Here is a 114,064-nt window from a genome sequence, read left to right as displayed (position 1 = left end):
ATACTCTAGAGGCTGCTCTTATTCATGAGTTAGTACATTTAATGAAGGGAACTTCCGATACCAGCTCTCCTGGTGAGAAAGGAGAAACTGTAGAGTTCGCTAACTCCATTTATCGCGAAATGGGTATAGCAGAGCAAGCGTCCTATGCTGCTTATGATTCAACCGGCAACACTCATGCTATTGGCTATGAATACACACAAGGTCAAACAATCGACCGGGCATTCACTTTACTGTCTGAAAATCCAAATATGGATGATCTTGATACCACCGAAGGGGGTATATTAAAAGACCTCATTATCGGCAATGAGCGTGATAATGTAATTAACGGTGGTGATGGCAGTGACTATTTATATGGCGGCGATGGCAATGATACCCTTAAAGGCGATAAAGGGTGGGTGGGACGTATTGACCCTGTAATAGAAAGTAATGATGTCCTGTTTGGCGAGGGTGGCGATGACACTCTTGAAGGCGGAGAAGGCAATGATATTCTCTATGGTGGTACGGGCAATGACAAGGTTCTTGGAGGAAGAGGTAATGACCAACTCATAGGCGGTAAGGGTAATGACCTGCTTGATGGGGACGTAGGTTATAACAAATATATTTTCTCTAAAGGTGATGGGCAAGACACCATTGGTGCCAGCAGATATCGAAGTTCCAGCGATGAATTAGTTTTTACAAGTGAAATTAACCCTACAGACGTTGTATTCGCTCGTGAAGGCATTGACTTAGTCTTTCGCTTCATAGATACCGACGACCAAATCACCATAAGAGGCCATTTCGAAACTTCAGGTGGTTGGGGTTCATTTGTTCAAGCCACCTTTGCAAATGGAGTGGTGTGGACATCTGAATATATTAACTCATCGTTATTACAGGGAACTGAAGGTGACGATAATATCGTTGGTTACGTTGGAGATGATGTAATTAGTGGTCAGGAAGGAAATGATATTATTGAAGGCCAAGAAGGACATGACACTATATCAGGCGGATCCGGTGATGACATCCTTAAAGGTCAAGGCGGCGATGATAGATTAGATGGTGGTATCGGTAATGATACGTTAGATGGTGGTTATGGCAACGATATTATTACCGGAGGTAAAGGTGATGATATCATTGAAGCTGGTGATGGCATAAATACCATTCATTTTGCTCGCGGAGATGGGCAAGATATAATTTCATATGAGTCAGAATTTAATAATTCTAGCAGGTCAAATCACCTAGTGTTTGCTGATGACATTTCAATTAATGATGTAAAGCTGTCAAGAAATGATGATGATCTGTTGATTGAAATCGTCAATTCGAATGATCAGATAACTGTCGAAAATTATTTCAGAACAATCGAACTTGATTATGGTTCTGTATTAGATGATATAGCCTTCTCCGACGGAACTATTCTTATCAGTACTGATATTCAGTTATTAGTACTCCAAGGCACAGATGGCGACGATAAGTGGCTGGTTGGCAATGAGTTAAATGATGTCATTGATGGTGGATTGGGGGATGATGTCATTGATGGATCATTTGGTCGTGATACATTAACAGGTGGAAAAGGTAATGATGTCGTAGATGGAAGCTTCGGTAACGATACTTATATTTTTTCTTTAGGTGATGGACAAGATGTCTTTAAGGACTCTGTTTATTATTCGGTGTTCGAATTAACGAGTAAATATTCTAGTTTAGAAGATCGAATCAACTTTACCGATATAAATTCTTTCGATGTACATGCAAAACAAGTCGGTGATGACTTGATTTTGACTTTTAATGAATCTAATGACCAGATTACTATTGAAGACCAATTTAGTCGTAGCTATTCAACTACAACTTATATCGAAGAACATGGGATTGAGTATTTTACCTTTTCCGATGGTGTAGAATGGAATATAGATGACCTCATTGTTCATTCATTAAGCGGAACTGAAGCTGATGATACGATTTATGGTTTCAACCGTGCTGACACTGTGAATGCTGGTTTAGGTAATGATATTGTTTATGGTGAATCCGGAGAAGATGTTATCCATGGTGGAGCGGGGAATGATTCCCTATACGGTGGTGATGACAATGATCAAATCTTTGGAGATTCAGGACATGACTCTATACATGGTGGACTTGGTGACGATCAACTATACGGTGGTGAAGGAAACGACACGATAAAAGGTGGCTATGGTCATGATATGCTCGATGGTGGTGCCGGTGATGATACCTTGATTTCCTTCGACGATATTTATGATACAAGTGGTAAGACCCTTATCGGTGGTACCGGGAATGATACAATTTACGGCTCATTTGGTAATGACACCTATCATTTTAATCTTGGGGATGGACAAGACCACATCATCGCCACCAGAAAAGAACAAGCTTATTCTAACTTTGCAGCCACTAACGATACCTTGATTTTCGGTGAAGGGATATCTGTGGAAGATTTAAGTTTTGAGCGACACGGTGAAGACATGGTAATTCAAGTCGGTAATGGTGGCGATAGCATTACTGTCGAGAATTGGTTCTTATCATATACCGATCACTTCTTGGTTAATAACTTCCAATTCAGTGATGGTACAAGCCTAACTGTCGCTGACATTAACAAGCTTGTGGTTCAATTAGGTACGAACGTAGGTGAACAAATCGTTGGTTCAGAAAATGACGATCGTATCTCGGGACTGGGTGGAGACGACCAACTTTTTGGTTTGGGCGGTAACGACACGATCAATGGGGGAGAAGGCTCCGACTACATAGATGGTGGCTCGGGCAACGATAATCTAGTTGGTGGCGTTGGTAACGATACGTTACGTGGCAACAGCGGTGATGACACATTAGTCGGTGGTTTGGGTGATGACGGTTACCTTATATATGCAGGTGATGGTCACGACACATTGGATGTGGGTGACGGTGGTGTAGATAATCTATTTCTTCAAGATATCAATTTTGCAGAATTGACTTTTAGCCAAGACGGTGACGATCTTTTAATACTCATTGGTGATGGTGTGAGTCAATCAATTCGAGTGCTAAATCATTTTGTTGGTGGCGAATTTGCCCTTGATCACCTAAAAAGCGCTGATGGCAGATGGCTAAGCACAATTGATATCAATGACCTAATGAATGTTGACCCAGACCCGACGCCAGACCCAGATCCGACACCAGACCCAGATCCGACACCAGACCCTGACCCGACACCAGACCCTGACCCGACACCAGACCCTGACCCGACACCAAATGTTGGCGGTGATGATGTCATTGTTGGCACAGACAATGGCGATATCATATTTGGTGGTGTTGGTAATGACAAGTTGACTGGAGGTAAAGGTGATGACGTGTTATTTGGTGGAGCAGGCAATGATGTCTTTTGGTTCGCTAAAGGGGACGGCCAGGATGTTATTGAAATTAGCACCGGTGTAAATGTTATTGAGTTTGCAGAAGACATTTCATGGCAAGATGTCGCACAAAACTTGTCTAAGTATGGCGATGATCTAATCTTAAAAATTGCCGGTGGCCCAGATCAAGTAACGATTTCTGATTTCTTTATTTATGGTGCGAATGTACTTAGCGATTTTAAATTTTCGGATGGAAGTAATTTAAGTCCTGCGCAAATTTTTGGCGCTTTTGGATTACCCGTCCCGAATGCAAAACCATCAACTAGTACAGAGACCATTTTTGGTGATTTAGACGACAATACTATCAATGGTACTGATGGTAATGACGTATTAAATGGACAGAATGGGAATGACACATTAGTAGGTGGTCTAGGTAACGACATCTTAATCGGTGGCTTGGGTAATGATACTTTCGTGTTAAGCAAAGGTGATGGACAGGATGTTGTGAATGCATCCGGAGGCGGCACTGATACCATTTTATTCAAGTCAGGCATTAGCTTTAATGACATAGCGTCTTCATTGATGAGAATGGGAGATGATTTGATACTTGGTAGTGGCGATAGCCAGGTTACTATTTCCAATTTCTTTTTAGGTGGAGACTACGCAGTTGATAATTTCGTATTCGAATCGGGTGGAAAGCTAAACGCGGCACAGATCTTTGGTGCTTATGGCTTAACGCTTCCTGATGTAGAAGAGTCTGATCAAAGCTTGAAATTGCCCGATCAACGAGCCTTCGCTCAAGTCATTAAGGGCAATGGAAGTAATCAAGGCCTTTTCGGTTCATCTGATGATGAATTGTTGTTAGGCGAAGGTGGTGATGATGTTCTCTCGGGAGGAGCTGGGAATGATACACTTATCGGCGGAAGTGGTAATGATAATTACTTATTTACATTAGGTGATGGTCAAGATGTGATTATAAACCAACACTCTGATACCGAAAGCGTTGATATATTGTCTTTTGGTACAGAAATCACCAGTTCACAGGTTAGCGTCTCTCGTCTAAATGATAACTTAGTTCTTCATATCGATGGAACTGATGACCAAGTTACAGTACAGGACTACTTTGTGAGTAACGGTGACAATATTCACAGTTTAGACTCCATAGTTTTTGCAGACGGCAATACCTGGAGCGTAGATGATGTATCACAAATGGTATCTCTCTCAAAGACCCTTAGTTCCGAAGTAAATGGTGTTTCCGAGGCTGCATCTCTCGATCAATCATTCAATTTGCTAGTTCAGTCTTATGCTGCATTTGATGGTGAAGCTGATTCTGACTTGAGTAATATTAAGGGGGATCACATGAACGTGTTACCTATAGTTGAACGCTACTAAAATTTAACATAGCTCTATAGACAAAAAGCCGTGCTGTTTTTCTCAGTACGGCTTTTTAATTTTTAATAGTGAAATTTAGCTCCTAGGACCACAATGGTTGTTGGTCGCGATTCAGCATAAATGATTTTTATGAGTTTTGGCGTCACTTTTTCTTGATATTTGTAACTCTGAATGCCTTATTGCATGCAAGTTTTCCGTTGGCCGACTTAACCTAAATAAGTAGTTGCCTGAACCATTATTACTTCTATAGGCAGACTCATGAATAAACTCAGGGTACTGATTCTTGAGGATCATCCGTTTCAACGCACTGTGCTGGAGCATAATCTCAAGTCGTTGGCCTGTGTGGATGTTGTTAGTTTCGGCAGTGCAACTGCAGCCTTCTCTTGGTTAACTCAGAATCGCGAAGTCGACATAGTCATCTGCGACCTGATGATGGCCGGAACCGATGGACTGTCATTTCTGCGTCAGGCAAGGACTAGGTTTAAAATTCGTGCCGTAGCGCTCTATAGCGATGTGGACAGAGAGTTGCGCCGGGCAGTATCGCAGATGGTCAAACTGTTGGGGTTTCAATATATGGGAGACTTGGCCAAGTCTCCCACAATTGAAAACCTGAGCTCAATGATTTGCCGTTATCGCGAGTTGAACGAACCTCGTCAGCAAACGCTTGAGCCTGAAAGACAAACCGACTGGGTATCTTTGAATTTCAAAGACTTCAAGGATGCAGTTATGGATCAGCAGTTTGTCGGCTTTTACCAGCCCAAGTTCCACGTATCTGATTTGCAGATTGAAGGCGCCGAAGTCTTGGCGCGCTGGAATCATCCCGTATTTGGTCTCTTGAGTCCGGCACTGTTTATTGAGCCTTTGATCCGCTATGGGCTGCTGGATGAAATGTTTCTGCAGCTATTCCGCCAGGGGATAAGGCTGCAAAAGCAATTGCTGGAACAAGATTATCGCTTGTCGCTGGCCTATAACCTGGATATTTCTCAACTGAACTCCACTGAGCTGGTATATCAGATCTCCAAGTTGATCCGTGACTACAAGTTGCCACCGAAATTGGTCACCATAGAGATCACCGAGTCCGGGCTTATCTCGGCACCGGCCCTCAATATGGAAAACCTGATCCGTTTACGCATGTTGGGTTGTGAACTGGCCATTGACGACTTTGGTGCAGCTTATTCTTCTATGGCTCGTCTGTGTGAGCTGCCTTTTTCACAAATGAAACTGGATGCCTGTTTTGTGGCTGGCCTGGATACAGAGCCCAGATGCAAGGCGGCGATTTCCAGTGTAATTGCATTATCTGACTCGCTCGACATGCAACTGGTGGTTGAAGGTATTGAGACCGAGGCACAGCTCAGATTGTTGCAAAATCTTGGCTGCAACCTGGGGCAGGGATTCTACTTTTCCAAGCCTTTGAGTGAAGCCGATTTTCGTAAGCGCTATTTAGATTCCCAAACCCTAAGCATTTCTGGTTGAACTGATCGCCGCAATAAGCTGTTTACGCTGCACCTTGAGTCCATCTGCAACCTCTTGCGGCCAGGGATAATAGTGCCTCGGGCGTTTAAAGCGGGCCAGCTTGTCTGCCAGGAAGGCGGTCAACTCGGCTTCGCTCGGTACTTCTATGCCTCGATAACGCAAAATGGCGGCCGGCAGTAAACCAAACTCGGGGTTATCTTCACCAAAGACGATGGCATCCAGGATGGCAGGGTGCCGTTTCAGCGCCGCTTCCACCTCTTCCGGTTGAATATTCTCGCCGCCGCAGATAAACATATTGTCGACCCGCCCCTGAATATGCAGTAGCCCATCCTGGCTCCAAAAGCCTTTGTCCTTGGTGCAGAACCAACCGCCTTGGGTCTCTTTAACTATGCTGCCATCCGGCTGCAGGTAACCCATGAACAGGGTCTCACCCCTGACCCAGATAACTCCTTGTTCTATTTTGAGTTCGCGCCCGGGTAACAGGCGGCCACTGCTGCCATCGCTGCGGGCCATTCCCGTGGTGATCTGCGAGCCCATCTCTGTCATGCCGTAACTGGTAAAGGCTTTCACCTTCAAGGGAGATAGCCTGTCCAGCAGGCCTTGGCCTATGGCGCCGCCGCCAAGTAGCAGGCACTTCACTCCCATAAGGCTTTCGGGGCTGTCGTCCAACAGGCGTTGTAACTGGGTGGCCACCAATGAGAGATGAGTGATGGCATCACGCTTTAACTGCGCCGCCATAGTCAGCTTATTGTCCGGCAGCACCACGGCCGCCGCAGCCAGGGCGCAGCGATTGAGGATTGCCAGACCACCGATATGGAACAGCGGCAACGAGAGTAACCAGGCATCACCACTCGTCAAAGGGATCAACTGCCGACTGCCATTGGCGTTGGCGATATGGTTACTAAGGCAGTGGATTGCGGCCTTGGGGCTGCCACAGGAGCCCGAGGTAAGAATGATATTGAGCGGCGTATCGGCCGAGACAGTGGCTATCTCGGTAGAGGGACTGTTCAAATCTAAGCGGGTCGAATCTAAGGTGGCAAAATCCGCCTGCACTCGGGTGATATCCCGCGTTTGCCAAAGCTCATTCCGGGCGTTATCCGGACACCAGATAAAGCGAATATGTAAACGCTCAAGCAGCTCCTGAAGCTGACTATCCGGAAACTTGGGTGACAGCGGGCAAAAGAGCAGCCCCAGATCCAAACAAGCCCAATACAGCAACATCAGCTCGCGGCAGTTGGCGGCCACACAAGCCAGTTTATCCCCGCGCTGCAACCCCAAGGCTCGAAGCTTAGCGCCGAGCGCCAACACCTGCCGGCTTACTGCCTGATAACTATGACAGAAGCCACCCTCTACCAAGGCGATGGCATCCGGAGTCTGTTGGCCACTGAGGTGAAGGGGCGAGTAGGTCATGCGCTTTCCTGTTAATGAAATTGGAGGTTGCAGAGGCGGCGGTTACAGACAGGGCCACTGACCCAAGAGTTCCAGCTCGGCAAAGTCCAGACAGGGTTTGCGCCCTTGGCCGACAATAATATCGCGTCCGAAAGGCGCCAGAGTATCCAGTCCGGGGGCTTCGTTGGGGGTCAAGAGGGCACTGACCGCCTCCAGATCGGCAATTCCCAAAGAAGATTCCAGGCTGGAACTCAATAGGGCGCGCACGCCGGCCGCTTCGGCCTGTTCGATCAGGGTTTGCAGTCTGGTTAAGCTGCCGAGCAACATGGGTTTAAGCACCAGCGCCGTGAGACCGCTCGCGAAGTCATTGCAGTCAGGTACAAACTCACTTTGCAGCAGACTTTCATCCAGGGCATAGCGGATCCCTGTGGCCTTGAATAGGGCCGGGTTATCGTCGGCGCGGCGGCAGGGTTCCTCAATATATTCAATGCTGGCCTTGGGCAGACAAGCGCAAAAATCCACTGCTTGCTGATACTCAAAGCCCTGATTGGCATCCAGCCTGAGTTTAAGATGAGGTTTGGCGGCCAATACACCATGGATCAGTCTGAGCTCTTGCTCCATGCTGGTCTGGGCGACCTTGATCTTGGCTCTGAGAACCGTATCGGGAAGCGCCGCCAGCCTTTGTTGCAGTAGCGCCAGTGGCTCTTCTTCCCTGTGATAGATGAGCGGGATGGTTTCAAAGGCCGGCCAGCGCTGTGGCAGTTGTCCTTTGAGTTTGGTATCGAGCAGACTTAGCCCCCAGGCGAGCGAGGGATACTGACAGGCATCGGCCGCCTGACTCAACTCCAGCTCTTTGGCTGCCAGTGCTTGCATCAGCGCCAAGGCTGCTTCTGTCACCTCCGCCAGCGATTCACGGCTGAAACCCAGCAGTGGCTCGCCGTTGGCATCCAGGCCGCTCAAGGGGGCGACTTCCACAAAATGCTCTTCATTGCCGCAACTGGCCTTGATAACCAGCCCGGCTCTCTGTTCGATTCTTTGCTTGCCCACAGGTAGTGAGGTTTCCAGCGGTAGCCTATAGCGGGCCAGTGACAGTGAGTCTGGATGCATCATTCACCCCTTGAAATCGCGTTCAGGGCGCCTTTGAGCGCCGTGGCAAAAGCGCCGGGTTGGGCCTGATGGCTATTATGGCCCGCATCGGCAATGGTATGCAGCTTGAATCCGGCTTGTGGCTGCCAAGCCTTGGCGAGAGCGCTAAACTTGGCATCCTGCTCCCCTAGGTAGTAGTGGCTTGGGCAGGCAAGCTTGGCCGGCACCTGGCGCAGATCCTGTTGCAGTGCCAGTGAGGTGGCCTGGTAACAGTTGATTAGGCCAAGCGGCTGCTGATGGCGGCGTTTTTCGATTAAACGTTCACGCTCGGCGCTTGATAGGTCGGCAAATACCGCTTGCTGATACCAGAGGGCCAGCACTTGTTCAATCGGCATAGTGTTAAAACGTTCGGCCCACAGCTTATCGGCCATCGCCCTCTGGTGACGTTCATCATGGGATAACAGGCCCGGGTGACAGGACTCAAGATGCAGGCTCAGCAGCGCCTCGGGCCAGGTTTGAGCCAGATGCAGCGCGATACGGCCACCAAGCGAGTATCCCAATAAGTGAAAGCGTGGGATGCCTGCCTTGAGCAGTGTATGGCGCAGCAAGGCAACACAGTCACTGAAGCCTGGGCTCGCTATCGAGATATCACCGCTGCGGCCATGGCCCGGGAGATCGACCGCAATACAGTAGTAGTCCTGACTCAGGTGCGGCAGCAACTCGCGCCAATCATAGCTGCTGCCGAGAAAACCGTGCAGCAGCACCAAAGGCGGCTGGGTTGCTGAACCCTGAGTCGTTGTGGCTAACATCAGCTTTGTTTTACCCATTGGCCTATGCTGGCTATCTGGTCGCTGGCCTGGGTTTGGCTGATGCAAACTTCAATAACCGAGGCGCCGTTATAGTTGAGCGCTTCACTGTAGGCATCCATAAAGCCCTGGAAGTCTTCCACCCTATTGTAGGGCAGGCCAAACATGGCCGCGCCATAACCAAACTCCAGCCCGTGGCTTAATCTATAATAGTGAGCCCTTACTTGCTCATCCGGTACCGGCAGGATATTGAAGATATTGCCGCCATCATTGTTGAGTATCACTATCACCAATGGCCCCTGAGCCTGGCGTGCCAGTGCCAGAGAGTTGAGGTCGTGCAGCGCCGATAGATCGCCGAGTACCAAGGTGGTGGCCTGGCCCTTGTGGTTGGCGACGCCACAGGCACTGGCCAGCAGGCCATCTATCCCTGAAGCACCGCGGTTGGTATAGGTGATGGCGGCGCAGCAACTGATGGGCGCGAACATATCATAAAGTCGCACCGGCAAACTGTTACCGATAAAAAGCTGCTGCTCGCCGGTTCGGATTGCCGCTATGGCCCTGATCACCTGGGCCTCACCGAACTCGCCGTTATCGATTTGGCGTACAAAGAGCTCATTGAGCGCCTCATTCTGGGCGGTGAGCTCCAGTGCCCAATTGGCGGAGGACGAGCGTGGCCACTCAAGCGCGGCTATCTGCTGTAGCTCTGCCAGCCAGATCTGCTTGGGTTTATGGCTGGGATCCAGGCGCATCTGCTGCGGCAATACTTGCCAATATTGGTGCCAGTTCTGCTGTTCAAGATAACTTATCAAGCGTTTCGACAGCAGGCGTCCACCAAACACCAGTGCCCGGTCGGCCTGTTGCAGCAGGGCTCGGCCCTTGGGGTTGAGCAGCAGTTGGTCGACATTGCCTATCGCGGCAGGATGTTGACGCAGCTGAGACTGGGCATCTGTCAGCAGCGGCCAACCGAGTTTGCTGGCCAGTTCGACCAACTTTTGTGGATTATCGGCACTATCCAGGGTGCCGGCAATGATAACACCCTTGCCGTGAACAAAACGCGCCATGGTATCCCAACTGGGGACTTGTCCCATGCCTACAGCTGCATATTGGTTATAGGGTGTGCTTGCCTGTTGCCAGCTCGCCAAAGGTTGCAGGTAGTGCTCTATGGCCTGGCTTCTGGGGGCATCCAGGCTGCTTGGGTACAGCGGCTCACGATACATACAATTGATGTGGACCGGCATGCTTTGGTTGGCCACGGCTTCATCAATCTGAGTCAGCAGTGCCTGAGGGGCTATGGCCAGATCCGGTGTCGGCAGGTTCAACTGCTTGGCATATTGGCCGAAAATCGCCGGTTGGAGTATGGCTTGGTTGGCGCCGCAAGCTATCAGCTCAGGCGGTCTGTCGCCGGAAAGCACGACCAAGGGGACTTGAGTCAACCAGGCCTCAACGATGGCCGGATACAGGTTGGCAACGGCCGTACCCGAGGTGGTGATAATGGCCACCGGAGCCCGACTGGCCTTGGCGAGCCCGAGCGCCATAAAGCCCAGTCCACGCTCATCGAAGTGCAGGTGTTGTTTTAGTTTGTCCTGGCGGGCGGCTGCCAGCGTCAGGGGCGTGGAGCGCGAGCCCGGCGCCATGCACACATGCTGAGCCCCAAGGCGTGCCAGTTCTTCAAGTATGAGGGAACCCCAAAGGAGATTGAGTTCGGCGTGAGAATTGATTTGCATAAACAGCTTACCCAGTATCGAATGCTCATTAGTGTACCGCTTTTGGCAGCGCTATTGTATGAACTCTTGGGCAAATCTGTCTGTATACCTCAAGGCCAAAGATCGGCTGAGATCGGGTTCAGATTGATGTGGCAAGCCTACAGCAAGGTTCCGCTCACCAAACGCAGCTGTGAGCGAATCCATTCCAGATCCGGGTCTTGCTGGCCGCTGGGGCTGAGCAGTGTCAGAGTCAGTGGCTCAGTGACATTGAACAGCCGGGTGGTTTCCATTTCCGACAGTTTGCAAAGGTGTAGCAGGGGTTCTTCGCCCAGCAGATCGAATACCGCCTTATAGGGCACCAAAGCCACTGCCTGTGAGGCTTCCAGATAGGCACTCAGGGAGGAAATGCCGGTGATGGTCATCTCGACATTCAAATCCAGATTGTTGATCCGGCAGTAGTCTTCAAATGGGCTCAGGCTGTTGGGACCAAGGCCCAGATCTGTATTGATATAGGGATACTCGGCTATGGTTTCCAGTGTCAGTTCACGGGACAACAGCGGATGATTCTTGTTGCAGATAAGGTAAAGGCTATCCAGCTTTCTCAAGGCTTCTATCTGTAACTTATTGCCGATTGCCAGTAAATCCTGCGGGTAATGGCAACTGCAAAGCCCGGCACTGATGTTGCCGTCTATTATTCCTTGCAATGAGTTGCAGCCCCAGGAGTTCAAATTGATATGCAACTGCTTGTTCTGTTGTTTAATGGCCTGCATCAAGGCTTTTGGGTAGGCGTAGGATATCAGCCCGGGGGTGACCAGCTCGAAGTTTTTGTTTCCAGCCAAGGTTGGGTTTCCAAGATGATTGAAGCCCTTGGCACAGTCGACTATTTCTTTGGCAATAGGGTAAACCTTGGCTGCAAATTCATTTGGAATAAGGCCATACTTCTTTCTTAAAAATAGCTCGTTACCAAAAATAGATCTGGCAGTTTTTAAACAACGGCTTATTTTTGGTGCGGGTACATTTAGAATTTTGGAAACATGTGTTGCAGACTTGTTCTCATATAAGCTAACAAGAATGGAAAGACTAAGAATATCCAGTTTTTCAAAGTCAATATGGTTCATCTGCAATACTCCTTTAGTGGTACCCTCGATATCTATATTAACCAGTTTTTTCAGAAAAAATAATTTTATTCGAAGCTATTTTTGATTCTGTATTCTAGATCACTAAATGCTGGGTTTTAGGTTAATCAAAGGTTGTATGTGAGAGGGATTCTCATTACGCCTGCATATTTCAAATAGTGAAATAGTGTATTTTCAAATATCGTTTTATCTAAATTTAATTTCTTATTTTTAGCAGTTTGTTTTCTAGAAAATGGCAATGTAGTCAGTGTCTTATGTTTTGTTTTTTCAGTCTTTCTCCGGATGGTTATTTGATGATGATCAAAATTTATATTGCTGTAGATAGTAATAATTCAACTGCGCAATAAGCGCATTAAAAACTAAAAATGATGTTTGGAGGGTTATATGGATACTTCAGTTATTCTAAGTTATGCCTTTATCTACTTCGTGCTTTTTATTGCAGTACCATTCGTGCTGGTGGTATTTGTGATGACATGTATCAAGTTCTTTAAGTCAGACGAAAAAAACGCCGAAGCGATAAAGCTCAAGAATCGGTTCTTTGACAAACAGAGTTTAGACTTTTTTAAATCTCTGAAGTCTTTAACCAATGGTCGATACGAAGTTTGCAGCAATGTAGCTTTGGAGTCAGTGGTTGATATTGACCCACATGCGCCTGCAAGTCACTCACGTCTGGACTATGTATTGATAGATCAGAATTCTTCAGAAATAAAAATGGTAATTTCAGATTTCAGTGATGCTGAAAGTGCCAATTCAAAGAGCCTACTCGAAAAACTCAACGTTCGCCTCATCGATATGAAACGCTCCAATCCCCTGGATGCACAGCATCTTGAGCAGATGTTGACGGCTTAGGCTGCAATAACGGGTGGCGGTGCTGCGCTGCCACCCTTGAGTCCCTGTTAGATCCAATTGAAAGTGAGGACCCGAGATGTCCAGTATTCGATGGCGTGCAATATTAGGCGCGGCCTCTTTGACTTGTTTGTTGGGAGTGAGCGGCGTTGTCTATGCCGAGACCGCGTTGAAAATTAACAGTGATCCCTGTGTGAAGTGCCACAAACGCAATGGCTTAATGCAGGGACACCATGGCCAGGATCAGCTCAATATGAGTTGCAGTACCTGTCATGGCGAAAAAGGAAACCATCCAAGAAAGCCCAATGATTTAAGGGTATTTACTCCTCAGGAAGGGATTGCACCTGCGACCCAGAATGCCACCTGTCTCAAGTGTCACCAGCCGCAGAAATTGGCTGAAAAAGAGTGGACCCACAATGTTCACGCCGACAAGTTGAGCTGCGCCGCCTGCCACAAGCTGCACCCGTTGGACGATCCAATGAAACAAGCAACAGGCAAACAGCACAGTAAGTTGTGCCGCGACTGTCATACGGCCAACTAAGGGGTAAGAGTAATGGAAAATTCCAGAAGACGTTTTTTAAAAGGGGGCTGTGCCCTGATGGCCGGTGCCTCTCTCTATCCATTGAGTGGCAATGAAGCGGTTGCCAGTGCCGATCATGACTCGGGGATCAATTATGCCCTGCTCCATGATGAAACCAAGTGTATTGGTTGTAACGCCTGTAGTGACGCCTGTCGGGAAGTCAACCAGGTACCTGAAGGGGTTTCCCGGTTGGAGATTATTCGCACCGGCCCTTACGGCGAATACCCGAACCAGTTTTATCACTTTAGCCGTAAGTCTTGTCAGCACTGTGAAGACGCGCCTTGTGTCAACGTCTGCCCAACAGGTGCGGCGTTCAAGGACAAGAAAACCGGCATAGTGACGGTCGACGCCTGGAAGTGTGTCGGTTGTCAGTACTGTATCGCGGCTTGCCCCTATCAGGTGCGCTTTATCAACCCTGTTACCAAAGCGGCCGACAAATGCGACTTCTGCCGTGAGACTCAACTCAAGCAGGGTAAACAGCCGGCCTGTGTGGAAGCCTGCCCAACCAAAGCCTTGGTATTCGGTAACCTGAAAGATCCGAGTTCAGAAGTGGTGCAGATGATTCGGGCCAACCCAACCCAGAGATCCAAGGTCGATCTCGGCACCCGGCCCAAGCTGTTCAAGATTGTGGCCAAACAGGGGGAGATTAAGCTATGAGTCCTTTTCATTTTGATACTTTGGTTTGGCACTGGCCCATTGCGTTTTATCTGTTCTTCGCCGGGGTTTCGGCGGGCGCCATGTTCTTTGCCGTGCTGTTGAAAAACCTTTGTTTGAAGCAGGATGCCTGGCGTTCCGGCTTTGTCCAGGCAGCTTGTTTGGTGGCGCCGCTCACTGTGATGGCGGGCTTGGGGATCTTGGTAATCGACCTGACCAAGCCGTTCCATTTCTGGAAGATTCTGGTGTTCTATAACCCCACTTCAGTGATGTCCATTGGGGTGATGATCCTCATGGTTTACATGGTGTTCATGTTTGCCTGGATTGCCATGGTATTCCGTCAACCGATAGATGACTGGTGTGAGCAACGTTTCCCCGTGGTGCTTAAAGTGACAGGCTTTTTGGCCAAGCATGAGCCCAGTTTGACAGGTCTGTTGCTGATCTTCTCCCTGGCACTGGGGGCTTATACCGGCTTCCTGCTGTCGGCTCTGCCCGGTTACCCCATGCTGAAGAACCCGGTATTGCCTCTGCTGTTCCTGATCTCCGGTTTGTCTTCCGGTGCGGCGGCGTCTCTGCTTGGTGGTGTGCTGCTCAAGGGTAATCCTGACGGCAAGGAAGTGCACTTTATTCACAAGATAGAGATCCCTCTGATCCTGGTGGAAATTGCGGTGATCTTCACCTTCTTCGCCGGCTTGGTACTCACCGGTGGCCAAAGCAAAGTCGCGGCCTTCAATGCCATAGGGGAAGGTTTCTGGGGCTGGGTGTTCTGGCTGGGGATCCTGGGTTGTGGCCTCTCTATTCCACTGGCCATGAATCTGTTTATGACCGCCACGGCCAAGCGTAAATGGTCTTATGTGGCTGCGACAGCAACCCTGAGTCTGTTGGGGGTCATTTTGCTGCGCCACTTCATCCTGTACACAGGACAAATGACGATTGCTTAACCCCCATAAAAAGGAAAATGTGATGTTGAAAAAAATGCTTCTGATGATGGCTCTGGGTTTCTCCGGTTCACTGCTGGCGGCCCCGATTGCCGATTCCCACACGGAAATGTCCGGCTGCGAAGCCTGCCATAAAGATGGTTCGCCTTCCGCCGACTATGCCTTTGAAAACGAGCAATGTGCTTCCTGTCACGGTGATATGAAGTCGCTCGAAGGTGAGGCTCACAAGAAACATGATGGCGTGCTCAGCTGTACTGACTGTCATACAGCTCACGAAGAAAAAGACCCGGCAGCGGGTTGCAAAGACTGCCACTGATAAGAGGTTAAGGAATGCGGCGGCTTTGCAGTCAATAACAAGCACCGCCGCATCCTGAAGCAGCGTTTTTACGTTGCTGACAAGGAAGTGATTGGGCAGGAAGCCACTTTGTTATTGCGCCTTTGACGCATTTCCCGATCCTCCACGGGACTCGCCACCTATTGAGCACGCGGGTGGCTTTTCTTGGTTTTAGTTCACTGGTTATTAATCCACTCGCTCATCACCACATGGGTTTTAATCTTCACTATCTCGGTGTGAGTGTCGATATATTCGCGGATCTCATGCAGCCGCCGCATGGATGGGGTTTTGACAAACACCAGCAGATCCATGTCGCCTGAGATACCATGGCAGGTAACGACTTCCGGAATCGCGTGAAACACATGCACCACATCGCTGCAGCGGGGGCACTTATGCTGAATTTCAAAGTAAGCACTCACAGCTTCTTTTTGGGATTCGCTGAGTAGCAGCTGGTAACCGCGGATTACACCGTTTTGCTCGAGCTTCTTGATCCTGTCCGAGACAGCGCTGCGGGACAGCGACACTTCGGCTGCCACATCTGAAATACTCCGACGGGCGTTTTTTTTAAGCGCATTAATGATTGCTTTATCGAACTTATCCATGCTACCTGACGTTTTGAGTGTTTTTTGCTGATTTGCCGTCATTTCGTCGGCTTAAAAGCCGTATTTGACGGAAACGAATGACAGAAAGTCTGCCGGAGAACGACTATACTGGCGCCATTCAAGATACTGATAATTTAGCAGATGAATCAAGTTACAGGAACCATAGGACGCTGGCAGGGCGCCGGCTTAATGGCCACCACATTGTTGGGTACCGGGGTGTTTATTTTGCCGCAGATGACGGTCGCCAAAGCCGGTAGTGGCGCCTTGTTGGCCTGGGCTTTGCTGACCCTGGCCATTATTCCGGTGACCCTGGTGTTTGCCCGTCTGGCCAGTCGTTTCCCTCACGCCGCCGGGCCGGCTTATTTTGTCGAACGAGCCTTTGGCCGTACCCTGGGGCGCACCATAGGTTTGAGCTTTTTGATGGCTGTGCCTATCGGTGCGCCCGCCGCCATTTTGATGACTTTCCAATTCGTTAATGCGCTGGTTCCCGTGTCCGGCTGGGTTCAGGTGGGCTGCGAACTCTTGGTTCTGCTCGGGCTCTGGCTACTCAATCTCAGGGGGATTCAGGTTTCTGCCAAGGCGCAATTTGCCCTGACACTGGGAATTGTGGCCGTGGTGGTAATGATGTTCGGCGCCGGTGGTGCCAAGGCCGGTGAATTGGTGTCTTTGACTGCTCATTCCACTCCCGATTATGACGGCGTGATGCTGGCGATAGGCATCGCCTTCTGGAGTTTCCTCGGTGTGGAGGCCATGACCCACTTGGCCAACGATTTTCGGCGCCCGGATCGGGACTTGATCCCCGCCATGGTGATAGGGGTGATTTTGGTCGGCGCGGTTTATTTGGCCTGTACCTTGCTGTTATTGCTGGTGGAAGTGGATACCAAGGTCGCCATGATAGGCGCATTCGATACCCTGCTCGGCGGATACGGCGCTCAGGTGATAGGTGTGCTGGGTATTGCCAGTGGTCTGGCAGCGGTTAACGTTTATGCCGCCAGTGTATCGCGGCTGCTTTGGAGCTTCAGTACCGAGGGGATATTGCCGGCCTGGTTCCGTGAGCGTAACAGTTATCAGGTACCGGTCAGAGCCTTGTCGGCCGTGCTGGGTGTGATGGGGCTGGTGATAGTGCTGACCTATATTTCAGGCCAACAGCTTGAGCAGCTTATTGCCTGGAGTAACGGGGTCTTTGTGGTGATCTATCTCTTGTCCATGCTGGCAGCCATTCGCTTGCTGAGCAAACGCTACCTGCCTTTGGTACTGCTAAGCTGCGCGCTTTGTGTTTTGCTGGCGTTTGCACTCGGCAGCGCTATGGCTTACGCCCTGGGATTGCTCTGTGTGCTGGCTGTGTTGTTGACACTGCAACAGCAGTGGCAGAAACGCCAATTGCCGCCGGTGATCCCTATGCAATAAAAGCGTGCAATAAAAGGCGGGTTCAGTCTGAGTTGCCAGTCATGGCCTGGTTGCGCAGCTGGATCAGCTCAGAGTGTTTGAGATACAGCAGGTCGGCACAGCGGCGGATGATCTGGTCTTCGTAGCGGCACAGTTCGCCGTCGGCATAGGCCACACGCCACATCGCCAGGATCAGCTGCTGCTTCTGCTCAAGGGTAAAGCTATCATTGATGGCTGAGGTGAACTCAAACAGTGAGGTGGCATCGTGACGGCTTTGTTTCGCCTCAACTATCAGCTCGGCCGCCGCTTCGGCGGCTATACCCAGCGTTTGTTCCAGAAGTTCGGGTAACAGCTGGGCCTCGGTGCCGGACATCTCCTCATCGGCATAAACCACTTCCAACAACATGCTGGCGGCTGCCAATTCCAGTTGTTTCTGTTGTTCCTGCGGGGATTTACTCTGCTGATGGGCATTCAAAAACTGCTTGAGTTTGGCGATCATAGGCTTCTCTTGTCAGTTGGCTCAGTGTTGGGGTTAACCCTGTTGGCTCTGGGAGTGTCGGGCCGCGCGGTTTGCGGCTTGGGCAGGGTGAAAACCAGCCTTGCCGATGCGCGCTTTAACCGGGCGGCCACATTTTTTAGACGCCATCAGTGGCCGCGGGTTCCCCTTTGATAGCGTGAACCGCTTTACAGCAGTGAGCCCAGCCCCTTGACCAGGAGATCGGCTGTGCCTTCGCCACCGCTACTTTGCAGGTAGTTTTTGACTATATCTATCATGGGCGCAGCCAGCTCTTTGGAGATCCCCAGTTTGGCAAAGGCATCATAGACCATGGCGCTGCCCTGTAGAGAGTTACCCAGGTCGCCGGCTTTGGAAAGCAGGCCCGTCATCCCTGAGTTGCCATCCAGCTTGGGCGCCGCGGCCAGCAAGCCATCAATACCGGGAATGCTGTCGGCAATGGGAGAGAAAGATTCTTGCCCCAATGAAGTCTTGGCCAGTCCGAGCAGGCTGCCAAGGCCACCTTCGGCCTGGGTTTGAGTCAGACCCAGCTGTGACATCACGGTGCCAACCAGCTCACTGTTTTGAGTGGCGGTCTGGGTATTGGTGGCCGTATCGGCTTGTGTCTGGGGGTTGCTGGTGAGTTTGTCGAACCAACCGGCCTGCGCTGGGGCCGCCAACAGTGAGCCCACGATTACGGCTGCAGTGATATAAGCTTTCATTTCTGCTTTCCTGTGCAAATAAAAGGTCTTCTGGGGCCATATTCTAGTCTTATCTCTGGCGTCGATGCACGGCTTTTGCGTGACAGGCGGTCGTTTTGCTGTATTTCATTTGTGCATTGGCGCGTGAATTTGGGTATCCTTGGCGTCTATCTTGATCCTTTAATTACAACCTTTTTGGGAAAGCTGCATGTCTCTGTCTGCCATCCTGACCGAAGCTTATAACTTCTTCCGTAATCATATCGTTCAGCTGGCGATGCTGACCGTTCCCTTACTGCTGTTGCAGGTGGGTATTCAAATGTGGCTCGGTGCCGAGCTGCTAAATGCCGATCCTGAAAATCCGCAGTTCGGCACTCCTCATATGCTGGCAGTGATCGCCTTGATGGTGATCTTCTCAGTGCTTATCGCGGCGTTGACGCTATTTATGGAGCTGCGTACCGAAGGCATGCAGCCCAGTACTGGCCAGGTGTTGAAATCCAGTCTGGCATTTGTGCCTGGGCTGATGTTGGCCGGAGTGTTCTCCGGAATGGCGATCGCGGCGCCGACCATGATCCTGGCGGCCATAGGGCCTATTTGGATCCTGGGGATGGGGATCAGCCTGTATCTGTTTGCCCGCCTGGCCTTTGTTAACTTTATGGTAGTGGTCGAGCGCATGAGCCCGTTGCAGGCTATCAAGGCCAGTTTTGAGTTCAGTAGCGGGCTCACCGGCACGACAATCTTGGTACTGCTGAGCTATTTTCCGCTGCTTCTCATCGGCAGTGTGCTGTCGCAACTGGGACAGGCTGGTGGTATGCCACTGCAGTTGGTAGTGGATACCTTTGTGGCTTTCATTGGTTTGTTCGTCAATGTAGCCTTGTTCCGCCTCTATCGCGTTGCCCGTAAGGGCCGAGCTTGAATCTTCTTTGCTAGCCGCTCAAGCGGCTCTGTGAGGTCAGACTGTGCTGGATGATGTTGCCTTTATAGCCAGTGTGTCGGAAGACTTGGCCCGGGAATACCGGACTGCCAAGCGCTATGTGCAGGACGTGCCAACCCAGGCACTGCTGCATGTTCGCAGCTTTGCCCACAGATTGACTGAGCTGTTGGCCGCACCGGCCAAGCTCAGTTTTGACAGCCCCAACCTTTATGATCGTATCGAACAGCTCAATCGCCAGCGGCTGATCGATGTGCGCATCACCCGGGCGCTGCATAGGCTGAGGGCCGATGGCAACCGCGGCGCCCATCCGGAAAAGTTCCACCTCACAGAAACGCAACTGCTGCAACTGGCCAAAAAGGCCATCGGCGATCTGTTGAAACTGATGGAACTGGCCTACCCCAGGCTGAAGGGCCGGGAAGCACCAGAGTACCACTTCGATGACTTTGATCTGCAGGCCGGACGCGAGCTCTGCTATCGGGCCGTGATGGAGGATGATGCCGAGGCGCAATATCTGCTGGGTATGGCGCTCAAGAATCGAGCCCTGATTGCCCGTGGCCAGGAACAGGCCCTGCAAGATAAGGCCGACGAACCGCTCACGGGTGACTCGGCGCGAATGCTGGCCAAGGCGGCACACTGGTTTGCCGAGGCGGCGCCAACTGAACCCAAGGCGTTGTTTGAACACGGAGTGGCCCTTATTCATGGCTACAGTGGTGATGTTGATCTTGCTACCGGACAGCAGGCTATTCGCCAAGCCGCTGAGGCCGGCGTGACCGATGCTATGGCGCTCTTGGGCTACTTCTATCTGGTGGGCAGTGGTGAGCTGGCTAAAGATGAAATCGAGGCAGAACGTTTCCTCAGTGCTGCTGCCGCCAACGAACAATCTGAGGCCATGGCCAATCTCGGGGTGCTCTGTTATCAACGCGGCGAGCTGCAACAAGCCTTTGAACACATAACCCGGGCGGCCAGAGCCGGGGATCCCCACGCTCAATACCACCTTGCCCTGATGTTGGCCCGTGGCGAAGGCTGTGAAGCCGACCCTGGTGCCAGTGAACAATGGTTGGCCGAAGCGGCAGAGCAGGGACAGCTGGATGCCATGTTGGCGCGGGCGCAGCATATGCTCAACGATGACACCGCATTTGGCTCGGATCTGTCTCAGGCCGAAAGTTATTTAAGACAGGTTATCCGCTATGGCCACAGTGTGACCGCCATGATTGAATTGGCGATAGCCCTGACCGATGGTTGCCTTGGACGTATAGACGTAGTGGAGGCTGTTGCTTGGTTGCGTCTGGCGCGAGAGCGCGCCGATGAGCGTGAACTGGAGGTGATAGGCCCCTTGTGGCAGTCACTGCAACAACAGGTTGAGAATGTATTGCAGCTGAGCCAATCGGCAGATGAGCGGCGTGCCCTGAAACGGGCACAGGAACTGCTCGCCGATTAGTCCGGTTCGTGCTCTATGATACGGCCCCTTGGGCTCAAGCCTGAATCCCGGCACAGGTTGGGATCCAGGTCGTAGAGATCTCTTTGTCTGCCTCTTTGGCGGCATTGGTGAATGCTGGCCAACTGGCGTTTCAAATAGCTGCGGCCAAACAGGCTCAAACACAGGAGTGTAGTCGCCGCCAGGATCAACACCAGGGGCATAAGCAAGAGTGCCAGGCTAAAGGCACTGAGACTCAGCAATGCTCCCGCCAAGGTTCTGGGATTGAGTGGCTGACTCTGCGCAAATTGTCGGTACATCTTTCTTCCTCCGGTCTTTGCTTGGGTCCAAGTGTGACCCCATCCCTGGCTCAGGTCACGTTAAATCTGCTTCATTATTCATCATGTTTAATACGACTTTATTAAGAAAGCGTTAAGAGGCAGGAGTTCCCCGAATAAATAATTATTCATCAACTGTGGTTTAAAACCCAAAAGCCAGAGTTTTTGTTGCAATTTTGACCTGTTTTTCAACTAATTGTGAACTATCACTCAGTCAAATCAGCAGAATATGCGATCATTTCGACAAAGCTGTAGGTCGCTACTCCGATGGTTGCCGGCCTTTTCTCAAATATCGGACCCCGCTGAAGATGAAACTCCGCTCATTGAAACACAAGTTGCTGGTGTGTGTGGTACTGGCATTGACTCTGGTTGTGGCTCTGCTTTCCTGGCAAAGCTACAGCACTCAAAAAACACAACTGTTGCAAGCCAGCCAGCAAGAGTTAAAGCGTATTGGTGATATGCAGGCACAGCGTGTCACCGAGTGGTTGGCGATTCGCACCAACGTGGTTTCATCCTTGCAGGAATATATAAGTGATGACTTTGTGCCTGCACTGCAGCAGGCCAGGGCGGCCGGCAAGCTGGAGTCTGTCTACTTCGGTGGCAGTGATGGCAAAATGCAGGATGCCGATCCCAGCGTGGACAACAGTCATTATGATCCCCGCAGCCGTCCCTGGTACCAGGATGCCATGGCCAAAGGCCGGGCCATTATCACCAAACCCTATATCGACAGCGGCTATGGTATTCAGGTGGTCTCTTTGGCGCAGCCAACCGCCAAAGGGGTGATAGGTGGCGACTTGGCAATTGATACTCTGGTGGCCGAGGTCAACAGCATGGCGATCCCGGCGGCGGGTTTTGCCATCATGATGCATAACGACGGTACCGTAATCGCTTATAAGGATGGCAGCAAGGCGATGCGTCCGGTTGCCGAAATTGATGATGGTCTCGGTGCAGGCATTCTGGCCAACATTCAAAAAACGGCGCAGTTGCAATCCCTGTATTTTGATGCCGATGGTCGGGATAAACTTGTTTGGGCAACGGCTATTCCGGATACCGACTGGCAGCTCTTGCTGCTGCTGGATAAGGCAACGCTTGAAGCACCGCTCGGCAAATTGCTTTGGACCCAGGTTGGCTTGGCGGCGCTTGTGCTGCTGGTGAGCACGGCGGCTATCTCTTGGTTTCTCGGACTCTTGTTGGCTCCGCTTGGGCGGGTATCCCAGGCGCTGGCACGGATTGCCGACGGCAATGGCGATCTGACCCAAAGGATCACTGTCGACAGCAATGATGAAGTGGCCGAGCTGGCCGACAACTTTAACCGCTTTGTCTCGGCCCAGCATCAACTGATAAGCCATATACGTCAGTTGGCGGCCGAACTGGATCTGGATGCCGAGCGGGGGTTGAATACTACCCAGAGCTCGGTTGTTGAGCTGCAAAGGCAGCAGCAGGAAGTAACCATGGTGGCTACCGCAGTTACCGAGATGGCCAGTGCCACTCAGGAGATTGCCGCCAACGCCGAGTTGACCGCTACTGCAGCGCAGCAATCTTCCTGCAGCTCGCAGCAGGGTAAGAGTCTGGTACTGCAGACCCGAGACTCGATACATTCATTGGCTGAGGAAGTAGGCCAAACCACCGAAGTGATCAATGAGCTCAATCGTCATGCCCAGGCTATCAGCGGTATTCTCACCGCAATTCAAGGGGTGGCCGAACAGACCAATCTGTTGGCGTTGAATGCCGCCATCGAGGCTGCACGCGCCGGCGAACAAGGGCGCGGCTTTGCCGTGGTGGCCGATGAAGTGAGGGTTCTGTCTCAGCGTACTCAGGATTCGGCCTCCGAAATCCACGACACCATAGAGGCATTGCAGCAAACCACCGCCAGGGCGGTAGCCTCCATGGAAAACAGCCGCCAGATGGCAGGCCGCAGTGTCGGCGATGCCGAAGAGGCCAGTAAGGCGCTGGAAGAGATAGCCGTTGCAGTGGCGCAGATATCCGATATGGCCGGGCAGATAGCCACGGCGGCGGAAGAGCAGACTCAGGTAACGGGGGAGATTACCCAAAACACCACGGCCATCAAGGACGTTACCGATGAGATCACCACCACCGCCATGGACGACCTTGAGCACGCCAAGGCGCTCAAGGTGCGTGCGACCGATCTCAATGCCAAGGTCGCGACCTTCGTGCTCTAATCACGTTTAACTCAAGACCGCTGCTCAGGCGGTCTTTTTACTACTCATGCTGTCACCTATCAGCTGCCGCATCCAGCGGTGGCCTGGGTCGTCATTATTGCGCTCATGCCAGAGCAACACATAAGCCATGGGCATAAAGTCTATCGGCAGTGGCAATTGCTGCAGCGAGTAAAGCTTGCAGGCGTGCAGTGCAAAACTGGAGGGCAGGGTAAACACCAAGTCACTGTGAGCGCAAATACTGGCAGCACCGTAGAAGTCGGGCACTGTAGCACTGAGGCGGCGATGATGACCGAGATCCGCCAGAAAGTAGTCCAGTGCCCACCAATCATTACCCTCACAACGCACCTGTACATGGGGTAGCGCCAGGTAGGCTGCCAGATCCCAGACCTTGTTCTTTTGAGCTTGAAGCGCCGGGTGCCCTTCGCGCACCAGACACACTTGATGATCCTGAAACAGAGTTTGGTACAGGATCCCTTCCGGCAACTGGCTGAAGTGAAAGCTGGAGCTGGGCTGCAGATCCCTTCCCGAAATTCCCAAATCTATCTGCCCCTGCTGCAGTGCCTGCATGGATTTTTCGGTCCAGACATAGGAGTCGAGCCTGACATTAGGGGCGTTGCTGAGCAAGCGACCGATAAAACTGGGCAGCAGAGTTTCATAGGCGCTTTCTACCATGGTGAGCGAAAACTGCCGGTTGCTGCTGGCCGGGGTAAACACGGGAGGTTGGGTCAGTTGATGCAGACTCTGTAAGGCGATAGGCAGATGTTGCGCTAACTGTTCGGCGTGAGCCGTCGGCTTGAGGCCGTGGGCGGTGCGCTGAAACAAAGGATCGCCCAACATGTCGCGCAGGCGGTTGAGGCTCTTGCTCAATGCAGATTGACTCAGGTGCAGCCGATTGGCGGCGCGGGTCACGCTGCGCTCTTCCAGCAGCACCTGCAACATGACCAACAGGTTGAGGTCGATACGGGCCAGATTATCCAGATTCACCCTGATATTCCTCAGAGGAAATTATGTTGTGAGATTATATCATTTCTTTTCATACCACCAGTTCATTAGAATGTGCCCCATCTCAGTTTTCACTCAGGATTGAACGACAACCTATGGCAAAAAACCTCCTGCCTATGCTGATGGCCATGGTGCTGTTAAGCCCACTGGCTATCGATATCTACTTGCCCTCTTTGCCGACTATGGCGATTGAATATGGCGTCAGTGCCGGCGAAGTCCAGTCTACTCTGGTGCTTTTCCTGTTCGCCATGGGGGTAGGGCAGATCCTCATAGGCCCTTTGGCTGACAGATTTGGCCGCAGGCCTGTGGCATTGGGGGGGATTTCTCTCTATGTGCTCAGTGCGCTGTTGGCTGTGGTTGCCATGGAGTTCGAATGGTTACAGATTGCCAGGGTATTGCAGGGGTTGGCAGCTTGCTCCACTTCTATTGTCGTCTTCAGTGCAGTGCGTGACTGTTACGCACCGGCTGAAAGTTCCCGTATCTACAGCTATCTCAACGGCGCGATTTGCGTCATCCCCGCACTGGCGCCAACGCTTGGTGGCGTGATGGCGATGCAATTCGGTTGGCGTTCAACCTTTGGACTGATGGCTGTTTACGGCTTGGTGATCCTGCTGTTGGTGAGTATGCGTTTTCCAGAAACCCGGCCGCAGAATACCGTCAGCAGTGGGCCGCTGTACCGCTGGGGTCGCTATCAGCCTGTATTGGCCGAACGCCACTTCCTGTTTTATGCCTTCTGTTGCATGGCCGGTATGGCCTCAATATTGAGCTATGTTTCCTACGCACCTGTGTGGCTGATTGATCATTTGGGTATGTCAGAGCTGGCATTCAGTGGCCTGTTTGGACTCAACGCCTTGGTGAACATTATTGCCTGCTTTGCCGCCCCCATGGTCACCAAACGCCTTGGAAATCGCGCGACCGTTGTGTTTTCGCTCTGGTTGCTGCTGGCTTCTGCCGCGATGCAACCTGTGCTGCAGATCTATGGCCCTCAACAAGGTATGGCTGCCGCCATGAGCTTTATGTTGCCCATGATGTTGCTGTGTGTCGGATTCGCCTTCCTGTTGGGTCCGGCAACCAGTATGGCGTTGGCGGCCTTCGGAGAGCGTGCCGGTACTGCGGCAGCCTTGCTCGGTTGTATTCAGATGAGCGGCGCCTCTTTACTGGCCGGTCTGGTGCAGCAAACCGACCTCAGTGCGCCATTCGCCGTGACCCTGGTGATGGGCAGCCTGTCTATGGTGCTGCTGCTGATCATGGCCCAGCGTCGTTTCAATGCCTGGCATCAGGAGCAGCAGTTTGCGCATCACTGAGTTTTAACAGATTTAAGCATCACCCTTGGCCCGTTGCAGTTGACCGCTGCCGCGGGCATTTTTTTAGTGCCAGGGTGGTGCATGGGGGCAATGCCGGTTGCTGGCAGGGGTTGTGTTACCATAGCTGGCGCTGTGGTAGGTCCGCAGTCTTAAAAGTGTTGAATCTCTGATAGAGAAGACCTATGTCGCGCCCTTACTGTGAACAATGTGGTTACCCGCAAACGGCCTGTGTTTGCGGGGCCGTGTCTGCTATATCTCCACGCAGCCGGCTGTTGGTATTGCAGCATCCCTCCGAGGTGGAACATGCCAAGAACAGCGTGCGTTTATTGCAGTTGGCGGTGCCGAGCACCAGAGTGGTAGTGGGCGAAACCGAGGCGGACTTTGCCGAGCTGAGAGCCGAACTGACAAGGAATAGCATGCCGACTTTCTTACTCTATCCCTCTGATGAGAGTCAGCTATTACAGGCGGCTGAATCATCTGAAGCGGTACGGCTTATCCTGCTGGATGGCACCTGGCGTAAGACCTTGAAAATGTATCGACTTAACCCTTGGTTACAGGCCTTGCCCCAAAAGCATTTGTCACTGACGGCGCCGACAGCGTATCGCATTCGCAAGGCCAGCCGCAGCGATAGCCTGTCGACACTCGAGGCGGCAGCAGCGGCCCTGTCTCAGTTGGAGCCTGGGCTGGATGTGGCGCCTATGCATGGGTTACTGGCTGAGCTGGTGGCGCAGCGGCTGCGACGGATGCCGGCCAAGGTGCGGGAGCGGTATTGAGTAAGCGGTAGCGAAAATTTCGTGTAGATCACGACATTTATAAGCTAATCCGGTTTTAATTAGCGTACATCATCCCTGATGATGGAGTGGGACTGTCGGCTTACCGCTTTTGCAGGGGAGTGGTAGCAGAATGACTCTGTTGCCGGCAGTCCTGTTCACTCCGCTGACTAAAGCTGAAAATGTGCCAGGGCAAACTGTTCTGGATGCAAGGGATAACCGAAAAAGAACCCCTGTGCCAGCCCGTCACCCATCTGCCGCACCATATCATTTTGATCGGCCGTTTCTATTCCCTCGGCAACAAACTTGAGCTCCAGTGCCTGTGACAGCTGCACTATGGCCTGACACAGACGTTTGCCTTTCTGATGCTCCAGCTGTTCGGCAAATTCACCGGCAATTTTCAGCCCATCCAGGGGCAGGCTGCCTAAACGGCTCAGTGATGACAGCCCGGTACCGAAATCATCGAGGACGATTCTGACCCCCAGCTCCCTGAGTTGTTTGAGGGTTTGTTTGGCCTGGCGTGGATGGCCCAGCAGTGCCGATTCTGTGATCTCCAAAATCAGTGCTTCGGCGGGAAGCTGATGATGTTGCAGCGCCGATTTTACCTGCTGGTAAAAGTCCAGGTGCTCCAGTTGCAGCGGCGACACGTTGACCGAAATAATAAAGTCGTTGTCCTGTTGCCGCCAAAGCGCCAGTTGCCGGCAGGCTTGCTCCAACACCCAGTTGCCGACAGTGACTATTAGACCGGTTTCTTCCAGCAAAGGCACGAAATCGGCCGCTTCCAGTAGTTCGTGTGGACTCTTGTGCCAGCGCAGCAGTGCTTCGGCGCCGGCCATGCGGTTATCCTTGAGCCTGACTATGGGTTGGTAAAACAGGCTCAGTTGCCCCAGCCCCAAGGCATGACGCAGATCGCCGAGCAATTTGAGTTTATGTTCGGCGGCCTCACTCATGGAGCTGTCATAGAAATTGATATGACTGGCGCTGCGTTTGGCACTGTACATGGCGGTGTCGGCCTGGCTCAGCAGCTCGGAGGGATCTATCTCCCGGTCGCCAAACAGGCTGATACCTATACTGGTACCCAGGTAGAATTTCTGTCCTTCCAACTCAAACGGCGTCTCGAACAGGGCCAATATCTGCTGCGCGAAACGGTAGATATCTTCTCTGTCGCGGCAATGCTGTAACACCAAGGTAAATTCATCACCGCCCATGCGGGCGATGTCGGCTCTCTCTATGCAACCGGCTTCCAGCCTGGCGGCGACCAATTGCAGTATTCTGTCACCCATGGAGTGGCCAAAGCTGTCGTTGACATGTTTGAAGCCGTTGAGGTCGAGAAACATCAAGGCACCTGTGGTTGGTTTTCCTTGGTTGGCTGCTTCGCGACTGGCGCTGAGGGCCTGGCGCAGTTTGCGCTTCATATGACGACGATTGGGAAGTCCGGTGAGCATGTCGAACATGGCTTGTTCTGTCAGGCGAGACTCCAGTTGCTTGCGCTCGCTGATATCGCTGAAGATGGTGACCAGATAACAACCGGATTCGGTCTGTAACCTGCGACTGCTCTGCCAGGCGGGAAAGTGACTGCCATCGACTCGGGTATGGCTGACCTCGCCCTGCCAGAAGTCCCGCTGCGCCAAGGCGGCGCGGCATTCTCTCTGTTTGGGGTCGTTTGCGGTTTCGAGGATCTGCAGTTGCTGGCCTATCAATTGTGCCTGGCCGAAACCGCAAAGGCGGCAGAGGGCCCGATTGACTGCGAGGATTTTGCCCGAGGTATCACTGATGACTACGGCTTCGGCACTTTCTTCAAGAATGCCCGCCAATACGCTGCGGGGCAGCAAGCCAAATACGTCCTGAGCTTCACCTCTGGGGCCCAGGCGACGATCCAAGGCTTCGAAACGCACCAGGATCATCCTGTTACTGTCTATTCTGACGGGTTCCAGGTAGAGGCGGGTTGGCAGTTCTTTGCCGTGGCGATTGAGATGCAGCCACTCCTGCACCTGGGGCTTAGCCGTAGCGGCCTGCAGTAGTTTTTTCGCCAACTCTATGCTGCTCTGGCCGCCCAATTGCAATCTGGGGGCAAAGTCATAGAGAGTGGCATCGAGAATTTCCTGGTGGACACAGGCGAAGTAATCCAGCGCGGCCTGGTTGGCTGCGAAAATTTTACTCCCTCTGAACAGTGCCAGAGGTGTTGAGTGAGGATCGCTGCGCCAGAGTTGCAACTGGGGGCCAAGCTTTGTGTCGGCCACCAGACTCTGCAGCAGTTGTGTCCATCGGATCATCCAGGATACTCCCTTGTCGTTCTCCCGCTGAGAACCACTTCCCTTTGTCAATACTTCAATCCTTTGGTTTTAAAACTAAACAGATCTACTCTGTGGCTCAATCAAAATTTCGTTTTGTTGCTAAAAATGTTCATTATCGGTCAAACTGGTGAAAAAATGTGTGATAGTCCTTGGAAGATGGATTTTTGTTCTCTCTCATGCAGGAGTGAATTATGGCGAGATTAATACTGTTACTGAGTTGGCTGCTGGCCTTTGGCGTGAGTGCGGCCGATTTGACTCAACTGAGTGAAAAAGCCAGTGAAGATGCCCGGCGTCTGGAGCAGGAACAACTGGAAAAAGCCAGGGCCGCAGCCAAGGAAACTGCCGAGCGGGAACAGAAGGTGCTCAAACGCCAGCAATCCGGTGAATGGCAGGAGGAGCAAAGGCTAAAAGCCAGTAAACAGTTTGATGAGAGGGCGCAGCGGGAACAGAAATATTTGCAGGAAGCCAAAGAGGCGGCGGCCAAAGAGCGCAAAATCGAAGAGCCCAAGATGAAGAAGCTGAAACAGAAGCAGATAGAACCTTAAGCCAGCTGTATTTCAGCCCCCAAGTTAAAGTGCTTGCCGTCCAAACCATTCAGACTAACAGGGAGATGTTATGAAATCTTTTGTCTCGGGACTGAGCCTGCTTCCCGTCTTGTTGTTGCCATTTGCCGTATTCGCAGCCGACCCTAATGTGCTGGCGCAGCAGCAAGCCGCCAAGTTGGAGCCAAAAGTGATTGAATGGCGGCGGGATCTGCATAGGCACCCTGAGTTGTCCAACCGTGAGTTTCGCACGGCCGCCAAGGTCAGTGAGCACCTGCAATCTTTGGGATTGGAAGTACAGACGGGTGTGGCTCATACCGGTGTCGTTGCCTTGCTCAAGGGCGATTATTCCGGGCCCTTGATCGCTCTTCGGGCCGACATGGACGCCTTACCTGTTACTGAAGCCGTGGATCTTCCCTTTGCCTCCAAGATTAAGGCCGACTACCGTGGGCAAGAGGTGGGTGTCATGCATGCCTGTGGTCACGATACCCACGTGGCTATCTTGATGGGGGTGGCCGAAGCCCTGAGCAACTTGCGATCTCAGCTTCATGGTGAGGTGATGTTTATTTTCCAACCGGCGGAGGAGGGAGCGCCTGAAGGGGAAGAAGGCGGCGCCGAGTTGATGCTGAAGCAGGGGCTGTTTGCCGCCAAACCCGAACGTGTTTTTGGGCTGCATGTAACCTCGAATCTCCCAACAGGCATGATAGGGCTCAGAGCCGGGCCAACCATGGCCAGTGAAGACTCTTTCAGTATCCAGGTTAAAGGACGTCAAACCCATGGCTCCCGTCCCTGGAATGGCGCCGACCCCATAGTGGCCGCGGCACAAATTGTCAGTGCCTCGCAAACTATTATCAGCCGCCGCACTGATTTGACTGCCGGCCCCGCAGTATTGAGCTTTGGTGCCATCAACGGCGGGATACGTTCGAATATCATTCCCGATGAGGTTGAGCTTATCGGCACCATCAGAACCTTTGATCAGCCGAGCCGGGCCAATATCAAACAGCAACTGAGCAAGACCGCCGAATTGATAGCGCAAGCCAATGGCACTGAGGCGAAGACAGAGATAGTCCAAGGCTATCCTGTGCTGGTGAACAGTGCTGAATTGGTGGCCGAAGTCAGGCCCTTGCTGGAGCAAGTGGTCGGCAAGGGGAGGCTGGTGGAACCCGGGCTTATCACAGGGGCTGAGGACTTTGCTTTCTACGCGCAAGAAACCCCGGGGGTTTTCTTCTTTCTTGGGGTAACTCCTGAGGGGACTGACCCGGCAACGGCGGCCAGCAATCACTCCCCCTATTTCTATGCCGATGAAGCAGCGTTCAAGACGGGGGTAGAGGCGTTGACCACACTGGCACTCACCAGCTTAAGCGGCAAATAAACCGTACGGGATAAAGCATTTTGCTTACAAAATCTGACAATTCCGTATCACTTGTTACTTGATTTACAGTGCTTTTTTACCCGATATTGGATCTTTTGAAATCAGCAATCAGCCAAGGAGCGACCCAATGAAGCGTACGCTGACCGCCCTGCTGATGTCAGCCAGCCTTCTTGGTGCGGCGACAACACAGGCGACCACGGCCGAAGATATTCAGAGTTTTACCCTGAATAACGGCATGAAAATCATGGTATTGGAGGATTCATCCATTCCCAATGCCAACATGTATCTGTTTTGGAAGGTGGGTTCACGCAACGAGGTGCCCGGGATCACAGGGATCTCCCACTTCTTCGAGCATATGATGTTCAATGGCTCCAAGAAATACGGCCCTAAGATGTTTGACCGCACCATGGAAGCGGCCGGTGGCGCCAATAACGCCTACACTACTGAAAACGTGACCGTTTATACCGACTGGTTCCCTTCCAATGCTCTGGAAACTATTTTTGATCTGGAAGCCGATCGGATTGCGGCGCTGGATATCAATGCCGAGATGGTAGAGAGTGAGCGCGGCGTAGTTGCCTCCGAGCGTACCACAGGGCTGGAAAATTCCAACTGGCGTACCCTGCAGGAAGAGGTAAAAGGTGTGGCCTTCAGGGCGCATCCCTATAGCTGGTCTGTGATTGGCCATGAATCTGATATTGCGGCCTGGACCTTGGAAGATCTGGTGCAGTATCACAAGACCTACTATGCCCCCAACAATGCGGTTGTGGTGATTGCCGGTGACGTTAAGCTGGCTGAGGTCAAGCGTCTGGCCCAGCGTTACTTTGGCCCTATCCCGGCGCAAGAGCCACCCAAGGCGGTGAAGACAGTCGAGCCGCTGCAAAAAGGGGAACGACGGGTCTTCGTCAAGAAAGAGTCTGTCAGCACGCCTAATATCATGCTGGCCTATCACGTACCGGCCACCACCAATAAAGACTATTACGCGCTGGATCTGCTGACCTCGATTCTGAGTGAAGGCAACAGCTCGCGCCTCTACAAGGCTTTGGTGGACAAGCAGTTGGCGATTGCCGCCGAGACTTATATGCCCATGTCTTTTGACCCCAACCTGTTGTACATCCTTGGGGTGGCGGCCCCAGGTGTCAGCGCCACCACTCTGGAGCAGGCATTGATCGAAGAGGTCAACCGTATTGCCCGTGACGGCGTTAAGGTTGAAGAGTTGGCAAAAGCCAAAAATATCAAGCTGATGGATTTCTATCGCAGTATGGAAACCATCAATGGCAAGGCCAACACCCTGGGCACCTACGAACTTTATTTCGGTAGCTTCGACAAGCTGTTCCAGGCACCGGATGCCTATAACCAGGTCACAGTGGCCGACATTCAAAGGGTGGCAGAAACATACCTGCGCCGGGCCAACCGCACTGTGGGGGTACTGGCTGCACAAGAGGAGGCGGATCAATGAGCAAGGTTTTTTCTCTCAAGGCCTCTCTGGGCGCCGTGGCCATTGCCGCAGCCTTGATGGTTTCTGGTTGTCAGTCTACCCAGGTGAAGGTGAGCCAGGATACCGGCCACTTTGTACTGCCAACATATGAAAGAGTCACTCTGGATAACGGCCTGACGCTGATGCTGATGCCGCAGAAAGAGGTGCCGTTGATCACCCTGAATGCCGTGGTGAAAGTCGGCAGCGTCAATGACACCACAGCCGGTGTGGCAGAGGTGACGGCTCAGGGCTTGTTGCTCGGCGCCGCCGGTCGCACCAAGGCCAGCATAGAGCAGGAGGTGGACTTTCTCGGTGCCAGTCTGAATGCCGATGCCGGCCGTGAGGGCAGTTACCTCAGCGCCGATTTTATGGCCAAAGATGCCGATACCATGCTGGGATTGTTTGCCGATGTGCTGACCCGTCCCGACTTTGATGCCACCGAGTTTGATAAACTCAAGAGCCGCAGAGTCGCCGAGCTGGCGCAGGAGAAAGAGAGTCCCAAGTCCGTGATTGGGCGCTACTTCAACAAGCTGGTCTTCGGTCAGCATCCTTATGGCAATGCCACTTCGGGAACCAGCGAGTCTGTGTCCCAGTTGACGGTCAACCAGCTGAGAGCCTTCCACAAGGGCTACTATCAACCGGCCAATACCGCTATCAGCGTGGTGGGCGATTTCGATCCGGCGCAGATGAAGGCCAAGCTGCAAGCGGCATTCGGTCAATGGAGCAACAGCGAATCGCTGCGTGCCGTCGACCTCAAGCAGGGGCTGCCGACTCTGTCTGCCAGCCGAGTCTTGCTGGTGGATAAGTCGGACGCGATAGAGACCACCTTCACCATAGGTGGCCTGGGTGTGACTCAGGATAACCCTGACTATGTGGGCCTGACTGTGGTCAATACCATACTCGGTGGCCGTTTTACCTCCTGGCTCAACGATGAGCTGAGGGTGAATGCCGGTTTGACCTATGGCGCGCGCTCGGGTTTCGTTCCCTATCGTGACTCAGGGGTGTTTATGATCAGTACTTTCACCAAGTCGGCTACTACAGAGGAAGCCATTGACTTGGCACTCAAGACCTACAGTCGCCTGTGGCAGAAAGGGATAGATCAGCAGACTCTGGATTCGGCCAAGGCCTACGTCAAAGGCCAGTTCCCGCCCAAGTTTGAAACCAGTGGCCAGTTGGCTGGTCTGCTGTCAGACATGTACTTGTACGGTTTTGATGAGTCCTATATCAATCAATTCCAGCAACGGGTGGATGGACTGACTCTGGCGCAGACCAAGCAGTTGGTCGATAGCTACTTCCCCAAGGATAAGTTGCAGATGGTGCTGATTGGCAGCGGCGACAAGATAGCCCCGATAGCGGCCAAGTATGGCGAGGTGACCCGGGTCGATATCAAGGATGTCGGTTTCGGCGGTTAACCCGGCCAACTTAATTAGACAGCCACCTCAATTGAGGTGGCTTTTTATATCATTCTGCATACGCGCTGTTACTTTGGGGCTTGAACTTCACACAAGTTCAGCCTGCGTTTGTCGTTCACGACAAACAGCCTGTCATCCATAAAGCTGACCTGAGCCTTGGCCGGTTTGATGTCACCGAGACTTTGAACCTGGGTTAGTGCCAGTTCAAAGGCGCTTTGATCATCGGCCAGTGGATGACACTCGAAGCGATTGTTGCCCTTGGTTCTTAACCACAGCTGTGTCCCACAATTGCTGAAACGGGCGCTGCCGGGCGCCAGAAGGCGAGACGATTGCAAGAGCAGATCTTTTTCCTGACCACTGCCGAGCATTTTGGAAAGCTTGCCAAATAGGCTGTCCGGCAGGCCATATCTGTACTCTGCCAATATTGTCTCTTGACTGTCCGCTGCAGACTGCCCCTGACAGAGGCAGAAAATTTGCCTGTCACAGACCTGGATCTCTTCCAGCCAGTGTGGGCTGCCCGGCTTTAAGGCGGTGAGCTCAGGTTCGTCCGGCTCCTTGTATCTGTTGACCAAGTGACACTGATCATCCTTGATAAATAACCAGGAAATGGCTCGGCCCTTACGGGTATTGGGGGAACTCATTCGCAGCAGCAGTTGATTGTCATCCAGCGGGCAAAGCTGCAATGGCAGAAAGTGGAAGTGTTGCTGCTCCACAGTCATGGAAAGCACATCCGGATTGGCAAAGGGGTAGTGCTGCGCCTTATCTTCTGTCAGTGAATCCCAGATCCAGAGCCCGGTTTCATCCACCAAGGTGAGTTGTTGATGCCAGAGACAGACCTGGGGATGCCCCTTAAATTGGGTGAGATCCAGCAGCAAGCTGGGGGAGTCCGCCTCGGTAGGCCAAATGGCCAGCAGCGGCTTACGCTCTGACTCGTCCCACAGAGTCAGCGCCAATAACTGCGGTGCCAGGAAGCGTGCGGCCTCCAGCAACCAGCCTTTGTGGTTGAAATCCCACTCTCTGATGATACGGCTCTTGAGTCTGTGCATGAGATCTCCGGCAATAACAGCATTGGCATTGATTGTCGCAGAAACTGTGCAATAGATCTGCTACGAAAACAGAAATTTATCGGCTTGTTTATCGGGAAACTTTGTTCTGAGCCAGGTGCGGTTCGACTGTGGGATTTGGCGGAGTTGGGCACTAACGCCCCGGGTACTAACGCATAGTCACGACACCGGGTTGCCGTTTGCCGGCCGCGCCAGGTAAGAGGCAAAAGGCGTTTTATGTCCTAAACTTCTTTATGCCTGCCACTCAGCCACAGAGATCCCCATGACCATGACAGATAACAAGCAGCTCGAAACGCCCACGACTCTGGATTCACTCGATTCGGCCCAATGGCTGCATATTTCGGAAACGGTAAAACTCTTGTTGTTGTCGATAGCTCAGATAGAGTTGACCCTGACTGACGGTGAACACAATGTCACCGGTTTAGGGAGTCTGTTTACCGACATGGCGGAGCAATTGCGTGAGGTGAATGCTTGGTTGGAAACTCAGGAGAATACTCCGGCCGAGATCTGCGATCATGGCCGCCATCTGGCCGGTAAGGTCAATGAAGGCATAGTGGCTTTTCAGTTCTATGATCGTCTGTCACAAAGGCTCAACCATGTGGTGACCGGGCTGGCGCTGACTGAAGAAGTTCTGCGGGATGAGCATAGTCGCACCTCGGAACATGCCTGGAAAATGTTACAGCGTACGATTAAGTCGACATACTCGCTGGACTGTGAACGCAAAATGTTTGATCTTGTGCTGCAGGGAATGCCACTACACGAGGCTTTGAGCCAGTATCAAGATGAACATCTCAAGCAAAACAACAACGATATCGAACTCTTCTGATTTTCTACGCCTGTTTATTATTTCCCTGGCCTTGGCCTGGCAACCCGCCTGGGCTGGCAAGGCCTCCTTTAGCCAATTCTGTGAAGCGCTCAATGGCCATTGGCAGGGGGATGGCGCCCAAAGCGGACAAACACCGAAGCAACTCAGCCTGGATGCCATCTGCAGTAAAGACAAGCGTCAGTTGTTACTCAGCGTCAGTGAAGGGGCACGCCATCCCCTGAGTGAAACCTGGTGGTTCAGAGACCAAGACCCCAGCGTGGGGCTCTGGTACTTTGACGGTGTGACCGAAGAACGCTTTCAATCTTTCACCCTTTACCACCAGGGCAGCGGATTTTCCCTGCTGGGTGAAGGGCAGTCCGGCGGACGCCCGGCGCTGATCCAACTGCTATTCGAAGCCGACAATGACGGCTGGCTCTGGCGCCAGAATTTGCACTATTTGGATGAGGACTCGGATAGCTATCAAACCTACAGAGCCATCTCACTGCAACATCGCTGATTTATTTAGCGCCGCTGAAACCTTGTTGACGCCATGCTTCATAGCTGATGATAGCCACTGCATTGGAAAGGTTCAGGCTGCGGCTGGAGGGCACCATAGGGATCCTCAGTCTGTGCTCTGCAGCAATGCTTTGCAATATTTCCTGAGGCAGGCCGCGGCTCTCTGGGCCAAACAAGAGCACATCACCTTGCCGATACTCGAGCTCAGAATGTGGCCGGCTGCCCTTGGTAGTGCAAGCCAAAATGCGTTTGCCCGCCATGGCTGCGAGAAAGTGCGGGAAATCCGGGTAACGGTTTACTCGGGTCAGATCGCCATAATCCAGCCCGGCCCGGCGCAGTTTTTTCTCTTCCAGATCAAAACCCAAAGGCTCTATCAGGTGTAGCTCGCAGCCGTTGTTGGCGCAGAGACGGATAATGTTGCCGGTATTGGGGGCGATTTCGGGTTCATAGAGGGCGATGTGGAACACGGGTTTACCATCCATCAGCGTGTGTAAAGGACGGCATTATACTCCCTGCAGATGAGGCTTTCAGTTACTTTTGCAACACCATTTCTCTTAACTTTCCTTCTTAAACGGTTTGGTATTCAACATTTTTTACTAATTGTGATGTGTTGTTATTGTTTATTTGGATTTATGTTAGTATATTTTTTGTTGCTCAACAGTTAATTATTGTTGATAAATAAGACTATAAAGTAAAGGGAGAGGGATATGTTTAACAATTCAAAGCTGGCTTCGTCAGTTAAACTGGCTCTGGCCTTGGGCGTTGCCTTAAGTACCGTTCCAGTTTACGCAGAAGAACAGGATGACAGCTCTCAGATTGAAAAGATTGCGGTTACAGGTTCTCGTATCGCAAAACCGGAGTTGAGCCAACCGACTCCAATAGTTAGTTTAGGTGCTGATGAAATAGCCAAGTTTGGTAATACCGATTTGGCGAGTATTCTTGCAGAATTGCCTGCCGTTGGTGCTACTGACACTATTATTGGTAACAATAACAGCAATGAGAATGCTGGTCTGAGTTCCGCTGACTTGCGTCGCTTGGGGGCTAACCGTACCTTGGTGTTGGTCAATGGTAAGCGTCACGTTGCTGGTGCTCCTGGTTCTGCTCAAGTGGATCTATCAACAATCCCCTCTGGATTAATTGAGCGGGTTGAAATAATCACTGGTGGAGCCTCCGCCATTTATGGTTCTGATGCTGTTTCCGGTGTTATCAATGTTATCCTGAAGGATAACTATGAAGGGTTTGAATTTGACGCATCTGCGGGGAACTCAACCGAAGGCGTCGGCACCGAGTACCATACTTTCAGTATCTTGGGTGGTGCAGATATTGCGGATGGTAAAGGGAACGTCACCTTCTATGCGGGTTATGACCGTACTAAGGAAGTGATGTCAGAAGCTATTCGCCAGTTTGATTCTTGGGGAACTATTGTTAATCCAGATAACACGGGTGAAGAAGATGGTATCCCTGATCGACTGCGGGTACCTAAGGTTTACTCAGAAATGATCAGCTCTAACGGCGTTATTAACCCGTTCGGTGGTGACCGCTGGGCTTTTGATAATGATGGTAATCCAGTAAGGCAGCCAGATCGTCAAGGTGATAACAGCTTTGCGTTTGGTAATTTCCCCGATGGATGTGAATACTGTTTCAATACCGAAGATTATGAAAACTATATACCTGGGGTAGAACGTATTACGGTTGGTTCTACCTTTAACTATCAAATTACTGACAATATTCAATTTTTCAGTGACTTCAAATATGTGAAAGCTGATATTACCCAACAGTTTCAACCGTCTTTCCTCTTTGGAGACATAGATATCAATGTGGCAGATAATGCGTTCATTGATGAGGATTTGAGGCAGAGCTTACTGGCTTCTGGTCAAGATGTTGTGTCTATGGCCAAGTTCTTTGATGAACTCGGCAACCGTTCTGCAGACAATCGCCGCGAAACCTTCCGCTTTGTTGGTGGTTTCAAAGGTGGCTTTGAATTGAGTAAGACACCATTTGATTACGAGATCTACTATGTATACGGTGAGACAAACAACCGTCGCAGAACTTTGAATGACTTGATTGAAGGGAACCTCTATGCTGCGGTTGACTCAGTGATAGATCCTGTATCTGGAGAAGCTGTTTGTCGTAGTCAATTACCAAGTGCTCAGGGCCCTGATTATGAAGACCCAGCAACTGTGAATAGTGGTGGTTGTGTGGCTTACAATCCATTCGGGCTTGGTCAGGCGTCTGAAGCTGCCAGAGACTGGGTTTCTGCAGACGTCACTCGTGAGGATAAAATCACTCAGGAAGTCATCGGTGGTTCCTTAGTCACAGATTCCAGCGAACTGTTTGAATTGCAGGGCGGACCTATCGATTTGGTGGTGGGCTTTGAATATCGCGAAGAAACTTCAGAGTCCATTACTGACGAGTTTACCAAAGCTGGTTTCCTGACTAATGCTGCGACACCTGACTCATATGGCGAGTATGATGTAACTGAGTACTTCCTGGAAGTGAATGTACCTCTGTTGAAGGACTTAGCTTTTGCCAATGAGTTATCGATAGATGGCGCTTACCGTAAGGCCGATTATTCCCATGCCGGTAACGCAGAAGCTTGGAAGGTGGGTGCTATCTATGCACCTATTGAAGAGTTACGAGTACGAGCCACTTATGGTGAAGCAATTCGAGCTCCAAACATAGGTGAAGCTTTTGACCCGGTATCTCCAGGTTTTGCTCGAGTAGCAGATCCTTGTGATGCAGACAATATCACTGATGATCCGGATCGTGCCGCCAACTGTGCAGCATTGGGGATTCCACCAGGCTTCCAGGCCAATGATAATGTCAGCGTTGATTTGCTTTCCGGCGGTAATCCCGATCTGAAGTCTGAACAATCTACTTCTAAAACCGGAGGAATTGTTTGGCAGCCTAGTTTCGTAGATAGATTATCCTTCTCTGTCGATTACTATGATATTGAGATCAAAGACGCTATCACCTTTGTTGCCGCACAAGATGTGGCCGATAACTGTGTTGATGCGACTGGCGGTCCAGATGCCGGGTATTGTTCTCAAATCGATCGTGACCCAGTTACCAATGATATTACTTTGGTTCGTTCGGGTTATTTGAACGCTGCGGCTTACAACACTCGTGGCCTCGAGTTCCAGGCGAGCTATGCTTTAGATGTGGGACCTGGCGAGTTGAGTATGAACCTCTTGGGAGATCGTCTGTTGGAACTTGAATTATTCGAATTCCAGGATCGTCCTGATGAGATCAACGATGAGAAAGGTGAAGTAGGTGATCCTGAGCTGCAGTTCCGCTTTAGCGCAAGCTATAAGTGGGAAGATTTGACTGTAAGTTGGGCGACTCGTTATATAGATAGTGTTGTATTGTATGACGTATCACCTAATGGTGGTTCTCCAGAAGATGTGGATATCAGTCATATCGGTTCAATGACGACCCATGATCTGTCAGCCACTTATTATATTTCAGATAATATAGTGGTACGAGGCGGTATTCGTAACCTATTTGATGCGGTGCCTCCTGGCTATACCGCAGATCCTAGCTACGATCTTGTTGGACGTCGTTTCTTTGCCGGTGTGAACATCAAGTTCTAATTCGGAAAGTGAAAAAAGTGCTGCAACAATTATGATGCGGCACTTTTTATTGTCTTGCCTAAACCATCATTCCCTGGCGATGGTGATTGTCTGGAATTAGGTGACTACTATAATCGGCCCTTTAAGAAGGCCGATTATTTACGATTGTAGACACGCCGAATTAGAAGAAACCCAAGGGACTGGTGGAGTAACTCACCAGCAGATTCTTGGTATTTTGGTAGTGAGACAGCATCATTTTGTGGGTCTCCCGGCCGATACCTGACTTCTTGTATCCTCCGAAAGCGGCATGTGCCGGGTAGGCATGATAGCAGTTGATCCAGACCCGTCCTGCCTGAATCCCCCGCCCCATCCGCTGTGCCCGATTCATATCCCGGGTCCAGACGCCGGCACCCAAACCATACTGAGTGTCGTTGGCAATGCTGAGAGCTTCTGCTTCATCTTTGAAGGTGGTTACAGCAACGACTGGGCCAAAGATCTCCTCCTGAAATACCCGCATCCGGTTATGGCCACTGAGTATTGTCGGGGTAACATAATAGCCCTGACTCTGGGAGCCCGGCAGATTGTTGGCTTGACCGCCAAGCAGTACTTTGGCGCCTTCATTGCGGCCAATTTCCAGATAGCTGAGTATTTTATCAAACTGCTCCTGTGACGCTTGAGCGCCGACCTGAGTGTCGGTATCCAGCGGATCTCCCTGTTTGATACTCTGGGCTCTGGCGATGACCCGCTCGATAAACTTGTCGTAGATGGACTCCTGGATCAGTACCCGGCTGGGACAGGTGCAGACTTCACCCTGGTTGAAAAAGGCCAGCAACATGCCTTCGACCGCCTTATCCAGATAATCGTCTTCCTGTTCCAGGACATCGGCGAAATAGATGTTGGGGGATTTCCCGCCCAGCTCCACGGTCGAGGGGATTAGTGACTCGGCGGCGCACTTGAGTATGTGGTAACCCACTTCGGTTGAACCCGTGAAAGCCAACTTGGCGATGCGTTTGCTGGTGGCCAGCGCTTGACCCGCCTCGGCGCCAAAGCCGTTGACGACATTAAGCACCCCGGCAGGCAGCAAATCTTGAATCTGCTCCAGCAGTACCATGATGGAAACCGGTGTCTGCTCCGCTGGCTTGAGTACGATACAGTTGCCGGCCGCCAGTGCCGGGGCTATCTTCCAGGCCGCCATTAAGAGTGGAAAGTTCCAGGGAATGATCTGCCCAACCACGCCCAAAGGTTCGGGAAAGTGATAGCTGACCGTGGTGGCATCAATATCGGCAGCGCTGCCTTCCTGCGCGCGAATACAGCCGGCAAAGTAACGGAAGTGGTCCACCAACAGGGGTAAGTCGGCATTGAGGGTTTCCCTGACCGCCTTACCGTTTTCCCAGGTTTCGGCCACTGCCAGCATCTCCAACCTCTGCTCTACTCGATCGGCAATGCGCAGTAGCAGATTGGCCCGTTCGGTGACTGAAGTCTTGCCCCAACTCTCTTTGGCGGCATGGGCCGCATCCAGCGCCAACTCGATATCCCGGGCGTCAGAGCGGGCGGCCTGACAGAAGACTTCGCCGGTGACCGGGGTACGGTTATCAAAGTATTGTCCGCCAACCGGCGCGAGCCACTTTCCACCAATAAAATTGTCGTACTTATCCTTGAACTGCAGCAGGGCACCCTGAGTGCCGGGTTGGGCATAAATCATGGTGAGTTTCCTCGTCTTGTTGAAAGATTTTTCTTGTATTTATCTGTTCGGCCACAGCGGCCTTGGCTCAGGTAAACGCAAAGGCCGGGCCAGTGTGAGCCTGCTTGTTCATTTATTGTGCTAACAGTATGATGAAAAACTAAATTTGCGATTGCTGTATCTTGGCGTGGTGCCGGGTACTCGAGTTGTCTATCGCGCAAACTGTGGCAAAAAGGTACACACAGGTGTACCAGAATGGAGCAGGGCTATGACACTCAAGACCCATTCCCAATCCTGGTTATCAGCTTCCTGGCAACGTTGCCAGGGGGCCGGGCTCAATCCCGCCGCCATACCCGATGAACTCAGGCTCAATACTGCAGCCCTTGATGAGCGGCGCCAGCGCCATGGCCGGCTGCTGCAAGCCGTGGAGCACAGTGCACTGCCACTGTTCAATCAACTTATGGGGCGAACCCAGAGCCGGCTCATCCTCTCGGATCCTCAAGGTTTTGTGCTGCATCACTGGGGCGTGAGCCGCTACTCACAAAAGCTTGCCAATATTGCCCTGGATACCGGGGTCAACTGGATGGAGCAATACAAGGGGACCAATGCCATAGCCGCGGCACTCAGCGAACGCCAGTGTGTTTCGGTTATCGGTGAGCAGCACTTTATCAAGAGCCACAGATTTATGAGTTGCACCGCCAGCCCGCTGTTTTCCCCGGACGGTGAGTTGCTGGGAGCCTTGGATATCACCAGTGAGCAGCAAATCCATACCCCAAAGACAGCCATCTTGGTGTCCAGTTTGGCGCAGCAGTTGGAGCTGGCCTTATTGTGCCGACTCCCCGGCGCTGCTGTTCGATTGGATCTGGCGCCGCAGAAGGCCCTGTTGCATTCAGGCTGGCAAGGCGTATTGGTGCTCGACCTTGATGGACGGGTGCTGGGCGCCAACCCTATGGCAAGGCAGTTGCTCAAAGGCATCAACCTGGGCCAAATTCATCAGGCCTTGTCCCCTCAGGTATTGAGCCGGGGCAGCGGCCGCTTGCAGCAGGGATTGGTGTTCAGAACCCAGGCGTTGGAGCTGCCTCAACATACCAAGCCTGTGGTTCGAGCGAGCCAGAGCCGAGAAAGCCAGAGCGGAGAAAGTAGCGCTGCTTTTAAAGAACCCAGGTTGGAGCAAGCCTGGCAGCAGGCGCGTAAGGTGTTGGCACGAAATATCCCTTTGCTGATCCTGGGGGAAACCGGAGTGGGCAAGGAGCAGTTTGTCAAACAGCTGCATGTGCAAAGTCCCAGGCACCAGCAGCCTTTTGTGGCGGTCAACTGCGCCGCGATCCCGGCGGAGCTGGTGGAATCAGAGCTGTTTGGTTATCAGGCGGGTGCTTTTACCGGAGCTTCCAGGCAGGGATATGTCGGCAAAATACGTCAGGCGCACCAGGGATCCCTGTTTCTGGATGAAATAGGCGAGATGCCCCTGGCGGCCCAGAGCCGTTTGCTTAGGGTGTTGCAGGAGCGCGAGGTGGTGCCCATTGGCAGTAATCAGGCACACAGCGTCGACATTCAGGTGATTGCCGCCACTCATATGGACTTACCAGCATTGGTGCAGCAGGGGGCCTTTCGCGCCGATCTCTATTACCGGCTCAATGGCTTGCAGGTCACACTGCCTGCATTGCGCCAGCGAAGCGACCTGCGGCGTCTGATCCACAAATTGCACCAGCGCTATCGAGTTCGGCCCCAGAGCCTGTGTCCTGTGCTGGAGCAGCGATTGCTGCAATATCATTGGCCGGGAAACCTACGGGAGCTGGATAACCTGATGCAGGTAGCCTGTTTGATGGCCGAAGAGTTCCCTGAACTCAACTGGCAAACGCTGCCTGAGAGCCTGCAGCAGACCTTGGGTACTGCAGAAGAGGCGATTGCCGGCTTGGCACCCGCGCCGGGCAACAATCTGCACAGCCAAATGCAGACGCAAATTCGCGACACCTGGCTAGCCTGCAATGGTAACGTCAGTGAAGCGGCACGCCGTTTGGGGATTAGCCGAAACACCCTATACCGTAAGCTTAAGGCGTTGGCGCTGAAGTAGTTTTAGATGTTGATATTTTGTTAATATACTCGCAGTAGTACAGTCAATGATTGAGGCCAGTGCAACAGATTGGGATTATTGAATGTGAACCAAGCCTCGAAATAGCCCATGAGTTGCACGCCTCGACACTCTGCGAATTATCCGATGTCTCGGCGGTGGTTTTTCCACTAGTCTTGAATCCATATTTTCAACAGCAGGAGCGGTAATCATGTTTAAGGCACTCGTATTGACCCAAAACGATAAACGGACCCAGGCCCAGATAACCCAATTGGAGGACAGCGATCTGCCTGAGGGGGATGTCCTGGTCGATGTTGCCTACAGCTCACTGAACTACAAAGACGGCCTGGCGGTAACCGGGCTTGGCAAGATTATCCGTCAATTCCCCATGGTGCCGGGTATCGACTTTGCCGGTGTGGTGCGGGAGTCAGCCCACCCGGATTATGAGCCAGGCGATGAGGTTATCCTCACCGGCTGGGGCGTTGGCGAAAATCATTGGGGCGGTATGGCCGAGAGTGCCAGAGTCAAGGGTGACTGGCTGGTGCCTATGCCACTGGGTTGCACAGCCGCCAAGTCGATGATGATAGGCACCGCCGGTCTCACGGCCATGCTGTGTGTACAAGCGCTGCAGCAAGCTGGGATCAAACCGGAAGATGGCGAGGTGCTGGTAACAGGTGCCAGTGGTGGGGTCGGCTCGGTGGCCGTGACGCTGCTGGCTAAACTCGGCTTTAAGGTTGTCGCCGGTACAGGCCGCCTGGAGCAGAATGCGGCTTGGCTCAAGCAGCTTGGCGCCAGCGATTTAATTGAGCGCAGCGAGCTTGAGCAGGATGCCAGACCATTGGATAAGCAGCGCTGGGCCGCCGTAGTGGATACCGTAGGGAACAAGGTGCTGGCCAGCGCATTGTCACAGCTGAATTATGGTGGGGTTGCCGCGATTTGCGGCCTGGCGGGTGGCTTTGCCCTGCCAACCACGGTAATGCCCTTTATTCTTCGTGGCGTCAGCCTACTGGGAATAGACTCGGTGCAGTGCCCGGCCGCCAAACGCCGCGCTGCCTGGGAGCAGATAGTGGCTCTGTTGCCTGAGAGTTACTATCAAGAGGCTTGCCATGAAATCACTCTGGAGCAGGTACCCGAGGCCGCAGCGCAAATCGTTAAAGGTGAAATCAGCGGCCGCACTCTGATTAAAGTCGGCTGATCCTCGCCTACAAAAGGGGGCCTCTGGGCCCCCAACAGTTTGTTGTGACTTGTCCTGAATACAGTTAGGCCCCAACAATACGGCTCCAACCCAGCTTTTTTGTTGATATTCCCTCTTATTGAGTCGGTGCTTGGCTAACTTTGACTTAGATTAGCTTTTGAGTTTGAGAAAGAGCCAAAGTCATAGCGGTTTATCAGTCGCTCTCATTTCCCCCTGATTTCTTGCCTGTCTTGTGGGCTGTGGCGAAGTTTGGAAACCGTTCCAAAAAATGTCACTTGTCCAGCTTTGCGGTTAAAACCCAAGCCAGATGTCATTTTTAAATGTTGCCCTTTTGTTTAAAAAGCAACTGACGCTTAACTCCCGTTTTGGAATTGATTCCATCCCTAAGATGCCAGTGTCGATTAAAACGAAAAAGGTGATGACAGATGAGCAAAGTAGATCTGCTGGGACGCCGTAACTTTATTAAGGGCGTTGGCGCCGCTGCCGGAGTTGCCGTGGCTGCTCCCGTGTTGGCTGTATCGGAAAAAGCCACGGATGTGAGTTGGGATAAAGAAGTTGAAGTGCTGATTATCGGTTCAGGGTTTGCCGGTTTGGCAGCGGCCATTGAGGCGACCCGCAAAGGCGCCAAAGATGTGCATATCTTTGAAAAAATGCCTTATTTCGGTGGTAACTCTGCCATTAACGGTGGCTTGTTCGCCGCACCGGGTACACCTATGCAGCAACAGGAAGGTGTCAAGGATTCAGTAGAACAGATGGTTGCCGATCAGTTGAAATCGGGCCGGGGTATCGCCGATGAGGAACTGCTGCGTCATGTGGCTTCACACGCGGTGGAAGCCTTGCAGATGACCCTGGATGCCGGCGCCGAATACCATCCTTACCTGCAACAATTGGGTGGTCACTCGGTTGCCCGTACTTATCAAACCGCGGTCAGTTGCGGCGCAGGTATTACCCAGCCTTTGTATAAAGAGTGCCAGCGTATCGGAGTCAAGACCCATAACCGCTCCAAGTTTGAGGGCTTTGTCCTCGGCAAGGATGGTCGCGTCGAAGGGGTGAAGATGCGTCAGGGTTATTACTTCGGCGAAGAGGACTCTGGCAAGTTGGTGTATATCAAGTCCAAGCGCGGTGTCTTGATGGCAACCGGTGGCTTTGCCCAGAATATCGGCCTGCGAATGGCGCAGGATCCGACTCTGACCCATGAAGTGGGTTGTACCAATACTCCCGGCGCCACAGGTGAAGGTATGTTGGAGATGTTCCGTCTCGGCGCTGTGCCTGTGCATCTGGCACATATTCAGTCCGGGCCCTGGGCCTCTCCCGATGAGGGCGGTTTTGGCTATGTCTCCAACTATTCCATTTTCAACTTCCCTCATTCAATTGCGATTAACCGCATGACGGGTAAGCGCTTTATGAATGAAATTGCCGACCGCAAGACCCGCGCCGATGCCGAGTTGGCCTGTCGCGACGCCAAGGGAGAACCGCTGCCACCTATCTTGATCACCAGCTACAAGGACTCCAAACAGCACCCCAATACCGCCAAGGTGCTCAAATACAATGTGGGATGGAAGTTTGACTCACTGGAGGCACTGGCCAAGCACTTTGAGGTGCCTTTGAAACCGCTTAAGGCACAAATCGAAGAGTACAACCGTTATGTCAAGAGCGGTGAAGACAAGCAGTTTGGCAAGAACATGACCAAGGCAAAAGATAAGTATATTGAAGCGCCTTTCACTGTGGTGCGTCTGTGGCCTAAGGTGCACTACTGCCAGGGCGGAGTCCAGGTGAACACCAAGGCTGAAGTCAAAGACAGCCTCACAGGTAAGCCGGTTGCCGGACTCTATGCCGCAGGGGAAGTCTGTGGCGGCATCCATGGCGTTAGCCGCCTGGGAAGCTGCTCTATCCCCGAATGTATGGTGATGGGTATGACTGCGGCCCGCAGCATGATGCAAGCCTGAATTGAACGGTGAGAGAGGACTCAATAATGAAGAAAGCAAACTTAGTATGGGCACTGCTGTTGGCAGGGCTAACTTCGGTATCGGTTCATGCCGTTCAGCAGCGCGATTATCACAAGGCAGTGATAGGCAAGGATTGCAAGGTATGCCACGACCAAGGGATTAAGCAGTACCCTTCAGATGGTGCCTGCCTGAAGTGCCACGATGTCGATGAGCTGGCAAAAAAGACAGCCCGCAGTGGTGAGGACAGATGGCAAAATCCCCATGACAACTTGCATTATGGTAAAGACTTGCCTTGTGTTGAGTGTCATGGTGAACACCAGCCTAAAAAACCTCTGTGCAGTAATTGCCATACCTTTAAATACGATAAACATAAGGAATAATGAAAGGGTTTATATGCTGCCTCAAGTTTCCTCCACCGGCAGCATGACCCGTATATATCTTTGATTAAAATAGTCCCTGCAACTGCTGTTTTAATTCAATGATAGGCTCACTTGATCACAAGTGGGCCTTTTTTGTTTGCTGGCTCACAACTCTTTTTCATTCTGTTATCTTTTTTGTTGCCTGTGTTCAGACAACATTTTTGGAATGGATTCCAAGTATATGCTTCGCCTGATATTTACTCTAAATATAATTGAGGTTCCAGGTGATGAATAAGAAGCTAATACTAATTTCACTGCTGATTTCCAATACGGCGATGGCAGAAAAGTTACCGGATTTTTTAGACCCGGCTGATATTGAAAATGCAAGCTTTGTTTGTTTGGGTGAAACACCAGAGTATTCCAAACAAGATCAAAAATATATCGATATTCTCTGGGATGAAACCTTGCGTTATTTAAATGGCTTTGCCCAGGCGCTCACCAATGGCGAGCAAGCTCATTGCCTGAACTCGGATGAGGCTATTTACGACACCAGCGCCGGTGGACAAAAGTTCTGTGTAATGGATCGCCGCGATATGCAGCTGATGGTGAAAAATATCTATCAGGTATTGCACAATCCTCAAAGTGCCAAAACTTGTTTCGGGGCTCGCCGTGATGTCAATTGGATCTACAGCCCAGGTGGGGAACTGGAGCAAAAATCCCCGGTGGCTCAGTGGGCGAAACGCATGAGTTTTAATGAATTCTTCAAGCAGAAAGTCACCAATAAACAGGTGCAAAAGCAGGGAAAAATCTTTACTGATAACTTCTACAAAATGGTCACAGGTGATGAGGTGAAGATGCCATCGGCTTTCCCCTATGACATCAGCGCCAACGCCTTGCCCAACCTGTGGGCCGCTGCCGGTTGGTTCCCCATGTATGCCGAAGAAAGCAAGCGCAATGACAGGAACTTCAATAATGTTCGTGGCGGTTATGCTTATGCAGAGATCTTCGGTCACTGGGGACTACTGAGAATTGACAGCATCAATGGTGAGAAAGTCGGCGCCGAAGTAGGTATGACAGTACAGTCGGTCGATACTCTTTACCCGTTTCACAATCATGCCATTTCTGAAATGTACTACAACATGAGGCTGCCGGCTTGCACCAATCAGTTCAAGAGCCTGGCAATTAAAGCCGATTCACCTTTGTTGGAAACTGTAAAAGAGAATGACAAGATGCGCCGGGTCCGCTTCGATGCCGGGCAACCCAATGTCGATGCCATGTGGCTTTCCGGCAGCAGCGAACGCGATCCCCTGTTGTATTTTCACCAGAACACCATCCATGCCTTCGATGTTGATGGCAGCTGTGAAGCCAAGCCGGAAGAGAGAGCGATAGTCTCGGTTTGGGCCAGAAGCAATGCCCACGACAAACGCAATGACTATGGTACAACACTCTTGTGTGAATCAGCGCAGCAGCCGGGCACACCGGCCAAAAAGGGCGAAACCATTCAGTGCGATCTGAGTAAGCTCAAGTGGTAGTTAATCAAGATGAAAGCCGGCATTAGCCGGCTTTCATCTTATTCTACGGTCGTGTTTCTATTTTTGAGATTGGCCTTCAACAGGGCGATGAGTTGATTGCAGGCTTCAGTCTGGCTCTCCGGATTGAGATAGAGAGATTCATTAAACACGGGCAAGGGAGGGAGATCATGCTCTATGGGATCGAGGATCTGCATCTTGTCGTTGATCCTGAATTCGGCAATCGGAGCTATGCTCAAATCATTTTCAACCGCCATGCACAAGGCTTGGGGAGAGGGGGTAGAAAGCAGCACATTGATGGGCCGCATCGACAGTTGGTGGTTGGCAAACACCTGAGCTCTGATGGGGCAGTTTTCCGGGTAAAGTGCCATGGGAATCGTTTCCCGTTTATGAGCACTGCCGTTCTTGGCGGCCACCCAATGAAAACGTCGTTCGAACAGGAGCTCTCCCTGCACCGGAGGCTGCCAATGGGTCGCCACTATCAGGTCGAATTCCCCTTGATGCAACCGCTTATACAGATTGCCGCTGACATCTGTGTCTATGACCAACTCAATACAGGTGAACTCACGGACAAATTCCAGCAGGCAGTTGTCCAGATAATAGGTAATATAATCTGTGGGAACGCCAAGGCGAATCACTTCGCGATTCTGGCAGTCTTTCAGCTCATCCAGGGCCTGGGTGTTGAGTTGCATCATCTTATAGGCGTAGTTGAGCAGGGTATTGCCGGATTCGGTCAGCACCACGCCTCGATTGTCTCGGAGCAACAGCGGTTGACCGACACTTTCTTCCAGCTTTTTGATCTGTAAGCTCAATGCCGACGGGGTGCGACAGACTTTTTCTGCAGCCTTGGATAAATTGCCGCATTCGGCCACAGCAATAAAACTCTCGAGCAATTCTATTTTTAACATTGGCTATTGGCGTGACTCATAATGGTATCAGTATTACTCAATATCGCAGTCGCAGAAAGCTTGTTACTATTTTATTGTGAAGTTGGGATAGTTTGTATTTAAGCTTTGCTCAGGAGTGGCCAATGGGAAAATGGGAACGACGGGGAAACTATTTGGTTGAAGTGGCGCAACGTTGTTTAAGAGGACAGAAGACTTTTGGTTTATGTCGTTCTCATCTTGTTGAAGCCAGCCAAATATCCAAAGGCACTGTATATAATCATTTCACTACAGAAGCCGATCTCATGGTGGCAGTAGCTTGCAGTGAATATGAGTATTGGCTCAAGCAGGCCAAACAGGATGAAATACAATATAAAGACCCTCTGGAAAGGTTTATATTTCATCATTGTCAGCGGCTCTATGAAGTCTTGTCGACAAATAAATTTGTCATTGAGCGGATAATGCCGAATCAAGCTCTGTTGTTGTTGGCGACCGAGTTTTATCGGCATGGCTGTGAAAGACGTTTCGATGAATATATGCAGTGGAATGCCAAGACCATTTCCGCTGTGGGAGAGGTGCCAGGATTCGATCGGGTCGAGCTGGTGATGAGTTATCTGCGTGGCGCCATGATCAATACCGACGATGCCTGCAAGGCCCACGACGACCCGCAGCTCTATTACCAGTTCAGTTATGCGCTGATCCATCTGATGGGGCACTCAGATAAGCGCAGCCCCTCCAAGCAACAGTTTGCCGCCTGGCTAAGCCGCCAACCCAGTCTGGAGTATGAGCCTGAAGGTCTCAGTCGCGTGGTAAATGGATGACGACCTCAAGCCCACCTTGGGCGCGATTGCTTGCCTGGATATTGCCGCCGTGGGCTTGCACTGCGGCATCGGCAATGGCCAATCCCAGCCCCCAACCGCCACTCTCTCTTTCCCTGGCTGAATGCGGTCGATAGAAGGGCTTGAAAATAGCCTCCAACTCAGACTCCTCAATACCCGGGCCGTCGTCAGTAATGCTTATCTCTACCCATGGCCCCTTGGCCCCGGCGCAGATATTTACCTGGGTACGGCAGTAGCGGATGGCGTTGCGCAGCAGGTTTTCAATCGCCCGTGACAGCGGTCTTGGGTAGATGGGCAGCTCCAGTTCTTCCGGTATCAGGATGCTGAGTTCCTTTTGCTGCTGTTCGGCTTCAAATTCGGCATCGTCCAGTACCTGGCTCAGTGATTCGGCCAACCCCACCTTCAGCTTGTTGTCCTGTGCCTTGAGCTTCACCCGGGAAAGCTCCAGCAGCTCGGCAATCATTTTTTCCAGTTGGTCGGCCTCATAGGCGATACGTTCGGCTTCATCTCCGGCCATCCCCTTCTTGCGCGCCAGGGCCAGTGCCAATTGCAGCCTGGTCAACGGAGTTCGCAGCTCATGGGAGATGTCGCTTATCAGTCGCTGCTGATTATTGACCATGGTTTCGATGGCGGCCGCCATGCTGTTGAAGGCCTGGGCCAGTTCGCCGATTTCGTCGTGACGTCCGGCCGTGGCATCGTCGACCCGGCTGTTCAATTGCCCCAGCGCCAGAGCGTTGGCACTCTGTTTCAACGAACGCAGCGGCTTGCCCAGGTGCCAGGCCAACAAACCACAGAGCAACCCTGAAAGCAGAATCGCCAGCGACAATGTCAGTAACTTGTGTTCAATAAAGAAAAAGAACCAGGGCATGGGGTGGTGATCCGGCAACCGGCCATAAAGGGCATAGGGGGTGCCGTTAACCTTAAAATCGAACGGGCCGAATATCAGTTCATCGCGAAACTGGTGTGAAATGGGTGCGTTGGCTTCCTCCGCCATCAACATAAAGCGGCGCATGCCTTTGGACACTCTGTGAGTGTTGATTATCTGTCCCTGCTCATTGACCAGATAGATGCGAATTGGCTTGCCTTCCATGCTGCGTCTGCGCTCCCAATGGTGCAGAAAGCGGCCATTCAACTTGGCCGGTTCCTGTTGCAGCTCATCGGCGACCTGAGACAAGACCTCCCGCAGTTTAGGCGGCATTGGGGCCCTGTCATGGTTTTGCTGCAGCAGCGGCAGCATGCCAACAGCAAGAATGATCAGGCTGCTGCAGAGCCAAAAGCCCAGCAGCAGTTTGATAAAGAGGCGATTGGGCAGGGAAAATGACTTCATCAAGGGATCCAGATATAGCCTTTGCCACGTATGGTCTTGACCCTGGGACGACCGTCGCTGCGTTCCGGCAGTTTCTTGCGCAGGTTGGAAAGGTGCATGTCCAGGCTGCGATCAAAGGGCATCAGTTTTTTGCCAAGCACGGTTTCACTCAGTTCGTCTTTACCTATCAGTTCTCCGGCCTGATTGGCCAGGGTGTAGAGCAGGCTGAACTCAGTGCCGGTCAGCAGCAATAACTGTTCATTGCAATAGGCTTCCTGACGGGCGGAGTCCAGGCTGAGATCGCCTATGGTTTGAATACCGCTCTGGGGAATGTCCTGCGGGGTGATATTGGCGCGGCGTATGATGGCGCGGATCCTGGCTACCAGTTCCCTGTCATTGAAAGGCTTGGGCAGATAGTCGTCTGCGCCTATCTCCAGGCCAACCACTCTGTCTATCTCATCACCGCGGGCGGTAAGCATAAGCACAGGGGTTTGTTTCTTGCCACGCAGTTCCCTGAGCACTTCGAAGCCATTGAGCTTGGGCAGCATCACATCCAGCAGGATCAGGTCGTAATCATTGGCAATCGCCAGTTCCAGGCCGCTCTGACCATCATGGGCCAGTGTCAGCTCAAAGCCTTCCAGCTCCAGTAATTGCCCCAAGAGTTCGGCCAGGCCCAGGTCATCGTCTATCAATAAAATTCGGCTCATTTATACGCCTCACACAATTTCTCTCTGCCGAGTATACCCGCTTTTGAGTCAACTGCGGTTTAGCTGTGTAAGTCTGGGTAAAGATACGGATCTTCAACCAGGATAACCAAGCTTTACAGTGCTTTACTCAGTTTGAACCCACACTTACACATAGAGGACTAGACTGGAAGACGTCAAATACTTCCCGACCGAGAACGAGGATACTCTTATGAAGACTTCAATCAAAGCAAGCTTGCTGGCCCTGATTGCCGGCACCACTCTGATGGCTGGCGCTGCACAAGCCGGTAACGGCTACGGCGATTGCCCACACAGTGACGGCGACCGTGGTTATCATCACATGAAGGGCGAGCGCGGCTATCACCATATGAAAGGCGGCAAGGGCCATTTCGGCATGTTTGGCCTACGAGGTCTGGATCTGACCGACGCCCAGAAAACAGAGATTAAGGCGTTGATGGACCAGCACAGAAGCAGCATGTCACGTCCTGACAAGGAAACCCGTGCAGCGTACAGAGCCGAAATGCAGGCACTGATGACCTCAGGCAACTTCGATGAAGCCAAGGCCAAAGAGATTATCGAGCAGCGTCAGCAGGTGCGTGAACAACACATGCTGGAGCGGATGAAGCTGCACAACCAGATCTATAACCTGCTGACTCCGGAACAACAAGCCAAGTTCAAGGAGCGTATGGATAGACGTGGTGAGCGCCCTGAGCCTATCCAGGATTAAATCTGCTACTATGGGCTCAGTGACTCCCGACCGCTGAGCCTTTGAATGACAACGACTTCCCGCTACGAGTTTTGGGTTAAATTGGCGAGCCGCGCCGCAGTGGCGACCGCGATTACCCTGATCCTGATAAAACTGGCCGCCTGGCTCTGGTCCGGGTCGGCCAGTATGCTGGCCTCTCTGACCGACTCCTTTGCCGATGCCCTGGCTTCCATAGTCAACTTTATTGCCATTCGCTATGCCTTGGTGCCTGCCGATCAGGAGCACAGGTATGGTCACGGTAAGGCTGAGCCGCTGGCGTCTTTAGCCCAATCGGCCTTTATTATGGGGACGGCATTCCTGCTGCTGTTTCACGGCGGCGAGCGCCTGGTTAATCCCATGCCTTTGACCCATGCCACTTTGGGCGTTGTGGTGTCCATTATTGCCATAGTGCTGACCTTGGCCTTGGTCATGCTGCAGAAACGGGCGCTGGCGGCCACCAAGAGTACAGTGGTCGAGGCCGATGCCCTGCACTATAAGTCAGATCTGTTTCTCAACGGTGCCGTGCTGTTGGCGCTGGTTTTGGCGCAATACGGCTGGTGGTGGGCCGATGGTCTGTTTGCGGTATTGATCGCCCTTTACATAGGTCAACAAGCCTGGTCGCTGGGGTATCGCTCGATTCAGGCCTTGCTCGACCGGGAGCTTGATGATGAAACCCGGCTGCGTATTCGGCAATTGGCCGAGCAGGATACTCAAGTGCGTGGCATTCATGACTTGCGTACCCGTCAGGCGGGCAAGACCACCTTTATTCAACTGCATCTGGAGCTGGACAAAGACCTGAGCCTGCAACAGGCCCATGCCATAGCTGTGGCCACAGGCGAGCGGATCCGCGCCGACTTTGACCATGCCGAGGTGATCATTCACCAGGATCCTGTGTAGCGGGCGGCCATGGCACATTAGGGTTTCTGGCTGAACGCCTGCTGACAAAAAGGGTTTAATTTTGCAGCAATATTGTTGCAACTGTTTGTTTCTATTAATATCACTGCGACTTTCAATCGCTAAAAGGATTTATCAATGAAACAAGCAGCACTGGCTTTAGGGGTCTCTATGGCGGCCGCACCTCTGGCTCAGGCTCAGGACGACTCAGGTTTTTATGTAGGCGGCCAGATTGGCCAGGGAAAGCTTGAGCTTAAGGATAGTAACTTCAGCGAGTCCGGAGTAGGCTTCGGCGCTTACGGTGGTTACCGGTTCAACTCCTGGTTTGCCCTCGAGGCCAACCTCTTGGTGGCAGACAACCTGGATAGCGACAATCTGGATATCCTCAGCGGTTACACCAGCATAGCGCCCAAGTTTACTTGGCAGCTTAATGACACCTTTTCCCTCTATGCCAAGGCGGGTATTGCCCGCGGATTGGTGCGTGTCGATAACGGTTACTGGGAAGAGGATTTTGACGGCTATGGTTGGCTTTATGGTTTGGGGCTGGACGCCGCTCTGACAGAGCGCCTACATCTGCGTCTGGGTTATGAAATGCTCAAGGTAGAGCTGGATTCTGAATTCAATTATGGCGCCCGCGATCTGGACACAGACATGTCCAACCTGGCGTTGGGGCTACACTGGCAGTTTTGATATCGCTGTTCAGTTAGAAAAGGATGCCAAACGGCATCCTTTTCTATTGCGGGAAGGTCTCCGACGCAGGGGTCAGTCCATTGCCAGCTCTTTAAGCTTGCGGGTCAGGGTGTTGCGGCCCCATCCCAGGCGTTTGGCGGCTTCCTGTTTGTGGCCCTGGGTATGCTCCAGCGCGGTTTCCAGCAAGATGCGCTCAAACGCGGGTTGGATTTCGGTCAGCAGATCGCTCTCGCCCTGTGACAGGCGCATATCCAGCCACAATTTCAGGGCGTTTTGCCAATCCTGGGATGGGCCGGCACTGCCTTGAGGTGCCTTGGGCTCCTTGAACAGCTCAGGCGGCAGATCCTGAGGGATAATTTCCTGGCCCGAGGCCATCACGGTCAACCAGCGGCAGGTATTTTCCAACTGACGCACGTTGCCGGGCCAGGGTAGTTGCTGCAGCTTTGCGGCGGTTTCCGGGGTGAGTATTTTGGCCTCTACCCCAATCTCTTTGGCAGCACTGGCCAGGAAATGGCGCGCCAGCTGCGGAATATCTTCCCGCCGCTGTGATAGCGGTGGCAGATGGATTCGAATCACGTTCAGGCGGTGGAACAAGTCTTCCCGAAAGCCCCCCTTGAGTACCAGTTGCTCCAGATCCTGGTGGGTTGCGGCAATGATCCTGACATCGACCTGCACCGGAGAGTGGCCGCCGACCCGATAGAATTGGCCATCGGCCAGCACCCGCAGCAGCCGGGTCTGTACGTCCAGCGGCATATCGCCTATCTCATCGAGAAACAGGGTGCCGCCATTGGCCTGTTCAAACCGGCCCTGACGCACATTGGCGGCGCCGGTGAAGGCGCCTTTCTCGTGGCCGAACAGCTCGGATTCGATCAGCTCCTTGGGGATGGCCGCCATATTGAGGGCGATAAAGGGTTTGTCTTTGCGTGGACTGTGTTTGTGCAGCGCCCCGGCAACCAACTCTTTACCCGTACCTGACTGACCGTTGATCAGCACACTGATAGATGAGCGCGACAAACGGCCTATGGCGCGAAACACCTCCTGCATCGCGGGGGCTTCGCCTATGATCTCAGGTGCCTTGACCTGAGGCTCGGCGGCCGCAGGTGCCTGCTCGGTGGCATGGTTGAGCGCCCGCTCTACCAGGGCAATCGCCTCATCTATGTCGAAGGGTTTGGGCAGATACTCGAATGCCCCGGCCTGATAGGCGCTGACGGCACTGTCGAGATCTGAATGGGCCGTCATTATGATCACCGGGATATGGGGATAATGCAGGCCGATACGCTCCAGCAGGGTGAGGCCATCGGTTCCCGGCATGCGGATATCCGAGACTATGACTCTGGGCTGGGAGATTTCCAGCGCCTGCCACAGTGACTCGGCGGCGGCAAAGCTGGCGCAACTGAGTTTGGCGCCTTGCAGTGCCCGTTCCAGCACCCAACGAATTGAACTGTCATCATCGAGGATCCAAACCTGTTCACTCATATTGTTTCCTCTCTTGTTAGCCGCTGTGGTTGTTGATCGGCAATGTCAGGCTGAACTCTGTGTGTCCCGGGGCCGAATCGCAGTCGATACGGCCGCCGTGGAGCCTGGCAATATTGTGGGCGATGGATAGCCCCAGGCCGTTGCCGTCCTTGCGGCCTGTGACCATGGGGTAAAACAGGGTATCCACCAGTTCCGGGGCAATACCCGGGCCGTTGTCTATGATTGACAGCACCAGCACCAACTTGTGTCTCTGGTTGCCTATGGTGACCTGATGGGCAGTGCGGGTGCGGATCATGATATCGCCGCCCTGATGCTCCAAGGCTTGTACTGCATTTTGCACTATGTTGAGGATTGCCTGTTGCAGTTGATCTTCATCCATAGGCAAGTCCGGAATCGAGGGGTCGTAATCCTGGCGCAGATGTATCTGTTGCGGCAGGGTCACACTCACCAGGTTGATCACCTTTTGCAGCACCAGATGGATATTCTGCAGCTTGTGCTGCGATGGTTTCTGCGGCCCCAGCAATCGGTCGACCAGGGCGCGCAACCTGTCGGCCTGCTCTATGATGAGTGTGGTGAACTCCTTGAGCTGCGGCTCGCTAAGCTCGCGGGACAAGAGCTGCGCCGCGCCGCGCAGTCCACCCAGCGGGTTTTTAATCTCATGGGCCAGATTGCGCACCAGATATTGAGCCGCCTGCTGCTGGGCATCCAGGGTCAACTGCTGGTGAATGCGCCGCTGCTGATCCACCTGTCTGAGTTCCAACAGGCTCAAGGGTTTGAGCTGTTCTCCCTGCTCCAGAGGGATCAGTGTCATATCCACAGTGTGATGCTGGCCATCCAGGCTGATGAGCTGGGCGGTATTGACCGTCAACCCCTGACGTTCCAGCACCGCGCTTTGCAGCACTCTGGGTTCAACTCCTATGGCATGCAGATGCTCTGTTAGTACCTGCTCCTGCAACCTGTGGCTGGAGACGCCCAGCAACTGCTCGGCAGCGGCGTTGGCATAGCTGGGGAGCAGGTCACTGTCGATGACCAGAACGGCAGTGGCCAGATGATTGAGCAGGATATTTGTGTCCATTGAGTTTCCCATAGCAGGATTGCACCATAATGGTGCACCAATTCGGTGCAGGCCGCAAGCCAACAACTCTGTGGACTAACTCGAAAAACCAAGTAGCTAACTTATTGAAATAAATTTAGTTACTTGGCTTTGGGCCTTTCCCGGGAGCCGGGAAGGCGGGTTGCATCAGTCCGGCTTGGTGCAGAAAAATGGTTATGGGACTACTGGATGCAAGGACTTTGCCGTTTTGTTGCACTGCCTTGAGTTGCAGCGTGTGTTCGCCGCGGTCGATATCCTTGAGCTGGAAGAGATTGCTGCGCTGAGCGTCGCTGGAGGAGATGCCGTCTATGTAGAGTTGCAGAAAATGACCCGAAGCCAGCTCCGGCTCTACCTCTACCTGAACCTGAAAATCACCGGCGTTATCGCGAATGGTTTCCTCATGCTGTGGTGAAAGTATCTTTAACGCATAGCCGACCTGTTCCACTTCTATGGGATCGGGCAGAGGTTTAGGCGTTTCCAGGCTTATTTGATTCTGGGTCTTGTCGGTGAATTCCACTGCCTGGGCTTGGGGGTTGGGCTCATCGCTGTAATGCACCTTGCCATCTTTATCGACCCACTTATAGACAGTCGCCTGGGCAACCAGCGACAGCAATGCCAGGCTGATTATCATCAGAGTACGCATAAAGACTTCCCTTGTTATGCAGTTGTGAACTTGCTTCAGATTAGCCTGTTTATTGGCAAAAATCACTGCCTTTAAAGGCTGGCCTGAAAAACCTGTCGGCTCAGCTCAAGGTCGACCCGGCCGTCCTCTCCCAGTTGGGTCAGCCCCTGGCGTTCAAGGTTCTCCAGCAGCGGCGCTATGGCCTCATGGCCTATGCCATAGTCACTGAGGTGAGTCTGGAGCCCCATGGATTCGAAGAACTGCCGGGTCAGCTCTATGGCTGCATCTATGCGTTGCTCCTCGCTGCCGTCGCTGAGTTGCCAAACCCGCTCGGCATACTGCAGCAGCTTGGCGTGTTTGGCGGCCTTTCTCAGGCGCAGCATAGTCGGCAGCAGTATGGCGAGGGTCACGGCATGATCCAGGCCGTGGCGCACCGTCAGTTCGTGACCCAGTTTATGGGTCGACCAGTCTTGCGGAACACCTGTGCCGATCAGGCCGTTGAGCGCCATGGTAGCGCTAAACATGATATTGGCGCGCACCTGATAGTTTTCGGGCTCTGCCAGCGCCTTGGGGCCTTCCTCTATCAGAGTGAGCAGCAGGCCTTCGGCAAACCTGTCCTGCACCTTGGCGTCGACCGGGTAAGTCAGGTACTGCTCGGTCACGTGCACAAAGGCATCCACCACACCGTTGGCAATCTGTGGTTGCGGTAGGCTGAAACTCAGTTGTGGCGCCAGTACAGAGAAGCGGGGAAACACCGAGGGATGACGAAAGGAGCGCTTGAGGCCAAGAGCGCTATTGCTGATCACCGCGCAGTTATTCATCTCTGAACCTGTGGCCGGCAGGGTCAGCACAGTACCGAGCGGTAGAGCTTGGTCAATGTGGCGACCGTCGGTTTCCAGTATCTCCCAGGGCTCTCCCTGATAGGGCGCTGCGGCGGCAATAAACTTGCCCGCATCTATGATGGAACCGCCGCCGATGGCGAGAATAAAGTCCAGCTTTTGTTGCCTTATCTGCTCTACTGCCTGCAATAGCTGGTGGTAGTCGGGGTTGGGGCTAATGCCGCCGAACTCGGCGCAGATGCGTTTACCCAATACCTGGCTGACCTGGGCCAGGGTGCCATTGCGCTTGGCGCTTTGGCCGCCGTAGAGCAAGAGCACTCTGGCGTCATTGGGCACCAGAGTGTCCAGCTGCTCCAGGCTGCTGCGGCCAAAGAGTAGGCGGGTTGGATTGTAGAATTCAAAATCGTACATCTTGGACTCCTGTCAGCCGTGAGTGTTGCCGCTCAGGGCGTAGGGACGTTGCCAGTCGAGCCAGGCATAGAGATGGGCGATATCCTGCATAACCCAAGCGGGAATCGCTTCAGCTTGTCTTGCTGACTGTTGCGTAGTCTCATCTGTTGAATTGGGCGCTGGCCCGGACTCGGATTGGTGCATCTCTGTTGCCAAGAAGCGCTGACGAAACAGCTGGGGCCAGGCCGCCAGCTGTTGCTCCGCCAGATGCAGCGGCTGCTTTTGCTGCTGGCGTGCCACCAACACCAGGGTGCAGTGCAGCGTCAGCCCAAGCCAGAGAAAACTCTGCCAGTCCTGCAGCTCCCGCTGGCCCGTGTTGGGCTCGAGCTTCAAAAAGCCGACTTCTTGGCCCAGTTGTCTCAGCGCCGCATGGGCTTGCCAACGCAGGGCATTATCGGCTTTACCTGTATTGATACTGGCAAGCCAAGCCCGCTCCAGCTCGATAAAGTGGCATACATAGCTGTCGAGCCAGCGCCGGGTCCAGCTGGGAATAAACAGATGCATCGCCAGAAATGCCATTAAAGCGCCGGTGAAGGTGTCCAGCGCCCGGTAGAAGGCTATATAGGGATCGCTCGGCAGTAGCAGGGTGATGGCAAACACCATCAGCATGGTGAGCCAGAACACATGAATCTCATATCTGGCCTTGTAGAAGGTGGCAAAGGCCAGAAAGGCACTCAGGCAGGTGGCCGGTAATAACCAGCTACCGGCCCCCAGAAACCAGATTAGCCCCAGTGCCAACACAGAACCGAGCACAGTGCCATAGAAGCGGCTCCAGATCCTGGCCTGCAACTGCCCGAGCGGCGCCACCATCAGCACTATGTAGGCAGTGAGCGTCACCCAATAACCCTGCGGCAGTTGCAGCAGTTCTACCACGGCCTGACAACACAGCAGAGTGAACAGAATTCTCAGGCCGTGATGCCATTCCCGCGAGTGTTTCACCAAGGCCTTGCGCCATTGACTGCGAACGCTTTGGGCATCGGAAGGCCAGATAAGCCCCAGGCGTTCGCGCCAGTCGGCTGCCAGCGGTCTTTGAGGATCCAGCGCCAAGGCCAAGCGGTTGGCGGCATCCAACAGCAGAGGTTGCGGCTTGTCTCCCAAGGGCAGTGGCGTCGGCTCTGTGCCTTGCTCTCTATGGGTCTTGAGTTCGCTGGCAAAATTGGCCAAATACTGCTGCAGTGCCGGGCTGGCGGCATCATTTTGTTGCAGCCTGCCTATGCTCTCCAGAGTTTCTATCAGGATAAGACTCGACTCCAGTTGCCGGGCGATGCGTTGCACCTCGGCTTTATCCGGCATTTCCAGCAGCCAATGGGCCAGCACGGCAATAGCATCATCGAGTTGCTCCCGCAAGGCCAGACGCTGGCCGACATTGGCAGCGTCCGAGTGGCTGAGTATATTGCACCAGAAACCGAATTTGCGCTGCACGCTGGCCAGCAGCTGTTCGCCCTGACGTATCGCCATCCAGGGCCCGGCGATGACGGCGCTGATGACAGCCAACCAGCTGCCGAACAGGCTGGAGAGCAACAACATCTTCCAGTCGGTACCCGACTCCAGCAGATGCAGGCCGCAGATCAGGCAAAAGCCGGCGTTGTAGGTCAGCAGCTGAATGTACTTTCTTTGGTTGGAACTGAGGCCATATAACAGGCCTATGGCGCCGAGTACGCTGATCCCCAGCCAAGGGTGGATCAGGCTCAGCAAGGCCAGGGCGCTGCTGATACAGCAAAGGAGTGCCGACTTGCTCAACAGCCCGGCACGTTTGGGATAAGCCAGGTTGCGGCCCTGGACGCCGACCAGCCAGGCACAGATCAGGGCGTTGACGCCGCTGGCACTGTCACCGAGAAACGAAAATAGCAGCAGGCCCGCCATCATGGGCAGCCCTATTCGTAAGCCTTCGGGAAGATCGGCACGATCAGGCAGCCATTGCAGCAGGCGCTGGAATAGATTGGATAGATTCACTTTATGTTGCTTAGACAGCAGAATGGCACAAGAGGGACGCCATTCTACCTCATTTGAGTCTGCTTGAGTGCCGGGTGGATAACAATTTTCCACCCGGTAAATCGGCTCAGTGGGCCAACAGGGCGAAGTGTTGACTGTGGCGCTTGGGATCAAAGCGCCAGACAATGGCCAGCATGCCCAGAGACACAGCCGCGAGCAGCAACCAGGAAAGCGTGAAGCTGCTGGAACTGTCCTTGAGATAACCCGCCAGCAGAGGCGACAGAGATGCCAGCAGATAACCTATCCCCTGAACAAAGGCCGTCAGTTGTCCCGCCTGGCTGTAGTCGTCCAGATGGTCCAAAGTGACAATCAGACTCAAGGGGAAGAGGCCACCAATGCCTATACCCAGCAGCGCAGCCCATAACCAGGGCAGGGCCAGTGGCATAAACGCCAGCCCGATAAAACCGCCAATGGTAGACAGGAGCAGCAGCAATAGCAGTGGCCTTCTGTCATGACTGCGAGCCGCCAGCGTCGGCAGCAACAGGCCTGCGACCACTTCCATCAGTGTCAGAAACGCCAGAGCCCTGCCTGAGTGGCTTGCCAGCCCAAGTCGATAAAGAAGGGCGCCAACCAAGCGAGCACACAGGTATAGGATGCTGTGCTCAGGCCAAAGAAAAGCCCCAACAGCCAGGCCCTGGGAATATGGCTAAAGCTGCCTATGCCCACACTTGGGCTAACTCCCGGTTTTCCTGAAGGCTTCTTTGCTGCTGCCTTATTGAAGCCCTGGGGTTGCAGGCCGTGTTTGCCCCAGAACCAAAATAGCATCGCCGGCAGACTCAACAGAGCCCAGAAGGCCAGCGCCGACTGCCAATGACCAAACCTGTGCTCAAGCCAAGGGCTAATGGCCGCAGCCAGGGCCGCTCCACCCATGATGGCGGTTACGTAAATCCCCATGTAACGCTCAATATGCTGGCTATAGCTGCGCTTGATCATTCCAGGCAGCAGAGCCCGAATAAGGGCGATACCTAAGCCGGCAATGATTGCGGTCAGTAGTAGTTGCAGGCCGCTGCCGGCCCAGAGCCGAGCCAGGTTGGCCAAACCAATAAGTAGCAGCGACAGTAGCAGGGTTTGGCGCTCTCCCAGTCTGGCGGCCAGCTTGGCACCGATAAACATAGCGACTCCCATGGTCATCACGGGCAGCATGGTCAGGAGTGCCAAGGAACTGTAACTGAGGGGCAAGGAAGCCCGGATAGCCTCCAGCAGTGGGCCTATGGCCGCCATGCTGGGGCGCAGGTTGAGGCCGAGAATAATCAAGGTCAGGATCAGCCACACAGGCTGCCATTTTGATGAGCTCATAGTCCATCTCCTTCACACATGCTGTTGGCGGCATTGGTGTTATCTTTGTCGGCAGGCATCTTTAGTCGCGGACTCGCATCGTCCGCGGCTTGGACTGCATTGAGTTGTGGTTTTGTCAGAAACTGCATCATGGTCAATCTCCTTATTTTGCCAAATTTAGTTAAGCCGAACCCTTGGCCCCTTTTTCAGGGGCCAAACAGGGTTCTTATGTCAGGTGAGTGTCAGCGCCGGCTGGGGCGCAGGCGATACCAGATGGCCGGGACAGGAAGTTTCATCAGCAACAGTGACGACATGATCAGGCCGATCCCCAGCCATTGATAGCTGTCCAGCTGTTCGCCGACCAAAAACACCCCGAGCGAGACGGCCACCACAGGGTTGATCAAGGCCATCATGCCCATGATTTGCGGTCCCAGATGTTTGATGGACCAGATCCAGGCCCAGTAGCTCAGCGCCGTGCTGAAGATGGCCAGCCAAGCGATGGCGGGCCAGGTTTTGGGCTCGGGTAGTGTGGGTGCCCCGGCTACTGTCCAAGCCAGCGGGATCAGCATCAAGCCGCCGAGCAACAACTGCCAGGCGGTCAATACCAGAAGATCGCCGGTTTGCCAGCGTTGCATCCAGCGGGATGATTGGGCTACCAACAGAGTGGCACTCAGGGCGCAGAGTACACCAATCAGATCCAGATTGGCCGAAGGATTGAGCAATAACATCACTCCACTCAGTCCCAGCAGTGCCAGCAAGGTCCACTTCAATGCCGGTCTTTGGCCATCGAGCAGCCAGGCCAGCAGCAGAAACATCAGTGGCAGTGTGGCCCCCAGGGTGCCGGCCACGGCGCCGGGAAGGCGGTAGGCGCCCATAAACAGCAGGGCGAAGAAGGCGCCGATATTACAAAATGCCAGCAAGAGTATTTTGCTCCAGGCGAGCGAAGGCAGCTTGGGCCGTAGCAGCAATAACAGGATCCCGGCCGGTAGCGCACGCCAGACGGCGACCCAGAAAGGGGACATATCCTGCAGGTACAGGCTGACCAGGGCATAAGTGGTTCCCCAGAAGACGGGAGCAAGGAGTGCAATTAGGTAGGGCATTTTCTTTTCTTAAAGTATCTTGATGTGAAGATATTTTAAAGTTCAGTGCCGGGATAAGCAAGCCGCATTTGAAAAAGAGCTTTATTATCTTTGGATGATAAGCCCAACTGATTGAATATTATGTCAATCTTGGTAGATTAGTTTACCCTGTTCATCATAGACCCGGGTATGCAGTACCTTGCCGTTCGTGCCTATCTCTTCCTGCAGATAGTTGCGCCCCTGCTCATCAAAGTAGTTCAGGGTCTGTGGTATGAGCTTGTCCTGGTCGAAACGTTTGCTCACCTGCAACTGGCCATTGCAGTGAAAGAGTTGCTCCTCACCCTGCTTGGCGCCTCGGCGGAACGGAGTACGTTTGCTCAAGGCGCCATTGGTCTCACAATAACTGAGCCAGATGCCGTCGGCGGCTATTGAGGGAAAGAAACCATAATGTTGCTCGGACTGGCGCTGGCCATTGCGCCAGAAGGTGTGCTGCACTGCGGTGCGCTGCCGGCGGTCGAACAGGTAGTCCAACTTGAGTCGGCCGTTGGCGTAGTAGCCTTGTTCCTTGAGTTTTCTGAGATTTTCTTCATCCAGATGTTCACTGAAGCTCTTTAATGAACCATCGGGAAAATAGCTTTTCCAGACGGTGAGTTTCTCGCCGTCCCGCTTGAACTGTTTCATCCGCTCCCGTCCCTGTTCGTAGGAGATGGATTCAACCACTTTACCCTGGTCGAAACGCTTGAAACTGTCGAGTTGGCCTTGGTTGTCGTAGAGCCAGAGTTCTTGGCGCTCACCGTCTTGAAACAATTCCCGGCTGCGTAATTGGGTTTGCTGGTATTGAAAGTTCAGCTGCCAGCCGTGCAACTTGCCATTTTTATACCAGGCGCTTTGGCTTAGCAGACGCTCGGGCGGCGCGGATGTGCTGAAGCTGTAGCCGTCCCGCAGGCCATCCTTGAACTGGGCCGCACTATAGCTGGGGCGATCCGGCGCTCCCCAAATGGCAATGCCGTTGAAGGGTTCACCTCGGTATCCGTCAACGCAGCCTTCGAGGTAATAACCCAGGGCGCTATTGTCATCGCTTACTTCCCGGCAGTGGATTTGCTCCAGCTCGTCAGCCTGAATTGGCAGTTGCCCCTCAGAGTGACAGCCGCTCAGCAACAGGGGAGTGAGTAAAAAGACCTTGAGATTCATAGCAGATCCTTGCTTGACGAAGAGGCTCATTGTCGCTGCCGTTGCTGCTTGGCTCAAGCCTCTTGCCGGTGAACTGTTGAATTTTTGACTCTTTAACACTGAAACCCGCCTTGGATCACATCTGCACAACAGGAGAGGGGATAAGCTGGGATTGCTTGCAAGCTATTGATTATAAAGAATTAATTTTACTTAATTTGCAATTCTGCAATATGTAAGTGCAAAAAGAGGTGATGAGTATGAACGTGAATCGACGTCAGGCGATGGGCCAGATTGTAGGTTTGGTTGGTGTGGCAGCAGGGAGTTCGCTGATCGCGACCACAGCTCTGGCCGCAGAGTCTTGTCCCGGAGATACCAGCATAGGGATCGGCAGTGAAGGGGGCAGCGATCTGGGCACCAAGCTGCTGACCTATGTGAAATTAGACCCTATGGAAGTCGCCAAACTGGCCTATGAAGGTTATGGCCGTGGCGGTTGCATGTATGGAGTTTTCGATGCCCTGGTGAAGGCCTTGGCGGCCAAAGGGCATGAGGATGCCTGTAAATTCGCCGCTATCCCAACTAACCTGGCGGCCTATGGTGGCGGCGGTATCGCAGGTTGGGGAACCCTGTGTGGTTGCTTGAATGCGGCGGCCATGGCGGTCAACGTCCTGGGCGGGGTCGACCGCACTGCGGTGATCCGCTCCGTGTACCGCTACTATGAACACACAGCCATGCCGAGAAATGATGAAGCCTTCCTCAAGGCGATTGGCGCACCGACCCGTAAAGACAATGCCGGTGAGCTACTGACCGCAGATAAGATAGGCCAGTCGGTTGCCAATTCCATTCTCTGTCACACCTCGGTGACCCACTGGTCGAAAGCGAGCAAGTACGGCTCCAGTCATCAGGCGAAATTGGAGCGCTGCGCTCAGCTGACGGCCGAGATTGCCTATGTCACCACTGACTTCCTCAATAAGTCGCTGGACAATGCCCTGGACGCTGAAATTGTGGCAGCAGGCAATGCCGAGTGTAGTGGTTGTCACAGCAGCACCAAACGTGAACCGGACACTTACATAGGTGCCGATGTCAATTCACAGATGGAATGTCAGAGCTGCCACAGCGCCCATGATGTCGGCGCCGGTTTGACCGGGGTTCACGAAGGTGCGGTCTGCAGCGATTGTCACTAGGAGGCTGTTATGAAACATAAGAGTTTGATAGTAGCGTCTTTGCTGTTGTGCCTGGGGGGTTGTGACTGGTGGGATGACGATGATGACCCTGTGCTTCCGCCGGATCCTGAACCGGAGCAGTCTGTGTCCATTAATGAAGCCGAAAGCCTCAAGGTGGCACTGAGCGCCGTGGATCCTCAAAGCCAGGCACTGACCTTTAGCCTGACTACGGCGGAGGGCAAACCCGTCAAGGATGCCGGCAGCAACTATCTGGTGATGTACCTCAAGATGCCGGCAGAGCAGGTATCGGCCTTCTCCATGCCTTGGCATAAGGGGGTGCGTTTCGAATGCAGCGAAACCGTCGACACCTGTGCTGGCACCATGGAAGCGCTGGAGACAGAAGGCCAATATCGCTTTACTCCAGAAGGGCTTGAGGAGTTGAACCAGACAGAGGGTGAACTCAAGTTGGCGGTGATACTCACAGGGGCCAAGGCTCAGAGTGCTCCTGAGCTTGTCGGTGCTCCCTGAGTGGGTTGAGTTTTATAGCCTTAAAATAGTAGCGCCCCGGGATTGCTCCCGGGGCGCTTTTCTTGTTATCCGATGGCTTGACTCATCGGTTGATTGCAGGGCAATTAGAGGCTGTAGTACAGCTCAAATTCGACTGGGTGAGTGGTGCGGCTGACACGCTCGGCCTCGGCTTGTTTCAGCTTGAGGTAAGAGTCGATAAAGTCATCGCTGAACACACCGCCGCGGGTCAGGAACTCACGGTCTGAATCCAGAGCCGCCAGGGCGACTTCCAGAGATTCGGCCACAGTCGGGATTTCCGCTGCTTCTTCGGCCGGCAGATCGTACAGATCCTTGTCCATGGCATCACCAGGGTGGATCTTGTTCTGGATACCGTCCAGACCGGCCATCAGCAGTGCTGCGAAGGCCAGATAAGGGTTGGCCATAGGATCCGGGAAGCGGGTCTCGATACGGCGAGCCTTAGGACTTGGTACCACAGGGATACGGATAGAAGCCGAGCGGTTACGGGCTGAATAAGCCAGCATCACAGGGGCTTCAAAGTGTGGCACCAAACGCTTGTAGGAGTTGGTGCTTGGGTTGGTGAAGGCGTTCAGGGCACGGGCGTGCTTGATGATACCACCTATATAGTACAGGGCAGTTTCAGACAGGCCGCCGTACTTGTCACCGGCAAACAGGTTGGTGCCGTCTTTGGCCAGTGACTGGTGTACGTGCATGCCGCTGCCGTTGTCGCCGACTATCGGCTTGGGCATAAAGGTGGCTGTCTTGCCGTAGGCATGAGCCATGTTGTGAATCACGTACTTGAGTACCTGGATTTCATCGGCCTTGTTGGTCAGAGTATTGAAGCGTGTGGCGATCTCGTTCTGACCCGCGGTAGCAACTTCATGGTGATGAGCTTCCACAACCTGGCCCATCTCTTCCAGCACCAGACACATGGCACTACGCAAATCCTGTGAAGAATCCACAGGCGCAACCGGGAAGTAGCCGCCCTTAACGAATGGACGGTGACCTGTGTTGCCTTCTTCATAGCTGGTACCTGAGTTCCAGGCCGCTTCTTTGGCATCGATTTTGACGAAGGTGCCGCTCATGTCGGTACCGAAACGTACGTCATCAAACAGGAAGAACTCTGGCTCAGGACCGATCAGCACAGTGTCGGCGATGCCGGTAGAACGCATGTACTCTTCGGCTTTCTTGGCGATAGAGCGAGGGTCACGGTCGTAACCCTGCATGGTGCCGGGCTCGAGGATGTCGCAGCGGATCAGCGCTGTGGTTTCTTCGGTGAAAGGATCCAGTACAAAGCTGCTTGGATCTGGCATCAGCACCATGTCAGATTCGTTGATCCCTTTCCAACCGGCGATAGATGAACCATCAAACATTTTGCCGTCTTCAAAGAAATCAGCATCTACCTGATGAGTCGGGATAGATACATGCTGTTCCTTACCTTTGGTATCGGTAAAGCGTAAATCAACAAACTTAACTTCCAACTCTTGCAGCTGTTGTAAAACTGATTCGACTGACATTATCAAGCCTCCGGTAGGGTAAAGGGGGTGCCCTTTGTCAACTCTTAGTATGTAGCGTCTGGCGCCTTGTTGGTCTCTATTAAGCCAGACTCATGCCAAGATGCTAAGATGTTGAAAATAAAGGGAATGGTAAAATCGAGGGCTGGCGAGGCAAGCGGGTTTGCACTATCATGGTGCATTGAGTGTTCCAAAAAGGTGCGTTCACCATAATGGTGCGTGCGCTGAATAAGCCGGATATTCATAGGTGTCTAAAAAATAATCCTGTGCGATAGCCCCTCGCTAGAGTAGAATGGCACGCTTTTTAAAGCAACCATCCGGGGAAATTGTGCTCCCCGACACGATGGCAGCCCAGGTTTTATAAGGCCTGGAAGGCAATCGCCAAGCAGTCATAAAGCGGTTGTACCATTCAATTTATATTGCTGCATCCCACAGAACAGAGATCGTAAGAGGCAAAACTGTGTTAGAGAATTTACGTAACATCGCCATCATAGCGCACGTTGACCACGGTAAGACTACCCTGGTAGACAAGCTGTTGGCACAGTCAGGAACCCTGGCAACCCGCGGAGAAGCCACCGAGCGGGTGATGGACTCCAACGATCTGGAGAAAGAACGTGGGATCACTATTCTGGCGAAAAACACCGCCATTAAGTGGAACGACTATCGGATTAACATTGTAGATACCCCAGGACACGCCGACTTCGGTGGCGAAGTAGAACGGGTTCTGTCTATGGTTGACTCTGTACTGCTGCTGGTTGATGCGCAGGACGGCCCAATGCCACAGACTCGCTTCGTGACCAAGAAGGCATTCGCCCAAGGTCTTAAGCCTATTGTGGTGATCAACAAGATTGACCGTCCGGGTGCCCGTCCTGATTGGGTTATCGATCAGGTATTTGACCTGTTTGACAACCTTGGTGCCACCGACGAGCAGCTGGACTTCCCAGTGGTTTATGCCTCTGCACTGAACGGTTTTGCCAGCCTGGATCCTCAGGACAACAGTGAAGACATGACCCCACTGTTCCAAACTATCGTTGAAAAAGTATCTCCACCGGATGCCGACGCCGAAGGCGCATTCCAGATGCAGATCTCTCAGCTGGACTACAACAGCTATGTAGGGGTTATCGGTGTGGGTCGTATCAAGCGTGGTAGCGTCAAGACCAACCAACAGGTCACTATTGTCGGTGCCGATGGCAAGAGCCGTAACGGTAAAATCGGTCAGGTGCTGGGCTACATGGGCCTGGAACGCCACGAAGTGGACAGTGCCAATGCCGGTGATATCGTTGCTATCACAGGTCTGGGCGAGCTGAAGATCTCCGACACCATCTGTGCTGTCGGTCATGCCGAAGCATTGCCACCTCTGTCTGTTGATGAACCAACCATGACTATGACCTTCCAGGTCAACACCTCTCCTTTCGCGGGTAAAGAAGGTAAGTACGTGACTTCACGTAACATCCTTGAGCGTCTGCAACAGGAGCTGGTACACAACGTGGCTCTGCGTGTGGAAGAAACCGAGAGTCCGGATCGTTTCCGCGTATCCGGCCGTGGTGAACTGCACCTGTCTATCCTGATCGAAAACATGCGTCGTGAAGGTTATGAGCTGGCGGTTTCCCGTCCTGAAGTGATCATCAAAGAGATCGACGGCGAGAAGTGTGAGCCATACGAGCAGCTGACTGTGGACGTGGAAGAAGAACATCAGGGCGGCGTCATCGAGAAGCTGGGTACCCGTAAGGCCGACATGCGCGACATGCAGCCTGACGGCAAGGGCCGTGTACGTATCGACTTCATGATCCCAAGCCGTGGCTTGATCGGTTTCCAGACCGAGTTTATGACAGCGACTTCAGGTACAGGTCTGCTGTATCACACCTTCGACCACTATGGTCCTTACAAGGGTGGCGATATCGGCCAGCGTAGCAACGGGGTATTGATCTCCAACGCCACAGGTAAGGCTTTGACCTTCGCCCTGTTTGGTCTGCAGGATCGCGGTCGTCTGATGATTGGTCACGCCGCCGAAGTTTACGAAGGCCAGGTAGTGGGTATCCACAGCCGCTCCAACGACCTGACAGTAAACTGCCTCAAGGGCAAGCAGCTGACCAACATGCGTGCCTCTGGTACCGACGAAGCTCAGGTACTGACTCCGCATATCCAGATGACCCTGGAACAAGCGCTGGAATTCATCGATGATGATGAACTGGTTGAAGTCACGCCCAAGAGCATCCGTGTGCGTAAGCGTCATCTGACTGAAAATGACCGCAAGCGCGCCAGCCGTGGCTAAGCCATAGGCGAACAATAAAAAACCCGGCATGACCGGGTTTTTTATTGCGTTCAATTTGCCCGGCATCTCATTAGACTGCGGGATGTTTTGCCAAAGTGCCGTCCGGTGCTTGTCGGGTTCCATCTGCCAGGTGCGACCTTGCATGCAGATGGCGCCAGAACCTAGGCAACACCAACAGTGCCAGCAGCAGGTTGGACAGCGGCATCGCCAGCCAGACACCGGTTTCTCCCAAAAACAGCGGCAATAGATAGAGAAACGGTAACTGGATCAGCATATTGGTCAGGGAGATTGCCAAAGCCATCCCGCCTTTGCCTATCGCCATAAAATACATGGCTGCCAGCACTATCAGCCCCTCCAACCAGATAGCCGCCAGATGGATACGGATCCCGGTTCTGGCCTCCTGGGTTAACAAAGGATTGTTGTCGGCGAACAGGCCTATCATGGTTTCGGGAAACAGGTTGAGCAGCGCCAGCCAACTCAGGCCAAACAGCAGGGTGACCTTGGCGCCCAGCTTGACTATGGCGATAATATTGCCTGGCTGGCGGGCACCGTGGAAGTAGCTCACAGGTGGCTGCACCCCTTCGGCTATACCCTCAGCCAACAGATAGTAGAGTGTCATCAGATAGCCGACTATAGCAAAGGCACTGACGCTCAAGGTGGTGCCATACTGCATAAACTGATGGTTATGGGCCGCCACCATAAAGCTGGTGTAAAGGTACATCAGTAGTGCCGAAGCCCCCAGTTGGACAATCCGGGCGAACTCCCCGGCTCTGGGTAACGCATCTTTGAGCCTTGGCTTAAAGCCTGAATGGCTCGAACACAGGTAATAACTGGCCCCAAGACACACAGCAGTTTGGGCAATGATGGTGCCATAAGCCGCGCCGTTCAACCCAAGCCCAAGTACGGCAACAAACAGATAATCCAACAGGATATTTCCAAGCGCCCCCATCACCAACAGGGCGGTGGCAACTCTGGGGCTGTCATCGTTGCGGATCAACATAGGCAGCGCCGTCGAGGCTATGGTGATCGCCGCGCCCCACTGAAACACGGCAATATATCCCTGCCCCAGCTGCAGAGTCGCTTCAGTGGCCCCCTGCAGCTGCATTAGCGGCTCACTCAAGCATTGCAGCGCCATAAATGCCACCAGGGCCAACAAAACAATCAGCCAGATACTGGCCAACAGGGCTCGATTGGCTTGCGTTTGCTGCCCGGCTCCGCGGGCGATGGAGATATGGCTGCCGCCACCCATACCCACCATAAGCCCCAGGCCGGAGAGAATAAACACTATCGGCCAGGCCATGTTGATGGCGGCCAATCCTTGAAAGCCGACATAGTGGCCGACAAAAATACCTGCGCTTATCTGGTACAGGCCACTGACCAGCATGGCCGCGATGGCTGGGATGGTATAGCGCCAAAAGGTGCGCCGCAGCTGGTTGTGACTCAGTGTTTGCTGAGAGATTCCGGTATTCATAATTGCACTACCTTTAACCGAATGCAGGAAAATAGGGTCGCAGATTATGCTTGTTTTTCGGATTGGTGAAAGATAGCTTGTATCCGTTATTCGGATACTTTGGTGAATGGAATGAATTGGACCCTGGATCAACTGAGCGCCTTTGTGATTGCGGTGGAAAAGGGCTCGTTTTCGGCCGCCGCCAGAGAGCTTGGCAAGGCGCAATCTCGGGTAAGCACAGCAGTGGCCAATCTGGAGATAGACCTGGGGCTGGAGCTGTTTGACCGCAGCGCCAGGCTACCCAGGCTGACAGCCGCCGGCGAGCAGATCTATCAGGAGGCCAAGGTGGTGCTGAGGCAGTGCCAGCGCCTGGACGCCAGAGCCCTGACGGTCAGTTCGGGCGAGGAGGCCACCCTGACGGTTGCCCTGGACGAGGCCCTGCCCATAGAGCGCTTCGAGAGTTTCTTCGTGCGGGTGGCCGAGCAGTTCCCGGGTTTGAAACTCACCCTGATCAACAGCTCCCAGGATGATATTGCCCGCTGGGTCGATGAGAAAAAAGCCGACCTGGGTATCTTGTTCCGCCAGACAGATGAGCTTTTGGATTCCTTGGAGTTCAACTCGATAGCTCACTTTCAGCAGTCGCTTATTGTCGGTCGTGAGCACCCGCTGGCGAATATTGCCGAGCCTTCGCTCGACCAGCTCAATCAGCACCGACAACTGGTGATCCGCTCCCGCATCGGCGACAGCCAGTCGCGCCCCGTGTCCAGCAATCACTGGCATATCGACAGTTATTACTACATCACGGCGCTGGTGATCAAAAATGTTGGTTGGGCTCTGGTTCCCGAGCATGTGGCGACGGCCGAGTGGTACGCCAAGGATCTGGTGAGGCTGTCCGGCGCCAATATCACAGACAATCAGTGGGTCGAGATAGGCGTGGTCAGACGCAGGGACAAGGGCATTGGCCCTGTGATGCAGTGGATGCTACAGCAGTTGGCCAGGGAATAGTGCCGGGGCATGGCCCCGACACTTTATCGACCAATCAAAGCTGCAGATACTGCTTCAGTGGCAGATCCCGGTAGCGCTTGCCGCCGGCGGCCACTATGGCGTTGGTCAGTGCCGGTGCTACCGGGGGCACTCCGGGTTCGCCCACACCGCCGGGTACCTCGGTCGAGGCGATGATTTGTGTTTCTATCTCAGGGCATTGCGGCAACCGCAGCAGTTGATAGTCGTGGAAGTTCGACTGTTGCACCTTGCCATCCTTGAAGCTGATTTCGCCCAGCATCGCCAGGCTGAGGCCGAAGATGACCGCGCCTTCCAGCTGCGAATGCACTCTGTCAGGGTTAACCACAGTGCCGGCATCCAGCACTGAGATGGCCTGTAGCACCTGCAAACGCTCACCATCCAGTTTGACCTTGATGGCGACCGCAACATAGCTGACAAAGCTGCGGTGCACCGCAAACCCCCAGCCTTCGCCCGCCTTGGCCGGTGATTGCGCCATACGTTTTTCGGCGGCGTCGATGACCGTCAGATAACGCGCGACATCCACAGGGTGACGGCTGAGTTCTTCGCCATAGTTACCGTATTTAAAGCCCTGATCGGCAAAGTTCTCCACTCTGGGTTGCCCAAGAAGCTGCCGCCACATGGCCGGGCAACTCTGGCCGGTGCGCAGCGCCAGTTCGTCGACAAAGCTGCCAATGCCGAAGGCATGCTGAATGTTGCACACAGAGCGCAGCCAGCCTATGCGGGTATGAGCCTCGGCCTTGGCGGTTTCGCAGCGCAGCGACGGCAACTGAAACGGCAAGTCGATAAAGCCCAGATCCAGTTCGCCGTCAGAGGGTTCATCCACGCCTTCGGCAAAGGTGGAACTGATGGAAGGGAAGGCGGTGCGCGACAACAAAGCCTCCACCTTGCCATCATCACTGAGCAGTGCCTGATAATGCTGGGCGCTGATGGCGTGCAGATAGCCGTTTTGCAGCTCATCTTCCCGGCTCCAGAACACCTTCACCGGCTTGCCGCTGCGTTTGGAAAGCAGCGCCGCTTCGACGCTGAAGTCCGGCTTGGACTTACGGCCAAAGCCGCCGCCCAGCAGGGTGACATGCACCTTGACCTGCTCCTCCTTCAACCCCAAAGCGGCCGCCACATTCTGCTGGGTACTCTGGGGAGTTTGGCTGCAGGCCCAAATTTCACAGCCATCCTTGCTGACTCTGGCGGTGGCCGCCGGCGGCTCCATCATGGCGTGAGCCAGATAGGGCACAGTGTAGTCGGCGCTGAGCGTGCGCTCTTCTGGCCAGCTTGCGGGAGGCTTGCCCAGCTCTCGCCTGACTTTGCCACTCTGCTGTACTCGCTGTTTCAGGGTGGCGATAAACGCTTGGGAGTCGTGCTTGTCGTTGGGGCTTTGCTGCCACTGAATCGCCAGTGCCTTGCGTCCTTCGAGGGCGCTCCAGCTGTTGTTGGCCAGCACAGCCACACCGCCAAGCGGTTGGAAGGCCGGTGCCCCTTGGGGAGCGGGCAGGCTGATAATATCCACCACACCGGGGAAGGCGCGGGCCTTTTTATCATCGACACTCGCCGCTTGGCTGCCGAGCACAGGTGGCCGGGCAATCGCGGCATAGAGCATGCCTTCCAGACGTATATCCTGGCCATAGATGGCGCTGCCATCCAACATGGCATCCATATCCACTATGGTGCGTGACTGACCTATCTGGGTGAATTCTTCTCTGGGTTTGAGCCTGAGTTGGCTCTCATCCGGAAGCGGCAGCTTGGACGCCGCCAGTGCCAGTTCGCCATAGCTCAGGGAGCGGCCGGACGCCTTGTGAGTCACTCTGTGAGCCTTGGCGCTGACTTCTGCGATCGGCACTTGCCAATGTTCGGCGGCAGCCTGTTCCAACATGGTGCGCGCCATGGCACCCATCTGCCGCATTCTGTCGTAGTGTTTACGTATGCTGCGACTGCCATCTGTATTCTGGCTGCCGTAACGCTTGTCGGCCAGGCCCTGCACCACCACGACTTTGTCCCAGTCGGCTTCCAGTTCGTCGGCCAGCACCTGAGGTATGCCTGTTCGTATGCCCTGACCCATTTCCGAGCGATGGCAGGTGAGGTAGACCTTGTCGTCTTCACCGACGGCGATAAACAGATTCAGAGGTTGCAGCTTGTCCTGCGCCAGGCTCATGGGGCTCCAGCCCAGGGCGCTGCTGCCCAGCATCAAGGCACCGCCACTGGCGCCAAAGAGTTTCAGCACATCGCGACGGCTGAAGTTTTCCACTGCGGTAAACCGGCTCATGAGCTCTGCCCCCCTTTGACGGCGACATCCTTGATGGCGCTGCGGATCCGGGTATAGGTGCCGCAGCGGCAGATATTGCCGGACATGGCATCGTCTATCTGTTGGTCACTGGGGTTGGGCGTTTCACTCAAGAGCGCCGCGGCAGACATGAGTTGCCCTGTCTGACAGTAACCGCATTGGGGAACCTTGTGTTTGCTCCAGGCGGCTTTCAGCGCCGGATTATCCAGGCCTTCTATGGTGGTGATGTTCTTGCCCTCGGCACTTTTGAGGCTGGTGAGGCAGGCTCTGGCGGGCTTACCGTCCAGATGTATGGTGCAGGCACCGCAGAGTCCGGCGCCACAGCCGAATTTGGTGCCTGTCAGCCCCAGGAGATCCCTGAGGGCCCATAGCAAGGGCATATTGGGATCGGCCTCGACCGAAAACAGTCTGCCATTGATTTTGAGTTGCGACATTGTTCACTCCTTGTGCTGGTTGAGGCGTCTGAGATCTGCGCCCGTGTCTATGTCTATGGCGGCGCGGTGCAGCACTATCCGGCCCAGTCGTTGTTGTTGTAATTTCTCGGTCAGCAGGGCCTTGGCCCCTCGGTCACCCTGCAGTTGGCAAAGGGCGTTGAAGTCTGTGGCATTAAAGATAGCAGGCGCGCCGGGGGAGTCCCGGTAAAAGGCGCTGCTGCTGAGTTGGCTGCCCAGCCAACAGTCGAGCAATTCAAGGTAATCGGCGCTAATGAGCGCAACCTGATCGGCCAGCGCCAGTAGCAGGGCATCGGCGGAGCAGGCCTTGGCTTGCTCCGTGGCCAGGGCGATGGAGTGCCCCAGCCCCTGTTGCCAGAGAGGGTTGAAACAGCAGCTGGCATGGGTCGGCAACAGCGCTTGCAGTTGCTCCTTGTGGCCGCCGAGTATGGTCAGCAGCGGCAGCAGCTCAAGCTTGGGGTACTTCTGGCTTGCCTGAGCGCGCATCTGCTCCAGCGCTTGCCAGCTGAGGCGCAGCAGCGGCGTGCCATGGCTGTCCTGTGCCGCCAGTTTGGCGTGGCCGGGCACTGAGTCATCGGCGGCGAAGCGGCTCGATGCTCCGGCGGCCAGTAACACAGGCAATAGCCTCATGGCATCAGGCCCTCAAGCCCTCAAGCCCAGTCATGGGCGCATCAAACAAAACCCCGTGGCACTGGGCCAAAATGCTGAGGGCGATGGCCCCCGGGAGTTCGCCGCCGAGTGCCAGTCCGGCGGGCGCCGCCAGTGGCACGGCAAAGTCTGCCAGCCCAAGAGCGGCATGTTTGAGTACCTTATCGCGCCTGTGAGTTGGCCCCAATAGCGCCAGATAGCGTGGGCAGCTTACTTGCAGCCGTTTGAGAATGGCGCTGTCGAGCTCGACATTGTGGTGCATCACTATGGCACCATCCTGACGCTTGAGCCAATCGGCATCCAGCTGGTCGGCGCCGAGTTTGATTATGTCGCAACCGGCAAAGTCATGGCTGCGGGCGTAGGCGGCTCTGGGGTCGACGACGCTCACCTGCCAGTCCAGTTGCAAAGCCATCTGTGCCAGCGGCTTGGCATCCAGACCGCCGCCGAAAATCGCAAGCGCAGGTTTGGGGCCCACAGGTACGGTTAACCAGCTCTGTTGCCCGTTCTGCCCGGTTTCTGGACTCCAAATCCCGGTGCGGCGAAAGTCATTGGCGGGGAAAGGCAGAGGCTCGACATAGGTTGAGGGGGAACCCAGGGGTAAAAAGCGCGCCTCAAGGGTTGCGGGCGCTTCACCGGCTTTTGGCATCAGCAACTGCCAGAAGCCGGATTGACCGGCATTCAGAGCCTGGCGCAACTCATCGAGTGCCAGAAAATGATTCTCCCGCCCCAGAGGCAGCAGGCAGATGTTCACCAAGCCGCCACAACCCAGTTGGTAACTGGCATCCTGATCGTCGCGGGCGTCATAACAGACTTCCACCACCCTTTGTTCCGTCAGGGCCTTGTGTGCCTGATGGCGCAGATCGGCCTCCAAACAGCCGCCGCTGAGGATCCCCAGGCTCTGGCCCAGGGGATGAAACAGCATCATGGCTCCGGGTTTGCGATAAGAAGAGCCTTGTACCGAGGTGATCAGCGCCAGCACCCAGGGCTCATCTGCGCTAAGAGCCCATTGTTGCAGCAAGGTTTGCAGATGGTGCGCCATAAACTTCCCGTGTTTTTGGTGGAGAAGTTAGCATTGCATAAAATAGCACCGGGAAACAATCTTGCCGGGTGTGGCAAGTCAGGGAGGGGCCGTGGGACTCGGCGGCAAGCGCAGTAAAAAGGCCCGCCTGTCGGCGAGCCTGAGTGGTTAAGTTTAGTGACCTACATAGTCGATCATCTGCAGCAGTTGCATCCGAACCGCATCCGGCGTTTGGCTTTCCCAGAAGCCGGAGGTGTAGGCTATCAAGGGCAGCAGGAACAGCAGCCCGAGTACCAGCAGCATTACCGACTTGGCCGACCAGAAATGATTGCGGCTAAGGCCGAACCCCAGCGCCGCTTTCTTGGGACAGGCGGCCACGCAGCGCATGCAGGCCTGGCATTCATCGCTGTGCACTGTATTTTTGGTATGCACTATGATGCCGGCCGGACAGGCGCGGGTGCACTTGTCGCATTTCATCCCCTTGGACTCTATCAGGCAGTGCTCAGGGGCGCGGCGGATTTTCAGCGGGCTGAGAAAACTCAGCAGTCCCAGCAGGGCGCCATAGGGGCAGAGGTAACGGCAAAATCCCTGACGGCGCCAGGCGACAATGGCAAGGATCAAGCCAAAGCAGGCCAGGGTGATGAGTCCCGGAGTGATGAAAAACAGCGCCATCTTGAGATCGGCTATCTTGTGATAATTACTCTCCAGGTAGCCGGGGATCCCCATAGACGGCATGCCCAACACTATGTAGAGCAGCGCCGCCAACAACAGATACTTGAGCATACGCAGTGGCCAGTCGAGCCAGGCAGGCGGCATAAATTCGCGCTTGATAAAGCGTTTACGCAGGCGATAGAGGTACTCTCCGGCCAACCCCAGCGGGCAGGCCCAGCCACAGAAGGCCCGCTTGCACAGCAGTCCGGTCAGTAGCACCACCGCCAGCATCACGGCCGCCGCCGGGTGGGTTTGATCCCAGAGTCCCAGGGTGGCTATCGCCTTGAGTTCTATACCGCCGGCAATGGGCAGAAACGCATCCACCACATCCGGGCGCCCAATCCAGGGCGTGACTCCGGCCTTGAGCATCAGGCTGTTGATGGTGTACTGAATCGCGACCAGAAACAGGGACAGCGCCAACAGGTGCTGGCAGCCGCTGCGCAGGTTATTGATCCTGGGCTCGGATTGCAGCAAGCCGGGGCGCAGTTGCTGCAGCAATGCCAGGCTACCAACGGCTGTCAGCGTGGCCAGCAGCAACATTGGGCTGCTGCTAATCAGCAGCGCGGTTAAAATCAGCAGCAAAGTGAGGCCGGCGCCGAAACGGCGGCCGCTCCACCAGAGTTGGCTGACACCATAGAGGAGTGCCAGCATGAGGGTGAGCGATTCGGTCAGTGTCATGAGAATATAGGCCAGCATCAAAGGACTGCCTATTGTGAACTCAAATAAGGGCACAAGTTCTTGAGTCAAAAAAGGAAGTGTGCAGCAGATCCAAGTTTACATTCGCAGATGGAAAAATTCGTGCACTGGCTCACAGCTGAAAAAAAGCCCCGCGGTGCGGGGCTATCTCTATGGCTTGGCGGTCAGTTACCCGACTCCATTGCCGCGATAAAGCGGTTGGACTCATCGATGGATTTATTCATCTCTTTGATAAGGCCGGAGATATCGCTCTGCAGACTGGCAAACTCCCCCTTGATGGCCCCTATGGTCTGGGCGTTGAGGTTGTGCTTGAGGTAGAGCATGTTGTCTTTCATTGAGGTCAGGATAGGAGGCATCTTGCTCTCGGCACGGCGCATGCTGCGGATCAGTTGCTCGTAGGAGCGGCGGGTCTCTTTCAGCTTGGCCTGGCTCTTACTGCGCAGGCTGGCCTTGCTGATCTCACCGATTTCCCCTTGCCACTCATCGAACAGGGCTTCGGCCACATCTTCCACCTTGTTGATGCGGTTGCTGACATCATCGGCGGCTTCCTGGGCCGACTCATATTCGTCTTTGGCCTTGTTGTAAGCCTTTTCCAGATCGCCGCCGTCATGGTTCAGCAGCGCCTGCATCTCTTCCAGTGCCGAACTGAACTGCTCCTGAGCTTCCTGTTGCGATTCTTTGGCGTCTTTGACCCGGTCGACCATGATGTCACGTTTGTGATAGCCAACTTTTTCCATGGCACCGTAATAGGCACTCTGGCAACCACCCAGCAGCAATCCCAGGCTGACCAGGGTGGTGGTGAGGATCTTGTTCATAAGCTTTCTCTTTTCTCTGTTTATGCTTTGTATTTGGCGGCATCTATGATGCACCAGAGATGGGCGATGGCACCTATGATAGCAGGAACTACCAACCACCAGAGGGCGTAACCTGTGACTGTCACCAGAAAGAAGATCAGTGCGGCCAGGATCCGCCCCTGAACCAACTGTCCCAAACCCGGGAAAAATACGCTTGCCAGCGCGGCAATCACATTGCCCGCCGATCCTTGTTGTGACATTAACTCTCTCCTTTAAATTGTGGAAGAAGCATTGAACGACGGGCCTCGGCGCATACCTATGCATAGCGCTGGCGTCATTCCCGGCTTCCTTTGCCCTGCTGCAGTGGCAGCATCACACTTTGTAATCCGGGCATTATTGTACGAAGATAGCGACACTAGACCCAGAGGATCAAGAGAAAACCGTGAGCAACAAGATAGATACCCGCAATTTCAGCTTGTTTATGAAAGGCTGCTGGCACTTCCTGCTGCACCTGAAACAGAGATTGCAGGACGATCAAATCAATATCCGAGCCGGTCATCTGGCCTATGTGACCCTGTTGTCGCTGGTGCCCATGGTGGCCGTTACCATGTCTATGCTGTCGGCTTTCCCTGTCTTCAAGGGGGTGCGGCAACTGATAGAAAACTTTATTTATCAAAACTTTCTGCCGGCCGCAGGCGATACGGTTCAGGTCTATATCAACGAGTTTGTCGGCAACGCCTCCAAGGGCACGGCCGTCGGTATCGGCGCCCTGGTGGTGGTGGCCATTTTGCTGATCTCCGCCATAGACAAGGCGCTGAACTATATCTGGCGCACCAAAGAAAAACGCCAGACTGTCGTGTCTTTTTCCATGTACTGGATGATCCTGACGCTGGGCCCAGTGCTGATGGGGGCCAGCCTGGCGGCCACTTCCTACTTAGTATCGCTGAAAATATTCAACGAAGCCGATACTTATGGTGTAGGTACCTTCTTTGTCGCGCGTCTGCCGTTTCTGTTTTCTGTTGCGGCCTTCCTGCTGCTTTACACTGTGGTGCCCAATCAAAAGGTGAAGCTGCTGCATGCCCTGCTCGGGGCCATAGTGGCTGCCTTGCTGTTTGAGGCGGGCAAGAAAGGCTTTGCCCTGTATGTGACTCACTTCCCCAGCTACGAGGCGATTTACGGCGCCCTGGCGACGATTCCGATACTGTTTGTCTGGGTCTACCTGTCCTGGATGATTGTCCTGATGGGAGCCGAGATCACCGCTTCATTGCCGGAATTCCTCGATGGTGAAGCCCCAGTGGAGCCGCTGGATGATGAACCCGGATCGGCATAATCCGTTTGCCCGCGACTGGCTGGAGGTGGGTGGCGGCCACCGCCTGTATCTGGCGCAATTCGGCAACCCGGAAGGCATCCCGCTGCTGTATCTGCACGGCGGGCCAGGAGCCGGTTGCAACCTTGAAGAGTTGGCGCTGTTTGATCTGCGCCGCTTTCGCTTATTGTTTCTGGATCAGAGGGGCGCCGGCTTATCGCGCTCCGAGAAAGGCCTGGCGCAGAATCATTTCCAGGGCCTGCTCGATGATCTCGAGTCGGTCAGGAAGGCGCTGCGGTTGCCGCGCTGGTGTCTGGCAGGGGGCTCATTCGGGGCAACCTTGGGGCTGGTGTACGGCGGTTTATTCCCTGAGCGGGTCATAGCCCAGACATATTGGGGCAGCTTTATCCCCTCTGCCGAGGGCCGCGATTGGCTCTATGGTGCTGCTGGCGCCGCCAGCCGTTTCCCGGTGGACTATCATGGCTTTTCCCGCTGGCTATCCAGGAGTGAGCGCAGCACTGCGGCGCTGCTGGAAAGCTATGCCAAGGGATTTACCTGCCTCAATGCCCAGGATTATATCCGCAGTTGGCTGCGCTGGGAGCAGCATCTGTCTTTACCCGGGGTACTGTTGCCGCCGCCAAGGGCGCATCGGGACAGCAATATGGCCAGAATCGAACTTCACTATGCCCGCCATCACTATTTCGAAGCCATGAGTCTATTTGACGCAGGGCTCAATAACTGGCCGAAACATACCCGCTTGCTGCAGGGGGAAAATGACTGGGTCTGTCCAACTCATTTGCTGCAGGCTCAGCTTGCGCGCCAGACCCGCCCGGCCGAGTTGCAGCTGGTGGCCGGAGGTCATCACTCGCTGGTGGATGATAAAATGCGTCACGCCGTGGTTGCAGCCCTGTGTGCTATGGGCGACACTGCGGCCTCTTGTGAAACAGAATTAAGGAGTCAGGATTGATCGCCCTGATACAGAGAGTCAGCCGTGCCAAGGTAACGGTTGCCGATGAAGTGACCGGCGCCATAGATAAAGGTTTGTTGGTGTTGTTGGGCGTTGAACGCCAGGATGATATGGCGGCGATGGAAAAGCTGGCCACCAAGGTGATGAATTACCGGGTATTCAGCGATGACAACGGCAAGATGAACCTCAATCTGACTCAGGTCGGCGGGCAGTTGTTGGTGGTGTCGCAATTTACCCTGGCGGCCGATACCAGCCGCGGTCTGCGTCCCAGTTTCTCGGGTGGTGCCAGTCCGGCTCAGGCCGAAGAGCTCTATGAAGCCTTTGTGGCATTTTGCCGTAGCAAGGGGGTGACCACAGAAACCGGCCGCTTCGCTGCCGATATGCAGGTGGAACTGCTGAACGACGGGCCAGTGACCTTTAATCTGAGTGTTTGATATGTCTGAGCCATCATTGCTTAAGCAGCTGGAAAACACCTGGCATGGCACCATCCCCGTCAGTGCCTTTATGGGGATCCGGCCACTGGCTTTTGATGGCACAGAATTTCGTGTCGGTGCACCGCTGGCGCCCAACATCAATCTGCATCAGACCATGTTTGCCGGCAGTATCTATACCCTGTGCACTCTGTGTGGCTGGGGCATGCTCTGGCTGCAACAGCAGCGGGCCGGAGTGAGTGGTGATATAGTGCTGGCCCAGGCCGAGATCCGTTATCGGGCGCCGGTGACTGCCAATCCCGGTGAGTTGATCGAGGCCAGAGTCAGCTGGCCGGGCGTGTCACTGACGCCTTTGAGTGAAGGGCGCAGGGTCAAAGTCAGGCAGGAGGTGGAACTCTGGAGTCACGGCCTTTGCTGTGCTTCTTTCTTGGGGGTTTACGTCAGCCAGCCCAAGCAAGAGGCGACCCTGTCCTAGCTGGGATTACCTAGGCTTACAGGTTCGGTTTTAACCTTGTAAGCCCTGGATAACAACCTTTCCTTTCTAAAAAATCGAATTTAATATCAAATTTTCTCCGCTTTTTTTCTATTTTATCCATCAGTAAACTGCTCAGCATAGATTGGAGCAAAAGCTCTGACTCAAACAAATTCCTGAATCGAAGCGGAGCAATATCATGAGCAAAGTATTAGTTTTGAAATCCAGCATCCTGGGTGGTTACTCTCAGTCCGGTCTCTTGGTCGACCACCTGATCAAGCATTGGCAGGAGCAGGGTTCCAGCATCACAGTCAGGGACCTGGCGGCCGAGCCTCTGCCGGTACTGGACGGTGAAATTGCCACCGGCCTGCGCGGCGGCGAACAGCTGAGCGAGCGCCAGCAACAGGCGTTGGCCTTGTCTGATGAGCTGATCCAGGAACTGAAAGATCACGACACACTAGTAATAGCTGCGCCCATGTATAACTTCGGTATTCCGACTCAGTTGAAAAACTGGATTGACCTGATTGCCCGCGCCGGTGTGAGTTTCAGTTACACAGAAAATGGCCCTGTGGGTCTTATCACTGGTAAGCGCGCGGTAGTGATCACTACCCGAGGTGGGGTACATAAAGACTCGACCACAGACCATGTGGTGCCTTATCTGAAAACCGTGCTGGGCTTTATTGGAATTACCGAAGTGGAAACCGTCTACGGTGAAGCGCTGAACATGGGCCCGGATGCCAACGCCAAGGGTATTTCAGCAGCCAAATCTTCGCTGGCGGCCATCTCTGTCTGAGGCAAACATCTCTTCCACCATCAATCTGAACGCCAGTTGCTTGACTGATTTGGTTCTACTGCCCCGGAGGTGACTCCCCGGGGCTTTTTTGTGACTGCTTGTCCGGCTCGAGCGCCTTGCTGCAAAGGGGACAAGCGGCATTGACTCCTTCGGCGGGCCACTGCTCACGATAACGCACCCGCGCAGAGGCTTGGCCGCGATGTTGGCTTATCTGAAATCGCCCGGGCTTGCTTGTCATTATGGTTACTCAGGTTGGCAGCAGACCAACTCCTTGAAGGCGCCGCCGTTGAGCACGCAATCAAAGCCGTTGGCCCGCAGAATTTCGCAGCCCTTCTGGGCGCGCATGCCGGCACCACAATAGAGCACAAAGGGTTCCTGCTTATTCGGTTGCTGCTTTAGCCAGGTATCCAGGGTATCCAGTGGCACATTCACCGCCTGCGGCAGGTGCCCTTCGGCATATTCGGCGGCCGAGCGGACATCCAGTACCCGAACTCCCTTGGCGATCATCTCATGGCACTGCTCAGGGCTCAGGCAGCCGTCTTGTGGATTGGCGTTGGTTTGCATTTTCAGACTCTCTATCAATTAGAAAATTTTCAATAAGGTTAATCTTATGAAATTGGAAATGCAATGGTCTGGATACTGGCCGTTTTCTCACCAGGGCTGTTTTTTGTTCTATCCTTTGGAAAAAGGAAATGATTTGAAAATAGTGTATGGACAAGAATATGCCAACAGCTCTCTGGCTGCAGGGTCACAACGCTTCTGAGCGCCTGGAGCGCATTCACGATCATCTGTTACTCAGCTACCCTTGGGTGGATCGTATCGCCTGTGCCCTGTATCACGATTCGACCGGGCTGCTAAAAACCTTTATCAACAGCACTCACAGGGGACAGGCCATAGTGGGTTATGAATATCCCATGTCCGACAGCCCGGTGCTCAGCCAATTGGCCGACACAGGGCAGTATCGGGTGATAGACGATATCAAGGCCAATATCTTGCCGGAAAACAGCCATTCGCGTTGGTTGCTGGAGCAGGATTACAACTCCTCCTTTACCGTGCCCCTCTACGATGAACAGAGGTTTCTGGGGTTTCTGTTCTTCGATTCATACCGCGTGGCGGCCTTCGATGCCAAGGCGCAGCGCGATATGGTGCTTTATGCCAACTTGATCAACATGTCTCTGTGCGCCGAACTCAATGCAGTGCGCACTATTCTCGCCTCGGCTCAGGTGGCACGGGACTTTGCCGACCTGCGCGACTTTGAAACCGGCGCGCACCTGGATCGCATGGCGGCCTATTCGGGCCTGATCGCCGGCATAGTCGCCCCCAAATACGGCCTGAATGATGAGCAGATAGAACATATCACCCAGTTTGCGCCGCTGCATGACATAGGCAAGATAGGTATTCCGGACAAGGTGTTGTTGAAAGAGGGGCCCTTAAGCATAGACGAGCGTACTCTGATGGAGACCCATGTGGATAAGGGCGAGTGCCTGATCCGCAAGGTGCTGGGGGATTTTGGTCTGGCGCATCTGCCGGATTCGACCATCATGCTCAACATAGTGGCCTGTCATCATGAGTATCTGGATGGCAGCGGCTATCCCCGAGGTTTGAAGGGGGAAGAGGTGCCGATTGAAGCCAGAATAGTGACTGTGGCGGATATCTTCGATGCCCTCAGCAGCGAGCGGCCCTATAAGCAGGCCTGGCCACTGGATGCCTGTTTCCGTGAGTTGAGAAGCATGGTGGCCGCCGACAAACTGGACGGCCACTGCGTCGAAGCCTTGGCGGCTTCGACTACACAGATCCTGGATATCATGGGGCGCTGCCGCGATGACAAGGCGGCCTGAAAAGAGGCCTGCAGTGCCGATGCATTCCGTTAAAGCTTCTTGGGCTTCTTACTCTGGTTTTCTAGGGCTTCCTGGGGCTAAGCTCAGTCCTGCCAGCAGCGGAAGATCAACGAAGTATTGATGCCACCAAAGGCAAAGTTATTGCTCATCACCAAGTCGGTATCCAGTGCCCGGCCTTCGGCGCGAATATAATCCAGCTCGGCGCAATTCTCGGCGACATTCTCCAGGTTGATTGTGGGTGCAAACCAGCCATCACGCATCATCATAATGCTCCACCAGGCCTCCAGCGCGCCGCAAGCGCCCAGGGTATGGCCGGTATAGCTCTTCAGCGATGAAATCGGCATCTGCTCGCCAAATACTGCGGCGGTAGCCCGGCTCTCGGCGGCATCACCGCGGTCGGTGGCCGTACCGTGGGCGTTGACATAGCCTATCTGCTGCGGCGCTATCTTGGCATCTTTGAGTGCCAGCCGAATCGCCTTTTCCATGGTGTCGGCGTTCGGTTGCGTCACATGCAGGCCGTCTGAATTGGTACCAAAACCCAGCACCTCGGCGTAGATACGCGCGCCTCTGGCCTTGGCATGCTCCAGCTCTTCGAGCACCAGGGTGCAGGCGCCTTCGCCTATCACCAGGCCGTCTCGGTCGCGATCGAAAGGCCTGGGGGTCAACTCAGGAGTGTCGTTGCGGGTACTGGTGGCAAACAGGGTGTCGAACACGACCGCTTCTGTGGGGCAGAGTTCTTCGCCGCCACCCGCCAGCATCAAATCCTGCTGGCCATACTTGATGGCTTCATAGGCATAACCTATGCCCTGGCTGCCGGACGTACAGGCGCTGCTGGTGGTTAATACCCGCCCCTTGAGGCCGAAAAATACCCCGACATTGACCGCCGTGGTATGGGCCATCATGCGGATATAGCTGGTGGCGGTAACGCCGCTCATATCGCCGTGTTTGAGCATGTCGCCAAAGGCGGTGATGGGATCTGTACTGCCGGTGGAAGAGCCGTAGGCTATGCCCATGGCGCCTGAGGCTATCAGAGGATCATGCAACAGGCCGGCCTCCTCCAGCGCCATTTCACTGGCGCGGGTGGCCATCAGAGACACCCGACCCATGGAGCGGGTCTTCTTGCGCGAATAGTGTGCCGGAGTGCTGAAGTCGCTGACCGGCGCCGCCAGACGGGTGTGCAGGCCGTCGAACCTGTCCCATTCATCCATGCGAACCACGGCATTTTGGCCTGCCTGCAGCCTGGCCTTGACGCTGTCCCAATCCTGGCCCAGGGCGGAAATGCCGCCCATGCCGGTAATCACCACCCTGCGGCTCATAGCATGCCTCCGTTGACCGAGATCACCTGGCGGGTGATATAACCGGCTTCGTCAGACATCAGGAAGTTGGCCAGTGCCGCTATCTCTTCAGGCTGGCCCATGCGCCGCAACGGCACCAGTTGCTGTACCAGTTCGGGGCTGAAGGCATCGACCATTTCGGTTTCGATAATCCCGGGAGCGATGCAGTTGACCGTGATCTTACGTTTGGCCAGCTCCAGTGCCAGCGCCTTGGTGGCGCCTATGATGCCGGCCTTGGAGGCGCTGTAGTTCACCTGGCCACGGTTACCGGCCAAACCGGAAACCGAAGACAGCGTAATGATGCGGCCGCCCTTGCGTCGTTGGATCATCGGCATCAGCGCCGGATGGATCACATTGTAGAAACCATCGAGATTGGTGTGGATGACGCCATCCCATTCGGCCTCTGTCATCGCCGGGAAAGCCGTATCGCGGGCGATTCCGGCATTGAGAACCAGGCCGTGATAGGCACCGTTGGCTTCTATGTCGGCCTCAATGACTTGGCGGCAGGTCTGGCGCTCGGCGACATCGAACTGCAGCAGGCTGACCTTGACGCCCAAGGCTTGGATTTCGGCGGCGCTGGCCTCGGCGGCGGCTTGATTGGCATGAAAGTGCAGGGCGATATCAAAGCCGGACTGCGCCAGGCGCAGGGCGATAGCCTTGCCTATGCCGCGGCTGGAACCTGTGACCAAAACTCTCTGTGTCATGCGGAATCTCCCTGCATCGCCTCCAGACTACCGGCAATATAGGCCTGGGTGTCCTGGGGCTGAAAAACGTTTACATTGGCGCTGGCGATCTCTGTGTCGCCATCAAAGATGCGGCAGTCGAACACTGCCAGTCCCGTGTCTTCCTGATAGAGGCGCTGCACCTGAGTCAGGTATTCGCGTCCGGGCAGGAATCCCGGGGTATGCATGCTGAGCTTACGGCTGCCCAGCAAAAAACCGACCCGGATAATATCACCGCGGGCCTCGGCTTCCACTCCGGCCAGTGCTGCTATGCTCTGGGCCATATATTCTATGCCGACATAATTGGGCACCAGAGCTCGGGCGTCATCGAAATAGGGGCTCTGCTCACTAATCTTCACCTTGGTCAGCAGCCTGTCTTGGCTGTGCTCGACCACGGCGTCTATCAGTATCATGGGCGCCCTGTGGGGCAGAAAATCGGCGATATCACGCTCGGTTAAAGGCTGGGTCATTCCGGGGCTCCACGGCTGAAGATCAGGCTGGCATTGCTGCCGCCAAAGGCGAAGGAGTTACTCATCAGGTGATTCAGAGAGTGGCGGCTGCCCTGTTTGACCAGCGGCAGTGCGGGATCCTTGCCATCCTGCTCACCATCCCACAGATGCGGCGGCAGTTGTCCATCAGGGTTGAGGGGCGACAACAGCAGCCAGCAGAATACCGCTTCCAATGCCCCGGCGGCGCCCAGTGCGTGGCCGGTCAAGGGCTTGGTGGAACTGCAAGGCGGCAGTGCTTCGGCAAATACCGAGTGCATGGCGCGGCTTTCCATGGCGTCATTCTTGGGGGTGGCAGTGCCGTGCAGATTGACATAGTCGATGTCATCAGGCGTCAGCTCCGCCTGCTTGAGTGCCATCTCCATGGCGGCAATTGCGCCGCTGCCCTCGGGATGGGGCGCCGAGATATGGTGGGCATCGGCCGACTCGCCGACACCGGACAGCAGCACCTGGCCGCTTCCTCTCTCCAGGGTAAACAGCGCCGCGCCTTCACCTATGTTGATGCCGTCGCGGTTGGCGCTAAAAGGATTGCAGTGCCCCTTGGAGACAGACTCAAGCGCATCGAAGCCGTTGAGGGTCAATTGGCACAGGCTGTCGACCCCGCCGACTATCACCATGTCGCACAGTCCGGCGTCCAACAGCCGTTTACCGGCGGCAAACACCTTGGCGCTGGAGGAGCAGGCCGTCGACAGTGTGTAACAGGGACCGCTCAGCTTGAACCAGGCTTGCAGGAAGCGACTGGTACCCCCCAGCTCCTGCTGAAAATAGTGGTAATCCGAAGGGAAATGGCCGTGGCGATTGCGGTACTCCAGTGCCTCTTCGCCCTTGGAGATCCCTGAGGTGCTGGTGCCTATGACAACCGCGATGCGCTCCTTGCCATATTTGGCCTTGGCGGCTTCCACCGCCGGGGTAATTTGCAGCGCGGCACACAGCAACAGGGCGTTGTTACGACAGTCATAGTCGGCAAACTCGGCGGGAATGGCCGGTAATTCGCTGTTCACTACCCCGACTATGGCCGGCCGTTCAAACAACAGGTTGTCGCGGCTGACCATGCCGCGGCTGTCACCGGCGAGCAAGGCGTTAAGCACCTCGTCGGCCCGGTTGCCGAGAGGGGTACAAAAACCCGCATGATTTATGGCTGTAGTTGTCATATCTCTGTTTTGGGATCCGGCCCTGTATCCATTACAGGGGCTTAATGTTCAGTTTTAAATCGGCCTGCGGCATGTTCATGGCCACTTCCGCATGCCAGATGTCGGGGCTGGAGTAACTTATCCGTATCAGCTCGCGATTGTCATTGCTCAGCAATACCCGGCACAGGACGGCGGCGCAATCTTCCAGTTTCACCCTGGCACCATCCAGATAAGCGTTCAGCTTTTCCTCCGGCCAATAGATGAGCTGCAGCAAGGCCAGCAGATATTCTGCTTTAAACTCATTGCCGAGCAGTACACTCTGCTCGCTGGTCAGTGTATGTCCATCGTAGATCAAGGTAAACAGTGCTTGGCCCAGAGGTGCCAGCCCCACCACTGTCATCTGCTGCGGCTGCAGTTCCAGTTGGCTGATAAGCTCATGGCTCTGCTCCCCTCGTTGCAGCCGCACCTGCTGGCTGAGACTGAGCGTTTGCTCCAAAGTTTGAGCTTGAACCGAGTCACTGCCCTGGGGCTCATCTGGCTGCTTTGCGTCTTTGGCAGCCTTGGTATCAGAGGTTTGTCCCTTGGGCGCGGCCTGGTTCAGCGGCAGCGGCGCCAGACAATAACTGACATCCTTTGCCAGGGCAACGCAGGTTTGGCGATACAATAGCTGGCTGCAGCCACTCAGGCCAACCAGCACAGTGGCAAGCAGTAGCAAGCGGGTGACAGCGGCTGTCATAAGGCTTCCTCGACGGCGTCGCGGCAGAGGTTCACCACCAGATCCAATCTGCGCCGGGATTCACTGACAAAGGGGTTGTTGCTGTCCCAGGCGTAGCCCGCCAGGATAGAGCAAATCATCTGTTTTATTTTGGGGTTGGCGTCTTCAAAGAAGATCACCTCCTGGAATCTGCCGTCATACCAGGCTTCCACATAGGTGCGGAAGGTGTTGACCCCCAGCATCAAGGGCTCGGCATAATCCTGCTGCCAGTCTACCGCTTCCCCCTTGAGTTGGCGTACCAGACAGTCGCAGGCCAGACTGGCCGAGTGCATGGCTATGGTCACCCCGGAGGAGAATACCGGGTCGAGAAACTCACCGGCATTGCCCAGCAGGGCAAACTTGTCACTGGCCAGGGTGCTGACATTGGCCGAATAGCCCTTCAAGGTGGCGCAGTCGCGGATCACTCTGGCGTCCTTAAGCAGCGCCTCCAGCCCTGGCTCTTCATTGACTATGGTGCGCAGTTGCTGCTCCAGGCTGCCTTCGAGTCTTGCCAGCAGATGCGGTTCGGCCACCACCCCCAGCGAACAGGTGCCGTTACTGAAGGGGATCAACCAATACCAGATATCCTTGTTGCGCGGATGCACGCTGATAAGGATCTTGTTACGGTCAAACTCCGGGTCGCTGATATTGTCCTCAATATGGGTAAAGATGGCCGAGCGGGCCGGCAGGCTGGAGGGGCATTCCAGCTGCAGCAATCTTGGCAACACCCGGCCAAAGCCACTGGCATCCAGCAGATATTTGGCCTGCACTGAATAGACTCGTCCATTTTCGTCTGCCACTGTCAGCCGTGGCTCTGCGCTGAGATCCACCGCGGTGACCGTCTGGCCATAACGTATCTCTACCCCTTGGGTACTGGCGGTGTCGGCCAGCAGCTTGTCGAACTGGCCTCGGGGAACCTGAAAGGTGGTGCCGGGGCCAGGGGTAAACTTGTCACTGAAATCAAAGGTGGTGTAGCGGCCGTTGCGCCGAAAGGCGGCGCCGTTTTTAAACTGAAACCCTGCCTCGGCCACGGCTTCTGTCATCCCAGCCTGCTCCAGCACTGTCATGCAGCAGGGCAGCAGGCTCTCTCCGATGGAAAAGCGTGGAAATTGGGCCCGCTCCAGCACCAGGGCATCTACTCCTTGTTGTTTCAGCAGGCTGGCCGCGACCGAGCCGGATGGCCCGGCACCGATAATTACCACATCGACTTGTTCCACGGCATTGGCAGTGTTCACTTTGCATTCCTTGTAAGAGTTGAGGTTAGGGGAGCGAGTAACAGGGTAAAACCTATGCCCAGCGCCAGGGTCATGCCAAAGGCGGCAATGGCATAGGTGTCACTCAAAGCCAGCAGGCCAAAGGCCAGCAGGGTTGAGGCGGCAGACATCAGCACCGCCAACATCACGCCTCTGGGATGCTGTTTAGCTTCGGCAAAAAACAGGCTGTAGTCCACGCCTATGCCGAACACCAACACCAGTGCCAGGGCATGAAACAGGGTCAAGCCGCTGCCGAGCCAGCCAAGGGCGCCCAGAGTCAGAATCGCCGCCAGAGTCGGCACCAGCGCCACCCAAAGGCCGCGGCGCAAACCAAAGCGCCAGCTGAAAATCACCGCCGCTAGTGTCAGTGCCAGTGCCAGCATCAGCAGGGTCAATTGACGGTATTTGGCCATCAGCGCCGAGATATCGGCGACCTTGTCGACCAACTGCACGCCCGGGTTGCTGCTTGCCAGCTGCTTGAGGGCGTCGAGATCGTGGATGCCACCGAGCAGCACTATGGCGGCGTGAGCCGTTATTCCGTCAGTGGGGGCGAGGTAGAGGTCACTCAGCCCTGAGGATTTAGCCCCTTCACTGGTGAGCCAGTCTGTGGCCGAGAGCGGCTGGAATTCGGCCCATTGCCTCGAGAGCGGCCCGGCCAGCTCGGCATTCAGCCCCAGGGTGTCCAAAACCGTATCAGTTTGGCGATAGATAAGCCCCTGCAACTGATGATCTTGCTGCTGGCGTTTGATGCTCGGCAAATAGCGGGCGATATTCACGCTGTTGCCGAGTTTGCCTTCAGCAATCAAACGCTCGAGCCCAGGCGCCAGCTGTTCGAGACGCTGCAGCATCTCCTCGGCGCTGTCACCTCGGACCAGCAGGAACTGGTTGTCTGTGCCGCCACTCAGCAGTTGCCTGAGAGTATTTTCCGGCTCGCTAACGGCTGCCGGGCTGCTCTGCAGCGCCCGGATGTCATCGTTGGCCTTGAGGTCAATGCCGCCAAACAGCAGCAGTAACCCCAGTGGCACCAGGATTAACAGACTGCTGCGCCGACCGAGAGCTTGCCAGAGACTCAGCAAGCGGCCAGCCAGCGCCAGTCGGCTGTCTCCGGCAAGCAAGGGGCTGGCGGCTATGGCCGGGTAAGCCAGCAGCAGTGTCAGCCAGGTGAAAATCAGCCCGCTGGCACAGAATACGGCCACCTGTTGCATGCCGGGAAAAGGTGCCAGGCCTATACCCAGATAGGCGCCGACACTGGTGAGCAAGGCCAGGGTCACGGCCGGGAATATCAGACCAATCACCTGTCTGGGAGAAGCCTTGGGATGTTGCAAGCGCTCGCAGTAGAAGTGAAAGCTGTAGTCGATGGCGATACCGATAAGGCTGGTGCCGAACACCAGAGTCAGCAGATGCAGTTCGCCAAACAGTGTCAGGGTAGTGACCGTCGCCGCCAGGAATCCACTGCCCAGGGTGAGCAGTGCCACCGTCAGCGGCATCAAGGAGCGAAACGCCAGCAGCACCAGCAGAATCACTCCAAGCAGGGAGACTAATCCGATACGGTTGATCTCGCTCTTGGCCGATTCTGTTGCGGCCGCGGCATGAAACAGGGCACCGGCCTTGAGCACTCGAATATCTTGCGGCAGAGGCGCCAAGGCCTGCTCCAGCGCCTTGAGCTGGATTGCCTGTTGCTGCGGGTTAAAGGCGCTGCCTATGCCCTCGGCCATCACTATGGCTGCATACTGGCCTTGCGGCGTTGGCGCCAACAGTATGCCATCTGCCTGGGTGAGACTGCGGCCCTCGGCCAGCGACTTGAGCCAGTCGGGGAACAACAACAGCGGATCTTCGGCAATCAGGTCGCTGCCGGCGGCGCCAAAGGCGCTATAGAGCTGTTGCTGCGCGTTTTGAATCAGAGGGGTTAATTCACCGCTAGCGAGTTGCTGCCTCTGGCTGTCACTGAGCAGCCCCATGCGATAGGGGAAATAGAAACGCCCCAGGGCGCTGAAGCTGTCGGCCTCGGCGCTGCGCACTCTCTTAAAGGCGTTTTGCTCCTTTTCCAGCGCACTCCGTAGCTGTTTGCCGGCGTCGATCGCCTGAGGCTTATCCTTGGCAATCAGGCCGATATACACTTGATTGCCCAGCTTCTGCTCCATGCGTTTCAGCGCTGCTTCGGCGAGTGGATCTTCCTGCACCTTGGGCAGCATGGCGAGAATGTCGCTCTGAATACGGCCGCCCTGTTGCCACTGCCAGACGCCAAGCAGAATAAGCAGCGTCAGCAGCCCCAGCCACAACAGCAGGCCAACCGGCGCAGAGAGCCTGGGACGAGAGCGCTCAGGGCGAGGCGACATCAGGGGGCCACCTCTGGAAAGAAGCGAGCGCGCTCGCTGTCATTGAGTGGGGATTTATCCAGTTCAGAGAAAAATATCTGGCTGATATCGCCGTTCTTGGCCAGCAGGGTCAGAGATTCGAGATCCTTATTGCCTTCGAGCACCATTTGCGGCAGCAGAGCTGCCATTGTCTGCTCCTTGGCCTTGAGTCCCAGTTGCCAATGACCCGCTTGGTCATTGAGCAGATAGAGTTCAAACCCTTGGCTCAATGCCTGAATATCACCGGAGAGCAGAGATTGCATCATGCGCGGCAGCATTTCAGCCATGGCTGCCGGGCCGGCATCGGCCTTGGTGACACTGAGCTTGCCCTGGCTGTCCTGCTGGATAAGCTCGCCCTGTTTCAGCAGCAAGAGGTTGCCGAAGGGAGTCTGCTGTTGCCAGAGCATGCCCAGCTCTCGCTGAAACAGAAATTCGCCGCTGCTGCGAAGTGGCTGCTTCAGCACCCTGAGCCAGCGCACCTGCTCAAACTGGCCTCGGCTGCTGTCGCTGAGAGCCATCTTAGTGCTTAACTGCTGCAGAGCCTGCTCTGTGGCCGCCCTGGCAAAGAGTTTGTCGAATGCCTGCGCCTCCGGCCTGATTTTTCCCTTGGCTTCGGCGGCCAATACTGCCACCGGCTCTGTCTGAGTGTTATCAGCCGCCACTTTTGCCAATGCCATAGTGGCTGGCGCCATTTCTCCCAATACCATAGTGGCTGGCGCCACTTCCCCTAAAGCCATGTTGCTGCAAGCGGCGCCAAACCAAACCAGTCCCAGCAGCCCAAGCAGTGTGGCTGGCTGCCGAGTGAGCCGAAAGCCGCAGGCTGAAGGTTTCATGACTTGGCCTCGGCGGCCGCGATAAAGGGCGTCAGGCGCTCGCGGAACACCGGCGGGGTCACCAAGCACAGTTCCTGAGTCTGCATATCCACCGCGGCCTGTATGGTGTAGCCCTTGGTGAGGCGCTCACCGCTGGCGGCGTCGCAAATCTGGTAGTTGATCTTCAGCCGATTTTCCCACTCAACCAAGGCGGCACTCACCCGGATCTTCTGCTCGAAACGGCTGGGTTTGACGTATTTCAGCTGCAGATCCACTATCGGCCAGGCGTAACCCGACTCCTGCATCCGCCGGTAGCCGTAGTCGAACCTGTCCAGCAGCTTGCAGCGGGCTATTTCAAAATAACGCAGATAGTTGCCGTGCCAGGTAATGCCCATGGAATCGACATCGTGGAAGGGGATCTCCAGCTCTATTTCAGTGCTGAGGATAGCTTTCATCGGCACACCTCCCACTCCCCGGCTTGGATCTTGGCCAGGGTTTGCCGCAACAAGGCTTCCAGCGGCCTGTCTTCAATCAAGAGTTCAAAGTCGGCTTCCAGCTGCGCCAGGGTGGTAGCTACTGACTCGGTCAGCGACTCCCGTTCCAGTTCACCGGCGAGCAGGCGCAGGCGGATCCCCTGACTCATGGCCAGCAGTGCGGCAGCGGCCACCTGCTCGGTCAGTTCCAATACCCGCAGGGCATCACGGGCGGCAATGGTGCCCATGCTGACCTTGTCCTGGTTGTGGCACTCGGTAGAGCGTGAGAACACGCTGGCGGGCATAGTGTGTTTCAGTGCCTCGGCGGTCCAGGCCGAGCAACCTATCTGCACTGCCTTGAAACCGTGGTTGATGGGGCTGCGCTCGCCCTGGCTGGCCGACAGGTTGGCCGGCAGGCCGTTGTTGAATTTGGGATCCATCACCAGAGCCATCTGCCTGTCCAGCAGATCCGCCAAATTGGCCACCGCATTCTTGAGGCTGTCCATGGCAAAGGCGATATGGCCGCCATAGAAGTGGCCACCATGGAGAATATGTTCCCCCTCGCCGTCCACTATCGGGTTGTCGTTGGTGCTGTTGAGTTCGGTCTCGATAAACTGGCGCATAAAGGGCAGGGCATCGGCCAAGACCCCAATAATGTGCGGCGCGCAGCGAATCGAATATCTGTCCTGTAGTCTATCTGAGTTACGTGGGTGCTCGTGGTGGTTGAGGTCTTCACGGATCCAGGCCGCGACCTGGTTCTGCCCAGGATGTGGCTTGGCGGCAAACAGTATCTCGTCGAAATGGTTGGAGTTGCCCTTGAGCGTCAGTGAGGCCATGGCGGTAATGCGGGCGCACAGGCGGCTCAGGTACTCGGCCCTGTCATAGGCCAGACAAGCCAGCGCCGTCATCACGGCGGTGCCGTTCATCAGTGCCAGGCCCTCTTTGGGCCTGAGCTTGAGGGCGCTGATCCCAAGTTCAGCATAGACCTCGCTGGTGGCGCGGCGCTGTCCTTGATAGAAGACCTCCCGCTCGCCAACCAGTACGGCGGCCAGATAAGACAGTGGCGTGAGATCGCCGCTGGCACCCACAGAGCCTTCCTCCGGGATCACCGGTACTATGTTGAGGTTCAGCAGCAGGGCTATGCGTTCCAGCAGCTCATAGCTGACACCGGACTTACCCACGGCCAGTGAGTTGAGGCGACAGGCCATCACGGCTCTGGCCTGGGGGATCTCCAGCACCTTGCCCATGCCGCAGCCATGAAAGCGCGACAGATGCAGCGGCAGCTCGTGTACCAGATCCGGGCCGACATTGACGGTACAGGAATCGCCGTAGCCTGTGGTGACCCCATAGACCACGCCTTCTTCATGAAGCAGGCTGTCGATAAAGCGGGCGCCGCGCTGGATATAGTCACGGTACTCTGCACTGGCGTTGAGGGTCACCGGCGCTCCTTTGGCGATGGCGACCACCTGTTCCAGTGTCAGTGATGTTTGGCCGAAGCCGACCGTCTTGGTGGCCTTAACTGTTGCGCTCATGAATTGTCCTTGGGGCGGTCAGCAACTTGGTCCTGCCGCCAAAAATCGAAAAAGTTAAACCACTGCAGTGGTGCCTTGCGGGCAAAATGTTCCAGTCGCTGGGCATAGAGGCCTGCTGCCTGTTGCAGTCGCTGCTGCCGCTCGGCTCTCGGGCCTTTGAGGCTCTGCTCGAAGGGCTCGAGCCAGACTTTATAGCCCTGCTGCTCCCGCAGGCAGAACATGGTGTAGATGGGGCAGTCCAGCAGACCGGCCAGAATAAAGGGGCCCTGGGGGAAGGGCGCCATCTCGCCGAGGAATGGCACTTTTACCGTACGACCCGGGCTGTGGCTGGAGGTGCGATCGGCGGCAATCACCACCAATTCTCCGGCCTCGACCTTGCTTTGCAACAACATGGAGGTGGCCGGGTTGAGTTCGGTGACCTGAAGTAAGTTGAGTTCACTGTCCGGGTTCAGCTGCTTGAGCACCCGGTTGAAGTTTTCGGCATTGCGGGTCATCACCATCACATTGACCTTCACCTTGCGCTGGTGAATGGAGATGGCGCGGCACAGCTCGATATTGCCAAGGTGGGACACCAGCAACACGGCTCCCTGGCCGCTTTGTAACTGCTCGGCCAACTGTTGACGGTCGCTGAACTCCACCTGCTGCAAGCGAATGCGATCGCACCAGGCATCGATGCGATCCAGCGCGGCATTGCCGAAGGCGAAGAAGTGGCGCAGGCTGTCGCGCCAAGTCACTGGCTGACCGAGGCTCGGGTGCTGTGGCTCCAGTGTCTGCACCCGCTTTAGAAACGCTTGTGACGCCTCGCGGGCCTGTCGCCCCGTGATAAAGAAGTAACAGATCACCGGGTACATGATTACCCGTGCCAGCCAGTGGCCGCCGAAACGATAGCTTTCGGCCAGCAGCTTGATACCCCAGTAGCTGCCCCGTTCCTTGACGTTGGACCAATGGGCGCCTTGGGGGTTGTCTTGTGCCGCTTGTATTGGCCCCAGTTTCTGCCCCTTGAGCTTGCGCCACAGCATGGAGAAAAACAGCCTGCTGTGCAGCTTGCTGATCCGCACATTGTCGGCCAGCCCCTGAAAATGGCTGCTGCCGTCTTCCGGGTAGATCACCTTGGTGGGGATATGCTCTATGGCAACACCGCGCCAGTAGAGACGCACCATGACTTCGATATCAAAGTCCATCCGCTCGCCGAGGGCTTCGCTGCGAAGCAGGGCTTCGGTGGCCGCCAGTGGATAGATTCGAAAGCCGCACATGGAATCGCGGATATCCAGGCTCAGGGTCTCGACCCAGACCCAAAAATGGGTCAGGTAACGGCCGTAGAGCCGACCCTTGGGCACGGAATCATCATATTGCGGCAGGCCGGAGATCAGCGCCTTGGGGTTGAGCTGCGCCCTGGCGATTAGCGCCGGAATATCTTCCAGATTATGTTGGCCGTCGGCGTCCACCTGTAGGCCGTGGGAAAAACCCGCAGCCCAAGCGGCGCGCAGGCCTGTCATCACGGCGGCGCCCTTGCCGCGGTTATAAGGGTGATGCAGCAGGCTGACCCAGTCGCTGTGTTGTTCGGCCAACTGTTGCAACAGATAGCGGGTCTCATCGTCGCTGCCGTCGTTGATCAAAAAGCAGGGCAGCCCCAGCGGTTTGAGGGCTTCCAGCGTTGCAGCGATATGGCCCCTGTGGTTGTAATTGGGGATGATCAGCGCCAGCTTCATTGCTTGGCCTCTGTCTTGAAGGCAATACGACCCGAGCCGAACTTCTGTTCGCCGTTGCTGTAGCTGAAGCTCAGTTTACCCTTGGCGGGGTTATTGCTGATGCTGAGGGTGACTTGCATATTCGGCAACAGCAGTTGCTGAAACTTGAGCACCTCGAGTACCGCGACTTCGGCATCATAGCCGAATGCCTGGCTGCCGAGACGCACGGCCCAGTCCAGTTGAGTCACGCCGGGCAATACCGGCTGGCCGGGAAAGTGGCCGGCAAACATAGGCAGCTCGGCCGGAATGCTCAGGCACCAACTGGCTTCATTGTCCTGATGCCGGTGTTGAAGAATGGGCGGAAGAACAGACTTAATCATGATCAAACAGCTCAAGAATATCGTTTTTGAGCAACTTGCCCTGGGCGTTGAGCGGCAGCTGCTGTGGATAGCGCCAGCGCCTTGGCAGAGTCACACGTTCAAATTGGCTCAGCAGATGGGCCTTGAGGGCGTTGTTGATGCTGAGTTTGCCCTCGGCTTCGAGCTGTGCCTTGCCGGCGGTGGAAAGCTCTACCGCCGCGCCCAGTTGCACCCTGGGGTTTTCCAGCAGCACCAGATGCGATTGGGTCACCCAGGGATGGGCGTTGAGCAAGGTTTCCATCTGTACCAGAGACAGGCGCTTTTCCTCTATCTTGACGATGCGGTCCAAGCGGCCTTCGAGGCAGAATTGGCCTTCGCCCAGCAGCCGGACCTTGTCTTCACAGCGGTATTGGCCGTCGTCTTCGAGATAGGGCGAGCGCAGCAGCAAAGCGCCGTCGCTGTCATTGCTCAGCTCCATGGGGGCAAAGGCCTGCCAGGGCGTGTCGCTGCTCTGTTGGCGCCGATAACCTATGCCGCCGGTTTCCGTGCTGCCGTAGACCTCGATTGGCAGGCTACCGTAGCAGCGCTTGACCCCTTGGGCGGCTTCCAGGCTCAGGGGCCCGCCGGAGCTGAAGATCAGGCTGGGAGTGTGCAGCTGGCGTTCATGCTCCAGCGCATCCGGCAGCCTCGACAGCTGCGCCGGGCTGCTGATCAGGCACAGGTTGGGAAACAGGGCGGTGTAATAACTCAGGGTTTCCGGGTATTCCACCAGATCGCTGAGGAAGGGGCGACTGGCCGCCAGTGGCCAGAGAATCTTAAACAGCAAGCCATAGATATGTTGGTGGCTGACAGTGGCAATCACGCTGCAGTGTGGCAGGTGAGCGGCGAAGGTCTGCTCCAGCACACTGACTTCTGCATCCAGTTGCTGCAGACGCTTGCGAACCGCCTTGGGTTGGCCGCTGGAGCCAGAGGTGAACAGCAGCAGTTCGCCGAACTCATCCTCCTCGGCCATCTGCGGCCAGGGCGAGTGGGGCAGTGACAGCTCTTTTTTCAGCTCGAGCCAGATCTTGCCCTCACACAGGGGGCGGTCTGACACTATGGCATCAAACTCCTGGGTCAGTTCGCTGAGGGTACCCGGCTGAGTGTTGGCCGGCAGTATGATCTGCTTGCCCGACAACAGGGCGGCGCAGAGGCCAACGGCGAACAGATCGCTGCTGTCGCAGGCCAGTAACCAACGCTTTTCCGGCCGGGCTTGCAGGCGCTGATGCAGATGATAGACCTGGGTGGCGAACAGTGAACCCGTGACTATGTCATGGTGGTTAAAACTGATCAGTTGTTGCCCTGCTGGGCCTTGGGTAAGCCAGGTTTTCAATAACTCTGTCATAACTGTCCCTTTATGATCGCTTCAGACAAAAGTGGCGATAGAGCCATTCTCCGCCACCGAGCAGCCCCATCAGCAGATAGGCTATCAGGCCGTTGTACAGGGTCCAGGTCTCCAGGCTGGTAAACAGCGCCGTATAAGCCGCCATGCCGCCGTTGAAGACAAACAGACCGCACCAGAGTTGTGTGACCCTTACCAGGTAGGGCCTGGCTTCCTCGGGCAGATCCGGCTCGGCCAACCTGGCCAGACGTTCCACCATGCTGGGACCTTTAAGCAGCGAAGAGGCAAACAGCACCAGCATGCAGGCATTGACCAGCACAGGGTAGTACAGCAGCCAGTCCTGACGCTTGGCAAGCAAGCTGCCGAGCGCCAGCAGTAACCCCAGAACGACCGGGGCGGCCAGCGCCTTGAGCTTTTGCTTCCCCAGCAGCAACCTGGCACCGAGCAAGGCCGCCAGCAAGAGTGCCAGGCCATTGCCCGGCAGATAGTTCAGCCCCAGATATACCGCCAGGGGATATCCCAGCAGCAACAGGGCCGTGACTGTCTGAGCCAGGGCACGCATCAGTCTTTAACCAGTCCCTCGATGGCGTTAACCACGTCGTTGACCGTCCGTACCGACTTGAATTCATCGGGCTGGATCTTTTTGCCGGTCAGCTGCTGCAGTTTGATCACCAGATCCACCGCATCTATGCTGTCCAGATCCAGCTCTTCATAGAGGGAAGCCTCAGGGGTTATCGCCTCGGCATCCACTTCAAACTCATCGACCAGGATCTTGCTCAGCATTTCCAATATCTGTTCACGGCTTTGCATGAGCACCTCCTACGCGCGCTGGGATTCGATAAACGCGGCAAGGCTGGCAACACTGTAAAAGTGGGCCTTGGTTGCCTCTGAGTTGGCTTCGATCTTGACGTCGAACTGCTTCTTGATCGCCAAGCCCAGCTCAAGTGCATCGATGGAATCCAGTCCCAACCCCTCACCGAACAGCGGTGCTTCGGTATCTATATCGTCGATACTGATATCCTCAAGATCGAGGCAATCTATGATTAGCTGTTTAATTTCGTTATGTAAGCTCATAATTTATATCTAATTGTTGTTTGTAATAGGTTTCCAGATCTCTGGTGAGTTGGCGTGCCATCCGGGCATCGCCACCGCTTTCGGCATCATACCTCAGATGCGCTATGCTTGCCCCGGTTTCCACTTGCATCTGTATGGTGCGTCTCGGGATTTCGTACCAGGGATCCTGTTTGGTGAGTCCGGGATGAACCACCCTGAGTACCACTGGCAGAATATCGGCCCCGGTGCGTAGGGCGATATTGGCCGAACCGCGGGCAAAGGGATTGATCACTGCGCCTTTTACCGTGCGGGTGCCCTCGGGAAAGATGATCAGATTGGTGCCTCTGGCCAACACTTCACGGCAGTCCTGTAGCAGCAGCTCGGCGCCGCGATTGGGAATATAGCCGGCGGCGGAGACGACTCCGCGCAGAAAGGGGTTACGCCACAGTCCCTGTTTTACTATGCAGCCGGCATTGGGCATCAGGCTGATTAACACCACCACATCTATGAGGGTGGGGTGATTGGCAATCACCACCATGCCTTTGGCCTGCCGTAATCGCTGCAGATTGACTGTGCTGACCCTGACCACGCCGGCCCAGGTCAGCATATGCACAAAGCCGCGGAACATGTAGTGCACCGCTTTTTGTACTCTTTGAATGCGCACATCGCGCTCGCCGGGCCAGAACCTCAGCACAGGTAAAATGGTCAAGGAGCTCAGCAAGCCGCCGAGGCCGAAGGCGATATAACAGCTGATGCCGGCGAGCCAACGGGGAAAATAGCCGATACCGGTTGCCGGGGCTGTCATAGCGGCTCCCTTGAGGGTTCCAGCTGCCAATGCCAATGGGCCAGTTGCCCCTGGATTGCCGTGCCGTTTGCCAGTGCCTGCAGCAGTGCGCCGAAGCTCAGCGGCTGCCCGGCGCCGGTCTGCTGGCTCAGGGTAACTCTGGCTATGCCGGTAACATTGGCCGGGGCCAGCTGCAGAGACAAGGCCAGCGGCAGTTCCATCTCTTGGGTAAATTCATCATAGACTGGCGGCACAGGGTCATCGCCGAACACCAATAGCAGGGGGCTGGGGTCCTCGGCCAACTGGGCCCAGGCTTCCAACATGGCTTGGGACAGGGTATCTGTGCCCGCCGCCACTGAAGTGGAAGCGCCAGTATTACCCGTGACTATGCCAAACAGACCGCTGGCGGTGTTGTGAACCGATTGGCTGAAACCCATGGGGGAGAGTGGCTGCCTGGCAATAATATCCTGCAGCAGTTCTATGGTGCGATTGAGTTCGCCATGGCGCGAGGCAAATACGCTGCGGCATTGGCTGGGGGCTTCAGCCTGAAAGGCGGCTTCCAGCATCATCTTGCTCAGGCGGCTGAAACGGCGCCGCTGCATGGCGGCAACCTGGGGTAACTTGGGGGCAATGCGATCGCTGTCATCAAGGGCGCAGTTGCTACTTTGCCACTGCTGCCAATCTTGCTGCTGTTGATACTCCGGGGACCAGGCTCCCCAGGAGAGAATACTGAACGCTAGTTGCACTGCTTTGCCTCTGACACAGATCTTTGTTGCTATCCCTTACGGGTCGTGAGGGAGTGAATCTGTCGGGTCGGAATGCGACCGCCGTACCGATTGCCCGTTCCCTCTGAAACACCGGTACAAAGGGCCATATTCTACACTGAAAGTACGGGTTTTAAGAAGGGGTTTAGGTTACAGCTAAAGATCAGTTACAACTTTTCGCTAACAAGGGAATCACCCGGCGGGCGCCGGGTGATTCAGATGCCGCTCAGTTGCTCAGCTGGCTCTGCAGCCGCCGCAGTACCGTCTTGATCTTACGGGTGTTGTCGGGACCCATACGTACCAGCATTTTCTGCGCGTTGGGCAGGGCTTCCAGTTTGGGATCGACAAACTTGTAGTTCACGCTGATGGCGTACAGCTCGATAGGATCTTCTATCACTGGGGTTGCCAACAGCACCTTGATGGCTTGTTGCATCCGCTCATCGAATTTGAGGTTGGGGTAACCCAGCTCATCGAAGGCCTGCTCCAGCAGCGGCGACAACTGACGATAGGTGTTGAGCAATTGCTCGTCGTTGAGGCCGGTGAGGAAGTCGGCGTAAAGGTCGTATCTGTGATAACTATCCGGATCCAGATAGGTTTTGTTGGAGATTTCAGATACTGTGAAGGTGTCGCTCGGGCCTTTCATCGGACTGGTTTTACGGGCCAGTTCGCCTTGGGCAAGGTTATCGACAAACACCACGAACTGGCGTACCAGATCTTGTTCAACCAGCAGTGGCTCTATCTTCATGCCATCAGCCATAGCCACTGCCTTTTCATGAACATATTCATCACTTTCGGCCAGTGAAGGCAGAGGTTGTTCCGGCTCGACTTCGGGCTGAACCACTTCAGGTTCTGGCTCGGGTACGGTTTCAGGTTCAGGCACCTGGACTTGGGTTTGCAGCGGTTCGCTGGGAGCGGGTTCGGGGAGTTCAACCTGGGTGGGCTCTGCTGCTTGCTGCGGCTCTTGTTCGCCGCTGAAATAGTAGTAGGCTCCTCCTGCAATCAGCAATACCAACACCAATAGGATGATAGCAATGCCACTGTTGCCAGAGGACTTTTCCTGCGGCGCGATTCTATCTTCTTGATTGACTTGCATTGGATTTCCTTTCATTGATACCTGTTAGGCAGCGCCTCTCCCATTCTGCAAATATTGGCCATCTTGTCCAGCGTTCGGCCGCCCGGCAGCAGGATTTATTTGTGAAATATTGCCAGTAGAGCAGATCCTGTGGTGATTGACTTGAACCCCGGCTGAACTCTCGGCAACTTTGTGACGTTTTTAGCGCACTAGGCCTGAACATACTGCTGCCGGTCGCCCAGCCAACGCTGAATGATGGCATCGACATTCTCCGGTGCTTGGCTCATCACGTGGCGAGCCAGTTTCTGGATGTGGGGAATAAGCGCCTGATCCCGTACCAGATCGGCCACCTTCATATCGGCTATACCTGTCTGGCGGGTGCCCAGCACTTCACCGGGGCCGCGGATCTCCAGATCTTTTTGGGCAATCACAAAGCCGTCGTTGCTCTGACGCAATACTCCAAGCCGTTTGGTAGCCGTGTGTGACAGCGGTGCCTTGTACAGCAGGACGCAGTGGCTGGCCACGGCGCCGCGACCGACCCGGCCGCGCAACTGGTGCAACTGTGCCAGCCCGAGCCGTTCCGGGTTTTCGATGATCATCAGACTGGCGTTGGGTACATCGACCCCCACTTCAATGACAGTGGTGGCCACCAACAACTTGAGGTCGCCGCGTTTGAAGCTATCCATGACTTGTTGTTTTTCGGCGCTCTTCATACGGCCATGTACCAGGCCTATGCTCAGCTCCGGCAGGGCGGCACGCAGTTCTTCGCAGGTGTCTTCGGCCGCCTGGCACTCAAGCACTTCGGATTCCTCGATAAGGGTGCAGACCCAGTAGGCCTGGCGACCGTCATTGAGCGCCGCCTGACGTACCCTATCGATCACCTCCTGACGCCGACTGTCACTGATGGCCACTGTGGTGACCGGGGTGCGCCCCGGCGGCAACTCGTCGATGATGGAGGTATCCAAATCCGCATAGGCGGTCATCGCCAGGGTGCGGGGAATAGGGGTTGCCGTCATGATCAGCTGGTGGGGATGAAAACCCTGGCTGATGCCTTTCTCTCTCAGCCCCAGGCGCTGATGTACGCCGAATCTGTGTTGCTCATCTATGATGATCAACGCCAGCTTGTGAAACTGTACCTGTTCTTGAAAGATGGCGTGGGTGCCTATCACCATGTGGGCACTGCCGGAGGCGATATCCTCCAGCGACTGAGCCCTGGCCTTGCCCTTGAGCTTGCCCGCCAGCCAGCCGACCTTGAGCCCCAATGGCTCCAGCCACTGACTGAAATTAATCGCATGTTGCTCGGCCAACAGCTCAGTGGGTGCCATCATGGCCACCTGATAACCGTTTTCTATCGCCTGCAGTGCGGCCATGGCCGCCACCAGGGTCTTGCCCGAGCCAACATCGCCCTGAACCAGGCGCATCATGGGTTGCGGCTTTTCAATATCGCGGCCGATATCTGCCACCACTCGCTGCTGCGCCCCCGTAGGTTTAAAGGGCAAGGCGGCGAGGAAGGGATTGAGTAAAGCGCGGGTGGCGGGCAAAGGCACGGCTTTGTCATGATTACTGCGCTCTCTGAGCTTGAGCATAGACAGGTTATGCGCCAGCAGTTCTTCCTGCACCAGGCGTTGCTGCGCCGGGTGTTGCCCCTGTTCCAGACGGTAGATATCGACATCCGCCGGGGGCCTATGCAGGGTGCGCACCGCCTGAGCCAGGCTTTGCTGATTGGGGCGCAGCGCCTCGGGCAGTAACTCCTGCAGTCCGTCCTCCTGCAGCAGGTTTAGAGCCTGCTCGGTCAATTTCATCCAACTGGCCTGCTTGAGCCCTTCAGTGGTGGGATAGATGGGCGTCAGGGTTTCACTGAGGTTGGGCGGTTCGTCGCCTTTGAGTATCTTGTAATCCGGATGAATGATCTCGGCCTGGTGGTTACCTCGGCGCACTTCGCCGTAGGCTCTAATGGTCAGACCTTGTTGCATGGCATTGCGCTGGGCGGCTGAGAAATTGAAGAACCTCAGGGTCATGGTGCCGCTGTCATCACGGACATTGCAGATCAACATACGCTTGCGGCCATTGATGATCTGGCTGGACTGAATTTCGGCTTCTATGGTGCCGTAGCTGCCGGGAGTAAGGCTGGCTATGGGGTAGATGCGGGTTCTGTCTTCGTAGCGCAGCGGCAGGTGGAACAGCAGATCCTGTACCGTGTTGATTCCGAGCTTGTGCAGTTTCTCAGCCATTTTAGCGGCTACGCCCTTGAGCTCGGTGATAGCAATAAGATCCAGTCTCTGCAAACCTTTAGCACCGGATTACTGTGAATTTATACATATACTATCAGAGAAATAGCCCTTGGCAATGCGTTGCGTTTATCGGCTGGGTAAAGTGTGGCGCAATGGTGGCAGGGCTTCTGCCTGGGGGCGAGTGTATGGCAAAAGCCCTGATATATTGGTGGCAGATTAATCTGTCAGCGCCACCAGTTGAGCAGGGTGACCAGGGGCTTTATCAGTAGCTGAACACTGCCTATTACAAACAGCCAGGCGCCGATAATAGTGTGAACATCTGTGAGAAAAAAGAAGCTGCCCAGTAGAAAACAGAGAGCGACTATCAGGTCGCTTAGGGTATTGAACAAGGCGTGTTTGGGAAGAGGGGTGGCGGGGGCTTTGATATCTTGCTCGGCAAAATATCGCTGCTTACTGTCGATCATGGTTCCTTCTTGGTAGTTATGATTCGCCGCGATACCTTAACGCTGCCATCCTCCGAGCGCAAATCTAATTCCCTTTGTTTTTGTGTGTATAAATATATCAACATAATCATTGAATTAAGTTAACAGCTGGCCCCTTTGGTTTGTCAGGCTTGGCTAAAGAGTAGCGTAACTTAACGGCCCAGGCCTGAACCCTGGGTAACTGTTATTTCGCCGTTAAAGCCTATCAGTTCGGCGAGTGTTTGTGCGTAGGCTCTGGCCTTGTCTGTGGCCTGCTTTTGAGGTTTGAACAGGCCAAAACCGAGTCGCTCACGCTCAGCAAAACAGAGTACCACGCTGACACTTATGAGCTCTTCGTCAGTCAGGTGTTCAAGCATGTGACTTCTGAATCTTTCGTTATAGGTATTGCGTTGCACCTCTATGCGGCAGAGTTGACTGAGAGGCTTGCTTTTTCCGCCCCGGAAGAAGCAGCCCTGTTGCAGATCCAGAGTAACGGGTTTGAGCAGGCGGTAGAGGTTCAGGCCCATGATGATGCCGCTGAGCCCCAGCACTATAGCTATGATGGCAGCCGTAAACCAAGTGTCCTGTCTGGCTGGGTCCAACACCAGTACTCCCAGAATTCCGGCAAGCATCGCCAGTAGTCCCCAAAGCGCGTATTTCAGTTGCGTTTGCCTGCTGAGCCAGACGAGTTTCAACTTGCCTGGCTCAGCCTCGAGCTTTGTCATCAGCATATGCTGCTGATATTGGCATAGCCTGGTCTGCTGTGGGTTTTTGGTCATAAAATGGTCACCATGAAATCAGTAGTTCGTCGTAAAACCCAGTGCTCAAACCAGCAGGCTCGAGTGAGCCGCTATCAGTTGCCAGCCGGTTGTCCTGTGCAGCCAAACCCGGGTAAAGCGAAAACGGCCGTTGGTCGGCGCTTTGGCATAGCTGCCTTGAATATTCACCTCCGCCGACACTATCGCAGTCCCCTGATGCAGCCGTATCTCTTCGGCCAGGATGTCTATCCGAGTGATGTTGAGCAGGCCTGAGCTGTGGGCATGCAGATCCTCTGCTTTGCCGAGCACTTGCCCCAGGTGATTGGTGAATATCAGTTGAGGCGACAACAGTCTATCCAGCAAATTGATATCCGAATTCAACATGGCGCTACGCAGTTGGCTTTCCAGTTGCTGAATGTCTGAGATGTGATTCATGGTTATTCCCAAGGCCTGATGAGTGACGGCAAAGAGGCAAGAAGGTTTAAAAAATACTGACTTTGGCACACTTGCCACAGTACCAGGAGTTCTGCCATTGATTCAGTGCCGCCTGGTATTGCTGCATCGACTTTCGCCCTCCCAAGTAGTTTTTCCACAGCCAATCGGCGCTCAGGATCAGAGTAAAACAGGAGACAAAAAAGCACAGCACTCCCAGCCAAAAACTGCTCCAGTTGCTGCCTGCCTGAAACCCCAGGTAGCCGCCCAAGAGTAGTCCGGGGAAAGCCGCCAGAAATAGCACCAAGGGCTGAGGGTCAGATGGCGGCGAGCAGCGCTTGGCCAGTTCGGTTTGCAGTTGGGCGCCACCCTTGAGTTTTTGTTTTCCATGCACAGAGAAGGGCTGGTTGTTCCACACGGGTTTGGCCGAGGCGCTGACTGAAACTTCTGTTGTGCCTTCGGCATGAATGGCTTTGAAGTGTCTGATATTGTCTGAGCCGCAATGTCTGCAACGCATTGATTGTTCTCCTTAACTTGGGCTAACTGGATCCCTGATTCTTCTCGTCCAAACAACAGCCTTCGGGTAACAAGCCTTTGCTGGTCGCCGAGTCATGGTAAAGCTTTTAGCCTCGGCGGTGAACCCGAAAACCAGCTACAGGCACTCTTTTTATCCGTATTCGCAGCGTTTGGGTAAACTCATATAAATTAACTTCTATGCACTTATGATGAAAATATATTCATTGGATGCTGGAAGTGTGAAAGATAGTTCATCTGCGGATGGCCAATTTCATATTGATCGATTGGATTGCCAATACAAATTTCGCCGGAATGTTTGCTAAAGCAGAGCGGTTTCAATATTTGAGCCGTATTTGGCTTAACTTAGTCTATACATCTGCCGAGGTAGACTTTATCTATTTACAATAATCATACAGGTTTGGCCCCATATTTAACTCATTGAGATTAATGAAAATACATTAGGAATTTATATTCCTTGAATATTAAATGGTTCAAAAAATAAATAAAAAATAATTGAACCAGGGGGCGTAATGACAGCAGCAATATCGGCAGTAGAAATCACCAGGGGCTCGGCACAGTGGAAGGCGGCAACCCGCTTCGACAGCACGGACTGGGGCTGGGTGATCATCAGTATAGGCATGGCCATTGGCGCGGGGATAGTATTTCTGCCCATTCAAATAGGCTTGATGGGACTTTGGGTATTCCTGCTATCGGCCATTATTGGCTATCCAGCCATGTATATGTTTCAGAAACTATTTATTAATACCTTGGTGGAATCTCCCAAATGCCAGGATTATCCGGATGTGATTTCCGGTTATCTGGGGAAAAACTGGGGAATATTACTGGGTGTGCTCTATTTCTTGATGTTGGTGATTTGGGTATTGGTTTATTCGACCGCAATTACCAATGACAGCGCTTCTTTCCTGCAGAGTTTTGGCCTCACCAAACAGCTGTTGTCCGATAATCCCTTCTACGGGTTGGCACTGGTTTGCATCCTGGTGAGTCTGGCATCCAGAGGCGAGGCGCTGCTATTCAAGGTTTCATCCTTTATGGTACTCACCAAATTGAGCGTGATCGCGATATTGGGTTTCATGATGATAGAGCAGTGGGATCTGAATAACATAGGTGCGGTTCCCACTCCCCAGAGTGGCTTCAAAGACACTATTGTTATGCTGCCATTTACCCTGTCATCGATTCTGTTTGTGACCAACCTGAGCCCTCTGGTGATCTCCTATCGTGCCAGGGAAAAGTCGATAGAGGTGGCGCGCTACAAGGCTCAGAGAGCGATGAAGTTGGCCTTCGGCATACTTTTTGTGGTGGTATTTTTCTATGCCGTGTCTTTCAGCCTGGCCATGGGGCATGACCAGGCGCTAAAAGCCTACGATGAGAATATCTCCGCCTTGGCCATGGTGGCTCAGGGTATCCCCGGAGACACCATCAAGCTGTTCAGCCTGATCCTGAATATTTTTGCCGTTATGACAGCCTTCTTTGCGGTTTACATGGGGTTTCGTGAAGCCTGTTATGGCCTGACCATGAACTTGCTGAGGCGCACCACTGCGGAAGAGAAGATCAATACCAAGTACGTCAATCGCGGCATTATTTTGTTCACCATACTGCTTGCCTGGGGCGCCATCTGTTTCAATGCGCCTGTGCTCAGCTTTACCAGCATCAGCAGCCCGATCTTCGGCCTGGTGGGATGTTTGATCCCGGCTTACCTGGTCTATCGGGTGCCTGCGCTGCATAAATATAAGGGCTTGTCTCTCTACATAGTTATCGCGACCGGCATCTTGCTGTGTCTGTCCCCCTTGCTGACGTTCAGCTGAAGCCTTGTCGCAAGGCCTTGAGCAGGTTGGAGTTCCTGCTCAAGGCCTACCCAGCTTCACCCCCAAGTTTTGGGACGTAATCCATCACGCAATTCACTCTCTCTGTCGTTTAAGGAATCCTATGCACGAGTATCTGCTGTTTTCCCTGGGCGTATTACCGCTCTTGGTCATGATCCTGCTGATCCTGAAAATCAAGATGCCGATACATCAGGCGGTGTTAATCACTCTGTTACTGACCCTGGTCGAGGCAACCATTTTCTGGCATACCCCGGCACAGACATTGGGCTCGGCCATGGCTTATGGGGTTATCAAAGGCTTGTGGCCAATAGTGATAGTGATCCTGGGGGCCATCTTCAGCTATAACCTGATGCTTCAAACCCGCAGCATGGAGGTACTGAAAAACCTTCTCGCCGGGATCAGCGACGATAAGCGGATCCAGGTGTTACTGATCTCCTGGTGTTTTGGCGGATTTCTCGAGGCCGCCGCCGGATACGGCACAGCAGTGGCGATTCCTATCGGGATATTGATTGCTCTGGGTTTCAAGCCGCTGAAGGCGGCGATTGCTTCTCTGGTGGCCAACACAGTGCCTACGGCGTTTGGTGCCGTGGGGATCCCTGTGTCGATTCTGGCTGAGCAGGTAAACCTGCCTGTGACTGAGCTCAGCGGCACAGTTATCGCGCAGTTGGCACTGTTTACCTTGCTGCTGCCTTTTGTGATTGTCGCCATCATAGGGGATGGATTCAAGGCGATACGGGGAGTGTTTGGTATTTCGCTGGTATGCGGAATTGCAACACTGCTGCCGCAGTACTTTGTCGCCATTCATCTGGGGGCTGAGTTGCCCGCCTTTGCCGGCAGTTTGGTCAGTTTGCTGGTGGTGGCCTTGATGGCTAAAAAACGCCAAAAGCCCACCCCGGCCGCTTATCGTATCGACAATGGCCAGTGCCGCATCACCGGCCACTACAGTAGCGGACAAATCTTCAAAGCCTGCGCCATCTATCTGCTGATCTTTGTGTTTATTCTGCTGTGCTCGCCGCTGTTTCCGGAAATCAAGAGCCTGCTGACTCAGGTGTCTTCCAAGCCGGTATTTCCGCTGGCCAATGGGGTGGAGCTGAGTTTGACCATTGACTGGATTGCCACGCCGGGTGTCTTGATCATTCTGGCGACCTTTATCGGCGGTACCCTTCAGGGAGCCTCATTGGCCAGCATGTTAAAGGTGTTCAGCGCGACGTTAAAGCAGCTGAAAACCTCCATCATAGCCATCACCGCCATAGTGGCGATGGCAACCGTGATGGATGTCAGCGGTCTGATAACAGATATGGCCCATACCCTGGTGAATATTACCGGAGGGGCATATCTGTTTATCGCCCCCTTGATTGGCGCGTTGGGGACTTTTGTCACCGGCAGCGATACCAACTCCAATGTGCTGTTTGGTAAGTTGCAAACAGTGGCTGCGGAAAAGCTGCAGGTGGATCCGCTGTGGCTGGCTGCCGCCAATACCTCCGGAGCCACGGGCGGGAAAATGATCTCGCCCCAGAGCATAGCCATTGCCGTGTCTGCGACCCGGATGGAGGGCCAGGGCAGCGCTATCATGTCCGGCACCATCAAATACTGTATGGCTTACATCCTGATCCTGGGGCTTAAGGTGGGCCTGGTGTATTACCTGTTTATGAGCTGATGTCAGAGAATTTCTTCGACGAGGAGTTTACGCGAGGAGTTATTGTCTCGCGTACTCTTTGTGCAAAGAGAGCTTGCCGCTGACAGGCCAGAGTAATGGCAGTATGCTTGTTACTTGCCCGCCTGCTTACAGCCAGCCCTTTTGTTTGGCGATTCGGGCGGCATCGATACGATTGGAGGCTCCCAGCTTGTTGATGGCTTCCGACAGATAGTTGCGTACCGTGCCTTCACTGATAAAGAGAGCAGCGGCAATCTCGCCGCTGCTCTTGCCCTCGGCGGCCAGTCGCAGGGCACGGCGTTCTTTGTCGGATAGCGGGTCTTGCTCCCCAAGAGCCAGCATGGCCAGTTCGGGGGCAATGACTTTTTTACCTTGCATCACCTTGGCTATGGCCTCGACCAGTTCCTCCACCGGGGCATCCTTGAGCAGGAAGCCGCAGACACCGGCCTCCAGCGCCCGTTTGATATAGCCGGCGCGGCCAAAGGTGGTGATGATAATGGTCTTCAGCGCAGGTTGCTCTCGGGCGACCCAGGCAGCCAGCTCCAGCCCCGAAGTGCCGGGCATTTCGATATCTGTCAGCAGCAGTTGAAAATCCTCGGTCTTGAGCAGTGCCAATGCCTGGTCGCCATCCGTGGCCTGGGTGACGCTGAAGTCCCCGGAGAGTTGCAGCAGGCCGGCAAGCGCGCCGCGAACCATGGCTTGATCTTCCGCCAGCAATATCTTCATACCTGGCCCTCCTGGGGATTTTTGTGTTGCTCTTGGGCGAGCTTGTCCATGTTCTCGGTACTCTCGGTTTTCACTGTGCTCTTTGCTTTCTCAATGCCCTCTCCCTGAGCCGATAACAGCTGTTGTCTGGGCAGCAGTAAAAGAGCGCTGAACCCCTTTGCTGTATCGATTTGCAGCTCTCCACCCAAGAGGGCAAGCCGCTCGGCTATGCCTTTGAGGCCGTTCCCCGGAGTGGGTTTGAGCCTTATAGTGCCGTTGTCTCTCAGGCAAATAGTAAGTTGAGGCTCCAGGGTAAAGCTCAAGTGTGCCTCTGTGGCATCACTGTGCCTGAGAATATTGCTCACCAGTTCGGTCAGGATCAGTATCAGTTGGCTTTCTGCCAGTGGCGACAGCACAGGCAGTTCCCCCTCCAGGCTGACCGCCAAGCCTTTTTCGCGCAAGCGCCGACAGAGTTGGGCGCAGCAGCTATCAAGCCCCTGATGCCGATAGTCGGCCACAGCCCGGCGAATTTGGCTCAGGCTGTCACGGGCAATCTGCGCCAGTTCAGTGAGTTGTTCCCGACTGGCTTGCAGATCATTTTTTTGCAGCAGCTTGTTCGCCAGCTCGGCCTTGAGGGCGATGGAAGAGAGTTGATGTCCCATGAGGTCGTGCAGATCTCTGCCGATACGCTCCCGCTCCAACATGGTCGCCAGGGCACGGATCTCCTCTTCGCTACGGCGGGCTTGTCGTTTGGCCTGTTGGCGTTTGCGTTCGGCGACCCCAAGCAGAGAGATAGCGGCTGTCAGGCCGCAGCCATAATAGACAAAATAGAGGCCGTTAAAACCCAGCAACTGATTCAATGCCAGTAGCACCAGGGCGATCAGCAATAATGCCGGCAAGAGCAGCCTGAGAGGATAAAAAAAGCCGATAAAGAAGGCGGCGAAGGTAAACAGCGACAAAGAACCCGGGTTGGCGGGGGTGATCAAAATAGCCAGTAGGATGATCCCCAGAATTGGCCAGTGCACTTTAGCCCTATCGGCGCCATAGGCGCGAAAATAACAGTAGATAAAGGGCGGCAAAACCAGCAGGCTGGCGAGCCATTGCCAGGGCGACACCGGCATAATAAACAGTGGGATAAAGTAAAAGGCCAGATTGACCAGATAGTATTTGGCCAGTTTGAGTTCGGTTTGAGTCTGTGGATCCTGCATCGGTTGTCCTCGCATCTCCAGCGCAAATAATGGCGTGTATCGGTGCACAAGTAAACCGGATCCCCGGGCGGAGATCCGGTCGAGACCTTAAGGTGGTGCGAATAAACCCCAGTGGCGCTCTGGTACGCACCTTCCCTTATTGCTGCGTTTGTTTTGACAGAAGAAAACCCGCCCAGGCGTAGTCAGGATCCAGTGCCAGCGCTTGTTGCCAACTCCGGCTGGCGGCTTTGGATTGCCCCAGCTGTTGCTGTATCACTCCCCGCCAGGTGTAGGCTTCGGCCTGACCCCAGCAGATATCGCTGCAGGGATTGGCATAGAGTTTCAGGGCGCGTTCAATTTCCTGCAGGGCTCTGTCACTGCTGCCACCATACTCGACAGGAGTATAGAAACTGGAGATGGCGCCAATGAGCGCGACTCTGGGGCTGTTGGGTGCCAGTTGTCTGGCATCTTGCAGAGACTTGCCTGCAGCTTTCCCCAGAGTTGCCGACTGGCTTGGATTGGCGGTTATCTGCATACCATAAACAGCAGACAGAAGTGCCAGAGCTTCACCGTCCTTGTTGAAGTTCGGTTGAGCAAGACTTTCGGCCGCTGTGGCCAAGGCCTGATCCCGGGTCTGAAGCTGGCCGAGTATATTGGCGCTGACAGCCAAACGATAGTTGGCGTAGGCCTGTTGATATCCCTGACTGTTGTCGGCGTAGAGGCTCAAGGTGTCAATGTCGATTTGATTTGCAGCGGCATCGATTTCATCAATGGTGGCTGCCTGGGTTGAGAGGGCCAGACTCAGGCCCAATAACAGTGTGAGTTTACGCATCATTCGCTCCTTGGATGAACAGACTCGAATCTGAGTCGGGTTTAGTATTCCCGAGAGCCTGAATTGGCGGTATTCACAAAGGTCATAAGTTGCAGGTGACAAATGTCATCATTACCGGCAAGTCACTGGCCTTGGTGGATATGCCGGCCGATGCCGTTTTCAAGATCAATCATAAGCTGGATAAGGATCTGACCACGGCGCCGGTAAAACTGAGCCGTGCCAGCATGTCAGCCATAGATGACAATACCCTGGCGATGACGTTGAGCTATGAAGATGGCACCAAGCAGGTAATGCTGGGGCGTAAGCAGGGGGAGATGGTGGACTTCTACCTGGATCAGGAATTCATTGCCAGTGTCAGCATAGCTGAGATGGAGAGTTATGTAGCGGCTCGCTCTTGAGCGCTTCTGGGCTGTTTGGGCCCTTAACTTGGTGATATCCCGGGTTTTGACTATCCATTCTTGACGTCAAAACCCGGGATTTTTTT

The 114,064-nt window shown here is 54.3% G+C and carries 107 protein-coding genes (1 of these 107 cut by a window edge); 42 read left to right on the top strand and 65 right to left on the bottom strand.

The features are described 5' to 3' along the window. Positions 1-4,694 carry the 3' portion of a calcium-binding protein gene (locus ACF8D4_RS01650; RefSeq protein ID WP_392464441.1) on the top strand. 1,912 nt of this gene lie to the left of the window's left edge, so 4,694 of the gene's 6,606 nt are visible here — the last part of the coding sequence; its start codon lies off the left edge, out of view; its stop codon occupies positions 4,692-4,694. 258 nt (positions 4,695-4,952) lie between these two features. Continuing rightward, positions 4,953-6,167: an EAL domain-containing protein gene (locus ACF8D4_RS01645; RefSeq protein WP_107005802.1), complete on the top strand. Its 1,215-nt coding sequence runs from the start codon at positions 4,953-4,955 to the stop codon at positions 6,165-6,167. Here the strand turns inward: ACF8D4_RS01645 and menE are convergent. From menE to ACF8D4_RS01620, 5 genes are all read right to left on the bottom strand, one after another. Then, positions 6,150-7,577, bottom strand: a complete 1,428-nt coding sequence (gene menE / locus ACF8D4_RS01640) for an o-succinylbenzoate--CoA ligase (RefSeq protein ID WP_107005801.1) — start codon at positions 7,575-7,577, stop codon at positions 6,150-6,152. The genes ACF8D4_RS01645 and menE overlap by 18 nt on opposite strands. Positions 7,578-7,619: 42 nt before the next feature. Further along, positions 7,620-8,663 (bottom strand): o-succinylbenzoate synthase, encoded by a 1,044-nt coding sequence (gene menC / locus ACF8D4_RS01635; RefSeq protein ID WP_107005800.1) that lies wholly within the window; start codon positions 8,661-8,663, stop codon positions 7,620-7,622. Next, complete coding sequence (gene menH / locus ACF8D4_RS01630) at positions 8,663-9,451, bottom strand: 2-succinyl-6-hydroxy-2,4-cyclohexadiene-1-carboxylate synthase (protein ID WP_107005891.1); 789 nt, start codon at positions 9,449-9,451, stop codon at positions 8,663-8,665. The genes menC and menH overlap by 1 nt, the downstream gene beginning before the upstream one ends. Next, positions 9,451-11,172 carry a 2-succinyl-5-enolpyruvyl-6-hydroxy-3-cyclohexene-1-carboxylic-acid synthase gene (gene menD / locus ACF8D4_RS01625; RefSeq protein ID WP_107005799.1) on the bottom strand — a complete coding sequence of 574 codons (1,722 nt, stop codon included), beginning with the start codon at positions 11,170-11,172 and terminating at the stop codon, positions 9,451-9,453. The genes menH and menD overlap by 1 nt, the downstream gene beginning before the upstream one ends. Before the next feature lie 137 nt (positions 11,173-11,309). Next, positions 11,310-11,990, bottom strand: coding sequence for a LysR family transcriptional regulator substrate-binding protein (locus ACF8D4_RS01620; protein ID WP_157771182.1), 681 nt, complete (start codon positions 11,988-11,990; stop codon positions 11,310-11,312). Between the two features lie 681 nt (positions 11,991-12,671). Between ACF8D4_RS01620 and ACF8D4_RS01615 the strand changes: the two genes are divergently transcribed. The 5 genes from ACF8D4_RS01615 (at position 12,672) to ACF8D4_RS01595 (ending at position 15,621) form a co-directional block, all read left to right on the top strand. Further along, on the top strand, positions 12,672-13,136 hold the full coding sequence (locus ACF8D4_RS01615) for a hypothetical protein (protein ID WP_025010743.1): 465 nt from the start codon (positions 12,672-12,674) through the stop codon (positions 13,134-13,136). A 76-nt stretch (positions 13,137-13,212) separates the two neighbouring features. Further along, complete coding sequence (locus tag ACF8D4_RS01610; protein WP_044735454.1) at positions 13,213-13,674, top strand: nitrite reductase; 462 nt, start codon at positions 13,213-13,215, stop codon at positions 13,672-13,674. Between the two features lie 12 nt (positions 13,675-13,686). After that, positions 13,687-14,370, top strand: coding sequence for a 4Fe-4S dicluster domain-containing protein (locus tag ACF8D4_RS01605; RefSeq protein WP_025010745.1), 684 nt, complete (start codon positions 13,687-13,689; stop codon positions 14,368-14,370). After that, positions 14,367-15,308 (top strand): cytochrome c nitrite reductase subunit NrfD, encoded by a 942-nt coding sequence (gene nrfD, locus ACF8D4_RS01600; RefSeq protein WP_025010746.1) that lies wholly within the window; start codon positions 14,367-14,369, stop codon positions 15,306-15,308. Before ACF8D4_RS01605 ends, nrfD begins: the two co-directional genes overlap by 4 nt. A 22-nt stretch (positions 15,309-15,330) precedes the next feature. Next, positions 15,331-15,621: a cytochrome c3 family protein gene (locus ACF8D4_RS01595; RefSeq protein ID WP_025010747.1), complete on the top strand. Its 291-nt coding sequence runs from the start codon at positions 15,331-15,333 to the stop codon at positions 15,619-15,621. Between the two features lie 194 nt (positions 15,622-15,815). Here ACF8D4_RS01595 and ACF8D4_RS01590 read toward each other — a convergent pair whose 3' ends face one another. Further along, entirely contained in the window at positions 15,816-16,241 is a 426-nt protein-coding gene (locus ACF8D4_RS01590) for an Lrp/AsnC family transcriptional regulator (protein WP_028780007.1), read from the bottom strand. 141 nt (positions 16,242-16,382) lie between these two features. On the opposite strand from ACF8D4_RS01590, the gene yjeH reads away from it, so the two are divergent. Next, the gene (gene yjeH, locus ACF8D4_RS01585; RefSeq protein ID WP_028780008.1) at positions 16,383-17,648 is read left to right on the top strand and encodes an L-methionine/branched-chain amino acid transporter; all 1,266 of its coding nucleotides are present in this window, start codon (positions 16,383-16,385) and stop codon (positions 17,646-17,648) included. Between the two features lie 22 nt (positions 17,649-17,670). Here the strand turns inward: yjeH and ACF8D4_RS01580 are convergent, their stop codons facing one another. Together ACF8D4_RS01580 and ACF8D4_RS01575 are read right to left on the bottom strand one after the other, a co-directional pair. Further along, positions 17,671-18,126 carry a TerB family tellurite resistance protein gene (locus ACF8D4_RS01580; RefSeq protein ID WP_028780009.1) on the bottom strand — a complete coding sequence of 152 codons (456 nt, stop codon included), beginning with the start codon at positions 18,124-18,126 and terminating at the stop codon, positions 17,671-17,673. A 185-nt stretch (positions 18,127-18,311) separates the two neighbouring features. Beyond that, the gene (locus ACF8D4_RS01575) at positions 18,312-18,842 is read right to left on the bottom strand and encodes a DUF2780 domain-containing protein (RefSeq protein ID WP_028780010.1); all 531 of its coding nucleotides are present in this window, start codon (positions 18,840-18,842) and stop codon (positions 18,312-18,314) included. A gap of 187 nt (positions 18,843-19,029) precedes the next feature. Here ACF8D4_RS01575 and ACF8D4_RS01570 point away from each other — a divergent pair, with 187 nt between their 5' ends. Together ACF8D4_RS01570 and ACF8D4_RS01565 are read left to right on the top strand one after the other, a co-directional pair. After that, a complete protein-coding gene (locus ACF8D4_RS01570; RefSeq protein ID WP_025888906.1) occupies positions 19,030-19,734 on the top strand; it encodes a hypothetical protein in 705 nt (234 codons plus the stop codon). Positions 19,735-19,777: 43 nt separating this feature from the next. Then, a complete protein-coding gene (locus ACF8D4_RS01565; protein WP_101059620.1) occupies positions 19,778-21,190 on the top strand; it encodes a tetratricopeptide repeat protein in 1,413 nt (470 codons plus the stop codon). Here ACF8D4_RS01565 and ACF8D4_RS01560 read toward each other — a convergent pair. Beyond that, positions 21,187-21,486, bottom strand: coding sequence for a hypothetical protein (locus ACF8D4_RS01560; RefSeq protein ID WP_025010750.1), 300 nt, complete (start codon positions 21,484-21,486; stop codon positions 21,187-21,189). The genes ACF8D4_RS01565 and ACF8D4_RS01560 overlap by 4 nt on opposite strands. A gap of 326 nt (positions 21,487-21,812) precedes the next feature. On the opposite strand from ACF8D4_RS01560, the gene ACF8D4_RS01555 reads away from it, so the two are divergent. Beyond that, positions 21,813-23,684 carry a methyl-accepting chemotaxis protein gene (locus ACF8D4_RS01555; RefSeq protein WP_392464439.1) on the top strand — a complete coding sequence of 624 codons (1,872 nt, stop codon included), beginning with the start codon at positions 21,813-21,815 and terminating at the stop codon, positions 23,682-23,684. A 24-nt stretch (positions 23,685-23,708) separates the two neighbouring features. Here ACF8D4_RS01555 and ACF8D4_RS01550 read toward each other — a convergent pair whose 3' ends face one another. After that, the gene (locus ACF8D4_RS01550; RefSeq protein ID WP_025888907.1) at positions 23,709-24,668 is read right to left on the bottom strand and encodes a LysR family transcriptional regulator; all 960 of its coding nucleotides are present in this window, start codon (positions 24,666-24,668) and stop codon (positions 23,709-23,711) included. A 113-nt stretch (positions 24,669-24,781) separates the two neighbouring features. On the opposite strand from ACF8D4_RS01550, the gene ACF8D4_RS01545 reads away from it, so the two are divergent. Further along, positions 24,782-25,990 carry a multidrug effflux MFS transporter gene (locus ACF8D4_RS01545; protein ID WP_025010751.1) on the top strand — a complete coding sequence of 403 codons (1,209 nt, stop codon included), beginning with the start codon at positions 24,782-24,784 and terminating at the stop codon, positions 25,988-25,990. Positions 25,991-26,172: 182 nt separating this feature from the next. Further along, positions 26,173-26,763: a tRNA-uridine aminocarboxypropyltransferase gene (locus ACF8D4_RS01540; RefSeq protein ID WP_025010752.1), complete on the top strand. Its 591-nt coding sequence runs from the start codon at positions 26,173-26,175 to the stop codon at positions 26,761-26,763. A gap of 167 nt (positions 26,764-26,930) precedes the next feature. Here the strand turns inward: ACF8D4_RS01540 and ACF8D4_RS01535 are convergent, their stop codons facing one another. Then, positions 26,931-29,033: a putative bifunctional diguanylate cyclase/phosphodiesterase gene (locus ACF8D4_RS01535; protein WP_392464437.1), complete on the bottom strand. Its 2,103-nt coding sequence runs from the start codon at positions 29,031-29,033 to the stop codon at positions 26,931-26,933. A 212-nt stretch (positions 29,034-29,245) separates the two neighbouring features. Here ACF8D4_RS01535 and ACF8D4_RS01530 point away from each other — a divergent pair, with 212 nt between their 5' ends. From ACF8D4_RS01530 to ACF8D4_RS01515, 4 genes are all read left to right on the top strand, one after another. Then, complete coding sequence (locus tag ACF8D4_RS01530; RefSeq protein ID WP_025888910.1) at positions 29,246-29,599, top strand: hypothetical protein; 354 nt, start codon at positions 29,246-29,248, stop codon at positions 29,597-29,599. A 70-nt stretch (positions 29,600-29,669) separates the two neighbouring features. Continuing rightward, complete coding sequence (locus tag ACF8D4_RS01525; RefSeq protein WP_392464435.1) at positions 29,670-30,968, top strand: amidohydrolase; 1,299 nt, start codon at positions 29,670-29,672, stop codon at positions 30,966-30,968. Between the two features lie 127 nt (positions 30,969-31,095). Next, positions 31,096-32,424 carry a pitrilysin family protein gene (locus ACF8D4_RS01520; RefSeq protein ID WP_107111404.1) on the top strand — a complete coding sequence of 443 codons (1,329 nt, stop codon included), beginning with the start codon at positions 31,096-31,098 and terminating at the stop codon, positions 32,422-32,424. A 56-nt stretch (positions 32,425-32,480) separates the two neighbouring features. Next, the gene (locus ACF8D4_RS01515) at positions 32,481-33,854 is read left to right on the top strand and encodes a M16 family metallopeptidase (RefSeq protein ID WP_392464443.1); all 1,374 of its coding nucleotides are present in this window, start codon (positions 32,481-32,483) and stop codon (positions 33,852-33,854) included. 68 nt (positions 33,855-33,922) lie between these two features. Here ACF8D4_RS01515 and ACF8D4_RS01510 read toward each other — a convergent pair whose 3' ends face one another. Further along, positions 33,923-34,900, bottom strand: coding sequence for a hypothetical protein (locus ACF8D4_RS01510; protein ID WP_392464433.1), 978 nt, complete (start codon positions 34,898-34,900; stop codon positions 33,923-33,925). 280 nt (positions 34,901-35,180) lie between these two features. Between ACF8D4_RS01510 and ACF8D4_RS01505 the strand changes: the two genes are divergently transcribed. Together ACF8D4_RS01505 and ACF8D4_RS01500 are read left to right on the top strand one after the other, a co-directional pair. Continuing rightward, positions 35,181-35,744, top strand: coding sequence for a hypothetical protein (locus ACF8D4_RS01505; protein WP_129979781.1), 564 nt, complete (start codon positions 35,181-35,183; stop codon positions 35,742-35,744). Next, positions 35,701-36,240, top strand: coding sequence for a hypothetical protein (locus ACF8D4_RS01500; protein ID WP_044735444.1), 540 nt, complete (start codon positions 35,701-35,703; stop codon positions 36,238-36,240). Before ACF8D4_RS01505 ends, ACF8D4_RS01500 begins: the two co-directional genes overlap by 44 nt. A 1-nt stretch (position 36,241) precedes the next feature. On the opposite strand, the gene ACF8D4_RS01495 is transcribed toward ACF8D4_RS01500, so the two are convergent. After that, positions 36,242-36,706 carry a tRNA (cytidine(34)-2'-O)-methyltransferase gene (locus tag ACF8D4_RS01495; protein ID WP_025010760.1) on the bottom strand — a complete coding sequence of 155 codons (465 nt, stop codon included), beginning with the start codon at positions 36,704-36,706 and terminating at the stop codon, positions 36,242-36,244. A 240-nt stretch (positions 36,707-36,946) separates the two neighbouring features. Here ACF8D4_RS01495 and ACF8D4_RS01490 point away from each other — a divergent pair, with 240 nt between their 5' ends. Then, positions 36,947-39,832 (top strand): TonB-dependent receptor domain-containing protein, encoded by a 2,886-nt coding sequence (locus ACF8D4_RS01490; protein WP_096142116.1) that lies wholly within the window; start codon positions 36,947-36,949, stop codon positions 39,830-39,832. A gap of 160 nt (positions 39,833-39,992) precedes the next feature. Here ACF8D4_RS01490 and ACF8D4_RS01485 read toward each other — a convergent pair whose 3' ends face one another. Beyond that, positions 39,993-41,513 carry an aldehyde dehydrogenase family protein gene (locus ACF8D4_RS01485; protein ID WP_071238011.1) on the bottom strand — a complete coding sequence of 507 codons (1,521 nt, stop codon included), beginning with the start codon at positions 41,511-41,513 and terminating at the stop codon, positions 39,993-39,995. 247 nt (positions 41,514-41,760) lie between these two features. On the opposite strand from ACF8D4_RS01485, the gene ACF8D4_RS01480 reads away from it, so the two are divergent. From ACF8D4_RS01480 to ACF8D4_RS01460, 5 genes are all read left to right on the top strand, one after another. Further along, positions 41,761-43,563, top strand: coding sequence for a sigma-54-dependent Fis family transcriptional regulator (locus tag ACF8D4_RS01480; protein ID WP_144226358.1), 1,803 nt, complete (start codon positions 41,761-41,763; stop codon positions 43,561-43,563). Between the two features lie 208 nt (positions 43,564-43,771). Beyond that, positions 43,772-44,755, top strand: coding sequence for an MDR family oxidoreductase (locus tag ACF8D4_RS01475; RefSeq protein WP_107005790.1), 984 nt, complete (start codon positions 43,772-43,774; stop codon positions 44,753-44,755). Between the two features lie 425 nt (positions 44,756-45,180). Then, positions 45,181-46,701 carry a flavocytochrome c gene (locus tag ACF8D4_RS01470; RefSeq protein WP_044735440.1) on the top strand — a complete coding sequence of 507 codons (1,521 nt, stop codon included), beginning with the start codon at positions 45,181-45,183 and terminating at the stop codon, positions 46,699-46,701. 26 nt (positions 46,702-46,727) lie between these two features. Further along, positions 46,728-47,081, top strand: a complete 354-nt coding sequence (locus ACF8D4_RS01465) for a cytochrome c3 family protein (RefSeq protein WP_144135430.1) — start codon at positions 46,728-46,730, stop codon at positions 47,079-47,081. Positions 47,082-47,347: 266 nt separating this feature from the next. Beyond that, complete coding sequence (locus ACF8D4_RS01460; RefSeq protein ID WP_071238135.1) at positions 47,348-48,592, top strand: hypothetical protein; 1,245 nt, start codon at positions 47,348-47,350, stop codon at positions 48,590-48,592. Positions 48,593-48,630: 38 nt separating this feature from the next. On the opposite strand, the gene ACF8D4_RS01455 is transcribed toward ACF8D4_RS01460, so the two are convergent. Next, entirely contained in the window at positions 48,631-49,497 is an 867-nt protein-coding gene (locus tag ACF8D4_RS01455) for a LysR family transcriptional regulator (protein ID WP_025010766.1), read from the bottom strand. A gap of 122 nt (positions 49,498-49,619) precedes the next feature. Here ACF8D4_RS01455 and ACF8D4_RS01450 point away from each other — a divergent pair, with 122 nt between their 5' ends. After that, on the top strand, positions 49,620-50,294 hold the full coding sequence (locus ACF8D4_RS01450) for a TetR/AcrR family transcriptional regulator (RefSeq protein ID WP_044735437.1): 675 nt from the start codon (positions 49,620-49,622) through the stop codon (positions 50,292-50,294). Here ACF8D4_RS01450 and ACF8D4_RS01445 read toward each other — a convergent pair. Next, positions 50,272-51,639: an ATP-binding protein gene (locus ACF8D4_RS01445; protein ID WP_208125244.1), complete on the bottom strand. Its 1,368-nt coding sequence runs from the start codon at positions 51,637-51,639 to the stop codon at positions 50,272-50,274. The genes ACF8D4_RS01450 and ACF8D4_RS01445 overlap by 23 nt on opposite strands. Beyond that, positions 51,639-52,325, bottom strand: a complete 687-nt coding sequence (locus ACF8D4_RS01440; RefSeq protein ID WP_025010769.1) for a response regulator — start codon at positions 52,323-52,325, stop codon at positions 51,639-51,641. Before ACF8D4_RS01440 ends, ACF8D4_RS01445 begins: the two co-directional genes overlap by 1 nt. A gap of 208 nt (positions 52,326-52,533) precedes the next feature. On the opposite strand from ACF8D4_RS01440, the gene ACF8D4_RS01435 reads away from it, so the two are divergent. From ACF8D4_RS01435 to ACF8D4_RS01425, 3 genes are all read left to right on the top strand, one after another. After that, positions 52,534-53,049: a Spy/CpxP family protein refolding chaperone gene (locus tag ACF8D4_RS01435; RefSeq protein ID WP_392464430.1), complete on the top strand. Its 516-nt coding sequence runs from the start codon at positions 52,534-52,536 to the stop codon at positions 53,047-53,049. A 45-nt stretch (positions 53,050-53,094) separates the two neighbouring features. Beyond that, on the top strand, positions 53,095-53,964 hold the full coding sequence (locus ACF8D4_RS01430) for a cation diffusion facilitator family transporter (protein ID WP_025010771.1): 870 nt from the start codon (positions 53,095-53,097) through the stop codon (positions 53,962-53,964). A 135-nt stretch (positions 53,965-54,099) separates the two neighbouring features. Next, positions 54,100-54,651, top strand: coding sequence for a porin family protein (locus tag ACF8D4_RS01425; RefSeq protein ID WP_392464428.1), 552 nt, complete (start codon positions 54,100-54,102; stop codon positions 54,649-54,651). Positions 54,652-54,723: 72 nt separating this feature from the next. Here ACF8D4_RS01425 and glnG read toward each other — a convergent pair whose 3' ends face one another. The 10 genes from glnG to ACF8D4_RS01375 all read right to left on the bottom strand — a co-directional run bounded on the left by glnG (position 54,724) and on the right by ACF8D4_RS01375 (position 64,668). Beyond that, positions 54,724-56,127 carry a nitrogen regulation protein NR(I) gene (gene glnG / locus ACF8D4_RS01420; protein WP_044735433.1) on the bottom strand — a complete coding sequence of 468 codons (1,404 nt, stop codon included), beginning with the start codon at positions 56,125-56,127 and terminating at the stop codon, positions 54,724-54,726. A 16-nt stretch (positions 56,128-56,143) separates the two neighbouring features. After that, positions 56,144-57,202, bottom strand: a complete 1,059-nt coding sequence (glnL, locus tag ACF8D4_RS01415) for a nitrogen regulation protein NR(II) (RefSeq protein ID WP_025889905.1) — start codon at positions 57,200-57,202, stop codon at positions 56,144-56,146. A gap of 115 nt (positions 57,203-57,317) precedes the next feature. Further along, positions 57,318-57,863: a DUF4124 domain-containing protein gene (locus ACF8D4_RS01410; RefSeq protein ID WP_044735432.1), complete on the bottom strand. Its 546-nt coding sequence runs from the start codon at positions 57,861-57,863 to the stop codon at positions 57,318-57,320. Positions 57,864-57,934: 71 nt separating this feature from the next. Continuing rightward, a complete protein-coding gene (locus ACF8D4_RS01405) occupies positions 57,935-59,092 on the bottom strand; it encodes an iron-containing alcohol dehydrogenase (protein WP_144131412.1) in 1,158 nt (385 codons plus the stop codon). A gap of 12 nt (positions 59,093-59,104) precedes the next feature. After that, a complete protein-coding gene (locus ACF8D4_RS01400) occupies positions 59,105-61,084 on the bottom strand; it encodes an FUSC family protein (protein WP_392468239.1) in 1,980 nt (659 codons plus the stop codon). A 106-nt stretch (positions 61,085-61,190) separates the two neighbouring features. Beyond that, entirely contained in the window at positions 61,191-61,625 is a 435-nt protein-coding gene (locus tag ACF8D4_RS01395; RefSeq protein ID WP_201314600.1) for an MFS transporter, read from the bottom strand. A 5-nt stretch (positions 61,626-61,630) separates the two neighbouring features. Further along, positions 61,631-62,419, bottom strand: coding sequence for an MFS transporter (locus tag ACF8D4_RS01390; protein WP_201314598.1), 789 nt, complete (start codon positions 62,417-62,419; stop codon positions 61,631-61,633). After that, complete coding sequence (locus ACF8D4_RS01385; RefSeq protein ID WP_256873064.1) at positions 62,416-62,550, bottom strand: hypothetical protein; 135 nt, start codon at positions 62,548-62,550, stop codon at positions 62,416-62,418. The genes ACF8D4_RS01390 and ACF8D4_RS01385 overlap by 4 nt, the downstream gene beginning before the upstream one ends. A 90-nt stretch (positions 62,551-62,640) precedes the next feature. Further along, on the bottom strand, positions 62,641-63,498 hold the full coding sequence (locus ACF8D4_RS01380; protein ID WP_025889910.1) for a DMT family transporter: 858 nt from the start codon (positions 63,496-63,498) through the stop codon (positions 62,641-62,643). Between the two features lie 123 nt (positions 63,499-63,621). Beyond that, entirely contained in the window at positions 63,622-64,668 is a 1,047-nt protein-coding gene (locus tag ACF8D4_RS01375) for a toxin-antitoxin system YwqK family antitoxin (RefSeq protein WP_117200206.1), read from the bottom strand. 236 nt (positions 64,669-64,904) lie between these two features. Between ACF8D4_RS01375 and ACF8D4_RS01370 the strand changes: the two genes are divergently transcribed. Together ACF8D4_RS01370 and ACF8D4_RS01365 are read left to right on the top strand one after the other, a co-directional pair. After that, positions 64,905-65,828, top strand: coding sequence for a C-GCAxxG-C-C family (seleno)protein (locus tag ACF8D4_RS01370; RefSeq protein ID WP_025010779.1), 924 nt, complete (start codon positions 64,905-64,907; stop codon positions 65,826-65,828). A 9-nt stretch (positions 65,829-65,837) separates the two neighbouring features. After that, complete coding sequence (locus ACF8D4_RS01365) at positions 65,838-66,335, top strand: hypothetical protein (RefSeq protein ID WP_107005779.1); 498 nt, start codon at positions 65,838-65,840, stop codon at positions 66,333-66,335. Positions 66,336-66,439: 104 nt separating this feature from the next. Here the strand turns inward: ACF8D4_RS01365 and glnA are convergent, their stop codons facing one another. Further along, positions 66,440-67,849: a glutamate--ammonia ligase gene (glnA, locus tag ACF8D4_RS01360; RefSeq protein ID WP_109248518.1), complete on the bottom strand. Its 1,410-nt coding sequence runs from the start codon at positions 67,847-67,849 to the stop codon at positions 66,440-66,442. Between the two features lie 457 nt (positions 67,850-68,306). Here glnA and typA point away from each other — a divergent pair, with 457 nt between their 5' ends. Continuing rightward, positions 68,307-70,118 (top strand): translational GTPase TypA, encoded by a 1,812-nt coding sequence (gene typA / locus ACF8D4_RS01355; protein WP_025889914.1) that lies wholly within the window; start codon positions 68,307-68,309, stop codon positions 70,116-70,118. 70 nt (positions 70,119-70,188) lie between these two features. Here the strand turns inward: typA and ACF8D4_RS01350 are convergent, their stop codons facing one another. Further along, a complete protein-coding gene (locus ACF8D4_RS01350; protein ID WP_109248519.1) occupies positions 70,189-71,589 on the bottom strand; it encodes an MATE family efflux transporter in 1,401 nt (466 codons plus the stop codon). Between the two features lie 111 nt (positions 71,590-71,700). Here ACF8D4_RS01350 and ACF8D4_RS01345 point away from each other — a divergent pair, with 111 nt between their 5' ends. Then, a complete protein-coding gene (locus ACF8D4_RS01345) occupies positions 71,701-72,573 on the top strand; it encodes a LysR family transcriptional regulator (protein WP_109248520.1) in 873 nt (290 codons plus the stop codon). A gap of 34 nt (positions 72,574-72,607) precedes the next feature. Here the strand turns inward: ACF8D4_RS01345 and ACF8D4_RS01340 are convergent, their stop codons facing one another. The 7 genes from ACF8D4_RS01340 to ACF8D4_RS01310 all read right to left on the bottom strand — a co-directional run bounded on the left by ACF8D4_RS01340 (position 72,608) and on the right by ACF8D4_RS01310 (position 79,445). Further along, positions 72,608-74,848, bottom strand: a complete 2,241-nt coding sequence (locus ACF8D4_RS01340; protein ID WP_392464421.1) for a molybdopterin cofactor-binding domain-containing protein — start codon at positions 74,846-74,848, stop codon at positions 72,608-72,610. Then, positions 74,845-75,300, bottom strand: a complete 456-nt coding sequence (locus ACF8D4_RS01335; protein ID WP_025010785.1) for a (2Fe-2S)-binding protein — start codon at positions 75,298-75,300, stop codon at positions 74,845-74,847. Before ACF8D4_RS01335 ends, ACF8D4_RS01340 begins: the two co-directional genes overlap by 4 nt. 3 nt (positions 75,301-75,303) lie before the next feature. Further along, on the bottom strand, positions 75,304-75,948 hold the full coding sequence (locus tag ACF8D4_RS01330) for an NTP transferase domain-containing protein (RefSeq protein WP_208136294.1): 645 nt from the start codon (positions 75,946-75,948) through the stop codon (positions 75,304-75,306). Positions 75,949-75,952: 4 nt separating this feature from the next. Then, the gene (locus ACF8D4_RS01325; RefSeq protein ID WP_392464419.1) at positions 75,953-77,005 is read right to left on the bottom strand and encodes an XdhC family protein; all 1,053 of its coding nucleotides are present in this window, start codon (positions 77,003-77,005) and stop codon (positions 75,953-75,955) included. Positions 77,006-77,158: 153 nt separating this feature from the next. Continuing rightward, positions 77,159-78,373 (bottom strand): 4Fe-4S binding protein, encoded by a 1,215-nt coding sequence (locus ACF8D4_RS01320; protein WP_028780045.1) that lies wholly within the window; start codon positions 78,371-78,373, stop codon positions 77,159-77,161. A gap of 182 nt (positions 78,374-78,555) precedes the next feature. Next, positions 78,556-79,206 carry a DUF2959 domain-containing protein gene (locus ACF8D4_RS01315; protein WP_045283279.1) on the bottom strand — a complete coding sequence of 217 codons (651 nt, stop codon included), beginning with the start codon at positions 79,204-79,206 and terminating at the stop codon, positions 78,556-78,558. Between the two features lie 20 nt (positions 79,207-79,226). After that, positions 79,227-79,445, bottom strand: a complete 219-nt coding sequence (locus tag ACF8D4_RS01310; protein WP_028780047.1) for a hypothetical protein — start codon at positions 79,443-79,445, stop codon at positions 79,227-79,229. Between the two features lie 221 nt (positions 79,446-79,666). Between ACF8D4_RS01310 and ACF8D4_RS01305 the strand changes: the two genes are divergently transcribed. The 5 genes from ACF8D4_RS01305 to ACF8D4_RS01285 all read left to right on the top strand — a co-directional run bounded on the left by ACF8D4_RS01305 (position 79,667) and on the right by ACF8D4_RS01285 (position 83,154). After that, a complete protein-coding gene (locus ACF8D4_RS01305) occupies positions 79,667-80,515 on the top strand; it encodes a virulence factor BrkB family protein (RefSeq protein WP_186265752.1) in 849 nt (282 codons plus the stop codon). Further along, on the top strand, positions 80,466-81,458 hold the full coding sequence (locus ACF8D4_RS01300; protein WP_392464417.1) for an alpha/beta fold hydrolase: 993 nt from the start codon (positions 80,466-80,468) through the stop codon (positions 81,456-81,458). The genes ACF8D4_RS01305 and ACF8D4_RS01300 overlap by 50 nt, the downstream gene beginning before the upstream one ends. Next, positions 81,455-81,892: a D-aminoacyl-tRNA deacylase gene (gene dtd, locus ACF8D4_RS01295; protein WP_028780049.1), complete on the top strand. Its 438-nt coding sequence runs from the start codon at positions 81,455-81,457 to the stop codon at positions 81,890-81,892. The genes ACF8D4_RS01300 and dtd overlap by 4 nt, the downstream gene beginning before the upstream one ends. Position 81,893: 1 nt before the next feature. Next, entirely contained in the window at positions 81,894-82,364 is a 471-nt protein-coding gene (locus tag ACF8D4_RS01290; protein WP_025010144.1) for a thioesterase domain-containing protein, read from the top strand. 196 nt (positions 82,365-82,560) lie between these two features. Next, the gene (locus ACF8D4_RS01285; RefSeq protein ID WP_392464414.1) at positions 82,561-83,154 is read left to right on the top strand and encodes an FMN-dependent NADH-azoreductase; all 594 of its coding nucleotides are present in this window, start codon (positions 82,561-82,563) and stop codon (positions 83,152-83,154) included. A gap of 55 nt (positions 83,155-83,209) precedes the next feature. Here the strand turns inward: ACF8D4_RS01285 and ACF8D4_RS01280 are convergent, their stop codons facing one another. Next, a complete protein-coding gene (locus ACF8D4_RS01280; protein ID WP_144165052.1) occupies positions 83,210-83,392 on the bottom strand; it encodes a hypothetical protein in 183 nt (60 codons plus the stop codon). A 5-nt stretch (positions 83,393-83,397) separates the two neighbouring features. Then, a complete protein-coding gene (locus ACF8D4_RS01275) occupies positions 83,398-83,718 on the bottom strand; it encodes a rhodanese-like domain-containing protein (RefSeq protein ID WP_345869442.1) in 321 nt (106 codons plus the stop codon). Positions 83,719-83,876: 158 nt separating this feature from the next. Here ACF8D4_RS01275 and ACF8D4_RS01270 point away from each other — a divergent pair, with 158 nt between their 5' ends. Then, positions 83,877-84,992, top strand: coding sequence for an HD-GYP domain-containing protein (locus ACF8D4_RS01270; RefSeq protein WP_392464412.1), 1,116 nt, complete (start codon positions 83,877-83,879; stop codon positions 84,990-84,992). Positions 84,993-85,075: 83 nt separating this feature from the next. Here ACF8D4_RS01270 and ACF8D4_RS01265 read toward each other — a convergent pair whose 3' ends face one another. From ACF8D4_RS01265 to ACF8D4_RS01150, 24 genes are all read right to left on the bottom strand, one after another. Then, the gene (locus ACF8D4_RS01265) at positions 85,076-86,308 is read right to left on the bottom strand and encodes a beta-ketoacyl-ACP synthase (RefSeq protein WP_392464410.1); all 1,233 of its coding nucleotides are present in this window, start codon (positions 86,306-86,308) and stop codon (positions 85,076-85,078) included. Further along, positions 86,305-87,030: a 3-ketoacyl-ACP reductase FabG2 gene (locus tag ACF8D4_RS01260; RefSeq protein WP_025888491.1), complete on the bottom strand. Its 726-nt coding sequence runs from the start codon at positions 87,028-87,030 to the stop codon at positions 86,305-86,307. The genes ACF8D4_RS01265 and ACF8D4_RS01260 overlap by 4 nt, the downstream gene beginning before the upstream one ends. Then, on the bottom strand, positions 87,027-87,518 hold the full coding sequence (locus ACF8D4_RS01255) for a hotdog family protein (RefSeq protein ID WP_028780055.1): 492 nt from the start codon (positions 87,516-87,518) through the stop codon (positions 87,027-87,029). Before ACF8D4_RS01255 ends, ACF8D4_RS01260 begins: the two co-directional genes overlap by 4 nt. Next, positions 87,515-88,705 (bottom strand): beta-ketoacyl-[acyl-carrier-protein] synthase family protein, encoded by a 1,191-nt coding sequence (locus ACF8D4_RS01250; protein WP_096142505.1) that lies wholly within the window; start codon positions 88,703-88,705, stop codon positions 87,515-87,517. Before ACF8D4_RS01250 ends, ACF8D4_RS01255 begins: the two co-directional genes overlap by 4 nt. Positions 88,706-88,736: 31 nt before the next feature. Continuing rightward, positions 88,737-89,420, bottom strand: a complete 684-nt coding sequence (locus ACF8D4_RS01245) for a DUF3261 domain-containing protein (protein ID WP_096142504.1) — start codon at positions 89,418-89,420, stop codon at positions 88,737-88,739. Then, entirely contained in the window at positions 89,417-90,673 is a 1,257-nt protein-coding gene (locus ACF8D4_RS01240) for an NAD(P)/FAD-dependent oxidoreductase (RefSeq protein WP_062793396.1), read from the bottom strand. The genes ACF8D4_RS01245 and ACF8D4_RS01240 overlap by 4 nt, the downstream gene beginning before the upstream one ends. After that, positions 90,670-93,027 (bottom strand): MMPL family transporter, encoded by a 2,358-nt coding sequence (locus ACF8D4_RS01235; protein ID WP_144220700.1) that lies wholly within the window; start codon positions 93,025-93,027, stop codon positions 90,670-90,672. The genes ACF8D4_RS01240 and ACF8D4_RS01235 overlap by 4 nt, the downstream gene beginning before the upstream one ends. Beyond that, positions 93,027-93,878 carry an outer membrane lipoprotein carrier protein LolA gene (locus ACF8D4_RS01230; protein WP_392464407.1) on the bottom strand — a complete coding sequence of 284 codons (852 nt, stop codon included), beginning with the start codon at positions 93,876-93,878 and terminating at the stop codon, positions 93,027-93,029. Before ACF8D4_RS01230 ends, ACF8D4_RS01235 begins: the two co-directional genes overlap by 1 nt. Further along, positions 93,875-94,312, bottom strand: a complete 438-nt coding sequence (locus ACF8D4_RS01225; RefSeq protein ID WP_100143393.1) for a thioesterase family protein — start codon at positions 94,310-94,312, stop codon at positions 93,875-93,877. The genes ACF8D4_RS01230 and ACF8D4_RS01225 overlap by 4 nt, the downstream gene beginning before the upstream one ends. Then, entirely contained in the window at positions 94,309-95,862 is a 1,554-nt protein-coding gene (gene hutH / locus ACF8D4_RS01220; protein WP_392464405.1) for a histidine ammonia-lyase, read from the bottom strand. The genes ACF8D4_RS01225 and hutH overlap by 4 nt, the downstream gene beginning before the upstream one ends. After that, entirely contained in the window at positions 95,859-97,571 is a 1,713-nt protein-coding gene (locus ACF8D4_RS01215; protein WP_392464403.1) for a glycosyltransferase, read from the bottom strand. The genes hutH and ACF8D4_RS01215 overlap by 4 nt, the downstream gene beginning before the upstream one ends. Further along, the gene (locus ACF8D4_RS01210) at positions 97,568-97,930 is read right to left on the bottom strand and encodes a thioester dehydrase (RefSeq protein ID WP_392464401.1); all 363 of its coding nucleotides are present in this window, start codon (positions 97,928-97,930) and stop codon (positions 97,568-97,570) included. The genes ACF8D4_RS01215 and ACF8D4_RS01210 overlap by 4 nt, the downstream gene beginning before the upstream one ends. After that, on the bottom strand, positions 97,923-99,293 hold the full coding sequence (locus tag ACF8D4_RS01205; RefSeq protein ID WP_392464400.1) for an AMP-binding protein: 1,371 nt from the start codon (positions 99,291-99,293) through the stop codon (positions 97,923-97,925). The genes ACF8D4_RS01210 and ACF8D4_RS01205 overlap by 8 nt, the downstream gene beginning before the upstream one ends. A gap of 10 nt (positions 99,294-99,303) precedes the next feature. After that, positions 99,304-99,852, bottom strand: a complete 549-nt coding sequence (locus tag ACF8D4_RS01200; protein WP_025010132.1) for a hypothetical protein — start codon at positions 99,850-99,852, stop codon at positions 99,304-99,306. Further along, on the bottom strand, positions 99,852-100,100 hold the full coding sequence (locus ACF8D4_RS01195; RefSeq protein ID WP_025010131.1) for an acyl carrier protein: 249 nt from the start codon (positions 100,098-100,100) through the stop codon (positions 99,852-99,854). Before ACF8D4_RS01195 ends, ACF8D4_RS01200 begins: the two co-directional genes overlap by 1 nt. Positions 100,101-100,109: 9 nt before the next feature. Continuing rightward, positions 100,110-100,364 (bottom strand): phosphopantetheine-binding protein, encoded by a 255-nt coding sequence (locus ACF8D4_RS01190; protein ID WP_025010130.1) that lies wholly within the window; start codon positions 100,362-100,364, stop codon positions 100,110-100,112. Then, the gene (locus ACF8D4_RS01185) at positions 100,351-101,148 is read right to left on the bottom strand and encodes a 1-acyl-sn-glycerol-3-phosphate acyltransferase (RefSeq protein ID WP_144131443.1); all 798 of its coding nucleotides are present in this window, start codon (positions 101,146-101,148) and stop codon (positions 100,351-100,353) included. The genes ACF8D4_RS01190 and ACF8D4_RS01185 overlap by 14 nt, the downstream gene beginning before the upstream one ends. Next, on the bottom strand, positions 101,145-101,873 hold the full coding sequence (locus ACF8D4_RS01180) for a beta-ketoacyl synthase chain length factor (protein ID WP_054744177.1): 729 nt from the start codon (positions 101,871-101,873) through the stop codon (positions 101,145-101,147). Before ACF8D4_RS01180 ends, ACF8D4_RS01185 begins: the two co-directional genes overlap by 4 nt. A 244-nt stretch (positions 101,874-102,117) precedes the next feature. Beyond that, positions 102,118-102,984: a DUF3014 domain-containing protein gene (locus ACF8D4_RS01175; protein ID WP_028780067.1), complete on the bottom strand. Its 867-nt coding sequence runs from the start codon at positions 102,982-102,984 to the stop codon at positions 102,118-102,120. 188 nt (positions 102,985-103,172) lie between these two features. Further along, positions 103,173-105,248 (bottom strand): ATP-dependent DNA helicase RecG, encoded by a 2,076-nt coding sequence (gene recG, locus ACF8D4_RS01170; protein WP_208125224.1) that lies wholly within the window; start codon positions 105,246-105,248, stop codon positions 103,173-103,175. Between the two features lie 170 nt (positions 105,249-105,418). After that, on the bottom strand, positions 105,419-105,658 hold the full coding sequence (locus tag ACF8D4_RS01165; protein ID WP_037474551.1) for a YrhK family protein: 240 nt from the start codon (positions 105,656-105,658) through the stop codon (positions 105,419-105,421). A 170-nt stretch (positions 105,659-105,828) separates the two neighbouring features. After that, positions 105,829-106,434, bottom strand: a complete 606-nt coding sequence (locus tag ACF8D4_RS01160; RefSeq protein WP_392464396.1) for a hypothetical protein — start codon at positions 106,432-106,434, stop codon at positions 105,829-105,831. A gap of 45 nt (positions 106,435-106,479) precedes the next feature. Further along, entirely contained in the window at positions 106,480-106,848 is a 369-nt protein-coding gene (locus ACF8D4_RS01155) for a nuclear transport factor 2 family protein (RefSeq protein WP_096142495.1), read from the bottom strand. A 46-nt stretch (positions 106,849-106,894) separates the two neighbouring features. Continuing rightward, complete coding sequence (locus ACF8D4_RS01150) at positions 106,895-107,362, bottom strand: hypothetical protein (protein ID WP_144134953.1); 468 nt, start codon at positions 107,360-107,362, stop codon at positions 106,895-106,897. A 529-nt stretch (positions 107,363-107,891) separates the two neighbouring features. Between ACF8D4_RS01150 and ACF8D4_RS01145 the strand changes: the two genes are divergently transcribed. Together ACF8D4_RS01145 and ACF8D4_RS01140 are read left to right on the top strand one after the other, a co-directional pair. After that, positions 107,892-109,184, top strand: a complete 1,293-nt coding sequence (locus ACF8D4_RS01145; RefSeq protein ID WP_144165026.1) for an amino acid permease — start codon at positions 107,892-107,894, stop codon at positions 109,182-109,184. Between the two features lie 121 nt (positions 109,185-109,305). Beyond that, on the top strand, positions 109,306-110,859 hold the full coding sequence (locus ACF8D4_RS01140; protein WP_392464394.1) for an L-lactate permease: 1,554 nt from the start codon (positions 109,306-109,308) through the stop codon (positions 110,857-110,859). Between the two features lie 126 nt (positions 110,860-110,985). Here the strand turns inward: ACF8D4_RS01140 and ACF8D4_RS01135 are convergent, their stop codons facing one another. The 3 genes from ACF8D4_RS01135 to ACF8D4_RS01125 all read right to left on the bottom strand — a co-directional run bounded on the left by ACF8D4_RS01135 (position 110,986) and on the right by ACF8D4_RS01125 (position 113,583). After that, positions 110,986-111,582: a DNA-binding response regulator gene (locus ACF8D4_RS01135; protein ID WP_025010119.1), complete on the bottom strand. Its 597-nt coding sequence runs from the start codon at positions 111,580-111,582 to the stop codon at positions 110,986-110,988. Next, positions 111,579-112,769: a histidine kinase gene (locus ACF8D4_RS01130; RefSeq protein WP_342188192.1), complete on the bottom strand. Its 1,191-nt coding sequence runs from the start codon at positions 112,767-112,769 to the stop codon at positions 111,579-111,581. The genes ACF8D4_RS01135 and ACF8D4_RS01130 overlap by 4 nt, the downstream gene beginning before the upstream one ends. A gap of 136 nt (positions 112,770-112,905) precedes the next feature. After that, a complete protein-coding gene (locus tag ACF8D4_RS01125; RefSeq protein ID WP_234522512.1) occupies positions 112,906-113,583 on the bottom strand; it encodes a tetratricopeptide repeat protein in 678 nt (225 codons plus the stop codon). Positions 113,584-113,669: 86 nt separating this feature from the next. On the opposite strand from ACF8D4_RS01125, the gene ACF8D4_RS01120 reads away from it, so the two are divergent. Next, complete coding sequence (locus tag ACF8D4_RS01120) at positions 113,670-113,978, top strand: hypothetical protein (protein ID WP_391575191.1); 309 nt, start codon at positions 113,670-113,672, stop codon at positions 113,976-113,978. Positions 113,979-114,064: the final 86 nt, after the last annotated feature.

It is taken from the genome of Shewanella sp. YQ_9 (genome assembly GCF_043103185.1).
GTDB lineage: Bacteria > Pseudomonadota > Gammaproteobacteria > Enterobacterales > Shewanellaceae > Shewanella > Shewanella algae.
This window is presented reverse-complemented; position numbering and strand designations above follow the sequence as displayed.

Bases quoted from the DNA above. Each gene is read 5' to 3' on its own strand.
- ACF8D4_RS01645 (WP_107005802.1), top strand. From the start codon at position 4,953: ATGAATAAACTCAGGGTACTGATTCTTGAGGATCATCCGTTTCAACGC.
- menE (WP_107005801.1), bottom strand. From the start codon at position 7,577: ATGACCTACTCGCCCCTTCACCTCAGTGGCCAACAGACTCCGGATGCC.
- menC (WP_107005800.1), bottom strand. From the start codon at position 8,663: ATGCATCCAGACTCACTGTCACTGGCCCGCTATAGGCTACCGCTGGAA.
- menH (WP_107005891.1), bottom strand. From the start codon at position 9,451: ATGTTAGCCACAACGACTCAGGGTTCAGCAACCCAGCCGCCTTTGGTG.
- menD (WP_107005799.1), bottom strand. From the start codon at position 11,172: ATGCAAATCAATTCTCACGCCGAACTCAATCTCCTTTGGGGTTCCCTC.
- ACF8D4_RS01615 (WP_025010743.1), top strand. From the start codon at position 12,672: ATGGATACTTCAGTTATTCTAAGTTATGCCTTTATCTACTTCGTGCTT.
- ACF8D4_RS01610 (WP_044735454.1), top strand. From the start codon at position 13,213: ATGTCCAGTATTCGATGGCGTGCAATATTAGGCGCGGCCTCTTTGACT.
- ACF8D4_RS01605 (WP_025010745.1), top strand. From the start codon at position 13,687: ATGGAAAATTCCAGAAGACGTTTTTTAAAAGGGGGCTGTGCCCTGATG.
- nrfD (WP_025010746.1), top strand. From the start codon at position 14,367: ATGAGTCCTTTTCATTTTGATACTTTGGTTTGGCACTGGCCCATTGCG.
- ACF8D4_RS01595 (WP_025010747.1), top strand. From the start codon at position 15,331: ATGTTGAAAAAAATGCTTCTGATGATGGCTCTGGGTTTCTCCGGTTCA.
- ACF8D4_RS01590 (WP_028780007.1), bottom strand. From the start codon at position 16,241: ATGGATAAGTTCGATAAAGCAATCATTAATGCGCTTAAAAAAAACGCC.
- yjeH (WP_028780008.1), top strand. From the start codon at position 16,383: ATGAATCAAGTTACAGGAACCATAGGACGCTGGCAGGGCGCCGGCTTA.
- ACF8D4_RS01580 (WP_028780009.1), bottom strand. From the start codon at position 18,126: ATGATCGCCAAACTCAAGCAGTTTTTGAATGCCCATCAGCAGAGTAAA.
- ACF8D4_RS01575 (WP_028780010.1), bottom strand. From the start codon at position 18,842: ATGAAAGCTTATATCACTGCAGCCGTAATCGTGGGCTCACTGTTGGCG.
- ACF8D4_RS01570 (WP_025888906.1), top strand. From the start codon at position 19,030: ATGTCTCTGTCTGCCATCCTGACCGAAGCTTATAACTTCTTCCGTAAT.
- ACF8D4_RS01560 (WP_025010750.1), bottom strand. From the start codon at position 21,486: ATGTACCGACAATTTGCGCAGAGTCAGCCACTCAATCCCAGAACCTTG.
- ACF8D4_RS01555 (WP_392464439.1), top strand. From the start codon at position 21,813: ATGAAACTCCGCTCATTGAAACACAAGTTGCTGGTGTGTGTGGTACTG.
- ACF8D4_RS01545 (WP_025010751.1), top strand. From the start codon at position 24,782: ATGGCAAAAAACCTCCTGCCTATGCTGATGGCCATGGTGCTGTTAAGC.
- ACF8D4_RS01540 (WP_025010752.1), top strand. From the start codon at position 26,173: ATGTCGCGCCCTTACTGTGAACAATGTGGTTACCCGCAAACGGCCTGT.
- ACF8D4_RS01535 (WP_392464437.1), bottom strand. From the start codon at position 29,033: ATGATCCGATGGACACAACTGCTGCAGAGTCTGGTGGCCGACACAAAG.
- ACF8D4_RS01530 (WP_025888910.1), top strand. From the start codon at position 29,246: ATGGCGAGATTAATACTGTTACTGAGTTGGCTGCTGGCCTTTGGCGTG.
- ACF8D4_RS01525 (WP_392464435.1), top strand. From the start codon at position 29,670: ATGAAATCTTTTGTCTCGGGACTGAGCCTGCTTCCCGTCTTGTTGTTG.
- ACF8D4_RS01520 (WP_107111404.1), top strand. From the start codon at position 31,096: ATGAAGCGTACGCTGACCGCCCTGCTGATGTCAGCCAGCCTTCTTGGT.
- ACF8D4_RS01515 (WP_392464443.1), top strand. From the start codon at position 32,481: ATGGTTTCTGGTTGTCAGTCTACCCAGGTGAAGGTGAGCCAGGATACC.
- ACF8D4_RS01510 (WP_392464433.1), bottom strand. From the start codon at position 34,900: ATGCACAGACTCAAGAGCCGTATCATCAGAGAGTGGGATTTCAACCAC.
- ACF8D4_RS01505 (WP_129979781.1), top strand. From the start codon at position 35,181: ATGACCATGACAGATAACAAGCAGCTCGAAACGCCCACGACTCTGGAT.
- ACF8D4_RS01500 (WP_044735444.1), top strand. From the start codon at position 35,701: ATGAACATCTCAAGCAAAACAACAACGATATCGAACTCTTCTGATTTT.
- ACF8D4_RS01490 (WP_096142116.1), top strand. From the start codon at position 36,947: ATGTTTAACAATTCAAAGCTGGCTTCGTCAGTTAAACTGGCTCTGGCC.
- ACF8D4_RS01485 (WP_071238011.1), bottom strand. From the start codon at position 41,513: ATGATTTATGCCCAACCCGGCACTCAGGGTGCCCTGCTGCAGTTCAAG.
- ACF8D4_RS01480 (WP_144226358.1), top strand. From the start codon at position 41,761: ATGACACTCAAGACCCATTCCCAATCCTGGTTATCAGCTTCCTGGCAA.
- ACF8D4_RS01475 (WP_107005790.1), top strand. From the start codon at position 43,772: ATGTTTAAGGCACTCGTATTGACCCAAAACGATAAACGGACCCAGGCC.
- ACF8D4_RS01470 (WP_044735440.1), top strand. From the start codon at position 45,181: ATGAGCAAAGTAGATCTGCTGGGACGCCGTAACTTTATTAAGGGCGTT.
- ACF8D4_RS01465 (WP_144135430.1), top strand. From the start codon at position 46,728: ATGAAGAAAGCAAACTTAGTATGGGCACTGCTGTTGGCAGGGCTAACT.
- ACF8D4_RS01460 (WP_071238135.1), top strand. From the start codon at position 47,348: ATGAATAAGAAGCTAATACTAATTTCACTGCTGATTTCCAATACGGCG.
- ACF8D4_RS01455 (WP_025010766.1), bottom strand. From the start codon at position 49,497: ATGTTAAAAATAGAATTGCTCGAGAGTTTTATTGCTGTGGCCGAATGC.
- ACF8D4_RS01450 (WP_044735437.1), top strand. From the start codon at position 49,620: ATGGGAAAATGGGAACGACGGGGAAACTATTTGGTTGAAGTGGCGCAA.
- ACF8D4_RS01445 (WP_208125244.1), bottom strand. From the start codon at position 51,639: ATGAAGTCATTTTCCCTGCCCAATCGCCTCTTTATCAAACTGCTGCTG.
- ACF8D4_RS01440 (WP_025010769.1), bottom strand. From the start codon at position 52,325: ATGAGCCGAATTTTATTGATAGACGATGACCTGGGCCTGGCCGAACTC.
- ACF8D4_RS01435 (WP_392464430.1), top strand. From the start codon at position 52,534: ATGAAGACTTCAATCAAAGCAAGCTTGCTGGCCCTGATTGCCGGCACC.
- ACF8D4_RS01430 (WP_025010771.1), top strand. From the start codon at position 53,095: ATGACAACGACTTCCCGCTACGAGTTTTGGGTTAAATTGGCGAGCCGC.
- ACF8D4_RS01425 (WP_392464428.1), top strand. From the start codon at position 54,100: ATGAAACAAGCAGCACTGGCTTTAGGGGTCTCTATGGCGGCCGCACCT.
- glnG (WP_044735433.1), bottom strand. From the start codon at position 56,127: ATGAGTGAACAGGTTTGGATCCTCGATGATGACAGTTCAATTCGTTGG.
- glnL (WP_025889905.1), bottom strand. From the start codon at position 57,202: ATGGACACAAATATCCTGCTCAATCATCTGGCCACTGCCGTTCTGGTC.
- ACF8D4_RS01410 (WP_044735432.1), bottom strand. From the start codon at position 57,863: ATGCGTACTCTGATGATAATCAGCCTGGCATTGCTGTCGCTGGTTGCC.
- ACF8D4_RS01405 (WP_144131412.1), bottom strand. From the start codon at position 59,092: ATGTACGATTTTGAATTCTACAATCCAACCCGCCTACTCTTTGGCCGC.
- ACF8D4_RS01395 (WP_201314600.1), bottom strand. From the start codon at position 61,625: ATGGAAGTGGTCGCAGGCCTGTTGCTGCCGACGCTGGCGGCTCGCAGT.
- ACF8D4_RS01390 (WP_201314598.1), bottom strand. From the start codon at position 62,419: ATGAGCTCATCAAAATGGCAGCCTGTGTGGCTGATCCTGACCTTGATT.
- ACF8D4_RS01385 (WP_256873064.1), bottom strand. From the start codon at position 62,550: ATGATGCAGTTTCTGACAAAACCACAACTCAATGCAGTCCAAGCCGCG.
- ACF8D4_RS01380 (WP_025889910.1), bottom strand. From the start codon at position 63,498: ATGCCCTACCTAATTGCACTCCTTGCTCCCGTCTTCTGGGGAACCACT.
- ACF8D4_RS01375 (WP_117200206.1), bottom strand. From the start codon at position 64,668: ATGAATCTCAAGGTCTTTTTACTCACTCCCCTGTTGCTGAGCGGCTGT.
- ACF8D4_RS01370 (WP_025010779.1), top strand. From the start codon at position 64,905: ATGAACGTGAATCGACGTCAGGCGATGGGCCAGATTGTAGGTTTGGTT.
- ACF8D4_RS01365 (WP_107005779.1), top strand. From the start codon at position 65,838: ATGAAACATAAGAGTTTGATAGTAGCGTCTTTGCTGTTGTGCCTGGGG.
- glnA (WP_109248518.1), bottom strand. From the start codon at position 67,849: ATGTCAGTCGAATCAGTTTTACAACAGCTGCAAGAGTTGGAAGTTAAG.
- ACF8D4_RS01350 (WP_109248519.1), bottom strand. From the start codon at position 71,589: ATGAATACCGGAATCTCTCAGCAAACACTGAGTCACAACCAGCTGCGG.
- ACF8D4_RS01345 (WP_109248520.1), top strand. From the start codon at position 71,701: ATGAATTGGACCCTGGATCAACTGAGCGCCTTTGTGATTGCGGTGGAA.
- ACF8D4_RS01340 (WP_392464421.1), bottom strand. From the start codon at position 74,848: ATGAGCCGGTTTACCGCAGTGGAAAACTTCAGCCGTCGCGATGTGCTG.
- ACF8D4_RS01335 (WP_025010785.1), bottom strand. From the start codon at position 75,300: ATGTCGCAACTCAAAATCAATGGCAGACTGTTTTCGGTCGAGGCCGAT.
- ACF8D4_RS01330 (WP_208136294.1), bottom strand. From the start codon at position 75,948: ATGAGGCTATTGCCTGTGTTACTGGCCGCCGGAGCATCGAGCCGCTTC.
- ACF8D4_RS01325 (WP_392464419.1), bottom strand. From the start codon at position 77,005: ATGGCGCACCATCTGCAAACCTTGCTGCAACAATGGGCTCTTAGCGCA.
- ACF8D4_RS01320 (WP_028780045.1), bottom strand. From the start codon at position 78,373: ATGACACTGACCGAATCGCTCACCCTCATGCTGGCACTCCTCTATGGT.
- ACF8D4_RS01315 (WP_045283279.1), bottom strand. From the start codon at position 79,206: ATGAACAAGATCCTCACCACCACCCTGGTCAGCCTGGGATTGCTGCTG.
- ACF8D4_RS01310 (WP_028780047.1), bottom strand. From the start codon at position 79,445: ATGTCACAACAAGGATCGGCGGGCAATGTGATTGCCGCGCTGGCAAGC.
- ACF8D4_RS01305 (WP_186265752.1), top strand. From the start codon at position 79,667: ATGAAAGGCTGCTGGCACTTCCTGCTGCACCTGAAACAGAGATTGCAG.
- ACF8D4_RS01300 (WP_392464417.1), top strand. From the start codon at position 80,466: ATGGTGAAGCCCCAGTGGAGCCGCTGGATGATGAACCCGGATCGGCAT.
- ACF8D4_RS01290 (WP_025010144.1), top strand. From the start codon at position 81,894: ATGTCTGAGCCATCATTGCTTAAGCAGCTGGAAAACACCTGGCATGGC.
- ACF8D4_RS01285 (WP_392464414.1), top strand. From the start codon at position 82,561: ATGAGCAAAGTATTAGTTTTGAAATCCAGCATCCTGGGTGGTTACTCT.
- ACF8D4_RS01280 (WP_144165052.1), bottom strand. From the start codon at position 83,392: ATGACAAGCAAGCCCGGGCGATTTCAGATAAGCCAACATCGCGGCCAA.
- ACF8D4_RS01275 (WP_345869442.1), bottom strand. From the start codon at position 83,718: ATGCAAACCAACGCCAATCCACAAGACGGCTGCCTGAGCCCTGAGCAG.
- ACF8D4_RS01270 (WP_392464412.1), top strand. From the start codon at position 83,877: ATGCCAACAGCTCTCTGGCTGCAGGGTCACAACGCTTCTGAGCGCCTG.
- ACF8D4_RS01265 (WP_392464410.1), bottom strand. From the start codon at position 86,308: ATGAGCCGCAGGGTGGTGATTACCGGCATGGGCGGCATTTCCGCCCTG.
- ACF8D4_RS01260 (WP_025888491.1), bottom strand. From the start codon at position 87,030: ATGACACAGAGAGTTTTGGTCACAGGTTCCAGCCGCGGCATAGGCAAG.
- ACF8D4_RS01255 (WP_028780055.1), bottom strand. From the start codon at position 87,518: ATGACCCAGCCTTTAACCGAGCGTGATATCGCCGATTTTCTGCCCCAC.
- ACF8D4_RS01250 (WP_096142505.1), bottom strand. From the start codon at position 88,705: ATGACAACTACAGCCATAAATCATGCGGGTTTTTGTACCCCTCTCGGC.
- ACF8D4_RS01245 (WP_096142504.1), bottom strand. From the start codon at position 89,420: ATGACAGCCGCTGTCACCCGCTTGCTACTGCTTGCCACTGTGCTGGTT.
- ACF8D4_RS01235 (WP_144220700.1), bottom strand. From the start codon at position 93,027: ATGTCGCCTCGCCCTGAGCGCTCTCGTCCCAGGCTCTCTGCGCCGGTT.
- ACF8D4_RS01230 (WP_392464407.1), bottom strand. From the start codon at position 93,878: ATGAAACCTTCAGCCTGCGGCTTTCGGCTCACTCGGCAGCCAGCCACA.
- ACF8D4_RS01225 (WP_100143393.1), bottom strand. From the start codon at position 94,312: ATGAAAGCTATCCTCAGCACTGAAATAGAGCTGGAGATCCCCTTCCAC.
- hutH (WP_392464405.1), bottom strand. From the start codon at position 95,862: ATGAGCGCAACAGTTAAGGCCACCAAGACGGTCGGCTTCGGCCAAACA.
- ACF8D4_RS01215 (WP_392464403.1), bottom strand. From the start codon at position 97,571: ATGAAGCTGGCGCTGATCATCCCCAATTACAACCACAGGGGCCATATC.
- ACF8D4_RS01210 (WP_392464401.1), bottom strand. From the start codon at position 97,930: ATGATTAAGTCTGTTCTTCCGCCCATTCTTCAACACCGGCATCAGGAC.
- ACF8D4_RS01205 (WP_392464400.1), bottom strand. From the start codon at position 99,293: ATGACAGAGTTATTGAAAACCTGGCTTACCCAAGGCCCAGCAGGGCAA.
- ACF8D4_RS01200 (WP_025010132.1), bottom strand. From the start codon at position 99,852: ATGCGTGCCCTGGCTCAGACAGTCACGGCCCTGTTGCTGCTGGGATAT.
- ACF8D4_RS01195 (WP_025010131.1), bottom strand. From the start codon at position 100,100: ATGCAAAGCCGTGAACAGATATTGGAAATGCTGAGCAAGATCCTGGTC.
- ACF8D4_RS01190 (WP_025010130.1), bottom strand. From the start codon at position 100,364: ATGAGCTTACATAACGAAATTAAACAGCTAATCATAGATTGCCTCGAT.
- ACF8D4_RS01185 (WP_144131443.1), bottom strand. From the start codon at position 101,148: ATGACAGCCCCGGCAACCGGTATCGGCTATTTTCCCCGTTGGCTCGCC.
- ACF8D4_RS01175 (WP_028780067.1), bottom strand. From the start codon at position 102,984: ATGCAAGTCAATCAAGAAGATAGAATCGCGCCGCAGGAAAAGTCCTCT.
- ACF8D4_RS01165 (WP_037474551.1), bottom strand. From the start codon at position 105,658: ATGATCGACAGTAAGCAGCGATATTTTGCCGAGCAAGATATCAAAGCC.
- ACF8D4_RS01160 (WP_392464396.1), bottom strand. From the start codon at position 106,434: ATGACCAAAAACCCACAGCAGACCAGGCTATGCCAATATCAGCAGCAT.
- ACF8D4_RS01155 (WP_096142495.1), bottom strand. From the start codon at position 106,848: ATGAATCACATCTCAGACATTCAGCAACTGGAAAGCCAACTGCGTAGC.
- ACF8D4_RS01150 (WP_144134953.1), bottom strand. From the start codon at position 107,362: ATGCGTTGCAGACATTGCGGCTCAGACAATATCAGACACTTCAAAGCC.
- ACF8D4_RS01145 (WP_144165026.1), top strand. From the start codon at position 107,892: ATGACAGCAGCAATATCGGCAGTAGAAATCACCAGGGGCTCGGCACAG.
- ACF8D4_RS01140 (WP_392464394.1), top strand. From the start codon at position 109,306: ATGCACGAGTATCTGCTGTTTTCCCTGGGCGTATTACCGCTCTTGGTC.
- ACF8D4_RS01135 (WP_025010119.1), bottom strand. From the start codon at position 111,582: ATGAAGATATTGCTGGCGGAAGATCAAGCCATGGTTCGCGGCGCGCTT.
- ACF8D4_RS01130 (WP_342188192.1), bottom strand. From the start codon at position 112,769: ATGCAGGATCCACAGACTCAAACCGAACTCAAACTGGCCAAATACTAT.
- ACF8D4_RS01125 (WP_234522512.1), bottom strand. From the start codon at position 113,583: ATGATGCGTAAACTCACACTGTTATTGGGCCTGAGTCTGGCCCTCTCA.